Below are 115,343 nucleotides of genomic sequence, written 5' to 3'. Positions count from 1 at the left end.
ATGATTAAACGTGTGCGGCTGTTCGAAAACACCAAGGTCTGCAACACATGACCCCGTTTTCCCTGGACCAGTGGTTAGACCAGACACTTGTCTGTCCAGCAAGTAACCAAATTCATACCCAAACCAACCTGCGACCCAATACCCCTTATCGAGCCACAACTGGACTTCATTCAAAAAGTGATAACCATCCCCGTCAATGCTGCACTTCAGCCGTTTCACAGGAGAAGTAAAAAGATAGCTGGCACTGTTTTCAAGACAAGGCCGGGAAGTGTCAAAAAAAGCAAATTGTTCGGTTTGTGCAAAATAGCCCAACAGCTGTTTAAGCAGGGAGTCAGGGACTGTATACATGAACTTCTCCGGAAACCAGGTTTCCCATATGGTACTACCAACATACCTATTAAACGGAATTACAGCAAAAAAGGGAAGATGTCCTTTCTATGCCGCAATAATTCACAGTTTTTAGACCAATTCCTTTCTTGCATGGACTGAATAAATACCATATAATGGCGTGCTAGTAAGTAGAGCCCGCTGCATTTGGTTTTATGGTCTGCATTTCAAAAATCAGGCTATGCTCCTTTACAGCAGCTTACTGAACCTGAACTCAAAACAGCGTCATCAACCGATCATCAACGATCAGTAAAAAACGCAGGATGCATAAGCCAGAAGATAACATTGTTCCAGTGGATGTTGTCAACGGCTTTTTCATGCGTTGAGCAAACGTATAGGAAACGATCTCAACATGATATTGCTCCACTCTTTCGGTTTCGGTCCACTTCGGCCCTGTAACCGAGAAAAACTCGCAGCCCCCCACCAGCCGCACTTCCAGGTTCAAAGGTTATTTTTATTATTCATACCGGCTCTTTTCGACCGGCTGGCGGGACCCCTATAGTCCGGCCTTAATGACAAGAATGTCAAACGTTTGTTTCTATTGAGATAGAACATACACATAAACCATCAGACATCTTAAAGGAGAACATCACATGTCGCGTAAAATGGTTACTATTGATGGCAACCAGGCCTGTACCCATGTCGCCTATGCCACGAGCGAGATCATCACCATTTACCCCATCACACCTTCTTCACCGATGGCGGCCGAATCCGATGCCAAGGCTGCGGGCAAGCAGGAAAACATCTGGGGAAGCATCCCCGTAGTGACCCAGATGCAATCAGAGGCAGGTGTTGCAGGGGCGGTTCACGGTTCCCTGACCACAGGTGCCCTGTGCACCACTTTCACCGCCTCCCAGGGTCTTCTACTTATGATCCCGAACATGTACAAGATTGCCGGAGAATTAACCCCGACCGTTTTTCACGTTTCCGCACGTGCACTGGCATATCAGGGTCTTTCAATTTTCGGCGATCACAGCGACGTTTACGCCGCCCGTCAGACCGGTTGGGCAATGTTGTGTGCCCAAAATGTTCAGGAATGTATGGACATGGCTCTCATCTCAACCCAGGCGAGCCTGAAGTCCAGAATACCTTTCATGCATTTCTTCGATGGTTTCCGCACCTCCCACGAGGTCCAGAAAATCGAGGAACTCACCATGGATGATATGCGTGCCGTTGTTGATGAAGACCTTATCACAGAGCATCGCAAACGCGCCCTCACCCCGGATTGTCCGTCAATACGAGGAACCGCCCAGAATCCTGATGTTAACTTCACCGGCCGTGAGACCGTCAACAAATATTATAATGCAACTCCTGCCATCGTACAGGAGACCATGGACAAACTGGCAGAGCTCACCGGTCGGCAGTACCACCTCTTTGACTACTATGGAGCGGAAGATGCCGAGGATGTCATCGTCATCATGGGCTCCGGTGCTGAGACTGCTGCAGCAACCATCGATTACATGGTAGCCCAAGGCGAGCGTGTCGGCATGGTTATTGTCCGTCTTTACCGTCCGTTTGACGCGAAGGCTATGGTCAATGCACTGCCGAAAACCGTTGAGAGGATTACCGTTCTCGATCGTACCAAGGAGCCGGGATCCATCGGCGAGCCACTGTACCTTGATGTCCGCGCTGCTGTTTCTGAGGCAATTGAAGCCAACCCGAGCGCTATTCCGCCGGTCATCTACGCCGGTCGTTACGGTCTGGGATCTGCCGAGTTTACCCCGGCAATGGTTAAGGCTGTATTCGAAAACATGACAGCCATGGCTCCCAAGAATAAATTCTGTGTTGGACCGCACGACGATGTGTCTTTTACCAGTCTCGATTACGACTCATCCTTCAACATTGAAAGTGACGACGTTTTCCGTGCCCTGTTCTACGGCCTCGGTTCTGATGGTACCGTTGGTGCCAACAAGAACACCATCAAGATCATCGGTGGTGAAACTGACAACTCTGCCCAGGGTTATTTCGTTTACGACTCCAAAAAGTCGGGTTCCATAACCACCTCCCACGTACGTTTCGGTGACAACAAAATATCCGCACCGTACCTAATCAACAAGGCCAACTTTATCGCCTGTCATAACTTCACTTTCCTCGATAGTTATGACATGCTCTGTAACCTTGAAGAGGGTGGCACATTCTTATTGACCTCCGGGTACAATAAAGATGAGGTTTGGGATCATATGCCCGATCGCGTGCAGCGTGACCTGATCGAAAAGAAAGCAAAATTCTATGTCATCGACGCGATCGCACTCGGCCAGGCTCTTGGCCTCGGGGCCCGCATTAACATGATCATGCAGACCGCTTTCTTTATGATCTCCGGTATCCTCACCGAAGAGGATGCGATACGCTCCATTAAAACCGCCATAAAGAAAACCTACGGCAGCAAAGGCGACAAAGTCGTCCAAATGAACTATGACGCTGTCGATGGAGCTATTAAAAATATCTTCCAGGTCGAGATCAAGTCCGATATTACCGGCCACGAACTTCCCCCGACCGTGCCGGAGCACGCACCTGACTTCGTCAAGAATGTCACAGCCAAAATCATCGAGGGTAAAGGCGACAAGCTGAAAGTCTCCGAGCTCCCGGATGACGGTACCTGGCCGACCGCAACCACTCAGTACGAGAAGCGTAACATCGCTGTTAACGTACCGAGCTGGATTCCTGATAACTGTATCCAGTGTGGCCAGTGTTCTTTTGTATGTCCGCACGCCGCGATCAGGACCAAGATCGTACCTGAAGTAAAAGAAGGTGTTACATCTCTGAATGCTGTCGGTAAAAACTTCAAGGGACAGCAATTCATCCTCCAGGTTTTCACCCAGGATTGTTGCGGTTGTACCCTCTGTGTAAGTGCTTGTCCGGCAAAAACAAAAGCTCTCGAAATGGTCCCGAATACCGAAACATTAAAGACCACCGAGATCCCCAAAGTAGACTACTTCCTCAGTCTTCCTGAAATCGACCCGGCGCTTATCAGCCCTGGCACCGTCAAGGGTAGCCAGCTGCTTCGCCCACTATTTGAGTTCTCCGGCGCTTGTGCCGGTTGTGGTGAGACCCCATACGTCAAATTGGTTTCCCAGCTTTTTGGTGACAGAATGGTTGTGGCTAACGCCACAGGTTGTTCATCCATCTACGGCGGCAACCTGCCGACCACTCCGTACTGTACCCGTACCGATGGTCGTGGACCGGCCTGGGCCAACTCGCTGTTCGAGGACAACGCCGAATTCGGTCTGGGTATGCGTTTTACCGCCAACAAGCTCTGTGCCCAGGCACTCGAGCTGGTTGCCAAGATAGCCGATGCCGGTCTTGTCAGTGAAGATCTGGCCAAGGCAATTGCCGACGCCCCGCAGGGAACCCAGATGGATATCGAGGCCCAGCGCCAGCGTGTGACCGAACTGAAAACTGCCCTTGAAGGAAGCAAGGACATCCTGGCCAAACGCTTGATGCCAATTGCCGACTATCTGGTTAAAAAGTCCGTTTGGATTATTGGTGGTGACGGTTGGGCATACGATATCGGTTACGGTGGTCTCGACCATGTTCTGGCATCCGGTGAGAATGTCAACGTACTGCTTCTCGACACTGAAGTATACTCAAACACCGGTGGTCAAATGTCCAAGTCCACCCCGCGTGCAGCTACCGCACAGTTTGCCTTCGGTGGCAAGAAATCACCGAAGAAAGATATCGGTATGATCTTCTCGACATATGGGAACGTTTACGTCGCCCATATCGCCATGGGTGCCAACCCGGGTCAGGCCGCCAAGGCTATTGCAGAGGCAGAGGCATATGACGGACCATCCCTGATTATTGCTTACTCACACTGCATCAACCATGGTATCAACATGGCAAACGGCCTCGAACAGCAGAAGAAAGCCGTTAGCTGTGGTCATTGGCCACTGTACCGCTTCAACCCGGAACTCGAAGACCAAGGTAAAAACCCACTGACCATCGATTCCAAAGAGCCGACTATGAAATTCTCAGATTACATCCTGAGTGAGAACCGCTACAAGGCACTCAAGCGTATCAATCCTGATGAGGCGGAAGGTTTGATCGCCCAGGCGGAAAAAGATGCAGTGAAGTCCTGGAAGTTCCTCAAAGGTCGCCGTGACGCTCTTGAGCCTGAGAAAGAAGAAGAATAAGCATTTATCCGAGTACAACTCCTGACCCGGTAACGGGTCAGGAGCGAGCAACGCATAAAAAAAGGGCGGTGGATATTTTTCCACCGCCCTTTTTATTTTTTGCAGCCCGAAATTCTCATCAGTTAAGACGATACCGACCTCGAGGTTTTTAGCAGCATATCATAGCAGACTACATACATCACTACAAACACTAGATAAATCGGTACCTTATACGCCAACCTTTGGTGAACATTTTGTACGATTCGGTAATCGTCCCTGAAATGCCTGATGCCTTCTATTGAGCTGTTTCAAAACCAAATAGACACCTTATTCCTTAGAAATTCGGGTTAGCTGAACAGGAAGACTACTTCTTGTTCTCCGGCTTCATAGAGTCGATATCCGCCTTTAAATCTTCATACTGACGAATCGCCTGCAGGACTGAATCATCCTGCTTTGTCTTCATCTCAGAGACCTTGGCCTTGATCTTTTCTTCCTTGATCTGTAGTTCCGGAAACTGTACGCCAAAGAGACTCGAAGCGAGATATTTGAACGAGAAATGCATCAACTCAACATCATCTTCTTTTATTTTCTGTATCGTTTCTTCATCGACGACATAGGTGTCAAGGAAAGAACTCTCAAAGATAAAGCGTTTGAAATGCTGAAGGTCGGTTGAGGCCATAAAAAACATGCGCTTCCCCTGTTCGGAAAGCGTAGCCTGATGGCCATGGGATTTACGACGCATAACCAGGCGCAGCCATTCCCGGTTCATTTCGTCACGTACATCAATGCCCTGATCTTCACGCCACTCCTTTACTGTCCAAGTCTTGTCTTCCTCATGCCCCTTGCAATAGTCTTCCTTGACCACAAAGAAGAATTTATCATCGGCACCATGAACCTCATTACCACTGGCATCTTTTGTTCCACCTTCATGAAAGTCTGCCATACCAACCGGGTAATAACGACAAGCAGAAGGTCGATCACTGTAGACAGTACAACCATCCGGGGTGACAAACGGGCACTTGTTATCCTCCTCACGCATCTTGATCATGACCCCGGGCATATCCGTTTTTTCGAGATAGGTCGGAGTGGTATACTGATGCAGAAACTCATGTGCTTCGATTCCCAGTCTCTTTGACAGCACCAGGATATCATAGGGGGTCAATACAATCTTGATTCCACCGCAACAAGCCGTAAAGCAGCTAACACCTGGATGACAGCGGAACTGGATCATGCTGTCCAGTGTCAACTTTTTAGGCATAATGCTGGATGGATTTTTTTCCTTACCAAAGAGAGTTTTCTCCTTGGCGCTCATCTGATCTTGATTTTCACTCATTGCTCCACCTTATATGTAAAAGATTACTTGATTGCAAAGGTGCCGAAAAACTGACAGCAAACACGTATATTAAACCTCCACTCCTGCACTGTCAAATGCATTTCAGAAAAAGCACGCTACCACATCGTTATAGTGGAAGAAATATCTCTGTGTATGACAAAGTGACGGCTATTGTTTCAACTATGGTTGATTCGCCTTGCAGTTTTACCCGAATATTCGTATATGAGTGATGAAGTTGCTATGGAGCATATCTTTTCGCCTGAACCCCGAGAAACGGGACATATGTCTTGATCGACGTTTTGAATCAACAATCCCGGAACTACTTTCTTTTCGCTCGTTATTTACCTATTTTTACAGGAAAGTGAGAGACCAGGTTTTCAGGAATCCAGCTGTATTTTTACCTTGAGGTAGTTTATTTTCATGAAGATTTTTTTAACACCTGTCGATCTTTCTTCAGCCAGTACCGTTATATACCACCTGCCGGGTGGTCCTGCCCTCACCGTACAGGTCGAGGGTATCGAAGAATACATCGACCTCGAACTTGAACAGGGGCACGTCTGCGATACCTCTGATATCGACGGAGTCGTCCATTTCTTTCCACGGGGAAATGCCTGATACTGACACCGGATCATTCCCCTCACCCCCACAAAACACCTTAAAAACCCCTCCAGTGAGGACCACACAAAGGCATATAAACACCTATTGTGACGGCCATGTTCACACCCGGCTCTGCCATCACGCCACAGGTGAAATGGAGGAGTATGTCCAAAGTGCAATAGCTTGTGGACTTCAGGAACTGATTTTTCTCGAACATATGGAAACAGGTATAAATTACCTGGAGCCGGCCTGGCTGACTGAAGAGGATTTCGACTATTATTTCAAAGAGGGTGAAAGACTAAAGAAAAAATACGCTGGGCGTATCCATCTCGGGCTCGGTGTAGAACTCGGTTATAACAGGGAGTGCAAAGAAGACATTCAGGAAAGGCTGGCAGCAAGGAAGTGGGACAGGGTCGGTATCTCCTGCCACTACCTGCGTTACGACCAGGAGGGCACGCACATTAATCTGTTAAGTCGGAATCCTGCCAATTTCCCTCTGGCAAGGGCTGTGGGTACCAGAAAGATTCTAAACGACTATTTTGATGATCTCACAGAAGCTGTCCAAACCCTGCCGGGCACAACTCTCTGCCACCTGGATGCGGCCCTTCGTCACCTGCCGGAAACTGAATACCTGCCAGTACATGAAACAAAGATTAGAAAATTGCTGGGAGCTGTAAAAGAAAAAGAAATGGCGGTTGAGATCAACACCTCTGGTTTCCCTTTTCGCAACATGCCTTTCCCCGCCCGCGCCATTCTCGCCATCGTCCTGGAAATGAATATTCCCTTGACACTCGGCTCCGACGCCCATTCGCCAGAACAGGTGGGCAGACACTTTGACGAAGTACCGGACTACATCAATTCAGTATTTCAGACATTGCCTTCTTGAGCGAGGCTGCGTTAAACGGCTTGTGCAATATGGAATTGACACCAGCTTCATAGGCTGCATCATTGTCTTTAGCCTCGTTCTGGGTTGTTACCATAATTATCGGCAACTCCTCAAGCGGATAGGAGTCCCGTATCTGCCTGGTCATTTGTACACCAGTTATTTCCGGCATATTCAGGTCGGTCAGCACCATGAGTGGTTTTTCATCCTTGAGCCACTCAAGCGCTGAAGCGGGAAACTCAAAGAGTACAGGATCATATCCCAACTCATGCAGGGTTGCCTTGTATATGTTAAGAATCATGCGTGAGTCATCCACCGCGACAACCTTCAGCCGTTCAGCCTTTTCTTCTCCACCTTCAATACGTGCGGCGAAATCCGCCTTGCCGTTCTCAACCAGCAGGTCATGGTAATGCTCGCGAATATCCTTGTGGGTATGCGGCAGGTAATAGAGGGCCAACTCCTGGAATTTCTCATCACCAGCCAGGCTGAGGAATACCTGGTCCACCTGAGTGTTGACCAGGATCTTCACGATATGTCTGGCGTCTTCATCCGGTCCCTGCAACAGGTTCCTGATACCGACTCCCAGAATGGATGAAAAATTTCGATCTATTGCCCGCGCCGCCGCCACACAGACATGATCCTCGGGATCGTTTAATCCGGCTGTCAAAGTATAGGCACCTTTTTTCAAAGGCAGCAATGCAAGCGCCTCATATGCAGCAAACCTGACATTAGCACTTCTTGGCATGGTATCGAGAAGCTTACGGATGGGGACAATAGCTGACTCATCACCAATATCGCCAAGGACGTTTAAGGTATGGATTAAAAAATCGGGATCGTCGTGGGTCAGGTTAGCAATAAGTATAGGTACGGCCTTCGGACCAATATTGACCAGCTCCCTCTTGGCATAGCTTCTCATATGGGCATAATGGGAACGGAGAGTGTCGTTCAACTTTTCCAGGGACACCTGATCCTGAACTGTGGAAAAGATAGAGAGAATCATGAAATCGATTTCGTTATCAGTCCCCATCCTTTCTGCCAGCCGATGCATGGCTGTCGGTGTGCCGACCTGCCCAAGTGAGTGCACAGCCGCCATAATCATGTCACGATTTGCAGAATAGAGATAATCGGTAAGGAAATTTACAGCCAGCGGATCTCCCAGTATCCCAAACGTTTCGATGATGAGTAAAATCTCCGAATCATCATCGGTTGCTCCGGCGATTTCTAAAAGAGTCGCGGTGGCTTCCGTACACTGAAGTTCACCAACGGCTCGAATCAGCTCAATCCTGTTATCAATCTCTTCGCTGACCAGAAATTCCGGCAATTTCTCAGGAAATGCCATGAGACTTGATAACAGGGTATCCCTGATAATAGGCATTTCATCGGCAATCTCAACCTTCTCCGTCAACAGGTAAATCAACAATGGCACAGAAAAATCGACATCAGCACGGGATAACTCATAGAGTAACCTGTTACGCGTCTTTGGGTCTATATCTTCAATGTGCGACAATACCAGTCTGGCCTTCATACTGTCGCCAGTTTGTACATTTGCTTGAATTTCCTCAATCATATGTTGGCCGTTTAACACAGACATGCATTACCTCTTCAAAATTTAAATACTTCATCCGTCCATTTTACATTCTGCTCTGATAATCATTCTTACTCTATATGTACTGAAAAACCAATAGTCGATAGCAACCCCATAATGACATACTAGCACAAAGAAACAAGTGTTGTCTAACAGGAGGGAAAAATAGGCAAAAATGAAAAAGCCTTCCCGGCATAACACAAAAATGATAGTCGGGAAGGCTTCAAAAAGTGATCACCGGATGACCAGTGAGCCAAGGCATACACTATACGGATAAATCAGGGGTTACTCCAACCAATCAGCACCGACACGACGGATAAAATTTAAACCACCCGGGAGTACGAGATAATTTTCTTTTCCAACTGTTCCCATAAAAAGCTGGATCTCATACGATCTTGATCCGGCGTTACAGACGACGATAACAGTCTTATCTGTTGTCAGTTCACCATGTCGTGCTCGCACCTGATCATAGGGGATGGATAACCATTTCTCTGGATATTTTTCAACCAGCGGTGCTGCCTCCTTGGTGTGACGAACATCCAGAACCAGCCAGTCAGGATACAGTGACTGGTCATCCATCCAACGACAGAACTCCTGTGGGGAGATCTGATTCATTCTTCCATCGCAGATGTTTTCTGCCACATATCCAGCAGCATTAATTGCATCAATAGCTGCAGAGAACGGAGGCGCATAACACATCTCAATATTATAGAATTCATCGATTGTCGCTCCATCAGAAATAGCAACAGCGGCCGCATCAATCCTGGCCGACAGCCCATCATTCATAGGACCCACACCTTCCATTCCCAGAACTCTTCTGGTCCTTTTATCAAAGACCAATTCAAGACACATAACGGCCTGACCAGGATAGAAATGTGCCCGATCCGAAGGAGAGGTATAGGAACTCTCGGCATCGAACCCTTCCGCCTTTGCCTGTTCAAGACTGAGACCGACGGCACCAATACAGATATCAAAGGCCTTCATGATAAAACTGCCCACAGCACCCTTGAATACCGTTGGGATTCCTGCCATATTATTGGCAGCCACACGACCTTCCTTGTTTGCCAGGCTGCCAAATGGGGCGAAAAAACGCTTTCCGGTTACAAGGTGCATGATCTCAACACAGTCTCCCGCAGCATAGATTGCAGGGTCGGAGGTCTGCATCCGTTCGTTGACGACAATTGCACCATTTTTCGAAACCTGCAGACCCGCCTCAACCGCAAGTTGAGAGCGTGGCCTGACACCTGCCGCCAGAATAACAAGATCCGCCTCAAGTGTTCGTTTACCCGTCTTGAGGCCGACAACTTTACCATCCTCACCCAGGACCTCCTGCGCCGCTTCACCCAGAAAGACCTCAATATTATTATCTCGCAGATGTTTTGTGAGCATGGAAGCCATCGACCAGCCGACGGCACTTGGCAGCAATTGGTCCATAAACTCTACAACGCTTGTTTCAACGCCCCAGAGATCGGTAAGTGCTTCTGCCATCTCGAGACCAATGGCACCTCCGCCGACGACAACAGCCTTTCCGACCTTACCCTTGGCAATACGATCCTTGATCTCAATAGCTTTATGCAAATCACTGATGGTATAGACACCTTCGAGGTCGACGCCCGGCAAAGGAAGTCTTACAGGCTCTGAACCGGTGGCAAGCATCAGGATGTCATATTCAAGATCGCTCTTGTCACCGGTTTTTACATACTCGACGGTAACAGTTTTTTTCTCCCTGTCAATCGAGAGGGCCCTTGTGGAGGTAATGGTTTTGACCCCCTTTGCATTTTCAAAAAATGTCGCATCCCGCACCATATGAAAACTGGTGGACCGCAGTTCCTTCTCATCCGGAACATCCCCGGACACGTAATATGGAATTCCGCAACCCCCATAGGATATCATGCTGTCCTGATCGACTAACGTTACGTCACTATCCGGCATTAACCGTTTTGCCCTGACTGCCGTTTTAGGGCCCGCAGCCACACCACCGATTATCACTATACGCTTACTCACTTCGCCCTCCGCTAACTTGTATTTACAAAAGACAACAGTACGAAAAACAGGTACGACAAAATTTTAAACATATGAACATTAATACCGAAAAAAGACAAGAATATTTGGAGTAAAACCGTAGGGATCTCGCGGATGGCCCCACTCACATCTACCAGCTGCCGCCTCAACCGAGAATGCAAAATGAAGAGACTAATGAGATCTACAGATCAACCGGTAATTACGTGAAAGAACCATTTTACCAAGCCGACAACCATCCCGACAATGAACAACACGACATCTTTGACAAAACCGAAGAGGCTGCTTAACAGAGAATGTTCCTCATCGCCCTTCGCTCCGTCTTCAAGAGCCCCGCTCAACATAAGTTCGGCCCTCTCCTCAGGGTCGGGATGACTGGAAAGGAAGGTATGCTGACGTGCCAGATCGGCAAGTTTCCCCAAGGCAGAAACTGCACCACTTTTATCATACCCCTCCTCTTCCAGGAATCTCAATCCATATAGATCGGCCTGCCGCTCCTCATGCTGAGAAAACTGGGCATTCGTCAACTGTTCGACAAAATCACCCAGCACAGAACGAGCTAGCTGACCGATCTCATTTTCCTGTGAGGCAACAGCCTTTCTTAGGGCACTCGATCCATAAGCCACAACCACTTTTCGGCGAGAGTGGGTCTTCACCACATGTCCCATCTCATGACCGATAACAAACAGCAACTCCTGGTCGTTCATCAAGTCCATCAGGCCGCTGTTAACGCGAACCGTGCCATCTGCCATGGCAAAGGCGTTTACCTGCTCTGTCAGGTACACTTTGAAATTGAATGCCCTGCCATCCTGTACCGCATGCCTGGCAACCAGTTTCTGGAGACGGGCATCATAAACACTCCCTCTTTGAGCCACCCGGTGTTTGCTATCTGAAATAGCTGCAGCACGTTGTGCTATTTTATACACATCCTCATCGTCCAGGGTAACGGCGGTTACCGCATCGGAAGCCGCCCCTGCCATAATACCAATATTGGTATCCTCACATGAACAGACCAGCAAAGCTGTGAACAAGAACACTACATAACGAAACATTGTCCCAACCTTTATATTCCTGGTTTAATGCTTGTCACGAAAATGATATACTTTAAATAAGACACTATACATTCATCCAATTGTCCGGCCAACAAAAGGTTTTTAGATGTTTGACAAACCACGTTTCAGGATAATCACCATACTGCTTTTACTCCTCGCAGCCGCCTTTTTTTTTCGAACCACAGGGTTCAAACTTTTATCATATCTTCTGTTTATTGCATCATTAATAAACGTGTGGAGATGGTTCCTGGCGACCGAAAAGCCTGACAATGAAATGAGAAACAAGCTTATCAGTTGCTGCCATTACCTCGGAAGCGAAGATAAAACAGAGTGAATTGTCCACTTTATAGTGGATACGGGAGCGTCACCCGCTCATTGAGATATGAGCTCGAGTCGCAAACGGTGCCGTTTGTCAAAGAGGTGCCTTGCCGTCAAGCCAATCGCGGTAATCACCCCGAATCCTGTTCCGGCTGCAATAAGGAACATAATAAGTATCTGGTACTTGACTGCCTCTACCGGTGGTGTTCCGCCAAGAATCTGGCCGGTCATCATGCCCGGTAGACTTACAAGTCCGGCAGCAGCCATTGAGTTGACGATTGGCATCATACCGTTGCGCATTGCATCCCTGCGAATATCTGAGCTGGCCTCTTGCCACTCCTGCCCCAGCATCAGCCTCTGCTCAACAATGGTATGTTTTTCGTAGAGCTGTGATACGAGCATGTCGATGGAAAGGGACACCCCTGTCATGGTATTGCCAAGCAACATACCCAGGAGCGGGACCGCATATTGCGGTGTATACCAAGGCTTGACCTGGATAATTACGGTAAGGGCCAAGAGAGCAATTGAAAAAGATGAGATGAACATGGCGGAGGTGCCGATCATATATCCGTTCCAGCCCCGCACCTTTCTTTTTTGTCTCGCTTGAACCTCACGGCCCGCAGCTGCCAACATCACCAACGACATGAGTATCACAAGCCAGCCACTGGCATTGCTGAACAGGTAACGAAGTATCAGGCCAACAAGAAGCAATTGAGCCGTCATCCTGCAGCTATACAGCAGGATCTTTTTTTCAACGCCCAGGCTCATCACCATACTGGTAGCTGCCAAGACGACGACAAGCAGAGCAGCTATGCCGAGATCAACTGCTGAAAGTTCTATCACGTTCATTACTCAAGTCCTGCCTTTTTTACTTTCAGGATTCTTTGAGCTACCCTCTCCAGCTGCGCATAATCATGTCCTACCCAGACGACCACTACATTTCTCGTTCTCTGCAGGGAACCAATCAGTGTTTCAACCTGGCCACGGTTATAGTCGTCGAGTCCGGATGTCGGTTCATCCAGAAGCAGAACCTCAGGCTGGAGCAACAGAGCCCTGGCCAACCCCAGACGTTGCCGCTCGCCGGTAGACAAACGACGCACCTCCCATTCCAGCACTTCCGTTGTAAAACCGAGTTGTTCAAGCACTTCAGGAAACAGATTCACCACTCCAGAGGGGGTAATAAAATGATCTCCCACCCGATCATGCCACCAGGCCGGGTCGGCAGGCACCATGCATACCCTTCTGCGCCATACCGGTGCACTCATAGCCTCACTTGAAACCCCGTCGAGCAAAACACGGCCCCAATGCGGTATCAGATCACAAACAGCCTTCAGCAACAGTGTTTTCCCAACTCCGGAGTCACCGCTTAAGCCGATACATTCGCCCCCTGTCGCACTAAACCTGTAAGGACCGTTTTGCAGAAAAGCGACATCGACAACCTCCAGTCGTGGGCGGTTAGACGGCGGGGAGCAGTATGGTAAAGGTTGTTCCACTATCAGGTTCACTGGTAACGTGTATATCGCCATTATGGCTTTCTATTATGTTCTTCGTTATTGCCAGGCCAAGCCCCGTCCCCTTATGTTTATCCGTGAAAAATGGCTGAAAAATCCTGGCTAATTTTTCCTCAGACATACCGCAACCATTATCACCAATGGCAATCACTATCCAGCCGTCATCCGCTCGCCTGGTAGAGACATCAAGTTGCCCCCCCTCCCCCATGGCCTGCATCCCATTGACAAGAATATTTAAGAGAGCCCTGTAAAAAAGATTTACATCGATATTGCCCGACGGCAGGTTCTGGTCCAGGGACAGGTTCAGCTTTATGTCCTGTTCTGATAATTTCGGGGAGATAAAATTGACAGCCTTTTCCAGCACCCCATTTACATTGGTGATTTCCGGTCTGGGCTCCTGCGGACGGGCAAAATCGAGAAATTCAATAACGATATCGTTGAGCCTGCCGGTCTCTTCTACAATGATACGGGCCAGATGTTCATTACCGGGCGCGACCTTTTTTATTCTCTTTTCAAGAATCTCACCCGTACTTCGGACAATACCGAGCGGGCTCTTGATCTCATGCGAAACGGTTGCAACCATGGTCCCAAGATGGGCAAGGCGCTCTGCCTGGTTCAGTTTTTCTTTGAGGCGAAGCCGCTCCTCGTTTCTCCTCTCCATGATATTATCGGCCCTGCTGACGATTGATCGCAGAATCAGAAACAGGATCATCATCACCGTTACCGATATACCGATGATGCTCGACTGTAAACGGATGATATTGGTATATTCCCGCGAAAGATCCTTTGTAATTTCAATCACCCCCATAATGACATCGCTACTCTCTCCCCCCTGGCGCACCTGCCTGAAAGGAATGAAAGTCTGCAGTTCACAACTGGGCGGGGTGGAACCTGGTACAAGATTAAATATTGTTCCCGTACTGGTCAGTAGCGAATTCGATTCCCCCTGCAGGCTACGATGATATTCGGGACCTCCAAGCCCCTCTTTCCCGACCAGTTTGAGATCAGTTGAATAGGAGGTTATATTGACCTGGGAGTCATAGATCGTAACCGTCTTGATTTTCATACCCTGGATAATTGAGCTGACTATTTTATCAAGGGCGTCGAACTGTTCCGGATTACTCAGTGCTATATTGCCATAACGGACGACGGTTGGCAGAACGAAACGGCGAAAGACCTGCTGGTTAAGTGTTTCGGCAAGGACCAGAGAATACTCCTCACTCTGATTAAGCATAACCTTTCTGGCATTGTTTGAAATTATCCAGGAGAGCAGTAAGGCAAAAACCAGCATTACGGCAAGACTGGAAAAGGTGAAATACTTAACGAGCTTGAACGGTTGCAAGCCACCATCATTCTCCTTGGCCTGCTTCTCCTTCTCGGATTCAATCATTGCAGACTCCGCATCTTCTGCAGACTGACGTATCACACGATGGTGTCAACCGCTCTTCAAAAGCACGCTGATATTCTTTCCATAAATAGGAAGAATTAATCCCGTGATCAATAATCTCCCACGGAAAAGGGGTCCCTGCATCACACCCTTTATGAGTAAACTGTTCAGGCCGCAGATCAAATTCTTTCATGGCAGCTTTCCAGTTTTTTCCGCTTGATGCCATATATTCCAGGACCTGTGCGAGTCGACGATCCCCCCTGGCCAACACTGCCTGAAACAATACATTATCGGGTTTATCGAACTGTATGTGTACATTGGCGGTGGCCATGAGTCCTTTCTTGAGTAGTTTCTGTCGACGTTTGAGCTCCGACACCGATTTAAATGCATCCCCGTATTCATCAGGATGGAGGGAATCACTCATACCAAATGGATGATACTGGAACGGTGTCCAGGGTTTTGGTGCAAAACAGTTTACAGAAACCATAATCTCAGTGAGCCGGCCCCGCTTTTTCCCTATGAGATCTATAGTTTGCTTCATCTTTTTAATAAACCGGACACCTTCCAGCAGATCTTCATCTGTTTCAGATGGCAAACCAATCATGAGATACAGCTTGAGTTTGTAGATTTCACCCTCGACAAGCTGTATTGCCCCGTTCAGGAGATCCTTCTCAGATAGCCCCTTATTTATCACAGAACGCAGCCTTTCAGATGAACCGTCAGGGGCGATGGCAACACTTTTCAGATTACTCACTTCGAGGAGGTTGAGAAGAGGCTCACTCAGCCGGTCAGCGCGCAAAGAGGAAAAAGAGAGTGCACAACCGCTCTCCTGCAAATAATCACTGATCATGTTGAGTGATTCCATTTCGGCCATTTCCATACCGAGCAGTCCCACCTTACCTATTCCTTCATGCCGCTGGCGAATGCCCTCAACAATCGCATCTCCATCCCATAAACGTGGAGGTCTATAGATAAAACCTGCGGCACAGAACCGACACCCCCGCGAGCAACCACGTCCAAGTTCCGTCAGGTGCATATCTGAAAATTCGATATCAGGACTGCTGAGTACTGAATGGGAAGCAACAGTCGTTGTCTCTAGATACTCCCGGGTAATCCTCGGGCGAAAACCCGGCTCAACCGTGTAGCCATTAAAATCTCCCTTTTCATCATAAACAGGGCTATAAAAACGTGGAGCGTAACAACTGCAGTACTGCTTGCAAAGCGACCCCAGAAGAGACGTCCTGCCTTCACTCTTAAAACGGTCAGCAATCGTGGTAGCAACCTTTTCGAGTAGTGGTTCGGCCTCACCTATAATGAAGAGATCGACAAAAGGAGCAAGTGGCTCAGGATTCATCGCTGTTGCCACACCACCACAAACAACCAGTGGGTTTTCAGCCGAAATCACATCCCCTCTGTCCTCTGCAAAAACAGGGATGTTAGCAAGCTGCAACAGTTGAACCAGGTGCAGGTAATCGTGTTCAAAACTTATGGAAATGAAAACAATGGGGAAGGAAGAAAGCGGGCTTGAAGATTCAACCGAACGAAATGAGGAGGACGGTTCGGGAAGGAAGAAACGCTCGCAGACAAGCTCATCCTGACGCCCCAGCATTTCGTAAACCAGCTGGAACCCCAGGCTTGACATCCCGACACTATAGGTATTGGGATAGAGCAGCGCCACCGGAACGCGGCCAGTCCATTTTTTCAGGAAACTGCCCTTCTCCCGTTCCGACTGCTTCTCCCTTTTACCAGTGTGGCCGTCGCCTTTCCTGCCTTGTTTCCTGATAGGACACCTTCAGAGGATAATGGATACGATCCGTATCAGTTTGCTTTTTTGCGCAGGTAGGCAGGAGTCTCCAGATGATCTTCATGCCATACCGGCAGATCCCGCCTGCGTTCACTGTCCCCTCCGTTATTGCTGGAAAGATGCTCAATAGTTTCAAAATTTGAGCCGGGAAGACGGGCAACCTTAGACTGGGTATTGACCGGTGCACTGATGGTATTCAGCGGTTCCATGTCCCTTTCACGCGGATCCGGAGTTCTGGCCGGCTGGGTGTTTGCTTTTTTTCTGTGAAGATCGTTAACCTGGGCTATGGTCTCTTTTTTTTCAGCCATATCCCCGACACCGGTAGCAATCACCGTAACATGCATTTCATCCTCAAGAGAGTCGTCATACAAGGCACCAATAACAACCTTGGCATCTTCGTCGACCCGTTCCTGAATCAGGGTGGAAGCCTCCATGAACTCTGACATGGCGAAGGTCTCTTCAGATGCTGAAATATTGATGAGCAACCCACGTGCACCGTCGATACCAAAATCCTCAAGCAACTGGTTGTCAATCGCCCGGCGCGCGGCTTCGAGAGCACGGTTTTCCCCGACTGCCGAACCTGACCCCATAATCGCCGGTCCAACCTCTTTCATTACGGTGCGAAGATCGGCAAAGTCTGCATTGATAAGTCCCGGTACGTTTATCAGGTCGGTAATGCCCTTAACTGCCTGCAGAAGGACATTATCGGCCATGGACAGCATATCGGAAAGCTTGCTGTTTTTCTGCATCAGCGATAACAGCCTGTCGTTTGGAACGGTGATAATCGTATCCGCATATTTATGCAGTTCAGACCACCCATACTCACAGTTTCGTGCTCGAAACTTCCCTTCAAAACTGAAAGGTTTGGTCACAACCGCCACGGTGAGAGCTCCAAGTTCCTTGCTGATCTTGGCTACTACAGGCGCCGCTCCTGTCCCCGTTCCTCCACCTAAACCCGCAGTTACAAAAACCATGTCAGCACCCTTCAGGGTCTCTTTGATCTCCTCCATGGATTCAATTGCGGATTGTTCCCCGGTCTCAGGATCAGCACCGGCCCCCAGGCCCTTGGTAACATTCATGCCAAGCTGGAGACATATATCGGCTTTAGACTGCAATAATGCCTGCTTATCGGTATTGGCTGCAATGAACTCTACACCTTGTAGTTTGTCGGTAATCATGGTGTTTATGGCATTTCCGCCACCGCCACCGACGCCTATTACCTTTACAACCGCAACACCCTCTGATTCCGCCATTCTGAAAGGCATATGCTTCTCCCAAATCTATATTAAGAAGTCACCTGATAAGCCGTGACATGCATAACGTATAAGTAGTGCAAATATATCATCTGCACCCTGTCCCATAAACAAAAAAATCAAACTTCCTACATTATTTTCCTGACCCATCCCTTGAGCTTATCTATTGCAGATGGTTCACGATTTTGGCTTCCACGGACTTTGTCCCTGCCAAACATCACCAAACCGACCGCCGTTGTACAACGGGGACTGTGTATATCTTCAACTTTTCCTCCGACTCCAGCCGGATAACCGATTCGGACAGGCAGATCGAATATCTGTTCCGCAAGGTCAACAAGGTTTGCCAGCAGGGCTGTTCCACCGGTAATAACCACGCCTCCGTTGATCTTATTCTTCTGTCCGCTTGCCACCAGTTCCCTGTCTATCATCTCCAGGATCTCTATCATCCTGGCTTCAAGGATATCCACCAGCACTTTCTGGGTCACTTTGCGTGGCTCCCGATCCCCGACAGTCGGTACATCGACCACCAGGTTCGGTTTGATTATGGACGCAATAGCTCCGCCATAATCCTCCTTTAATCGTTCCGCCTCCTGCAACGGAGTACGGAGTCCAACTGAAAGATCATTGGTCAGGTTGTGCCCGCCTAGTGCAATTTCACGTGTATGCCGAATAGTGCCATCACAAAAAACAGCCATATCGGTAGTACCACCGCCGATATCCACCAAGGCAACACCTAATTCCATCTCATCTGAACTGAGTACGGCATTGGCCGAAGCTATGGATTCAAGTACCAACTCTGCTACCTCAAGCCCCGCCTTGTTGCAGCAGGTGACCAAGTTGTGGACAGCACCGATATCGGCGGTAACAATATGCACGTTTGTCACCAGGCGGACCCCTGTCATACCCACCGGGTTCTGGATGCCGGTATGGTCATCCACCATGTATTCCTGCGGCATAACATGGATTACCCGTTGATTTTCCGAAATCTTCACGGTCCTGGCTGCAGTAATGACATCATCAATATCTGACTGTTTGATTTCCCTGTTATTTACCGCGACAATACCTGGACTGTTAAATCCCTTGATGTGATTCCCGGCAATCCCGACATACACATAGGTTGAACTGAGATCACAGTCAGCATCTTCCTCAGCCAGACGTATGGCTTGCTTAATAGAGTTGACCGTGCTCTCTATATTGACAACCACACCCTTTCGGACCCCCTGGGATGGGACAGTACCGGTACCTATAACATCGACACGGTCGTCAAAAACCTCACCGACGGTACAACAGATCTTCGTAGTACCGATGTCCAGACCGACGACAAGTTCACCATACTCCCGCTCATCGTCACGATCAGCCATAACCGGTTCAATTTCGTTGTTCTCATCCATTACTTAACCCGATCACTCTGTGCCACAAGCACCTTATCGTTAAAATAATCCATCCTTATATACTGTACTCCGGCCAACTGCAGACTGCTCTTTTTCTCTCTGTACAGAGATTCCATTACCCGCAACAGCCTATAAAACTTGATTTCAATATTACCTTTCCCGAAAAAAATAGGGAAAGGGTGATCCACAAGATACAGTACCATCTCTTCCTGTCTGTTTATATGCAATTCAGAAACGGATTGAGCTGGCAGATTGGGGTTGTTCCTGCGTGCCCTGACCAGGAATGTCATGATATCCGAAAATATCTCTTGCCGTTTCTTTTTGTCCGTTACCATATCCAGCCCGGTTATAACCGGGTAATCCACATCCTGTCCCGGATCTATTCTCAGAAAGGTGTTGCCCTTTTTATCAATATAATAGAGCTGCGGATTATCTTCCGTACTCACATTTACCAGGGCAACAGGCTTGTATTCCGTCACATCGACAACTACACCGGACGGCCAATCCCTGCTTACCTCGGCACTTTTCACCCAGGGTTCCTGTTCCAGCCTTTTCGAGATTTTTTGAATATCGAGTTCGAGCAAGCTGGTTTTATACAGGGTGATACCACTTAATTCCTTTATGCGCTTGACGGTTACAGCACTGCCCCCCTCGATAACCAGCCTTCGCACCTTGAATTTTGAAATATCCTTCAACAGATACCCGACCCGAGAAGGACCGTTGCAGGCAAGGAACAGTAGAAGTACTAGACATATTGCAGCATAGGGTCTAATTTTCTTTTTTACTTCCTTGCCCCGGGCCGGTGATGCAAAACTTTCTTTTCTTAACCTTCTCTTCTGCGTTATACGGTTACGTAAGGCTTCAAGGGAAAACCTTGTTCTTTTTCCGACTGGTTGCTGGTCATAACAATAGGCCGACTTCGGCAACTCACTGTTGCTGGACGTATCCTTCCCTTTTCCCCTCAGGCTCATTATCAGCACCTGGAGATTTTTTCGGATATCTGTCGCCAATTTATTCTTCATGACCTGTTTTCTTACGATTCCCCGCAATGCCCGCTCAACCTGACAGCCGGGCTCTATTATTTTTCAAGCAACTTCACAAGTTTTTCACCAACGCTCACGATGTTCCCGGCACCAAGGGTCAGGACCAGATCATTTTCCCGGACCATCCCTATTACTTCTTCAGCCATGGTTTCAACCTCGGGAATATACAGAGTATGTTTTTGCCCATGGCGTTCTATCTCTGCCAATAAACACTCCGTACTGACATCCTCTATGGGCTCTTCACTCGCCGCATAGATATCTGTCATAATCAACACATCCGCCCGATGAAAGGCCGTCAGGAATTCCTTAAACAACGCCTTAGTTCGCGAGTATCTGTGTGGTTGAAAAAGCACCACAAGCCGTTTCCGTGGCCAGGCTTTCTTGATCGCTGCAAGTGTCGCCCTGATTTCGGTGGGATGATGACCGTAATCATCCACCACAGTCACGCCTTGGCATTCACCCTTTTTCTGCATTCGCCGCTGCACACCGTTAAAACTGCCCAACGCCTTCGCCATCACATCAAATTTAATATCGAGTTCAAAACCTACGCAAAGCGCCGCCAGAGCATTATAGACATTATGTTTTCCCGGTGGTGCCAAGTCGACCTGACCAAGGTGGTCAACGCCCCGGTAGACGGAAAAATGAACACGGCCATCCTTGAACTCAACACTTTCAGCATGCAGATCAGCCTGTGCGGTCATGCCGTAGGTTATCATTCGTCTGCTAATCCTGGGGAGTAACTCAGCCACATTTTCATCATCAAGACAAAGAATAGCTGCCCCGTAAAACGGTATCTTATCTATAAATTCAAGAAATGTTTCCTTGATGTGATCCAGATCTCTGTAATAGTCCAGATGCTCCAGATCAATATTGGTCACGACTTCGAGGACCGGTGACAGCTTCAGGAACGAACCGTCACTCTCGTCAGCCTCCGCCACCAGGAACTCACCCTCACCCAGCTTGGCGTTACCACCAAGACAATCCACCTTACCGCCAACAACAATGGTTGGATCAAGTCCCGCCTCAGCCATAATCCAACTAACCATGGATGTTGTCGAAGTTTTGCCATGGCTTCCTGCAATGGCAATTCCGAATTTCTTAAGCCGCATCAGTTCCGCGAGCATCTCCGCTCGCTGGATAACCGGTATATGATTTTTTTTGGCTTCCACCACTTCCGGGTTGGCAGGATCAATCGCCGAGGAGGTTACAACCACATCGGCACCAATTATGTTCTCACCATTATGTCCTTGGCGGACGACACCACCTAACTTTGCCAGCCTCTCGGTTATCATGGATGAGCCCAGGTCAGATCCGGAAACCGTGTAGCCCAGATTCAGAAGCAGTTCGGCAATACCGGACATGCCTATCCCGCCGATTCCCACAAAATGTATATGCTTACTTTTCCTGTACACCGGTTCCCATCCTTCTATTGCTTTTGGTGATCCCCATACAGACATCAACCAGTTTTTCTGCCGCATCCGGTCGCCCGAGCTCTTTCATCCTGCTTGACATTTGGTCTAACCGGCCTCTATCCGCCACCAACTCAGCAATTATCCCGGCAAGTTTTTCTGCCTTGAGCGTATTCTCCCTGAACTGAAGTGCTCCACCACCCTGAACGTAATAGTCCCCGTTTTTTTCCTGATGATTGTCGGCCGCATGGGGGTACGGTATCAAAATGGCCGGTTTACCAAGTACAGCTATCTCTGTAAGCGTTGTCGCGCCTGCCCTGGATACCAGAAGGTCAGCTTTCTCATAAACAGCTCTCATATCCTGAAAAAACGTAGCGACCTCAGCAGTTATACCGTTTTCCCTGTATGCCTTATTAACCCAATCATAATCTGCCGGCCCCGTCTGGTGAATCAGCTGAACCAGATCTTTCAACCTACTCGTTTCACTGACAAAGGCCTCTGCTATCATCTTATTGACAGCATGTGCACCCTGACTTCCCCCGAGTACCAGAAGTGTAGGTTTCGCTTGCATATCCAGGGATTCCAGCTTGGCAAGTTCCAAGATATTCCGGCGAACCGGGTTACCGGTAAAAATTACTTTTTTTGGGGGGAAATAGTCCTCGCTTCCCGGTAATGAAACACATATCCTATCAACTAATTTACCCAACTTACGGTTCGCCATTCCAGGAATCGAATTCTGTTCATGTATGACGGTTGCAACACCGGCAAATCGTGCTGCAACCATTACCGGACCGGTCACATAGCCACCGACGCCCAATACGACATCCGGTTTAAAGTGCCTGATGTGAGACAATGCCTGAAAAAAGGAAACCGGCAATATGGCCAGAGCCTTTATCAGGTCCATGATTTTCTTCCCCTTCAAACCAAAGCTGGAAATTGAACAACTCCTGAAACCGTATTGATCCAGACTGGTGGTATCAATCTTTCTACGGGTACCAACAAACAAAACCTCACTACCAGGCTCCCTTCTTTTTAACTCCTGGGCAGCTGCCACTGCCGGAAACAGATGTCCCCCGGTTCCACCGCCTGTAATCAACATCCGTAAGGAGTCCTTTGAATCAGCCATGATGCACCGGTTCCTCCAATAAGGCGTGTACGATTTCCATAAATACAAGGCCGCGCTCACCGTAACTACTGAACATATCAAAACTGGCACAGGCGGGTGATAACAATACAGTATCACCTGGCTCGCTGAGTGTCCTGGCCTTAGTGACAGCCTCTTGCAATGAGGAAACCATTATGATCGAACAGCTATTTTTTACTGCCGAATGTATCTGTTCAGCCGACTCTCCCAGCAGTACCAAAGCCTTCACCTTTTCCCGCAATACCTCCTGCAGAACCGAATAGTCTTCTCCCTTATGCTTACCACCTGCGATGAGTATGACACCATTGTCAAACTGCTCGAGAGCAGCTATAACAGCACCGGTATTGGTGGCTTTCGAATCGTTTATATACGTAACACCATTCCACTCCCCCACCCATTGCATCCTGTGGGACTCCAGCCGAAAAGAGGATAAGGCCGATCGTATCGCCTCAGGCTCTACCTCCCATCGGTGTGCAGCAAGAATGGCTGCTGCACTGTTTCTCACACCAATTGGGGTAGCAAGTTGAGTACCGGTAAGATCGTAGAGCACCTCTTTCCCGCTACGTTCTGTTCGGACAGTTACCCCTTTCGTTATTGCATCGCACGCTGGACTTGCACCAAAAGTCAGGAGCTCCGCGGTGAGGTTTTCTTTACCGTCCATGCAGACGGAATCATCACCGTACAGGATTGCCACATCTGTTTCCCGCTGATGAGAAAAGAGATTCTTCTTGGCCTGTACATACCCTGTGAAACCTTTATGCCTGTCAATATGATCAGGACTTATATTAAGCAATATGCCAATATCGGCCCGGAAGTCACCCGCCGTTTCAAGTTGGAAGCTGGACAATTCAAGCACCAGGTACTCAGCATCCCCATTCTGTAAATAATTGAGAAGAGGAATTCCAATATTACCTCCGACAAAAACTTTTTTACCCGCCTGCCGCAGAATGTGACCGAGTAAAGAAGTGACGGTAGTTTTTCCATTTGTACCAGTAATTGCAGCCACAGGAACTCGAAGCAACGGAGCCGCCACTGCCAGTTCACCCGCAACAGGGATACCTTTTTGACGTAGCCTTTTTACGAGGGAACTATCCAGGGCGATACCTGGGCTTACAATGACCATGTCCGCCTGCTTCAGGAACTGCCAGCTATGTCCCCCCGCCTCATACTGGATGTTGTTTTGCCAAAAATAATCTCCGTACTGTTGCACGAATCCTTGCTCATTGCCGGAATCCGAAACGATGACCTTGGCACCGGAGGACAGACAATATGATGCAGCAGAACGGCCTGTAACCCCGTACCCCATTACCGCCACACACATTCCCGGCCCAATATGTCCCGTTGTCGCCTTCAACGTAGTTTCAATGTTGCTATCGCAAAGAGACCCAAAATTATTGACACGATCCAGAATCGAACCACCACCTTCGGTTCATGCCAGCCTTTCTTTTCAAAATGATGATGAAACGGAGCCATGAGAAAAATCCGTTTACCGTGGGTCATCTTAAAATATCCAACCTGCATAATCACCGACAGCGCTTCCATAACAAAAATACCACCAACGATGGCCAGTAGAAATTCCTGTTTAATGATTATTGCAATAGCCCCGAGAGCACCACCAAGCGAGAGCGACCCAACATCTCCCATAAAGACCTGGGCAGGGTATGCATTAAACCAGAGAAACCCAAGACACCCTCCAAACAGGGCTCCGCAAAAGATCGCCAGCTCACCGCTTCCCTGAACATAGGGTATCTGCAGATACTCTGCCAGAACCACATGCCCAGCCAGGTATGAAAACACCAGGTACACCGCCGCCGACACAACCGTTGGCCCTGCCGCAAGCCCGTCTAAACCATCTGTCAGGTTTACAGCATTTGAAGCACCGACAATAACAACAACAGCAAAGACAATGTAGAACCAACCAAGATCCGGTTGAATGTCCTTAAAAAAGGGCAAGCTGAGCTGGCCGTCATAACCGGGATGAATGAAAATAAAAAGGCCGACTACCATCGCCCCTGCCACCTGCAGCACAAGCTTTCCTTTGGCACTTAACCCCGCACTCGATTTCCTGCTTACCTTGCGGTAATCATCCAGACCACCAATAATTCCGTAAAACAGCATGGTAAAAAGGATCAACCAGATAAGGGGATTGGTAAGGTTCGCCCAGAGCAGAGTTGCAACGGAAATGGAGAAAAGGATCAATATCCCCCCCATAGTCGGTACACCCCGCTTGGCAAGATGAGTTTCCGGTCCGTCGTCGCGGACAACTTGTCCTATCTGCAACCGTTTCATAGCCCGAATAAACATCGGACCAAAAATAATCATTATGGCAAACGCTGTCACCGCCCCGCAGATACAGCGAAAGGTTATGTATCTAAAGACATTGAAGCCGATAAATGTGCTATGTAATGGGTATAGTAAATGGTACAGCATCCTGTCTTCTTATCCCTTCTCTTTTTTCTTCATCAACGTCAATTCTCATCAACGGCTTTCAATCATTTTTTCGACAATGGTTTCCATTTTTCCACCCCTGGACCCCTTGACCAGCAGCCAGTCATTTTCACCAAGTTCACCTTTGTCTATAAGTGTGTTCAAAACTCTTAGAATGTCCTCTTTATCGGGACAAGCCGCGACTTTTTGCGGATTCATCCCCGCATCAACTGCTCCTCTCACAACATCGTCACGAAAGTTCCCTACAACTCCCAGGAAATCGAGACCGGAAATACCGACCTTACGCCCAAGTTGATAATGCAGATCTGCCGAACTTTCACCAAGTTCAAGCATATCGCTTAATACCGCCCCACGTTTCCCCGGTGACAACTCGACAAGTGCATCGATCGCTGCAGCCATGGAAACCGGATTGGCATTATAGGTATCATTAATGACTGTCAGACCATTTTTGCCCTTCTCGATGACCATTCTTCTGTCTGCAGGTCTGAAATCCGCAAGACCTGCTGCTATTTCCTTTAAACTTGCCCCTCCGGCAGTTGCAATGGCTGCCGCCGCAACCGCGTTGGCGACATTGTGGATCCCGGCAGTAAAAAGATGAATCTCTTCCTGTTCTTCTCCTTTATGCAGCGTGAACGTCAAGACACCCGGTTCCGACCCATTGACGTCAGAGGCAAAAAGATCAGGTTTCTGGTGTACATGTTCTGGAGTTGCGGAAAACAATATCTTTCGTTGAGAATATTTTTCTGCTCGTCTGCATATCTGTTCATCATCAATATTAACAATAAATATCGACTTCTTTGAGGCTTGGGCAAAGAGTTCCTCCTTCGCATCCCCGACACCATCAATAGATCCCAACCCTTCCAGATGCACTCCGTGGATATTGGTAATACAACAGATATCCGGATCGGCTATCTCTGTCATCCTCCGAATTTCACCCGGTATATTCATTCCCATCTCAAGAACCACAGCCTTGTGTCGGCGAGAAATAGGTAAGAGGGAAAGTGGCAGTCCAATGAGGTTATTCAGGTTTCCCTTGGTTAACAGTACACTCTCAGGCGGATAATCCGGCCCGGCCGGCCATCTACGCTGCAAAATGGCTCCAGTCATTTCCTTAACTGTTGTCTTACCGCAACTTCCGGTTATCGCCGCTACTGCAAGGTTCCTGTCTGCTGCGAGTAAGCGACGCCTGTAGCCGGCAAGGTCACCCAGTGCCCGCAGGGTATCTGCCACCTCAATCCTCGAAATTGATGAAGGTATTGTTTTGTCACTGCCTTTTTCCACAACCAGGCAGCCACTCTTCTTTTCGACAACGGATTCCAGAAAGCTATGCCCATCAAAATTCTCTCCCCTGAGAGCGACAAACACATCACGCGGATGAATGTTCCTGCTGTCTATTGAAACACTCCCGAGACATTTTCCTTCACACCCCTCCTTCTGCACCAGGTCTCCTCCGGTTGCTTTAGCCAGGGAGTGACAGTTCCAGGAGCAAAGGGCATCTTCCGCCTCCAGGCAGTCATCAAAGAACTGTTTACCCTGCATGGTCAGCTGGTACGTTTCGTGTCCTTTACCGGCAATAAGAACGATATCGCCACTGCCGGCACTGCAAATGGCGCTGTGTATTGCCTCTTTCCTGTTGCCGATTTCAACGAAACCCCTGATGCCTCCTGTTCTTGTCTTCAGCCATAATTGTTCTTGTTGCTCGAGACCTGCCTTTATCACTCCAGGAACAATCTGACGCCGAATTTCATCCGGGTCTTCCGTCCGAGGATTATCATCTGTAATGATAGCCACATCAGCAAAACATCCGGCGAAGCTTCCCATAACCGGTCGTTTCCCCCTATCCCTGTCACCTCCGCAACCAAAAACACAATAGAGTTCCCTGTGCGGCAGTGCCTCCAGAGTGGCCAACACCTGTTTGAGGGCATCAGGAGTATGCGCATAATCAACAAAAACAACCGGCATATCCTGCTCAGAACCGTCATCGACCAGCACCCGCTGCAATCTGCCCGGTGCCCCGACTGCGTTTTCAAGAGTTGTAACAGCCTTATCCAGGTCTATACCGAGAGCCGAGACAATTCCAAGCGAAGTTAGACAATTGTCGACGTTAAAGTGCCCCACCAGGGGACTCTTCATGGATATTGGACGGCCAGCCGCCATCAGAGAAATCTCGGTTGCGGTCAGAACTGACGAGTAATCAAGAACCCGAAAATCACAACCTTCCCCCTTCCCGCAGGTTATGGTATTTACTCCTATCGTCTTGCAAAATTCGGCGATACGACCTGACCAGTCCTCGTCGTCTCCCTGCCTAAGAGGCGTCGAAATCACCGCCTGGGCCTTTTTTTTCAGGTGATTAACAAAGAGAATCGATTTCGCCTGAAAATACTCCTCCATGGTTCGGTGATAATCCAGATGATCCCTGGACAAATTAGTAAAAGCCGCAACATCGAAACAAATAGTACCGATACGAGACTGGGACAAGGCATGGGATGAGACCTCCATTATAACATAACCAACCCCTTCAGCAGCCATTTCATACAATAATTTTTGCAGCTGCACAGCCTCAGGGGTCGTAAAGGGTGACGGCATTACAACTCTCCCATTCACCCCGTTATAGCGATAGGTCACCGTGCCGATAACCCCTACCCTATACCCCTGCTGTTCCAGGATATCCTCAAGCAGATAGGTAATAGTCGTCTTACCGTTGGTTCCTGTTATTCCAACCAGAATCATTTCCGCCGCCGGATTTCCAAAGTAGTTTTCGGCTGCAGCCCCATATGCCTTCCTGGAATCTTCTACTTCAATAAGCCAACCTTTCCAGTTACCGGGACGCTGATAGTTTGCGCCTCTTTCCACGATAACTGCTGCACAGCCATTTCGAACCGCATCCCCAATATAATTGTGGCCATCGACCACCGTGCCGGCCACAGCGACAAAGATACTGTTTTCAGAAACCTCCCTCGAATCATGATATACCATTGAGATTGTAGGCTCATCGGGGGCACGATCAGGTTTCTGCAATACTACATATTCAATGCCCTGCAGCACCTCGCCAAGAGACCTGGCTACCTGTTGGTTTTGTCGACTGATATGTTTCATGCCGCCCATACGTCTCAATTCACAATTTTCTTTTCATAGGATTCAAGGCTTACATCCTCTTGTCGCAGCTTAAGCACACACTCCGAGGTCTCGTTCAACTCCGTTCCCGGCTTCGGTTCCTGACCTATTATCTGACCTGTCCCATACACCCGAATCCTGCAATTTTTATCCTGCAGCATCCGCAACCCCTTCCTCAGGCTAAAACCTATCAGGTCCGGCATATACTCAACAGTCGTTTCTGCAGAATCTTCCGCTGCCATGGAATCTCTCAACGCATCCCGAATAGGATCAAGAGTAGCAGGAAAATTACCACTCTGCCCGTCGTTTGGTTCGGCAACCGCATGCAACCCTTTTCCTACCTGCTGAAGTACTGCAATTCTCGGCAAAACCGAGGCCAACGCCTTTCCTGGTGAGACCGCTTGAGTATTTTTACTCCTTTGCATCTCCCCTCCGTTATCCTGAATGGTGAGCAGCATTGTAACCTCAGCATTTGGAAGGGGTAAGGCGATAAAATAGACCCCATTTCTGCTGAGTTCCCAGCCCTTGTCAGCTTCTCTCACAAACCGGACTTCGTCATACACCGTCCCACCACCCAAATCATCCTTTGCGGACAAGCTGCCAAAAAGGAGTGAAAACTCCTTTGAGACATCCGTTGCGACAACCTCCTGTCCCGTGCCATTATCGACGTAATCATCAATTGTATGTTCCTTGCCGGTCCTGGTATCAACTACCGACCCCGCGACGTGAGGCTGAATCTTTTGTCCCCCGTTTAATAAAACTGATAAACCGGTCAGAAGATTAAGAGGTGTCATCATCTCCGGCACAGTCCCCAGATTGGCGACACTTCTGTTTAAAATATTCCGGTAACCGCCTTTTGATAATACCTCGGTCACGATAACAAACTCTTCCGGCGGACTACTTTCCAGCCCAAGGCTTTCCCATAACCGCAATTCGGTGCCAAGGGATTGTCCAGATTGTGAAATACTCCAGGGAAGGATGCTGCCACGAGCGTCATACTGACTCTTCAGAACTGCCACATCCCGGAGCATAAGCCGGAATGTTTCCGGTACAACCATGGGTCGCACCAGCAGGCTTTCGAGGATATCCTGTGAGTACAGGCGATATGTATTCGGGTTGTACGACGGAAACTGTGCGGCAGCTACGATTGAACCGGTACCCGCATCCATTGCATATGCCCCGATTGCCGTTTTCGGTCTGCCTTTGCTTATCTCACGAACAAGGTCTTCAAGCAGAGACTGAATCTTCATATCCAGGGTCAGCAACAGCTCCTGACCGTGGTGGCCCAGATACTCATCCCCTTCCGCCAGAACTTCCCTGAGCAACCTGTCGAAATAAAACTCAATACCCGCAAGACCTATACCATCTTCGGCAAAACCTAACAGATGCGCAGCATCGGTCTTTTGCGGATAGAATCGAGAATAGTCCTTATGCAGGTATACTCCGGGCAAGTCCAACTCCCTGATGGTATCTTCCTGGTCCTGGCTGATGTCCACCATCAGCCATATCCGTTGTTTCCCCTCTTGTAATGCCTCCAGTAACTGCTCTTCTTCGGTTTCAAGAACCGGGGCAAGTTTTTCAGCAACATCCAGTATGCCTTCTACTTCCCGTGTTCGTACATATACAGAAACCCTTTCCAGAGAGACCGCCAACTCTTTGTAGTTACGATCATAAATGGAGCCTCGACGCACCTGCTTCGCTTCTAGGCCGGTTTGCTCACCCTCAAGCAATCTCCTGAAATTCCAACCGCTGTCCGGGGACTGAAAATACATCCAGCAACCGAATGCACCGACAACCAATACGCCCAGCCAGAGCCATACCGTTCTGCGTCTTCTCCTGTCCTGCCTCCGCAGACCGGTCCGCTTTGCCATTTTCCCTCGCTATAACCGTTCAAAGCGACCCTTTTGTTGATTATATCTGCTCACCTGCCCGGGTTCCGGCGACTGAAGAGCGAGTGTCGATGCCGCCACCTGTTCGATATTGTCGGGCATCAGCAGGGCAGCCCGCCTGGCCCGAAGGGAAATGTGTTCATCAGCCAATTTCAGTTGTTGAAGCCTGGTCAGTTCAATGGTTTCGATCAATCCTTTACGAAATTGGCCAAGCCCCAACTGACACGTACATACCAACAGGAGAAGCAAGGCAGCGAATTTCGCCCCTCTCTTCCAAAGCTGCAACCCGCCGGGTAACTCCAGATGTTGTCTTCTTGTAAGATGCTGCCTAAGCGGAGCAGCCGTTACTGGCCGCGCATATGTTTGAGCTGAATTGTTCAGTAGCATGTAACGTTCCCTCCTCCCAAATTACCTTTTCTCTCCTGCTGCCGCTTTTCAGATCCGTTCTGCAACCCTCAATTTGGCACTCCTCGATCTCGGATTCTCCGAAACCTCCCCCGCACCTGCTGTCACCGGCCGGGGGGTAAGAACATTCAGATCCGAATGTTCTCTGAACTTCCTTTTCACAATCCGGTCTTCCAGAGAATGAAAAGAAATCACACAGAATCGTGCACCCGGCTTTAACAAGGCAGGAGCCTCATCAATTATCCGGGACAGGTTTTCCAATTCCGTATTGACGGCAATTCGCAACGCCTGAAACACCTTGGTTGCGACATGTATTTTCTTCGGATGATAACGACGGGGAACGGCACGTGACACAAGTTCCGCCAAACGGCCGGAGCTTTTAATCTCTTCTTGTTTCCGACTCTCTGCAATAAATGATGCTATGCGGCGTGCCTGTCGTTCTTCCCCGTAATAATAAAAAATGTCAGCCAGCTGTTCTTCGGTTGATTGTTTAATGATTTTGGCTGCCGTTATCTCTCTGCGGCTGTCCATCCTCATATCCAGAGGTTCATCCCGCTGAAAGCTAAAGCCTCTATCACCCATATCAAGCTGAAGTGAAGAAAGGCCGATATCAATAAGCAAACCATCAAGCTTTTCCACTCCCGCTTCCTGCAGTCCTAAAGCAATCTCTGCAAAGTTACGCCGAACGATCGTCAATCGTTCCCCAAAGTCCTTAAGTCGAGTACGACTCCTGGCTATCGCATTTTCATCCCACTCAAATCCGATCACACGGCCTTCCGGACTACTGGCCTCCAAGATCAGCAAGGAATGCCCGCCAAGTCCCAGGGTACCATCCATGTAAATACCACCGGAAACCGGTTTGAGGTACTGCAGAACCTCATCGGCCAACACAGAGATATGGATACGCTCAATATCCCGTTCCAGGGCCATTAAAAAATCCCCATCTGAGAAAGCTGCTCATTAAAGGAATCAAAGTTTTCGCTGGTTGCTTCATTATCCTGCTGCCAGATCTCCTTGTCCCAGATCTCAACATGCCTTATCATCCCGACCAGCATTATGTTTTTGGCCAAACTGACTTTTGTACGCAACTGCACAGGGAGTTGTACCCGACCCTGCTTGTCCAGGCTGCATTCGGCTACACCACCAACAACATATCGTATGAAATTTGCGAGATCGGGTTTCTCACGGCCTTCGGTCATCAGCCGATCTTCCAGGATTTCCCATTCCGGCAAAGGGAAAGCACGCAGATGATTCTTACCCCATGGCGCAACCATGAGGATCTCCGAATCATACTGGTTCAACACCTCGCGGAAACGACTGGGAAAATTGAGCCTCCCTTTCGAATCCATCGTGTGCTCTGTCGTGCTGCGAAACCTGCTTTTTGCCATTCATCCCCTCTCTGGGACCTCACTCCACTTTGCTTCCCCTTTACTCCACTTCTCTCCACCTTATTTCCATTTATAACAGCAAGGGACTTCATGTCAAGGAAAAATATACGCAACATCGGGAACCTAACAACACAAGAAAAAGCAACCAATGCACCACATAGAACACACATCTATCACCCGAAACACCATATAGTGTACTCAACCCAGGAATTCTCCCTGGAATCGCCCAACAAAATCTTGGTATCAATCTCGCATATTTGGCACGCGGAGAAAAAATGTTGAATGGCCTGAAAAAAGAAGAAAATGGACAAACAAAAAGATGGGTGGTGCAAAGTGGGGCATACAACCAAAAAAGGGTCGCCCGAGATGCTCCCGGACGACCCTTACTATCTTGCAGGCTGAATAGTGTTACTTTTGAAGAGTACTGTAATCGGTATCCACTGAAAATCCCTGTTCGGATGCCGGAAAACTCCCATCACGAACTTCACTCACGTACTGCTTGACCCCTTCCCGGATCATTGGGGCCAGTTGTTGGTATTGTTTCACGAACTTCGGAATGAATTTTTCAAACATGCCCAACATATCGTTTACAACAAGGACCTGCCCATCACAATCAGCACCAGCCCCGATACCGATAGTCGGGATAGTGAGAGATTGCGAGATAATGGCGGCCAGCTCCGATGGAACACACTCAAGCACGAGAGAAAAAGCCCCTGCCTCTTGCAAGGCAAGTGCGTCTTCCAGCATTGTCGACGCGCTTTCAAGATCCTTTCCCTGCACCTTATAGCCGCCCAGCTGAGAGGCTGTCTGGGGAGTCAGGCCAAGATGGCCCATAACCGAGATTCCGGATCGAACCAACTCTGCCACAGTATCAGCGACAGCCTTACCCCCTTCCAGCTTCACAGCATCACAACCCGCCTCTTTCACAAAGCGAATCCCGTTTTTCACACTATCCCGGAGACCGGTCTGGTAGGACCCAAACGGCATATCACCAACAATAAATGAATCGGGAGCACCGCGCCGTACCGCCGACGCATGATGAATCATGTCGTCCATGGTCACAGGAACGGTGGAGTCATAACCGAGTACAACCATACCCAGTGAATCCCCCACCAGGAACATGTCGACCCCACAATCCGCCATGAGCCGGGCCATCCCAGCATCATAGGCTGTCAGCATGGAGATCCTGGAGCCCGCTTCTTTCATCGCAATGATTTCCTGAATTGTTTTCGCCATCACATCACCATGTTAGAATTATCATTTGTGGGTTGAATAATCATACGTCATTATCAAAAAGACCGGGTTGAACAGAGGGAGGCCTCAACAGTTTCCTGTCGAAGTGGTCATAGGCCATCGCTGTGGCAACCCTTCCTCTCGGGGTCCTTTTTATAAAACCGGACTGGATGAGAAACGGCTCATACACATCCTCAAGAGTATTTTTTTCCTCGCAAACAACCGTTGCCAGAGTTTCAAGACCTATCGGCCCCCCCTGGAACTTGTCGATAATCGTCAGCATGATCCGCCTGTCCATTTCATCCAGGCCAAACCGGTCAACGCCAAGCAGGTTCAGGGCATCATCGGCTACTTCAGCGTTCACTACCCTATGCTTGCCTACCTGAGCAAAATCACGGACCCGGCGAAGAAGCCGGTTGGCGATACGGGGTGTTCCCCTCGACCTCCTGCCAAGCTCAAGGGCACCTGAGGAGTCAATATCCATACCAAGTATGCTGGATGATCTCTGAACTATACTAACCAGTTCTTCCGGGCTGTAGAATTCCAGGCGCAAGATAACACCGAACCTGTCCCGTAAAGGAGGGGTAAGCAAACCCGTGCGGGTGGTTGCGCCAATAAGGGTAAAACGGGGTAAATCCATTTTAATGGAACGCGCCCCGGGCCCCTGGCCGATGATCAGGTCCAACTGGAAATCCTCCATGGCAGGGTAGAGCACCTCTTCAATGGCATGATTCAGCCGGTGAATTTCATCAATAAAGAGGACATCCCCCTCCTGGAGACTTGTAAGGATAGCGGCTAGATCACCCTGCTTTTCTATTACCGGTCCAGAGGTGACCTTGATCCCGGCCCCCATCTCACTCGCTATGATATAGGAAAGTGTGGTTTTACCCAAACCGGGAAAACCATGAAAAAGTACATGATCGAGCGGTTCGTTTCTACCAAGTGCCGCCCTGATAAAGATATCAAGACTTTTACGCACCTGGCTCTGACCGATATACTCATCAAGCCTCTTCGGTCTGAGGGCGTAATCATTTCCGCCCTCACGGGATACCGGTTCCGGACTTACCAAACGGTCATCGCCTGCCTGGATATCTTCCTCAAAATTCATGCCAGCGCCTTCAAGCCTTCCCTGATCAGCTCTTCAATGGTGAGTTTTGCAAAATCTTCATCCCCGACTTGCCTTTTTACAGAGCCAAGGGCTTCTCTCGCTACGGGATCGCTGTATCCAAGGTTACCAAGTGCAGAAAGTGCATCCATCACCGCCGATCCGGATACCACAGGATTTGCAGAGAGCGCATCACCACCGCTTGCGCCATCTGCCAGATGACCAACCTTGTCCTTCAACTCAACACAGATCCGCTCGGCCGTCTTTTTTCCGACTCCCTGCAAGGTTGTCAGCAATTTCAGGTCTCCTTCGCCGATCGCCCTGCACAACTCGCCGACCGCCATACCAGACAACATAGCGAGAGCCAGTTTTGGCCCAATACCGGAAACAGTCTTTAAAATAAGGAACAGCTCTTTTTCCTCTTCCGCCAAAAAGCCATAGAGGATAAAGGCATCCTCACGAACATGGGTATGGATGTGGAGAAATGTTTCGCCGCCTTTCTCCGGTAGCCGTGTTACACTCTCCGTGGAGAGGAATACTTCATAGCCGACACCACTGACATCGACAATCACGCGATCACTTTGAACTCCCTGCACCCTGCCGGATAATGTGGCTATCATTTTGCTTAGAATTGGAATTGATTGGAATGGCAGATGGCCACCGCCAGTGCATCTGCTGCATCGGCGCTTGGCCGACCTTTAAGCCCCAGGATAACACCAACCATGTGCTGAACCTGACCTTTCTCGGCCTGCCCATATCCTGCAACAGCCTGTTTCACTTTACGTGGACTGTAATCGTGAACCACTAAACCGTTTTGCATAGCAGCAACCACCGCCGCCCCCCTGGCATGGCCAAGCTTTAAGGCGGAGCGTGGATTCGAGGCAAGAAATACGTCTTCTACAGCGGCCACAACCGGATCATGAAGCTGGATCACCTCGTTGATACCCTCAAAAATCTCATTGAGCCGATAGGCGAAAGGGTACTTCTGGTTGGTCCTGATTGTTCCGCAGGCCACAAACGATAGTCTGCTCCCTTGCACATCCACGACCCCGTAACCGGTAATCCGAGACCCGGGGTCTATTCCCAGTATGCGTTCCATGCTTATTGTGTAATGATGTTCAGCATACCCGCACTGGAACAGTTCGCCCCCACCTTATGAGAGTTGCTCCATCAGGGCATCGTCGATATCGAAATTGGCATGCACATTCTGGACATCGTCATGCTCTTCCAGGTTTTCCAGGAGCTTCAGCAGCGATTTAGCAATATTCTCCTCGGTTACCTCAATAGTATTCTGTGGCACCATGGAAACCGAAGCACTGACAAATTTTACACCGCCCTTTTCAAGACCTTCCCGCACCTCATCAAAATCTTCCGGAGAGGACATGACATGAAACTCTCCCTCCTCCTCGACCACATCCTCGGCTCCGGCCTCAAGCGCAAGATCCATCAGCTCATCTTCCGTCGTGGTCTCCTTATCGACCACGATCAGACCTTTTTTATCAAACATCCAGTTCACACATCCGGATTCACCGAGATTACCGTTGCTTTTTGCGAAATAGTGCCGGATATCGGCTACGGTTCTGTTTCGGTTATCAGTCATACATTCGACAAGCACAGCCACACCACCCGGACCGTACCCTTCATAGAGAATCTCTTCGTATACTTCACCCTCTATCTCACCGGTTCCCTTCTTGATGGCACGAGCGATGTTGTCCTTGGGCATGTTTTCAGATTTCGCCGCAGCAACCGCACTTCGCAGGCGGGGATTGCTGGTCACATCTCCTCCGCCCATCCTGGCAGCGACGGTAATCTCCTTGATCAAACGGGTAAAAATCTTTCCCCTCTTAGCGTCAACAGCACCTTTTCTATGCTTGATATTTGCCCATTTAGAATGTCCAGCCATAATCCTTCCTTGTTATATGTTTCATAATCCCGATAACAGGGATACGTTCTTTGATGGTAGTTTCAATTCAGCAATCTTAAAACTACATTCCGTTTTTGTCATCGATGGCGATTCTCAGTGGTCGACCAGAAAAAAGAGACCTTGCCTGAATCGTTGCATTAACAAGACATTACCTCTTCTTTCCGGGTATCACCTTTTTAAACCCCATCCCGAGCACAAAGACTTCACGACTTTCTATCCGGGAACTCTTCGGTTTAAGTACCTTTACCATATCAAATCGCTCTTTCAGGCTTTCCACCAGATCGGGAAAATCCTCCCCCTGGAAAACCTTTGTGATATAGCTGCCTTTCGGGAGAAGGAGCAGATCAACAATATCTAAGGTGGTGCGGACAAGATTCATCGATTTCTGGGCATCCGCCCATTTGGAACCGGTGGTTCTCGGCGCAATATCAGATATAATCACCCTAAAAGAGGGGCGAATCCTGCGAACCTCTTTTAGAAACTCCGGCTCACGAATATCCTGACAGAGCCAGTGAATAACCGCACCATCAGCACGCCCCTGCTGTTCAGCCTGCTGCAGGTCGACACCGACCACAACCCCCTTGGGGCCTACAACTTCGGAAGCAAACAGCGACCAGCTCCCGGGGTAACAGCCGATATCAAGCACGCTGTCCCCTCGACGCAGGAATTTATACTTCTGCTGCGCTTCTTCAAGCTTATAGACGGAACGTGCCGGATATTTGTCTTTTTTTGCCTTTTGGGCATAATAATCTTTAACTTTACGCACTTTTTAGTCCATTTACTATGCTTTGACAAGACGAAAGAAGACGGGCAGCTCACTGCTCCCGACCATCTTTCGTTTGCTTATTTTCTTTTACATAACAGTTTACCCAACGAAAAGCATCCCCTCTGTTTTTCACTACACCTTCAATCTGGAGCGCCTGCAGTTCCTTTAAAATCACAGAAAACTGCGGGCCGGGTTTCAACCCGAAGGATACTATCAAATCGTTCCCTGTCATCAAAGGCTTACACGCCAGGACAGGTTCGATATCCCTATCGTATATGGTTATAACCTCATCATACAAGGCTATCAGTTCCAGCTCGATGTTTTCCGGTTTGAGCTCCCCTTTACTCGCCATACTATCGGCCATGGCGAGTAAAAAAAGCCCCTGGAGGTGATCCCCGGCCCGGGCGCAAAGTTTCAACGCAGCCCTTTTTGTTAATCCCTGCTTTTTCATGGTTGTGCAGAGGTGAAAGGGATGCATGTGCATGGCAACAAGATGACCGACCTGTAGTCGCTGCTCATTACTCCATTTGAAGCGCATCCCGATATGCTCCACCAGCCTGCTTCCAATCTCATCATGCCCGTAAAAGGTCACTCGCCCAGGTTCCTTTTTTGAGTCATCTGATGCTGTAGGTTTTCCGACATCATGGAGTAAAGCCGCCCATTTCAAATTACCTGCTCGCCCTTGATCTGTAAGGTAGGCAGCAAATCGATTTTCATGACCAGGGTACCCGAAATCAGGTCTTGAAAGAAGATGTTCCATTTCCCGAAGCGCCTGGAAATTATGGTGAAATACATCAAGGTGGTGAAAACCCGGCTGCTCCAGACCATCCCCTTCATAGAGCTCAGGCAGGAGATGGTGTAAAAGACCTGATTTATGCATCTGCCAGAAGCCATCGCCCCCGTTCCTGGCAGAGAGGATCAATTCCAACTCATAGCCGATACGTTCCGCCGCCACCTTATCTATTTTATTTGCATGAAGGGACACCTCCCTGAACGTATCAGGGGAAACTTCAAATCCCAGACTGACCATGAACCTGAAAGTTCTCAGCAGCCGCAATGGGTCATCGACAAAGGCACGCGGACCGTGCCGTATAACCCCGGCCTCCAGGTCGGCCATCCCTGATAAAGGGTCGAGAAGGTCTCCTTCACCATCCTTGAAAACTAATGCGAGGGGAACAGCAAGACTGTTTATAGTGAAATCGCGAAGAGCAAGATCCTCCTCGATAGTACATGCCCCACGCCGAAAAGAAGAAACATCGATATCCAGCCCCTGCCAGGCAACCCGGGAAGCCTCTTCTTTCTCGGTCCCGAGCGGCACAAAGGCACCCCCACCAAGCTGTGCTATTAAGCTCCTGCAGAACCGATGGGCCCCACCATCTATCGTCAGATCGATATCACCGGGTAGCCTGTCCCCCATGAGCCAATCCCGTATTGTCCCACCAACAAGGTACACCTTAACACCGCAATCCATTGCGACAGCACGGAGCGCCTGGAAGACCCCTGGGGGAAAGCAGGCTTGTAATTCCGGCAACTTTTTTATTCGTGGGTGCAACACCAGCCTCTCTGACTTATTTACATCGGGATAATCTTTTTCCAGGCCTTACAATTTACCACACTTGGGTCATTCGCGGTACCTTAACGGAATTTCCCTTTTGAAGGCCCGAAAAGCCCTCCACAAATATAATATTTCACGTCCTGACCCCACATCACCAGCTCAAACAAACACTCTTGAGCCATTATGAATCATTTTCTCTCCGGGCAGGCCAATCAATCTGTCGAGGATGCCTGGCTGAGGGCGTCCAACTTCTTGAGTAAATCGGACAGATGATTCTCAGTGGTCAAAAGAAGAAGTTGTGCGCTGTACTCATCTGGATTCTTTTGATAATTATCGCGGGATTCTATCAGTATCTTTTCGGTTTGTGCTATCTGTTCCCTTAGGGCATCTATCTCATTCACGCGTATGACCACCTTGAAATGTAATGAAGTTTCTCTCCTTTGCAGGCTCAATTATCTACAAAACTCCCCTACAGTATTGCTAAACACCATTTTTTCAAGGTGGTCTTTACTCTTACATGTATTTTTTAACTATTGCATCATAGGTACCATCGGCCTTCATGTCATCAGGTGCCTTCTGCCACTTGGCGATGACATCATCTGCTGTATTTTTACTAAAGGCAATATAGAGCTGGGTGTCTTTCACATCCAAAACCTTCTCAAGCTGGTCACTTACACCTTTTTTCTTTGCTTTGTAGATTCCCTGGAGTTCACCAACAATCCAGAGATCAATTCTACCGGCGATGAGTTTAGGTACATTTTGCTCATCATTGAGAACGGAATCAAGATTGGTGAAACCGCTGTCTTTGAGGAATGACTGAGCAGCAACATCTTTATAGGTACCAATTGTTCCAACTTTTTTTGGTATCTTCCAAAGAAGCGACACTCACACCACTTCCTTTTTTAGCAAACAGGACCCACTTGTTTGATGCCACCGACCCCACCCACTTGAACATATCTTCACGTTGCTCGGTACGGGTCATTGAGTAGAGAATCAGACCGTCTTTTTTCTGGATCAACCCATAGGCCCTGGCCCAGGAAAGAACCTCGATATCACCAGAATGTCCAAGACGATTGGTATGCTCAACCATCACCTCGGAGGACAGGCCGGTCAGCTTCCCGTCCTCAGTATAATTATAAGGAGGATACTCTTCCGTCATAATCTAGAAATCGGCAGCAAACACAAATGAGCTGCCAGCAGCAAAAAGAAAAGAGCAGATAATTCCGGCTATCAGTTGTTTGATTTTCATTTTTCCCTCTCTTTGTTTTGGTTTCGTCGGCTCCAATAACCGTCTTTCATAATTGCTTATGCCTTAAAAAGCCCTACCATTTTTGAGAGCTGAGTTGAAAGTCCGGACAACCTTTCAGCACTCTCACTGACCTGTGCACTATTTTCAGTTATTTTATTCGAAGCGAGAGTAACCTCCTCGATTTCGTTGGAAATCTCACCAACCGACATATTGGACTGGGCCACATTTTCATTAACTTCCGAGAGCCCCTCACTGGCCTGGGAGACATTCTGGGCAATCTCCCTTGTAGCCACAGACTGTTCTTCAATGGCTATGGCAATTGTTCCGACAAGGGAATTGACTTCATTAACCACCGCAGCAATCTGCTCGATATGGGATACTGTCCTTCTATTGTTGCCTGTATACCCTCAATTTTGGTACGAATCTCTCCGGTTGCCTCGGCAGTTTGTTTGGCAAGATCTTTAATCTCGTTCGCCACAACCGCAAACCCTTTACCCGCTTCGCCCGCCCTTGCTGCCTCAATAGTGGCGTTTAAGGCGAGAAGGTTCACCTGCTCGGATATCTCGGAAATAGTCTCAAGGACTTTGCCGATACCGGCAGCAGCCTGGCCGAGTTCACCTACCTGCTGTGAAGCATTCTCAGTCTGCTGAACCGCATCAACGGTAATACTCTTTGCTTTTTCCGTGTTCTCAGATATCTGGCTAATGGTAACATTCATCTCCTCGGCGGCAGAGGCAACCATATTGATATTGGTGGCAGCTTCTTCCATGGCCGCTGCTACCGAATTCATATTCCTGCTCATCTCATCTGAGGAGCTGGAGACATTCGAAGCTTTTTCAGAGGTCTGTTTCGCATCCTGCTTCATGTTGACAGACAAGGTGGCCAGGCTACCGGAAGCATTATCAACCATCCCCTGGTACTGTTTAAGTATATTGTCTACGAGTTCGCTCTCCTGCTTATTGACAAATCCACCCACCACAACCAGCAGAACAAGCACAACGAGACTGGTGAAAAAGGCAGACTTGAAGGAGATCGATAGATCGTTCCAACTTTTCATTCGAGTACCCTTTGGTGAAGATTATTCTTGAACAACGAGGCCATGCTCCCCATAGCCGGTTGAAAAAACATCTAGAATACAATCCCGATTATTGTCTTGCTTAATCGAAGCGCAGGTTGGAAAAAAGAACCGGTTTTGAGTGACGTGATTTTGCTATAGCAAAGAAAATCGAAGATAGTCAAAGATGGCCCCCAGGAAAAACAGCACATTTCTAAACGATGAGCTAACTGCACAGGGAATACGGAAATGACCAGCCAGGATGGATCTTTTCCCGGACGGATACCTCCTGGCGTATTCTACCTGAAGCCTATCCCAAAGGGAGGCCGGGAAACGACAAGAGCAGGCCAACAAGCAGAAATTCTATTCGTTTCCTTTACATTTTACGAAGTTATATTATATAATTTTGATCCGGCAACAACCATCACACTTAATAGTTTTCTTCCTACACCCCAGTTTTTTTTAATGTAGGACGAAACCGAAATAACACTTTACCCGTAACCAATGAAAAATTTACTTATTTCCCTCACTATAGTTTTTCTGTCATTGACTATTTTTTGCGCCCTGGCACCTGCTCAAAAAACCCAAAGCGGCAAGGACAGCGAGGTCGCAGCCACCTACTTCAAGGTAGTAGACCTGATCCTGACAGGCCAGTCCCGGAAACTGGAAAAACTGATGGACGATATTGCCAATTCAAAGGCAATAACCGATGATGGGAAACGACGGCTCGAAGAGATGTACAAGGAGCTCCTGAGGATAGATGAAGCACTCCTCGATAGATGGGTAAGCAGTTCACCCAACTCCGCGCACCCATATATAGTTCGGGGTAAATATTACCTTATGCAGGCAGAACGAACCATCCAAAAGGACTCCCAGAAATCTACCCCCTCTCAGGATGCAGCCCTACAACTCTTACAAAAGGCACAGGCTGACTTTGAAAAGGCAAACAAGCTGAATCCGGCTAACCCTGCGTCAGCAGCAGCGATGGTTGCAGTATCCATGTACAGGGGGTACGATAAACAGGAGATGGAGCAATGGTTTATCAAGGCAACTGGTACCGACCCATTCTGGCTTGATTCGTACCGGAACAAACTCCACTACCTGTCACCATCCAGGCAAGGGTCTGATGCTGCAATACTCGACTTTGCCCTCAAATGCGCTGCCTCTTCACCAGCTGGCAGCAGTGTTTATTCTATCCTGTTCGATTATTTTGAGACCCTCAACCCACGCCAGCAGGACATTGAAACCACCGGTACAATACAACTCAACTTACCCGACAGGGCCACGGAAGCCTTCCTGCAGACAATTAAGAGGTTCAAGGCGGATTTTCCTTACTCCAATATCCCGTACTACTACGAAGCGCGATTCCGATTTCTGCAAAGTGATGAAATACCAGCCGAATTTATTCTCAGCAAGATCCTCAGGGAAGAACCACAAAACATACTTGCACTCGAAGCAAGAATTACCCTCTATATGGCTTGGAAAAAGTGGCCCAAAGCCAAAAAGGACATAGACAGACTGTTGCAAATCTCTCCAAACTCCCTTTTTGCAAAGGCAAACCGTGATGCCCTTAACAGGCAGACCCAAAGCAACTAAGCCTCTGTACGGATAGTCCACAAAAATGAACATACTGGCAGGAACGCACTCATGACCATAGAATGGCTGGCGGATAAACTCGCCCCACTGAATATGCCGCCGTCAATGACAGAGTTACTGGCCGCAGCCCTTATTTTTTCAGGCGTGCTGCTTGGTGTGACTTTTGCTACATTCGCCGTAAGGCGAACACTCATTCGGCTGATAACGGCATGGATACAGCAAAACCGATACCGCTGGGATGACCCACTGGCCAACAACCGGTTGCTCACAAAAATCAGCTGGGTTATTCCCGTTTCGCTCTTCTCCATTGCGCTGGACACCTTCCTGACTCCCTCATCGGCAAGCTACCTTCTTGCCAAAAAAACGGTTATGGCCGGATTTGTGATCGTTGGGGTGGTAAGCCTTAACTCCTTTTTTTCGACCATTAATGATATCCATCGTATTCTCAGGAAACAAAAAGGAAGCACCCTGCGTGGATATACCGACGCTGGTAAAATAGTCACCTTTGCCCTTGGCACCATTTTCCTTATTTCCATATTCACCGGTAAATCACCTTGGGGTATTCTCTCCGTGCTCGGTGGCCTGACGGCAATAACCATGCTGGTGTTTAAGGACACCATCCTTGGCTTTGTCGCCTCCGTACAGCTCACCTCAACCGACATGGTCCGAATCGGGGACTGGATTGAAATGGGCCAGTACGGCGCTGACGGTGACGTGATCGAAATGTCGATCAACTGCATCCGTGTACAAAACTGGGATAAGACTGTCACGACCATCCCCACCTACGCCCTGGTATCTTCATCATTTAAGAATTGGCGTGGTATGAGCGAGTCGGGAGGCCGCCGCATCAAGAGGGCGATAAACCTCGACATCAGTTCTATCGGATTCTGCAGTAACGAGCAGCTGGAACAATATGGCAAATACCACCTCATATCGGAATATATTGCGCGTAAACAAGGGGAAATCGAGGAATACAACAATCAGCACGGTATTGACCCAAGCTTCCCGGTCAACGGTAGAAGGCAAACAAATATTGGAATTTTCAGGGCCTATATCATTGCTTACCTGAAAAACAACCCGATCCTCAATGACAGGATGACCTTTCTCGTCCGCCAGCTCGCTCCTACCGACAGAGGCTTGCCTCTGGAAGTATACGTCTTCTCCAAAGACCAGGCCTGGGCCAATTATGAAGCAATCCAGGCAGACATTTTCGATCACCTGATCGCCGCCGCCCCGGAATTCGGGTTACGCCTGTTCCAACACCCGACCGGCCATGACGTGCAGAGCGCAACCGGTTACCTCATTCCACCATCGGCTTGACAACTATGCAGGATTCAGAGATTTACCTTTACCTTGCCCCACTGAGGGGCATCACAGATGTGCTTTTTCGCACAGTCTTCAGTAACCATTTCGGCGGATTCGACAGTGCCATCGCACCATTTATCAACCCGCAACAAAGCCCGAGCAAGAAAACACACATGCTGGCAGATGTGCAACCGAGAGTCAATACACACCTTGCCATCACCCCCCAGCTGTTGAACAACAACGCCACCGAATTCCTTGAGCTTGCCAAACGATTGGAGGATTTAGGATACACACAGCTCAACTGGAACCTTGGATGCCCTTCACCCATGGTCGCGAACAAGAAACGAGGCTCAGGACTGTTACCTTACCCGGATACAATCATCAAGATCCTGGACACGGTCTTGCCGAAAATGAACGCAACACTGTCCATAAAAATGCGGCTGGGTTTTCGGGAAAAACAAGAAGGATTTACCTTGCTGCCACTTCTTAATGAGTATCCACTTGATGAAATCATCATGCATCCTCGACTGGGCAAACAAATGTACAAGGGAAAGACAGACCCGGATGGATTTGCAGAGTGTCAAACACTCACTCATCACCGGCTTGTCTATAATGGGGATATCACCACAATCGATACATTTTCTGAACTTGCTGCACGCTTCCCTGCCGTTTCACGATGGATGATTGGCCGGGGAGTACTTCAAAACCCTTTCCTGGCTGAAGAGATAAAAGGAATTGATGAGAAGAATCCGACAAAAAGAAAGAAAAAAATCCGGGAATTCCACGACGAGTTATGCGAGGGATATCGGCAAAGGCTATCAGGCCCCGGCCATCTTTTGGGCAAGATGAAACAGCTCTGGCTGTATCTCTATCTTGCATTTCCCGGCAAAGAGAAAGTACTCAAGAACATAAAGAAGGCCAAGACAGAGCAGCAGTTTCTAGACGCTGCGGAGGAAATGTTTCGTTAGTTTTAGGATGAGAACCAGCTAAGCGAGTTGGTAAAAGTCTATTTTACCCATTGCCTCATGGCAACTTTTACAGACCGCCGCATCTCACGGAAAAAGTCTGAACCGGTCTTCTTGAAATAGAAATGCTGACCAATATTCTCGGCGCCTTTCACCCAGCCGGACTTTTTTAGCCGGTTGATACGGTCGTGGAACATCAGCTCGAAGCTATCCGCATCAAGTCTTCTATACTTCCCCTTGAAATGGATTGCGTCCTGTGGAAAGCGCGGAATGCCCGATGGCTTTCGTTCTTTTCGTAAGCTGTGACCGAAACAAACCATGGTTATCGGAAAAACCCAGTTCGGCAGATCAAACATCTCCCGGTGGATCTCGTAGTTCTCCATGATATCCCCGATATAGCAGGAGCCGATCTGCATGGCCTCTGCACCGATCACAGCATTCTGTGCAGCAATAAGGGCATCGCAACAGGCGAGCATCAAATCCGCCTCCTTCGGCGTTTCAAATTCCACATCGAGTTCCCGGCACTTTTCCGGGACACCTGAGAGGGTATAGTAGTCGAACCATCGCTGCATATCAGCGAGAAAAACAAGGACAAGTGGTGCCTTCGCAATAAATGGTTGATTATCGCATGTCGTAACAAGTCTTTCTTTTTGTTCCTGCTCCACCTCCAGGATGGAGTAGAGCATCATGTTACCCGCTGTTGGTGCCCTCATGGCAGAACCGATGATGTGAGCCTTTTCCACTGAATTGATTTCTTTTCCAGCGTACGCCCGCTCGGAGCGCCGAGCCATCAACAAATCAAATGTCTCATTCATCACAACCCCTTACAGCATCCAGTCCATGAATTCAGTATCTTCTATTGTTTCGGCCTGTATCGATTTGTTCTCCCCTCCGAGCCTAAGGGACACATCACCAGGTGGCCGGCCACCATCTACCTGCCGACCGTAACGAACAACGAGACGGGCAGCATATTCAAGATCCGCCTGTCGCAATTCTTCAGACCCGTAGCAACTGGCTGCACGGCGCAACAATGCCGTAGGTCCAGGACGCTCGGGCATCCGCAGCAGAGCATCACCCTGCTCAGCCCATGAAGTAAGCTTATCATTGTCTTTCATATCACGACCAAGAATCAGCCACCCACCACCCGGCAGTTGAAATTGACGACCGACAAGCAACAAAAGGATATCGGTAACCGTCATATCGGCCGCCCTGACTACGAAATTATCGTCATAGAAATTTTTTATCCGACGGCTCAGGTTTGGGTCTGCCAGTATGCACCCACCCGCCGGTGCCGGATAGTCCTTGATACCGAACTCTGCGGCCAATGCGATCTGCTGCGAGCGTCCACGACCGCTGAATCTGAGCAGCTTTTCACGATCCACCAGCCCCTGCTCTTCGGCAAGAGTCGGTGTCATCAACTTGGCGCTAAGCGGCCGGAGCAAGATGGAACGGCTTTCCGAATCCCTGCTAATCACGTTTAAGGTGTCTCTACGCTGGGACATAGGTCGCTGGCCAAGCACCTCACCAGAAATCAAAAAAGATGCTCCGAATTCCTTGAGCATCTCTTTGGCCCGGCTCACCATGAAAATCTTACAATCCACACAAGGATTGAAATTCTTGCCAAAACCATACGTCGGTTTGCGCAGCATCTCCAGATACTCTTCGCTTATATCCCGGACCACCACCTCAATACCGTATTTTTCCCGCGCCTCATCCTGATAACCTGGGATATCGTCCAGTATTTCATAATGAAAAAAGGGCGAGACAAACTTGATGCCCGTAACCTGTATCCCTTGAGCCATTACCAGCCTGGTGGCCAGGATTGAATCGAGCCCACCTGAAAAAAGCGATAGGGCCTTTACCTCACTCATACTGTGCCACTCCCCTTGACCAACAGTTCCCTGGCCCATGCCTGGGTCTGCTCTGTTGCAGAATCTCCTGCCAGCATTCTGGCCAGTTCCTCAACCCTGCTGTTGTTTGATAACCTGGTAACCGACGATTGTGTCCTTCCGTCCTCGACCTCTTTTGAGACTTGAAAATGCAGATCTCCCCGCGCCGCAATCTGCGGTAGATGGGTAATACAAAACACCTGATGATGACCTGCCAGTTCCTGTATCTTACGTGCGACAGCCTCGGCTGCTTCCCCGCCAATTCCGGCATCAACCTCATCAAATATTACGGTATCGACCATATCCTTTTTGGCAAGCAGACATTTCATCGCCAGGAGTAACCGGGACAACTCACCACCGGAAGCAACCTTGGCAAGCGGTCGTGCAGGTTCACCCGGGTTTGCAGAAAAAAAGAATTCGATGCGGTCCCAACCGGTTGATCGCAGGGTTTCCGGCTCCCATGCCATATCCTGCCAGTGCACCTCAAAACCGGATTGCTTAAATGCCAGCGAAGAAAGCTCCTTACTCATGGCCTCCTCCATAGCCGCCCCAACCTGTTTTCGCTTTTTCGAGAAGGCAGTAGCATAGCTGCACACCATATTCTCTATGTCCGCAACCTCTTTTTCCAACTCGTTTATACGGCGGTCCATAGTCTCAATTTTGTCGAGCTCAAGACGGGCGTTTTCGGCAAATTCAAGAACCTGCTCAATGTATTCTCCGTATTTACGTTTTAACCCCTGTAGGATATCGAGTCTTTCGGTAACCTGTTCCAGCCGGAGCGGATTGGATTCAAGCCCATCCCGGTAATGACGCAATTCCGCTACATGATCTTCTGCCTGAAACGTGAAACTGCCAATTTCCTCGGCCAGCTTTTCAGCACCTGGATCAAGCGCTGCCAACTGCTCCATGTTTTTACGCAGCTGAATGAGTTTATCCGTAATATCGCCAGAGAGCTGGTAATAGCTTTCCTGGCTGACTTTCATCAGCACGTCTGCACTTTTAAGCCTTTTTTTCTCTGCCGCCAGGTCCTCATCCTCCCCGACGTACGGCCCGGCCTCTTCGATTTCTGCCAACTGAAATGTGAGGAAGTCTTTACGTTGCTCCTTGTCCTGCTCTTCCCGCTTTAACTCGGAAAGCTTTTTCCTTTTCTGCTGCCACTGGGAGTACAGATCCTCCATCTCCACCCGGTCCTGCCACAATTCACCGTAGGTATCAAGGAAATCAAGGTGCAATCCCGCCTGGAGAAGTTTCTGGTGATCATGCTGGCTGGCAACAGTGAGCATGTCCGCTGTTATTTCAGAGACCAGCCTGGCCGTGGCCAGCGAACCGTTCACGTAAAGCTTGGACCTACCGGAATTATTAATAACCCTTTTAATTATAACAGTGGAATCACCACCAAAACCACCCTCATCCAGTTGTCTCAACAAACCCTCGTTTCTGCCGTTAATCTCAAACTGGGCTTCGATAGTACAGTTCTCCGCACCGCTTCGTATCCAGTCGGCCGAAGCACGACGCCCGGTCAGTAAATGAATAGCCCGGAGCATAATCGATTTACCTGCACCGGTCTCTCCTGTCATGACAACAAGGCCCCCGCTCCCGGACTCTTCAAAATTGAGTTCAAGGGAGCTGATAAGAGCTAGATTTTTTACACGTAGTTCACAGAGCATTTTTTAAGTCCCACAGACCAGACAACAATAAAACAACCACTATGAACACGATCGCTGCAGAACACCTGTGCAACCAGCAAACCGTGTTACTTGACTCCACCGTTAAAGAGCAGTAGATTCACTACTGGTTTTCGTGAGTTTAGAGCAACATCCAAGATACATGCCGGGGCAGCATCGAAGAAGAGCCCATCACATCCATTATCTTAACGGTTGTGATATGTAATTGAAACCCATGGATTTCCCACTGAAAAACATTTGTACCTGCTTTTTGCAGGTTAAACTCCTATAACAGGGGAGCAAAATCATGGCAACCGCTTTATAAGTATTGAACCCGGTTCCCTGAAAATATAATCCTGAAACGGAAAATTATGAGAAACAAACAATCTCTCAGTGCCAGCCTTGAAGACTATATGGAGGCTATCTACCACATCATCGAGGAAAAGCTTGTCGCCAGGAGCAAGGAGATTGCCGCCCGCCTCGATGTGAGCAGGGCGTCCGTCACCGAGGCATTGAGGGCTCTCTCCAAGAGGGGACTGATCAATTATGCACCTTACGAGGCGATCACCATGACGGAAAAAGGGAGAAAAGTGGCGGAAGATGTCATTTTCCGCCATGAAACTCTCAAACGTTTTTTCGTTGAAGTGCTCGCCCTCAATGACGGTATCGCCGAAGAGGGCGCATGCAAGATAGAGCATGCAGCGCCCCCGGAGATCATCACCCGAATGATCAGTTTTATCGATTTTATGCAGCGCTGCCCGAGAGGTGGCGAGGACCTGATCCGCGGTTTCAGGGAGTACTGTGTAAACGGCATTACCGAAGCCAAATGTGAAAACTGTATCTCAGGTTGCCTGGAACAAAACGATTCGGACAGCTGCTAACGGCTGTTTTGGTATTAGCCTCGAATCAAGTCGACAATCTCACCTTCCTCGGGAAACCGGTTCAATGCCTTTTTGGAAAAGACATTTTTGCCGTCCACCACGATTTCATAGACACCGCCTGAGGAGCCGATGAGTTCCACATCAGCACCGAATTCACGGACAAGTTCGGCTTCCAGACCGGAAGCGCGGGGTTTATAGTTTCACTTTTGGCAGTATTCGATTGTAACTTTCATCTCTTCACCTTGGACTATTTTGCAGTTACTTAGTTTCCACCCTAAAACCAGGTATTTCAAAGTCTACACTGATCTGGTCCAGATCGAGGCATGTGAAAAATTTCACCCCAGCCATCTAACTGATATCCCGTGGATAAAATTTTAAGCAAAACGAAGATATTGGCCCAAAGTGCAGTTGTAGAATGGGAACTACTTGTAGTTTATGCACGGTCATCGTGCATTTTTTCTTATAGAGTGTATAGTAGGTGTTTTTTTTTTGTAAGCAATCATCTTTTTCGATCACCAGGTCCGTGCTGATGATCCTGCAGATGTCTTTTCTACGGGAAATAGTTGAGATATCATATAATTGTACAATTCCCAGGAACAGGCAATGAAGTCCACGACTTCGGAAAACGATCTCTTTTCACGACTGCACGAACTGAACCGGAACGAGCGTGACAGGCTTTCCCCACTGGCCGTCACAAGTGAACAGGCTATCAGACGAAAACAAGAAATACGGCCAGGGTATCGGCAACAATTCGCCCTGGATGCAGATCGCATACTCCATTCACGGGCCTACACCCGTTACATCGACAAAACCCAGGTCTTCTGTCTGGTGGAAAACGACCATATTACCCACCGGGTTCTGCACGTCCAACTCGTTTCCCGAATTGCCAGGACCATAGGTAGATTTCTCCATCTGAATGAAGACCTGATCGAGGCCATCGCCCTTGGACACGACATCGGCCACCCTCCGTTCGGTCATGACGGAGAAACCTTTTTATCAGAAATCTGCCTAGAACATGGGCTTCCTTCTTTTCAGCACAACCTGCAGTCGGTCCGCTTTCTCGATAAACTTGAACGAAAGGGGCGAGGCTGGAACCTTACTGTCCAGACCCTCGACGGTATACTCTGCCACGACGGGGAAGTCCACTCCCGCTCCCTGAACCCGGAAAGCGACCTGTCATTTAGTGTTTTCGATGCTAAAATGAGACAGAAACAGACGGACCCGACTGCTAAAATAGTCCCGTCAACTCTTGAGGGATGCGTGGTACGACTTGCGGATACCATTGCCTATATCGGCAGGGACATTGAGGATGCCATCGTCCTGGGATTAATAAAACGTGATGATATTCCAAAAAACTGCAAGAAACTTTTTGGCGACACCAACGGTACCATTGTCTATACTCTGGTCACCGACCTCCTGACCAACAGCCGTGTCACTGATCCAGGGGGCCAATCCACCGCTGCGTGTACAATAGGCTTCAGCCAGGAAGCCTCTGAAACCTTGCGAGATCTCAAGCAGTTCAATTACGAACGAATCTATTTCGCGCCAGAAACTAAAAAGAACTACGATTTAATACGAGCCTGTTACCGGAATATGTTCCGGTATTATATTGAACACTTGTCAGCACAAGGTGACGATTGCTCCTTACAGGTCGACTTAATGCGAGATGTAGGACATGAATACAACGGCGCCCTTTCTGCCGCAGAAATGGTCAGGGACTTTATCGCCGGTATGACAGACGATTTTTTTATCAGCCAGGCGGCACAAATCGGCTGCAGAATTCCGGAGAAACAATGAAACTACCACTACGTAAACTACTCCCCGGGGAGAATACCCGTCTTATTGCTGTTGCCACCTTTATCGGGGTGGTCTCCGGTATCCTCAGCATCATATTCCGTAAAGTGGTGGTGCTGTGCCACGAGTTTTTCCTGGTAGGTGGCAGGGAACTGCTGCAAATTGACTCCGGCGGTTGGCAACTGCTGCTACTACCACTTATCCCCATTACCGGCATGGTGCTGCTTATTCCCCTGTCTTTGCTGTTTCCTGGTGAGGTAAACGGCTACGGTTTCACGAAATTCCTGAAAACTGTCAATCTTGAGAGTGGTTATATAAAGGGGCGAACCATTTTTCTTAAAATTGTCTCCACGGCCCTGACAATAGGAACAGGCAACTCTGCAGGCGTTGAAGGTCCGATCGCCCAGATAGGTGGTGCAATCGGTTCCCTGACCGGTCAATTTTTCAGGGTTTCGGGCAACAGGATGAAACTCTATATTGCTGCTGGCTGTGCAGGCGGCATCGCCGGTATGTTTAATGCGCCTATTGCAGGCATCTTTTTTGCGGCCGAGATAGTATTGCTCGGCACCTACGAGATATCGTCATTCGCTGCTCTGGTAACCGCTTCGGCTATATCTACAGTGGTTACCCGCGCGTATCACGGTGAACTTTCTATATTCTTCATCCCCCAATACAATGTTGTCAATTATTACGTGGAGTTACCTCTCTACAGTTTAATGGCGGTATTTGTCGGGATGATAGCGGTCCTCCATATCAAAATATTCTATTACATACGAGACAAATACCAAACCCTCCCCATTCATCCGCAACTCAAACCGATAACCGGAGCCCTGATGATTGGAATTATTGGCATGGCCTTTCCGCAAATTATGGGAGATGGTTATGAATTTATGGAACACGTGCTGTACGGAGACGGAATAACGAAAATAATGGTGGCACTCATCTTCATGAAGATTCTTGCCACCGCCATTACCCTGGGCTCAGGGGGAGCTGGCGGAGTCTTTGCCCCTGCCCTTTTTATCGGATCCATGATAGGGGGAGCCTTCGGTTCCATTGCCCATCGCCTGCTGCCAACCATGACCGCTGACTCCGGAGCGTATGCCAGCGTAGGCATCGGCGCATTCCTGGCAGCCTCTACCCATGCGCCACTGACAGCTATTTTTCTTCTTTTTGAGATGACCGGAAATTACAAAATCATAGTACCGGTTATGCTTGCCTCTATTATTGGGACTGTCGTCGCAAAGAAATTCAATGAGGACTCGATCGACACGGTTGATTTCAGCCGTGAAGGGATAAATATCCACGAAGGCCGGGAAGTTGCCATCATGAAGTCGCTGAAGGTGGGATCTGCCATCAGTGAGGATGTGGATTTTATAAGTGAACGAGCTAATATCAATCAACTGCTGGAAATATTCAGCCAAACTACCAGCGGATTCTATTTCCCTGTTGTTGACGACAGCGGCAAAATGACCGGAATTATCTCAATGCTCGATGTAAAAAACCTATTGCATCGGGATACCAGCGAACGTACCTCCGAACTTGTCGGCAAGATATGCAATAGAAACGTCATCACCCTCACCCCTGATGATACCCTCTACACGGCCATGCAACTTTTTGACATTAAGGGTATCGAGGAAATACCGGTTGTCGAGACCCTTGAAAACAGGTGGGTAATAGGTATGCTGAAAAGACGTAACGTGATCACCGCGTACAACCGCCAAGCACTCAAAAAAGGCATCAGCGAAAAGATCGGCTCGATCCGAATTGCAGATCCTGAATAACAGGATGTGAACACCTTTCCACAGAGGTACCACATGAAAGTTGACCCATACGCTGACGTGTGGTATACAACCCGCAACAGTAGTTTACTGTGGAAACAACAGCAGTAAAGACTACAACCAAATGCACCCGTAGCTCAGCTGGATAGAGCACCAGGCTTCGAACCTGGGTGTCAGGGGTTCGAATCCCTTCGGGTGTACCAAATATATCAAGCGCTTAGCCACTTTGTGACTAAGCGCTTTTTCTTATGGTTCTATGCCAACTCTATTAAAAGTATAAGTCGATTGTAAGGTTTGAAACCTTTTTCTATAAGGTATGCCTCCCTTTTTTTCTTCACTATACCTGTAGCCAGAATAACTCCTCGAAAATCATATGATTTAAGGAACACAGCATTTACCGAAAGATTAGCTTTTGGGCCCATGTTGTTCTGGAAGGGAAAATTGAATAGACTATCGGCGGGAAACATCAAGCTTTCATAAAAGGCGATAGATACTACATTCCAAAAGGAGTTGAGCACTCAGGAATAATATATGCGGGTTATGCTGATGTCTCATTCTTTGACGAACCTGATAGATATAACGTGAAATGACTACTACTACTGCACTATCAGCCATGCTTAGCACTTACCCAATACGAAAACATGGTCTGTCATATTCCCTCCCCCCTAGGTAATAGACAAGAGAGTAGAATCAAATATATCCGAATCTGCACAAGTGTGGACTCGAATTGGGGCATCATGCTGCAATATATTTCATTCTGCCTAACAACATAGAACCATAAATCGTTGATGTGGCCAGTCGAAGAGAAACAGGAAAAAGGTAAATATTCTAATTTTCTTAAACAGTTAACCTTGCCAGCTCAAGTCTCTTAAGTTGGATTGAAAAGGCTTCTCGTATGCTATCAGGAAGAAGCTCTAGATTTACATTTTCTGACAATCTGGAAGTGTTCGGTTGTAATTTTAACTGCCGGAATAATTGTTCTATCTGGCGCCGCCTCAACATGCATTTTAGAGGGAGGAGAGTTGGTTATAGGAAATAACCGATTTTTTATGCCTGTACAGACAAAGTGACACGTGCGTCCTGAGAAACGTTCATACCATTCGATTGCACTTCCGGCAAAATCCTCTGAAAAGATATTTCCTTATTACTACTCCGGGCTTGTTCAACCACGGATAAGATCTTGGATCGCTGCGCTCTCACAATTTATCCTTATTCGTTGGATTTCACGCACAATCAGACATTCCGATAAGCATGCAGGAATCCAAATTTCACAAACCCACCGAAAGATTAATCCCTATTAGCTTCGAGATTCGGTGGCTTCCCTTCAGGGATGAACTTGCAAATTTTCTCTATATCATTCCAAGCTTGGACCGAAACCTCTCCCACTACCGGGGCGGTAATCTCCATGCATCATCCCGCGGTGCCCCATACCCCTTCCAAAACGTCCCCACCAGCCAATTTCTGATGTATCCTTGGGTAAAGTGCGTGCAAAGCTCAAAAGGTCAAGAATATCTTTTTCGCTCCAATCATTGATTATTGCTGAGGGCATCCTTGTGCCGGGTTGACCATTTCTAACCTTGTGGATGAATTCCCAGGGGTTGTTGTAAGCTATGGTGCCCACAAACTCGGGCTTTTCAGCGTCTCCAAAATTTATTCCTATACCTACCGAACCGTGGCACATTTGAGTACAGTTTCTACTAAAAATATAGCTGCCCGTTCTTGGATTACCTCCTATGGGCACACCTTCATCATCCACAAATTTGGTTGTGTCAATAAGTCCTTTTTTGATAAAAAGTGCAAGATCGGCGATTTCTTCTTTACCAATATATTGCGTGAAATCGTGATTGTTTTGATCGCCTCTCTTGTTTACGTTCTCAAGTTCCTCTATGGACATTTTCTTGGCTGCCTCATACACTCCTTTGAATCCGGTGTAGTGAGACCCCTTGCCATAGGCGCCGTTCTTGCCACGATAGTCCCAACCATGACACTCCTTGCACCGATAAGTATCATATCCATTCCTTTTGTTAGTGTTTTGCTCCTTCCAAAGATGGTAATCTTTTTTGGGTTTCTCCGTATCAATCGTGGTTTTCCACCAATCGTCATAAAGTTGTCCACCACGGCTTATGCGTAACAGTTCATCGAGTTTGTCATTTTTTTCTTCCTGCGAGTATGATTGTGGATATAATTGCTGAGTTGATCTGCCCATCATGCCTCCCCCCATCTGGGACCATGCAGCCGTGCCAAAAACTGTCAAAAACAAGAAGATAATAACAATTTTTTTCATAGTATCCTCCTTAGTAGGGATAGTTGTTTCAAAAACTTTGTACCAATTGTTATTAAAATCAAACGTTAAGCTCACAGACCGCCTGATTTTAGCCCAATGAACTATGTATTTTTATAGTTCTTTCTTTGATTCCACTAAAGCTTTTAAACCCGCGACCTCAGGCGGTCCTTTGTGGAGCGGCCTTGTTAACTATTTAATATTTGGAAATTGAGCGGGGTCGGTGAATACCCAATCTCGATCCTTAACAGGTGTATGGCATGAAATGCAAACCTGTGCGCCTTTATTGAAAGGTTTTTGATCTTGTCCGACCCAACGCGCCCAACCCCAACCATATGTTTTTGAATATTTCTTAGAGTCTTTCAGCATAAATTCAGCATGAACAAATTGTCCTGGAACAATTGCTTCTTCCCAATTATCTAGTTGAATATCCTTCCAAACTACTTTTCCTAAAATAGCTCCATCAGGCCAAGGATTAACTCTACCAACACGTGCAGCTTCTACTGCAACATCATTACCTAATATTATGCGAATTGTATTGTTATCAGTTCGGTGAGAAACTGCTATTGAAGCCCATTTTTGCCATCCATTAGGATAATTGATATCGTGAGATTGTTTAATGTCAGCCCCGGAAGTAATAATGGGCAATCCAAGCAAAATTAATGAGACAAAAAAAGATGTTTTAGATTTCATATTAGTCTCCTCATTAATTGATTAATTAGCTAACGGCTGGCATCACCGGCGGCTAAAAGCCGTCTGGTGTATGCCTTTGTTTGATCATATTTTCAAGTTAGAGCCCCCTCCTCTCAAACCAAAAGAACAAAGAAATCGTTCCCGCCCAAAAGCTTGGAATTATGACCCATAATGATACACTCAGGGCTTCCTGTAATCCGATCTTGCCGAAGTCTTTCCACGCAAGTACTGTCGATTTAAAGAAGGGATACAGTTCTGCATAGAGTGCTGCCCCTGCCACCATACCTATTATGGCAAACACAGCATGCCAGCGGCCTTCTCCTAACGCGCCCAGGGATGTGCCAGGGCAGAAGCCCATTATTGCCCATCCTGAACCGAACAAAGCGCCTCCAATCAACACGCCACCAATATTCATTGACTTGTGGCTCAAGGTAATGATCTCAAAGTTCGAGAGCATGAGTATCCCTGCCATTCCCACCAGAATTGCCGAAAGCATGAATTTTAATATTGTCATGTCCGTCAACAACATTGCTCCAACTTGCTTATCGAAGCGAAGAACACGACCTTTCTGGAGTAAAAATCCAAATAATACGCCTGTGACTAGGCCCAGCCATTGACCATTATTCATGACACCCTCCTTCTATAAACTATTCGAGCAACCAAAACACCTACACCGAAAAACATCGCCAAAGCCACAAAAGAACTTACCGACAATTGCATCATGCCACTAAGACCATGCCCACTTGGACAGCCAGAGGCCAGACGAGCGCCTATCATGGCAATAATCCCACCCACAATTGCCCCGACTGCTCGTTTTCCAATCGATGGGCCAAATCGTTTCTTCCAGGTAGAAGGGACACTCTCCAACCGGAAGCTCTTATCCATTTTGGATGAAATAAAGGCTCCAAGGACAATCCCTAAAACCAGCATGAACTGCCAATCAACATGGACCTTTGTTTTCGTGTAATATTCGTTTGACAGCACATGATCTGTTGCAACTGTTCGCTCCAAAATACCTGCAGCCCGAACGAACGTAGTAGACGCTCCCAGGTAACTGCTTTTCCCGAGTAATTCGGTGGTTGCAAAAACTGAAGCGATTGCCAAAAGACCTAAAAGGCCTCCGGCGAGGTAGGGGTTCCATCCTCCATCATCTGTTTTCCATTTCATTTTTAATCTCCTGTTTTGAGTTACGTTGCTTGAGATCGAGCGTCGCGATAACCTGCCGCATAAATATGTAAGATTAATGCCGGATTATCGTAGAACTTAGTGCGTACCGCATAATTTGGCTATACCGCCGATGTTTTTCGGTCAGCGCTTATGGCTTGTTAGGTCTAGTTTTCCTCATGCTACTGGCTCAAACAGATAGATTTCAGGTGCGTCATTGTCATACACTTGGCCACAAATATTTCTTTCAAAATAATTCGTTACCAATTCAACCTGTTTGCTTCCGAAATTTTTGAACAGGTCTGGTGCAAGAACGAAATTTTCACATTTCTTTAGGATCAGTTTGGAAATTAAGTAATTTTGATAATGCCCGGTAGCGTTGAAAATATGGTCGAACGCTTGAATAGCGCAATTTCGCTCGCTTGCGTAATAAGAAAAACGGCAACCGTGCATTCCCCTAGCGGAAAAACATTCAGTGTGACAAAACTTGGGCTGACCGGTTTCTTCTGATATAACCTCAGTGGAGAACATAGAATTCACAGCCAGACAGGGGGGCGCGTCCAATTCAATGACTCTATGTTTAATATCCTTGTGAGTACAGTTGATAGATGCATGTTCGTATCGCGCGCGGCAGAGTTCAATTAGCCAAGCTGAAATCATCTGTTCCATTGCCTGTTCCCCTGGTGCGCAAGGTACATCTTTTGGGTGTAGCCCTTCCTCGATACCACGCTGATAAGTAAGTTGAGTATCGATCGCGGATTTTCTTGTCGTATGTGCCTCCTTTAACACGGCTCTGTATGAGAGAAGAAACAAATGCTCATCGCTGCCTAGATCGATTCCATTGGTATCAAGCGGACGAAATAGATCTGCATCATGATCAGCGCAGAGTCCGGTGAACGTTGTTGCGTTGTTTCGCCCCACCAGCTGAAACTCGAACCTCGGAGGTTCATGGCGTGTAAGCACTAACTGGGGCATGACTACATGCCCGTCTTTGCAAAGGGATTCTAGCGTACCAGCGTTCTGCACTGAGTGAGCCCTAATTGCATCATTCTCGCAGCCGAGACCATCATAGAGGCAGAGCGAGTATGGCCGTTGCAGCTGTTTCATCATTTTGCCGAAGGTTCTGTTTCGTGCCTTTTCCATCAGCTACTATATTTGGGCCTAACAAGTTATTATCCGGTTTCTGGTAATCACCAGAAGCGGCTATCATTTGATTTCTTAATTTTGCCTATGATAGGCTTTCCTTAACTGCTAATCATGCTAATTTTCATGATAACAGGAAAGCGGATACTATCCACAGCATGATAATTAGATCTCCATCAGCAAAATTAATCATTTTATTTGATAGAGACAATAAGGTTGATAGATTCTCTTCAGGGACAAGCGTTATTGCAATGCTTGAGGCTAGCACTGGCAATGTCAAGTATTTAAGAAAACTATAAATTTTACAGTTCTTCCTGTGCAGGTGGCGGTGCGCCTGTCCGGTAAAAAGAGCTTGCTGGTTGTAAGAGGATTCTGGAGGAATACAGGAACAACGTAAACATGGCCAATTACCTCAAGCCTTCTCATTGGCATTACTAATCTTCAACTTGAAACTGGTTGATACGTAAAGATTACAATAATAGAGACCCGGTTAGCAATCTCGCAAACTGCCCTTAGTTGTTCATAAACCCACCACTTCTAGTGGTGGACCCGGATAGGTTCTACCGGTCCGGCGTAAAATAAAATAGGTTCTCCCTCCAGGAAAGCCCTGCGAGGCTAAGTAAGGAGGAAGAACCTATGCATGAATGGGAAAGTTCATCACACGTAAGGTGGGATTGCAAATACCATATAGTGGTCGTTCCGAAGTCTCACAAAAGAGTGTTGTACGGCCAAGTAAAAAAACTGGCTGGCGAAATTCTACGAGATCTATGTCGACAACGAGGAATGGAGTTGCTTGAAGGGCATTTGATGCAATACCATGTGCACATGTGCTTGCGTGTTCCACCGAAATTCAGCATAGCTTTTGAGATCGGTTTTTTGAAAGGCAAAAGCGCCGTGCGGATTCACCGTAGTATTGGTAACCGAAGAGTAACCGGTTTACATTTTTGGTCACGTGGCTACTGCGTAAGTACAGTTGTTTAGATGAAGCGACCATACGTAAATATATCCTTGAGCATGAGAATCATCAACAATCATTGTTTGAGTCAGAACTAAGAGCCCAGTGGGGCTTTCCTGCTGTAAACGCCCCCTTTTGGTGGGCTTAACTTGAGTCCTCCCGCTTTGCGGGAGGAGACTCACATGTGGTTAGCTATAAGTATTTTGTGATTTCATATATCACAGGGCGACCATAATTTTCCTGTCCGAAATGCAAAAGCAAAAAGGTGAAAAGGTAAACTTCATCGTTTCAAGTCAATCACCTCAAAAAAGAGCTAGGTTAAGACATTTCGCTCGCTCTTCTGCTGAAGTGTAACGTATGCAGTGAAACGAAAGCTGATTGGTGAACAGGTCCTTGAAATCCATAAATGGAAGGCCAGCGTGCAATCTTCTTACACTCAAAAAACACGCTACAACAATAACTTTTTAGTGCGGTATACGTGATTTCATCTAAAGACAAAAGCTGAGACTGCCGATAAAGGAGTTGAAACACCGCTACCGGCAATGAACTCAAGGAGGAGTAGACTGCTATGAAGATAGAAAGTAATCAAAGTCACAGTGCGCATGCCTACGGCCAAATCAAGCGACAACAACAGGCTCAGGCTGAGCAAACAAATACAGCCAAACCCTCAGATAGCATCGAGGATAAAGCCTCCACCCAGGCGACTTCCACTGACCGGCTAAACATCGGTGAGGCAAAAGGTGTTATCCGGCATCTTCAGGAAGGACACTATAAAGGTGTTGCTCAACTGCGTCTATCGATAGTCCACGCTGAACGATTTCAACAGGCTGCTTCCCAGGAAACCTCAGAGATACTGGAAGGAGAAGGTAAACAACTTACCACTGCGGTAAGAGATAAACTTGCCTCATTGTATCCCCCCCTCAACAACCCTGAGGATGTGGAATCCAGCACAGAGACTGAAGCACCTCTGGACGTGGAAGGTGCCATGAAAGCATTTGAAGAGGCCGTGACATCAGGTAAAGAAAGCTCTGAAAGCGGACAGCTAACCATCGAGACCTTCAGGGATATCTACAGCTCAGCATTTCAGGCCCTCCTAGATAAGCTTGAACCTGTCGATTCACAACCAGGAAACGATATCGCAGACCCTGTTCAAACCATGCCCGGCAATGAGGATGAGGGGAATGTAACCACGGATGAACTTGCAGAAGGCGGCACAACACAGCCACCCCAGGCAGCTGCAGATCTGGAGCAGGATCTGACAATTATCACCGCTGATTTGGATGCCCTGAAAGAGTGGTATAGTGGAGTCCTGGATAGCTCAATGGAAACGATACAAAATCAGGTCGCCTCGATATCAGCCCCCCCATTACCAAGCCAACCGGCAGGCAATGGTGCCGCCTATGAAAAATTCCTGGCAGTCTATGAAGAGCTTTACGGTACCAGCGAGCAACAACCGGACACCAATCCCCCGGGAGAAACTGGTACCATAGAGACTGAGGCCTAGCACACCACCATTAATCGTACTCTGGTTTCTTGGTTTCTATAAAAAAATTCAAGATTCTTGCAATAAAAAGGGTTTCAGCGAATGTGCTGAAACCCTTTTCTATTTATACTGGTGGGCGAGGCGCCTACATTGTTAATGTTTGGATCGCTCCTCGCAAAATGAACTGCGGGGTGCTTAAAGAGATAGAACGTTTTTCAATGGAGATTAGGTCATTGGAGAGTAAGGAATTTTCCTGTTCTCCTTCAGAGTCGTTTCACCCTCGGCGAACTCCACTTGGTAGAAATGCGTGCCCTCATCTTGACAGGAATAGTCTTTTGTCCTGTTTAGTGAAAGGGTTGACTACCTTTGTCCTGGCAATGTTAAATCTCGTGATCAATTGCAGAATCTCCTTATCTAAAAACATTATTTTTCCATCGATTTATGCATTGTCTACAAATGCCAAGTCAACTACTTGAAAAAGAGTTTTAGAGGGAGCAAAGCCCTTCTCTCGGGCCGACTAACCTAGATCCGTAGAAGTTGCAACGGTGACTTGAACAAGTTGAGAAGTGAGACCCCTATTTACTGCTAATTTAACAACATTAATCTTTCGGCTACTACTGTCAAAAGATCTCCTATTCCCTTGAACTAAACCCTTCTTCCAATGAAGGTCAGGTTTTGCTTGTACCTGAAAAATTTTAAGACTTATACATTTGGCGATCTTAAATGCTGAATCGGCCCTGGTATTCTATTTAACATTACCAGGAGATTGAATACCAGGGCCGATTTCAACTTAATAAATCCACTGTTCGAACAAGGCCATTTTGTAACCAGTCTGGCTTTTCTAGTGTGTTTGCAATTATAAATAGCTCAGTGTTAAGACAAACTGTGGCAATAAGAAATATTCTCTATTACTAAAGAATAATTTCTTGCCCGCCCCCCATACTTTCAGCTAATTTAAGTGCAAGATCCGCAGTGACTAAGTCCTGCACTGCTATACCAACAGATTTAAAAACAGTGACTTCCTCATCATCTTCTCTAGCGACAATATTGCCGGTTACAACTTCACCCAAATCACCGTGAATAATTTCATCTGAAAAAATACCCTCTTTGATAGGCTGTACAAGGTCGCCGGCTTCAGCAAGACACCCTTGTCTCTGATCAACAACAACTTTTGCCCTCTGTAGTGTCTGGGCTGGTATTTCTGCCATATCAGGACGATACGAACCAACACCGTTTATATGTGTTCCTCGTTTAATGTACACGTCATCAAAAACAGGTTTTGTGGAAGATGTGGAGGTGCAAATTATATCGGCCTCTGTCAGTTGCTCCGAGGATTGTGCAACAACTACTTTTATTCCAAGGTGCTTGGACATCCTGGCTGCAAAATCCTCTGCTCTTGCAATATCTAAATCAAACACATAGGCAGTAGTTATATCCCTGACACAGCATACCCCTTCCAATTGGGTTTCGCCCTGAGCGCCTGTCCCGATTATCGCAGCAATCTTCGCATTGTCTTTGGCCAATAGCTTCGTTGCAAGACCGGAAACGGCTCCTGTTCGCATGGCTGTTATAACTTCTCCATCCATCAAGGCTACAGGTGCTCCTGTAGAGGAGTCAAAGATCTGGACCATGGCATGAATAAACGGCAACCCTCTCGCAGGATTATCTCTATTGATAATTACAGTCTTTACCCCGACCCTGGATATGGATGAAGAGTATACCGGCATAAAAAGAGCGCCGCCGTTGTCTGGTTCCATATCGATGGCAGTTCTGAGCGGGACATCAACTTCTCTGCGGTAAAGTGCGGCAAAGGCATTACCCATGCTGTCAATACAGTCTTCCATCTTCAGTATATTTCTCAGGTCCTTACCCGAAAGAGCCTTTATCCTGTTTTCATTCATAATTTCCCCTAACGAAGTATAAAGCCATTTTTTAACGGGTCATCCGGGTCAATAAAAAACTGGGCCTTGCCATTCATCCAGGCTCTGCCTTCAACCTGCGGGATAACTGCATTGTGGGAACCAAAGGTCGTTTCCTCTACAACACTGCCAGTTAAGACAGAGCCAAGAATCGATTCAATGGTCATTTTCTGACCGACTCTTATGTCACCCTTGGCATGGTGGATAGCCACTCTACCGGCAACACCGGAGCCTGTGGATGATCTGTCCACCTCACCTTCAGCAAAAATACAAACGTTTCTGCTATCGATACCAGGGGTGATAGCCGGACCGGTGAAGATGGTACCGTAGAGAAAGGAGAGATCATTCTCATAGGGGTGGACGACAGGAAAGTTGTCCATCACCGCCTTTTTGACCGCACCGCCCACCTCGATAAGGTTTCTGTAATCGTCCGGAATCATTTTCACACCGCAGGATTCCGCATCAACATAGGCGTAAAATGCTCCACCAAAGCCTAAGTCAAAACTAATCTCTCCTAAGCCGGGAACCTTGACTTTCTGGTCGAGCATAGAGGCAAATGACGGGACGTTGTGAAACCTGACATTGATCACCTTGCCGTCCCTGCACTCTGCGTAAGAGGTAATTATGCCGGAGGGCACCTCAATTTTTAATACGGTTTCCGGGTACTGCATTTCAACAGCGCCGGTCTCAAGCATCACGGTGGTCATCGCTATAATAGCGTGGCCGCACATGGTGCTGTAACCTTCATTATGAATAAACAGTACAGAAAAATCCGTCCCTTCGGTACAGGGAGGCATTATGACGGCTCCGTATTGATCAGCGTGCCCCCTTGGCTCAAACATCAGGGCAGTTCTGAGATGATCGTAATTGTCCTTCATATACTGCCTTCGCTCAAGCACTGTCTTACCCATGATTTCAGGCAAGCCACTCAAGACTATCCTGAGGGGTTCTCCGCCAGTGTGGGCATCAAAGACTGAAATATTCATCCAATCCTCGGGAGGACTCCATTGTTCGATATGCTGGAGCTGTTTCTCAATGTTACTCATCAGAAGTTACCTTAAATACTGTTTGATCATTAGGTTATGATAAAAGCAAATGAACCCTGTTTGTCAGGGATAAATCCGCAGACCTTAATAAATTCCCTAGAAAACAAAATAGGGAGTAGTTGTAAAGTCATTGCTTTACAACATACTCCCTTGCAGAATTGACGAGAGCCTATTTCTTTTCCATCAATGCCTGGATGTTTTTAGCATTTCTTTCAAATTCACCGGCGATGAACTCATTTGTTGCTACGGTATCCAGGTAGGCAGGAGTCATTCCGAGCTTCTCCATGTCACCTACAAAACCTTCTGAGGAGGTTACCTTTGCAAGAGCTTCGGACAGTGTTGCCATAATGTCTTCCGGCAGATCACTTGGAGCTACGAGAGTTACAAACTGGCTGTAGAACACCTCTTTTCCGGATTTTGTTACAGGAGTAATTTCAGGAAACTTTGAAGATGCTTCCGGAGCAAGAATCGCCAACGCCTTAACATCATGCTTAGCCAATACTCCGGCGGTGGTGGTGTAAACTGCAACCCTGTCTGCTGCTATGGCCTGGAGAGCCCCTGCGTCGCCCTTAAAAGGAACGTGTTTTACATCCAGCTCAAAGCTTTTAAAGAGATCCTTACCGGCGAAATACGGAACACTTCCTGCACCGGCGGAGGCCCAGTGGAATTTACCCGGGTTCTCTTTCATATCGGAAACCATCTCGTCCAGAGTATTCCACTTAGCATCTTTGCGTACCAGCACCAGGTAAGGGTCATAGCTTGCCCTTCCGACAAACTTCAGGTCTTCCATCGGATTGTAAGGCAGTTTTCTCATATGCGGGTGCATTACCAGCGGTGCACTGGGGATTACTCCAAGAGTATACCCGTCCGGTTTGGCGGACACTACAGCTTTAACACCATTCATCCCCGAGGCCCCAACTATGTTCTTTGGTGCAACGGTTACGCCCAGCTCTTTTTCCATCTCTTTGGCAAGTACCCTGGCTACGATATCGGTCTCACCACCAGCACCAAAAGGAATTACAAAGGTCAGGGTTCTGCTTGGAAAGTCAGCAGCGAGAGAACTGCTGGCGGCAAATAGCAGTACCAGTGTGGTTAAAATAAGTTTTTTCATTTTTCATCTCCTGTACGGTTGAATTATCAGCTGCTCGATTTTCTGGCAGCAAGTAAAGTTGACTTCAAGATCGGCATGAGCAGGAACAGTGCAGCGACTGTAAAGAGTACGATGGCCAGTGGTGAAGAGCCTAAGTAAGCAGGTAATGACATATCCCCCTTGTAAATTGCCGCCTGGCTCATGTTGAATTCTAGCTGGGGACCAAGAACATAACCTATAAGTAAGGGAGTAATAGGAAACTCATAGAGGCGCATAGCAAAGGCCAGCAGACCGATAGCAAGAGCCACAGGAACATCAAAAAATACGCCGCTTGGAATATAAACACCCACCAGGGAACAGACGACTATCAGGCCGAGCAGTACCGGAGGTGGAAAATTAATGATCTTACCAAAGGCTCTGATCACAATGAGCGAGGCCGGAATTATGAGTAGATTGGCAATAATGAGTAGTATAAAGCAGGAGTAGACCACTTTTGGATTATCTACCATGAGTCTAACACCCGGTACAATGCCGTGTAATGTCATAGAGGCAAGCATCAGGGCCGTAGCGGGTTCTCCGGGTATACCTAGGGCTAGAGTCGGTATAAGTGCACCACCTGTAATGGCGTTGTTGGATGCTTCAGCTGCTATCAGCCCGTCCGGCTCGCCTTTACCGAAATTGTCACCCCGGGGGGAGAGTTTTTTAGCGGTTGTATAGCTGACAAAGGTTGACGCTGTTGCACCTACACCGGGAAGGATGCCAAGACCGATACCGATGGCCGAAGACCTGAACAGATTTGCAGTCCTGGTTTTCCACTCTTTAAGCTTTGGAAAAATAATCTTTTTACAGCTTACAGGAGTCTTGATTTTTTCAGCGCGAAGTTCGTGGATGCGTACGAACACCTCTGCTAAGGGGAATATTCCGACAACAACCGGCATAAGGGCAATTCCTCCGGCAAGATTTTCACTGCCGAAAAGAAATCTCATCTCACCGCTCACCGGATCATTACCGATTGTGGCCAAAAGAAGTCCACCAATTCCCATCAGGATTCCCTTTACCTGGTTCCCCTCAGATAAAGAGCTGATACAGGCAAGCCCCATACAGATCAGGCCGGTGATTTCAAGGGGACCACCGTATTTAAGGGAGAGGGCCGCGAGCTGTGGTGCAGCCAGCATAAGTGCCAGACAGGAGAGCAGTCCGCCCACAATGGAGGCTGATGTCACCCAACCCAGTGCCTGGGCTGCCTGCCCCTTTCTTGCCATGGGGTAACCGTCCATACCGGTAGCGGCGGACTGAGGGGTTCCCGGCGTATTTATCAGCACTGCGGAAATCGAACCGCCATATATTGATGAGCCGTAAACACCCATGAGCAATGCAATGGCTGATATTGGCTCAAGCTGGAGGGTGAAAGGAAGGCACACAACAATGGCTACACAAGTGCCAAGGCCAGGCATTGCCCCGATAATACATCCGAACACAACCCCGACAAAGAGGACAAAGACAACCTCCGGGGTAAAACTCATAGATAGCGATGCAACTATATCACTCAACATACTCTTCCCCTTATCCTAAAAGATCCAGGATGCCTCTCGGCATGGAAATATTCAGCAACTTCTCAAATACAAACCAGAACAGAAACGATATCAGCAGGGCAATTGGAACGATGACCTTGAAATTCCGCATGCCTTCATAGATGAAAAATGCCATGAGAAAAAGAAAGCTGGAAAGTGGTAGGCCGAGCACAGGAAAGAGGAAGAAATAGGTGCCGATCAATAGGGCTACCACAGAGAGTGCTTGTCTTGATTTTGAAATATCAATCAGGGTGAGAGACTCCTTTCCTGTGATAAAGTAGACAAGCGACACAAGCAACCAACCGTAAATCAACCAGGTGGGATACGCCATAGGCGTCATCACAAGTGAGTCATCCTGAAATCCAGGCTCAAAAGTCAGCGCTGAATAAAGAAAAACAAAACCAATCAGCATAAATACGAGTGCAGTGATCCTGTTTCTGTTGAAGAAATTCTGCATAAGGTCTCCTTTTCGAATGAACTCCTGCCTGAATGACAACTTTAGGCTACATGATATATTATGCACTGTCAATACTGTCTTGTCATTTTTTTATTTATTAATATATTCAAGATATTGTGCGCCACATGCCGGTTCGACATGATTTTCACGAGTTAATCAGTTGACATTCAATGTCACGTTAAGTATTGTCAAAACAGACCTATAGAAAAGGAGAACAAGATTGGACACAGCACAGAATATCATCACCGAGGAGCACAGAAAAGACCTGGAGCAGCTCCGCTCTTTCCTTACCAGCAGACCCCGTGATCTTCTTCTTCTTGAATTGTTGCTACAGAAAAACTGCACAACAAAAGCGATTCTGGAAATCCGGGTGAAAGATCTTTTCTCCTGTGAGGAAAATAAAAGTCTTTCTTTAACAGAGAAAGGTGAAGGACCGACTATCACCCCGGCCATAAAGAACAGTTTCAATCAGCTCCTGATGCATGGCGACCTTGATCAGGAAGACTTCCTGTTCAAATCGAGAAAGGGCGACAAGCAGCTTACCACAACAAGCGTATCCCGGCTGATACGCACCTGGCTTCAAAAAACAGACCTTGAAAAATATAAAGGCTTATCTGACCTACGCCAAAAACTCGGCCCCATAGCACTGCCTGGCAACACAAGCGGTGGTAATGCAGATAGCAATCCGGCTTCTTTTGACTCCGTTGAACAGGAATCTATTAACCAGATCGTCTACAAGAAGCTTATTGCCAACATCATTTCCGGCTCGGTGCCACCGGGTCAGAGGCTCTCACCAAATAAAATCGCCGAGCAGATGCAGGTGAGCACTACCCCGGTTCGAGAGGCCTTAAGCCGCCTTGAGGCAAAGGGGTTTGTTACGCACCATGAAAATCGTGGCTGGCTTGCCTCTCAACTCTCCAGATCCAAATTCAAAGAGATTCTCCACATGAGGGTATTGCTCGAATGTGAAGCAATTTCCCTAGCAGCCACAAGACGTACAAAAGAGACCTTGAGAGACCTGGAAGAGGCACAACGTTATTACGAGCAGGTTGACCAGGAAAATGATCCAGTCAAGCTCTTTGATGCAAACAGAGTATTTCACATGCTTGCCTATCAGGATGCCGGCTCTACAATGATGCTGACCATGATAAATCAGCTCTGGGATTTAAGCAGTCCTTACTACCAGATTCTCTTTCGGCAATCCCTTGTTCCCAAACCGACAGCTGGTATTGATCATCATAGAAAAATCGTCCAGGCCTTATCAGACAACAATCCTGACGAGGCAAAATACTGGTTAAAAGAAGACATAACTAAACCGGTGGATTTTGTCCTGCGTCTCTTTGACATGTACGCAAAATCCATCGAGTAACAGACACAGGAGAGAGTAAATTATGGATAGTCAGATCATTACCCTACAGGAAGATAATTACAGGGACCACGTGCAGGCAAACGACTGCCTTGTTGTTTTTCATAAAAGCAAATGTCCTAACTGCAAGGTGCTGCTGAAGGTGATGGACAAGTGCAAGGCAAGCCACCCGGACATTGCAATGGCCTGCATCAACTCCGAGGAGAACGACGTGATAGTAAAAGAGCTGGAGGTGAGCCGGGTGCCGTCGATCCTTGTGTATAAAAAAGGTGATGTTGCTGCACGAAAGGCGGGGATTATGAAACCTATTGAGCTTGCAGAACTTTACTTAAGTGCGTGAGGTCCCGCCATGAAAAGTCAATATGATCTGGTTGTTATCGGCGGCGGAATTGCCGGTATGACCGCGGCAATCTACGGCGCCAGAAGCAATCTGAGCACCCTCGTTATTGAGCAGGAGGTGTGCGGGGGCCTGGCCAACTGGACCCATACGGTGGAAAACTTTCCCTCCCACCAATCCATAGGCGGCATGGATCTGATGGACAGCGTAAAGGATCAGATGCTCGCCCTGGGTGCCAATCTCATAGAAGTTGTTGAGATAGAGGGACTTGAGCTTGAAGGTGAGTTGAAAAAGATTTCCACCGATGAAGGGGATTTTTTTGCTCGTGCGGTGGTGCTTGCCATGGGCAGGAAACCAATCATGCTGCCGGTAGATACAGACTGGGATGAACATATCCACTACTGCTCGCTTTGTGACGGTAACTTTTACAAGGACAAGGACGTTGTGGTAGTGGGCGGCGGCAACAGCGCCTTTGATGAGAGTCTCTATCTTGAGGGTCTCGGAGTAAAGAGTATCACCATCGTAGAGGCGATGGAAAACTGCCCCGCCGCTGAGACCACCCAGCAGAAGGCGCTTGATACCGGCAAGTTCACAATTATGACCGGCACAAAGCTTACGGCTATTGAACCTCAGGGGAGTTCAGCCCTTGTTGATCTTGAAAATGTTGAATCAGGGGAAAAAGAACAGATCAAGACCGATGGCATGTTTGTTTTCATAGGCCAGAAACCGGCAACCGATTCCCTCAGTGAACAGATAAAAACGGATAAGTACGGTTATATCATGGTAACAGAGGATATGAACACCCCTATCCCCGGTGTTTTTGCGGCAGGAGACATAATCAGTAAAAGATACAGGCAGCTTACCACGGCAATGTCTGATGGAACCATCGCCGCCCTTGAGGCTCACAGATACTTATGCAGCTAAACATTGTGATCTGGGATCTCTACCCTGAACGTATTGCCCAGATCGACAAAAACCTGCATGTAGCGCTTAGAAATTTAGGTTTGAAGGGAACAATAACAAGTAACTCAGAACCCCCTTCACTTTTCAGGGCCAATATGTACAACCGGGTCCCGGCACTTGAGATCGAAGGGAACTTCTGGATATGTAAAAGCTCAACACCAAGTGTTGAAGACTGTACCCAACTTTTGAATAAAATTTGTAATACACCAATAAATCAACATAGTAGTCTCTTATCGGAGAAGGAAAAATGAAAGAACAGAAAAATGTTATTGTGGTCATGATGGATACCTTGCAGTTCAACTATCTTGGCGCCTATGGCAATGACTGGATCAAAACCCCGAATATTGACAAATTTGCCGACCAGGGTGTTGTTTTTGAAAACGCCTACACCGAAGGGTTGCCTACCGTACCGTGCCGCCGGGCAATGCTGACGGGAAGGTATACCCTGCCGGTTAAGGGCTGGTCCCAGCTCGATGTTAACGATACTACCATAGCAGACCTTTGTTGGGGACACCCGATTGACAGCGCCTTGGTCCACGACTCAGGTCCTTTCAGGCTGCCTAAATTCGGTTATTCCCGTGGTTTTGACAAGGTTCACTTCATCCACGGCCATGAAACCGATCATCAGTACTATGCACATGACGAACTGACAAGCCTGAAGGCGGAAGACTACTATGAGGATCATGTCCTGGAGTCGGCCGATGAGATTTTGGGTGAAAATGTTATGCAACCGATGCTCAATCAGGTTGAGTGCCACTTAAAAGAGCGTCAGTACTGGAAGTCCGATGAGGACCAGCATGTGGCCCAGGTAATGAAACAGGCAGTCAGCTATCTGGAAGATACAGACCCGAACAAATCCTTTATGCTCTGGATTGACAGCTTTGATCCGCACGAGCCATGGGATGCACCCTCTGTCTATGATCCGGACCTGAAGTGCATGTATGATCCTGACTATGAGGGCAAGGATATGTTTCTGCCAATCCAGGGTGATGTGGATGACCTGTACACCGAGGAAGAATTGCATCACATTCGTATGCTCTATGCGGAAAAGGTGACCATGTGCGACAAATGGTTTGGCTGGCTCCTGGATCAGGTACGAGCAATGGGACTTGATCAGAACACCACTATCATGCTGGTTTCCGATCACGGTTCACCCATGGGTAACGGAGAGCATGGCCACGGTTTGATGCGAAAATGCCGGCCATGGCCTTACGAGGAACTTGCCCACATCCCATTTATCCTGAGAGCCCCGGATGTTCCTGCCGGCAGAAGGGTGAAGAGCTTTGTGCAGTCATGTGATGTGGCACCCACCGTTATGGATGCGCTTGGTATAGGTGCTCACCCCACCATGCAGGGATTCAGCCTGCTGCCATTAGCAAAGGGTGAGGTGGAGAAGGTAAGGGACTTTGCTATTGCCGGCTACTTCAAGTTTTCCTGGTCGATCATCACAGATAAGTGGTCATACATCCACTGGTTGAAAGATGATGAAAAATCTATTGCGGATGCCCGTTTCGGTATCTACGGCTCAGGCCTTGCAGAGTCCACCGCCCACTTGAGAGAAGTTGCCAAGGCAAATGCGGTTGAGGACAGGGATACCGCTTTCTTAAACCGTGCCTATGAAGAGCATAAAAAACAGGCTACACTTGACGGTGAAGACCAGTGGACCTGCACCTCTGCAGCTTCCAGTGAGGTTCCTGAAAGAAATGAGCTTTATGATCGAGAGAAAGACCCGTTTCAGCTCAACAATATAGCAGCTGATAATCAGGACGTGGCTGAAGAACTCCTTGATGAGCTCCGCGTCTTCATGGCAGAACTAAGGGCATCTTAAAGAAATATTTTGTTCCAGCCACCTGCACGCCTTTTATGCATAGCAGGAAAGGTGTGCAGGTGTAATAATCCTATGGTGGTACGTTTGCCTACTCACGGAAAGCTTTACGTAACACACTATAACGACGAGTTTTTGTTTAACTCTAATGTGTTACATGGAAATCTTCAGACTTTCTCAATTGGGTAAGGTTTAGGTTGATAGAATAGAAATAGAATAGGGTTATCAATAGTTGCACTCCAGTGACATTCCAGCCTACATCGAAGTCTATTGCAATTATTGATAATCCTGAAGAACTGAAGTGCGTAGCGGATTACAACCGGAAGGATGGAGCTATGGGGATTGAATGGGGTTCTGGGTTACTGTTAAGTGATCCACAGTCACCGTTGAGAAGTGCGTATTCCATCTATTCCAATAAAAATTGATTTGTTTTCGCACAGATTTCTCTATATACCGTATAATTTCGGTTTTTCACTGGTCATTTGGTTGTCATTTTCACCTGTTCAAGACGCAGTTATCCTGTTTTTCCCACTGCCGGGGTAACTACGACCGCATGATCCTGTAATAAATAAAGCAAGCTTGGTTAGGAGGTATCGTCATAAACTGACCCTTCAATTGGCCTGAAATATACCATCTTCCCTTTATCGCACTGCGGGCAGCAGCAGATGTCAATGCCAGTTAAACGAAGCATCATCTCCTGAACGTTTTCTACCAGCGTTTTCTCGTATACGGTGGTTGCACCGATCAACGTACGAATCAACTTAATGCAGGTCTTCTTGTTGGCATGTGCCAGGAATCCGTAATATCGGATCTTGGTAAAGCCGTTTGGGAGCACATGTAGGAGAAAGCGCCGGATAAATTCTTCAGCGCTGAGTGTGAGCTCTTTTTCTTTATTTTCGTCACTGCGATCCCGATACCTGAATCGTATTCGGCCGTCATCGATTGCAACAATCCGATTGTTGGTGATGGCAACCCGGTGCGTATAGCGGCCCAAATATTCGAGCACCTGCTCCGGCCCTCCGAACGGCTGCTTGGCATAAGTAATCCATTGTTTGTCCCATAACGCTGCAAGTAGTTTCAGAAAATGTTTCTCATTGCTATACATCTCCGTTTTACCATAGAAGGACAGGCTGTTTTTACGATACGCTTTTTCCAGTTTATTCAGATATCTTCTCTGAAACTCTTTGGCCAGGGATTGCACCTTGAACAAATATTTTGTTCTGGCACCAATCCACTTTTTACGGTCATATGAAAGTGCTCCTGCCGGGATAATACATTGCAGGTGGTAGTGATCCATGAGTTTCTGATTCCATGTGTGGAGCACGGAGATGAAGCCAAGTTGGCCCTCAAGACGCCACTGTGGATCACGGGAGAAGGCCTGCAATGTTTCCTTGACCGCTGAAAACAGCATACCCAGCATGATTTTTTTATTGATCATGATAAAAGGATTAAGCTCGTGCGGTAACGTAAAGACATTGTGAAAATAGGAACAGGGCAGCAACTCAGCCTTCCTGTTATTGAGCCATTTTTCTTTGACCAGTGTCTGGCATTTTGGGCAGTGTCTGTCCCGGCAGGAGTTGTATGCGTTTTGCGTATGGCCGCAGTGATCGCAGGCTTCGATATGTCCGCCAAGTGCCGCGGTACAGCATATTTCAATGCGCTTCATTACCTTGAACTGCTGAGCGGTGATTATGTTCTCCTCCCAGAACCGTTTTCCATATCGTGCGAAGATATCGGCGAGTTCAGGCGTTCTGCTATTGTCTTTCATTTTCGCCCTCCTGTTGCTCGTCCATCAGATCGAGTGGACTTTTAAGCTGGACGTAACGGGCTGGAACCAGATGCAGATAGATCGTGGTTGTTTCTATGGTATTGTGGCCAAGCAGTTGGCTGATGGTATAGAGATCGTAACCTTTATAAAGGAGATGGGTAGCAGATAGGGAGCGGAGCGAGACTTCGAAGCTGTGCCGGAGGGTATGGAGGCTGCACTCTTTGGTTAAACCAATTTTTTTTTAGCGTCGTACAAAACCTGAGATACGGAAACATTCGTGATATGAGTTCCGGCCTTCTGCCCGGGGAACAACCAGTGCTTCGGGGAGTATTCAATCCAATAAGCCCTCAGTTCGTGCAGCAGATGTTTGGACAGTACCGTATAACGGTCTTTACGCCCCTTCCCCTGTTCCACACGGATCACCATCCGCGACGGGTCGCTTTCGATATGTTCTGGCTTGAGACGTATTGCTTCCCCGACCCTGAGCCCGGCACTGTATATGGTCTTGAGCAGAACTCTATGCTTGAGGTTGTCGATGCAGTTAAGGAGCCTGTTGACTTCTTCCATGGACAGTACTGCCGGTAGTTTTCTTCCCATTGGTCGCGGTGGTAAACCAAAACGATCATCAACTTCCCGTCCACAGATATGGCGATAGAAATAGGTAATACCGGCGAGATAGGCCTTGCATGACGAATGAGCCAGTTTCTTTTCAAGCAGCAGATGGCGAAAGTATTCCCGGACCTGATCGTTACTCAGATGCTCCGGGGACGTATCGTAGTGTTTGGCCAGACATCTGACTCCGCTAATGTACCCCTTCTGGGTCTGCTTGCTGAGCTGGTAAATTTCCATGTGGTCGATGAGTTTCTTCTTGATTGGATTAGGCATGATCTACCTCCCTGCTGTTGAGATGAATAGACGTGGTACTGCTTATTTCTATTTATCAGAAAGGCGGGTATAGCAAAAATGATTAACTGAGAAGTGCCGGCCAAGTTGGGTTGTTGAGGTTACTGCAAGTGCTGGTTGTTGGTTTTTCTGCGGAGCATAGCGGAGCTGTTCAGTTCTTCCTGTGCACCTCCCGCATGGATATACAGGAATCAGCCACATAATGAGCCATTATCTGCAAAGCTATTCTTTCATGACATTTTTGTTATCTGTAGACCTGATTTTGACAATTATGTGTAAGCTCCTGTGGCAAAAGTGCCTCCAACTCTTGCGAAACTTTTCGGATCGATAGCTGGTAAATTCAGGTGCATTCTGAAAGAATAAGAAAAATTAACCGGCAATGCCGGTTTTCATTTCGGCATGGTATAGATTTTGATACTTTGCCGCCAGCGTGTAAACTTCACCCGACGAGATGCATGTCTGATCCGCGGGTCCGTTCGTACGATTTTACATGAAGAAAAACCTGGGTGGTAGTACCAGTCGACATGCTGTGCCACTGTCAACCCTGGCAATCTTCACAACTCAAAAGGAGAAAATGAGAATGGGAAAGTATTTGAAACTGATAAGCTTTATCCTGGTGGCACTTCCGCTCTGGCTGCCCGGCAACGCCCTGGCAGCCAAAATCAAAGTGGCCGGGATCTACACACAGCCGATCCAGCAGAAATGGGATGCCACTCTGCATAAGGCACTACTGTCGCTTTCAGAGAAAGGCGAAGTTGAGTATGTTTTTTCCGAGAAGGTTTCCAATACCGACTACATCCGTGTACTCCGTGAGTATGCCGAGGCTGGTGTTGCTTTAATCGTCGGTGAGGCCTTCGGCATCTCCCGCGATGTGCGCAAAGTGGCCGATGACTATCCGGAGGTAGCTTTCCTTATGGGTGACTCTTTCGGTCCCCACGGCACAAACATGTCCGTGTTCGATAACTACATCCACGAGCCGTGCTACCTGATGGGTATGATTGCCGGCACCATGACCAAGAGCAACAAGATAGGCATGGTTGGCGGCTACCCGATTGGCGAGGTGAACAGACTGTTCCACGCCTTTATGGCTGGCGCCAAATCGGTCAATCCGGATGTCCAGTTCAAGGTGTCATTCATCGGCTCCTGGTACGATCCCCCAAAGGCCAAGGAGTTCGCCTACGCCCAGGTTGAATCCGGTGTGGATGTCCTGTATGCAGAGCGTGCAGGAGTGGTTGATGCGGCCCGTGAGAAAGGTATTGTTGCGTTTGGAAATGTCAACGACATGAACAAGGAAGAGAATGGTAGCGACGTGGTTGTAGCTTCCGCACTCTGGCATATGGAATCTGCCATCGGCCACGCTGTTGAAAGAGTCAAGGCCGGAACCTTCAAGGCAGAGGATTACCGCGAGTGGACCATGATGGCCAAAGGCGGAGCAAGCCTATCCCCCTACTACGAGTTTGAGGACAAGCTCCCCGCTGAGATCAAGGCCAAGATTGTCGAAACTGCCGAGGCGATCAATGCCGGTTCCTTCACCGTTGAGATTATAGACGAAGAACCCAAATCAACATTCTAATTCTAGCCGATCCGCCGGCTCCCGCAAAGTGGAGACCGGCGGTGATGGGACTCCTGCATGGACCACCACACTCCGCTTCTCAGCCTGCAGAATATTACCAAGTCTTTTGGCTCACTGGTCGCCAATGACGACATTAACCTGGAACTGAACAGTGGCGAAATACTTGCCTTGCTCGGGGAAAACGGAGCGGGTAAAACCACCCTGATGAACATCCTCTTTGGTCATTACGTGGCGGATACAGGGAGCGTTGAATTTGGCGGCAAACCACTGGCTGCCGGCTCCCCTCGGGATGCCTTACGGGCAGGACTTGGGATGGTCCATCAGCATTTTACCCTGGCTGACAACATGTCGGTTCTCGACAACATCACCCTTGGAACCGAGCCGATTTTCTCCTTTCACAGGAAAAAGAACGAGGCGAGGCAAAAAATCAAGCGTCTCGCCGATCAGTACGAGATCGATGTCAACTCAAACTCTATGGTAGGAAACCTCTCTGTGGGGCAGCGCCAGAGGGTGGAGATCCTGAAAGCGCTGTACAGGGATACCAGGGTGCTGATTCTTGACGAACCGACCTCGGTGCTGACGCCCCAGGAGAGCGATCATCTCTTCGCCACCCTCAAGCTTCTGGTAGCTGAAGGTCTCGCGGTCATCTTCATCACCCACAAATTGCGGGAGGTCATGGCGGTCAGCGACCGCTGCGTTGTACTGCGTCACGGCAAAGTCACCTTCCGGTGTGCCACCACAGAAACTACGGCTGAAGAACTTGCCCGGGAAATGGTCGGCGGACAGCTGCCGACGGTCAAGCGCAAGGAGTTAAGTCCGGGGAAGCCCCTCCTGCAGTTCACAAGAATCAGCACGGTCAACCGCAATGGCCAGCAGTTGCTGAGCGACCTCTCACTCACGCTTCGCAGCGGTGAGATCATCGGTATTGCCGGAGTCTCAGGAAACGGCCAGACCCATCTGGCCGATCTGGTCTCCGGGCTGCTTGTCCCATCATCAGGGGAAGTACAGCTGCACGGAGAGACGCTTACCAGGCTCAAACCGCTGTACATGTTGAAAAACGGGGTGGGTCGGATTCCAGAAGACCGCACTTCGACAGGGCTGATTGGTGATATGAGTGTAGTGGAAAATGTTGCCCTTGAAAAATACTGGAAAAAGGAGTTCAGCCGGTTTGGTGTAATCAACCACAACGGTCTTGCCGACCATACCTCCGAGTTGATCGAGGATTACGACATCCGCTGCGGTGGACTCGCTGCTAATGCCCGCACCATGTCCGGGGGGAATATGCAAAAGCTCATACTTGGAAGAGTGATGTCTGAAAACCCACGGGTCATCCTTGCCAACCAGCCCACCTGGGGGCTTGATGTGGGGGCCACAACCTTCGTTCACCAGCAGCTTATCGAGGCCAGCGGAAAAGGAGCCGGTGTTATTGTCATCTCCGAAGATCTCGATGAGCTGTTCACCATTGCCGATGCCATCCAGGTCATGTACCAGGGCAGCCTCTCACCGCCCATCGATCCGGCGCAGACCACGGCTGCCGAGCTGGGCCTGGCCATGAGCGGTCATCGCGACGTGGTCCACTCGCTGCTGCTCAAGGAGGTACAACCATGAGACTGGAACCCCGTGAACAGAGCAGCGTGAAACTCAAGGCGCTGGTGCCGCTCAGTGCGGCTGCGATCGCCCTGCTCTGCTGCTCAGCACTGATCCTCTGGGCCGGGGCCTCACCCGTGGAGGCGTTTCTACTGCTGTTCAAAGGAGCTGTGGGCTCAAAATTCGCCATTTCCGAAACCCTCACCCGGACAATCCCCCTGATCTTCACCGGCCTCGCCGTCGCAGTCGCTTTCAGAGCGAAACTGTGGAACATAGGTGCGGAAGGCCAGCTCTATGCCGGGGCCTGTATCGCCACCTGGCTGGGCACGGGCATGGTGGATTTCCCCACCTGGCTTATGATTCCTTTTCTGTTCCTGGCCGGAGCCCTGGCCGGCGGGCTGCTGCTGCTTGGCCCGGCCCTCTTGAAAACCAGACTTGCGGTGGATGAGGTTGTCACCACTTTGCTCATGAATTTCATCGTCCTGCTCTTCGTCAACTGGTTGGTTTTCGGGCCCTGGAAAGATCCCATGGCCATGGGTTGGCCCCAGGCCGCACCCGTAGTCGATTCTGCTGTTATCGGCAACCTGCTGCCCAAGACCAGGCTGCACTGGGGACTGGTCATAGCGCTGGCAGCGTCTGTTGCCGTCTGGCTGTTGATGAAGTACACCACCTGGGGCTATGAGATCAGGGCCGTAGGTTACAACCAGAAGGCCAGCAACTTCGCCGGTATTCCGGTCAACTCCGTGGTCTTCCGCACCGCCATCATCTCCGGGGGATTGGCGGGCATCACCGGTGTAACGGAACTGTGCGGCCTCAAGGGCTACCTGACCACCGATCTCTCACCAGGATTCGGCTACTCCGGCATCGTGGTGGCCATGCTGGCAGCCTTGCATCCCTTGGGAGTGGTGCTCTCAGCCTTTTTTATTGCTGTGCTGTCGATTGGCGCCGACTCTATGAGCAGGTCGCTGAATATCTCCAATTATATTGCAGATGTAGCCACGGCGGTTTCGCTTCTCGCCGTGCTGTTCAGCATGTTGTTTACCAAATACCGAATCAGGTGGAAATAAAGGTCATGGATATTGTTCAACTCATATTCGAGGCGGGATTCTGGGCCGCAACAATTCGAATGGCGACACCGCTTATCTTCGGCACCCTCGGTGAATTGATCTGTGAACGCGCCGGTGTCCTCAACCTCGGCATCGAAGGGATCATGGCCGCCGGCTGCATGACCGGCTGGATCTGGGTCTATTTCGGAGGAGACCTCTGGACGGGGGTACTGTTCGCCGCCTTCGTGGGAGCGATGTTCGGATTGCTGCATGCCCTGTTCACGGTCCATCTCGGCCTTTCCCAGCATGTGACGGGGCTGGGTATCACCATGCTGGCCACTGCCCTTTCGTCCTTTGCCTTCAGGATGCTTTTGCCGGACATCACCACCCCACCCAAGATCACCCCATTTGAACCGATACAGATCCCTGTCCTCAGCGAAATACCGTTTCTTGGCGAGGTGCTGTTCAGCCAGTCGCCTCTCACCGTCCTGGCCATTGGGGCTGTGGTGGGAGTGGCCTATTTCCTGAGGCGTACCCCGGCGGGACTCGCCCTCTGTATGACCGGCGAGAACCCACTGGCAGTAGAATCTCAGGGGCTGTCGGTCTTTGCCATCAGGACGTTCGCGGTAATGGCCGGCAGCAGCCTCATGGCCGTGGGTGGGGCGTTTTTGACCATGTCGGCTTTCGACGCATTTTACATCGGCATGGTGAACGGTCGGGGCTGGATTTGCATCGCCCTGGTGGTGTTTTCTTCGTGGCATCCAGGTAAAGCACTCCTTGGCACACTCATATTCGCCGCCTTCGACGCCCTGCAGATGCGGGTGCAGCAACAGGCCGGCATAGCTATTCCCTATCAGTTCTACCTGATGATGCCATATGTTGTCTCCATCATCGCCCTCATAGTCATGTCCCGCAGGTCCGCCTATCCCAAGGCCCTGCTGATACCATTCAGGAAAGGTGAACGATAAGGAGGCACTCTATGCTCAATTGCTTAGTCAGAAACGTCTCGTTTCCCGGGAAAGATAAAACCTACGATATCGCCATCCACCAGGGGGTTATCAGGGAAATAGACAGCTCCATCACAGCGGAAGCTGCGAAGGAACTGGATGCTGGTGGCAATCTTGTTGTGCCCCCCTTCGTCGACAGTCACTTTCACCTGGATGCAGCACTTTCACTGGGCCTGCCCAGATTCAACCAAAGCGGCACCCTGCTGGAGGGCATAGAGATCTGGAATGAACTGAAACCAGACCTCAAGGCCGAACAGGTGAAGCAGCGGGCCATGGAGATGCTGCGCTGGTCCATCGCCCGGGGTACGCTGGCCGTACGCACCCATGTCGATGTCACCGACCCCTCACTTCTGGCCCTGGATGTCCTGCTGGAAGTCAAAGATGAGATGAAAAACTGGGTAGACCTCCAACTGGTCGCTTTCCCCCAGGACGGTCTACTGCGGACAAAAGAGGGCAAAGAACTCATGGTGCGGGCCCTCGAAAAAGGTGTGGAGGTGGTTGGTGGCATTCCTCATTTTGAGAGGACAGCGGAAGAAGGTAGAAAATCCATCAGCTGGCTCTGCTCTCTGGCGGAGTCCCACGGTCTGCTGGTGGACATACACTGTGATGAAACAGACGACCCCAATTCAAGGCATATAGAGCATTTGACTTATGAGACCTTACGGATGGGGCTGGGAGAGCGGGTTGCGGCCTCCCACCTCACCTCCATGCACTCCATGGACAATTACTATGTCTCGAAACTGCTGCCGCTCATGGCCGAGAGCAGCATCCAGGCAATCTGCAACCCATTGATAAATATACACCTCCAGGGACGCCACGACACCTATCCCAAGAGAAGGGGACTCACCAGGGTACCCGAGCTACTTAATGCCGGAGTCAATGTGGCTTTCGGCCATGACTGCGTAATGGACCCCTGGTACCCTATGGGCAGCCACGATATGCTGGAAGTGGCACACATGGGCGGCCACTGTTTGCAGATGATGGGGACGGAGCAGATGAACCTGCTGCTTGAGATGGTCACCACCAGGGGAGCGGAAGTGCTCAACCTTGAACGGTATGGCATAGCGGTTGGAAATCCTGCAGATTTTGTGGTACTCCAGGCGAAAAGCGTTATGGACGCATTGCGGCTGCAGCCTGTCCGCCTCTTCGTTTTCCGCAGGGGAGAAGTCGTAGCTTCAACGCCCCCGTCAACCAGCACGCTTAACCTGGGCGGCGAGACGAGCAGCGTCGATTTTCACCTGAAAAGATAAGAGTAAGGGACCCGGCTGGAGCAAAGACTGACACACGCAGGTTATTACGGTCTTATAAGTGACTGCAGGCTGCTCAGCTGCCCTTCTGCCACATCCTGAAGAGAAACGTTGCCAAACCTCTTTACATCCAGCTCGGGGAACCGCTCTTCCATCACCTCAGCAAAGGACATGGATGCGGCCAGCTCTTTCACCTTCATCCAGTAGTCGATCACATCCTCAAGGTACTCCCTCACCTGGAAAGCACGGGAGCCGGCATCATAGATAGTGCAGCGCTCCAAAGGATAGGAGGGTGCCTCGAAATTGGATTCAATGAACTCAGGAGCGAGCAGCGAGTGACAGCGCAGCAGGTCGGTGCCGGTGATCTTGATGGTCACCGGGGTCTCGGCCGTCGGTACAAAAAACCGCCCTTCTATATAGCAGACGTGGGTTCCCTCGTAGTCGGGAAAATGCTTGCGGCACGCCGCATCGGCCTCGATCAGTCTTTCTTCACTCTTGGGGCCGCCGATGGTGAAAAAGAGAATGGAGCCCAGCTCCGTCCCCTGTTTCACTGCCTCTTGGATCATGATCTCCAACCCATGCCGCAGGCTGGTGCCCGTGGCAACCACATCACCGATGATGACCTGGGCCTTCGGCGGAAAGGTTATTTTCTGGTACTCATCTTCTGTAATGTGCCACTGCTCCGAGCCTTCGGTAACCCTGGCCCGCTGGGCCGTCACGAAGGAAGAACTGTGATTGTTCCAGCCGTACGCCTTTGCCAGGGCGCCGCGGAGGCTGAAGTTCAGACCACCCCGGAGGATGTTGAACACCACTGAGCGATGCTCCTCAAGCCCCAACGTTGTCGCCTCCCTGGCCTGGCGCAGAAAGGTCGCACAGGCTCCTTCCAGTTTCTCGGTGTACTCATAACCCATCACTAGAGGGTCGTTGCATATGGCACGTGATTCGGGAGTGGAAAGGACATAGCGGTTCACCGCTGTTTCCACATTGTCTTCTATACGGTAGAGCACCCCGTCAGCATTTCTAGTTAGTTCATTCAGCATAGCAAAAATATTGGCAATAACAGCAAATTTTTATGTTTGTCAGCGTAAATACTCGCTGACATGATCAGGTCGTGGCTGGGACCACCGTACAGCACGGCCAAGACTATACCCGCTCTTTATCGATGTTGCACCCTCTTCCACCTGTTAAAATATACCTGACAGGTTTTGGCGGAGTTTCAAACCACCGCCACAATATACGTTCGCCTCAAAGGGCAGATCGGTATGTCGGTAAGGAAGAAGATGCGGGAGAGGCGATGGGTCCAATACCCAAGTACCTAGAATGGTTTTTTCAATTGGATGAGGATCCTGCATTGTTCATAGCACGCACGTAGCGGTGTACCGTATCTTTTGAGCTCCCTGAATCGACTAATTTCTCTGCCTTAATCTTGGCCGCAGGGTAGTCGTACTCATCCCCACCTCGGATGTCGGGAGAGAAATTCAGGCAGTCTTTAGACCCTAACAACAAACGAGCAGGCTGAGATCGACATTATCCATGAGAGGTTACTGGAACGCACAATATCACATTGGCAGAGACTCGCATTGGCAAGATCAACCATTTAAGAAATCCTGCAAATTAGGACTCTTCCTGTGCAGATCATATACTCAACTCTTCTGCTCCTGCCTCATCGGCTATGATAATAGTACGTCACTGATGGTTTGAGTTTTCACTTTTCTTTGTTAGGCTACGAACAGAAAAAGAGATGAGATGACTCTAAATAGATACTCCATTGTCAAGAAGTGCTGTGACAGATACTACTTTCTTCTATGTTATATCTAATCTTGAATTAACGCGGTAGATTCTTGTCCCACGTTATTTGGGATAATTATAGAAAGTTGGCACTTATCGCAGCTACCCGGTCATTGGGCCATGTTCGATTTCGGGACGCCTTGGAGGCTGAGCAAACTCTATTCAACTATATCGAAGTTTATTTTAACCGCCGCAGGAAGCATTCAACGAACGGATATAAGGCACCAGCTCTTTTTGAGGAAGAGTGGTGGTCTGAGAGGAAAACGGCTTAACTGGGGCTCCACTTTATTGTTGCAAGATCAATAAAGTAGAACTTGCCAACAGGTTTACCCGTGCCGTGGCCGTCGGCAACCCTCATGAATGTACCCAGGCTGAGAAGGAGGAACAGGAAATAGCTGAGTCCTGCAATCGTTTGATTAAGAACTGTATAATTTGCTGGAACTATTTATATCTTTCTCAAAAGCTGGCAAGAACTCAAGACGAAAAGAGCCGGGAAATTCTAATGCAGTTCATTGAAACCCATTCTCCGGTTGCATGGTCGCATATTTACCTGCTTGGTGAATATGATTTCTCTGACGAAAAACTTCGAGATTCTATAGGAGTTCTTCCCCTGAAATCAGCGGTAAATTAGCAACAGAAAAGCAACTCCCTGAAAACTAATAAAATTTCCACAACTCAAGGACTAAACCAAAATCCTGTGGTGGGTTATGTACCTTTGTTTAATGGAATCCGTTGATAGAATGTGAAGACCTTCTATAGGGCAAGATTAGAAGTCTGCATAAAAGAGCGGGATTGCCAGTCCGAGTTGATGCGATATTCCACCGTGAACCAGTCACAAAATTAACATGTCAGCCTTCCAGGACTTCCCGCAATTTCCTTCCCAGGTCTTTCATTGAAAAAGGTTTTTGAATGAAGTGTACGCCTTCGTCCAGCACGCCGTGGTGAGCAATGACGTTTGCGGTGTAGCCGGACATAAACAGACGCTTGAGATGCGGGTAGTGGGAGAGAAGGTTTATGACTAACTCCTGGCCATTCATTTCTGGCATCACAACGTCGGTCATCAACAGGTCGATCCGCCCCTGATATTCATGAGTCAGGCGGATAGCCTCGCCAGGGGTGGCGGCGGCTACCACTCTATATCCCAGACTTTCAAGCATCATGGTGGTCATATCCAAAATTGCCGACTCATCCTCCACAAGGAGAATGCTCTCGTTTCCTCGTTCGGTGGGTGGGCCATCCGCTTTTTCCCCGGTTTCGGCTGATTTTCCACCATACACTGGTAAATAGATCTTAAATGTTGTTCCCTGGTCCGGCTCGCTGTAAACGTTAATGAAACCGTTATTCTGCTTAACTATACCATAAATAGATGCGAGCCCCAGGCCGATACCTTGGCCCTTTTCCTTGGTGGTAAAAAAAGGTTCAAAGATTTGACTCAGAGTTCTTTTGTCCATTCCACAACCGTCGTCGCTAACTCCTAGCATTACGTAGTCTCCAGGTTGAGACTCCAAGTGGTCATGGCAGTAGTCGTTATCAATGCTTTTCGCACCTGTTTCTATGGTGATCTTGCCCACCCCTTCAATGGCGTCTCGAGCGTTGACGCAGAGATTAGCGAGGAGCTGGTCGATCTGTGAGGGGTCGATCTTGATCGTCTGGAGGCTTCTGCCGGGGTGCCAGAGCAGATCGATATCTTCACCAATCAGGCGACGGAGCATATTGAGCATCCCCTCCACTGTGTCGTTTATATTTATGACTTTGGGAGCAATGGTCTGTTTGCGGGCAAAGGCCAGCAGCTGCCGTGTCAGGTCGGCTGAACGTTCACCGGCTTCGTGAATCCTATGCAGGTTGGCATAAATTGGCGAGGCAGGATCTATCTTTTTGAGGGCCAGCTCGGCATAGCCTAGAATTACCCCCAGCATATTATTGAAGTCATGGGCTATGCCACCGGCCAAACGACCTACGGCTTCCATTTTCTGGGCCTGTTGAAGTTGGGCATCGAGGTGTTCACGTTCTTCCTCGGCCTGTCTCAACTGTGTGATGTCCGTAATCATCGACAGCATCACCTGCTGGCCCGAAAGATTGACACTTTCTGCCGACCAGAGAGCGATGATAGCTTTTCCAGACTTGGTCTTGAATCGGATGGGCTCATCTCTGACGCGGCCATCGGAACGAAGCTTGGCAATAATACGGTCGCGTTCTCCAGGATCGTCCCAAATGCCGACCTCCTTGGAAGTTTTCCCGATTTGCTCCTCACGAGTGAATTCGAGCATCTCGATCCATCGATCGTTGACATCGATAAATAAACCGGTATCGATTTCCGACAGAACCAAAGGTGCTGGGCTATACTGAAATGCGGTAGCGAAACGCTTTTCACTCTCCCTCACCACCTCCTCGGACACCTTACGTTCGGTGATATCGTAATTGGTACCAAGCATGCGGAGCGGATTGCCACCCTCATCACGGATCACAACGCCGTTACCCTTCATCCAGCGAACCATTCCGTCCGGGCATTGCACACGGAACTCGATGTCGAACTCTTTCTCGCCGCGCACTGCTGCCATGCAGGCCTCGGCGGATTTCTCTCGGTCGTCGGGATGCAGACAGTTCTGCCAATAATCCAGCCCGTAATGCTGGGGGATTTCAGTGATTCCATACAGGCGAAATATGTGCTCATCCCACATCATTTCATCGGTGACAATATCCCAGGCCCAGGTTCCGATGCCCGCCGACGCCGTTGCCAACGTAAGCCTTTGCTCACTCTCGCGCAATTGTTCCTCGACCAGTTTGCGTTCTGTTATGTCCTGGAAAGATCCAAAGATCTGGTAAACCTTTCCATTCTCATCGTATTGTGGTTGTCCCCTTGAAACGCAATGCCTTATTTCACCGTCAGATCGAATTGCTCGCAGCTCAATTTCATACGGAGTCCCTCTCTTAACGCAGAGCTCAACAGCATCTCTTAAACGCTGCATGTCTCCGTTCGCATAGAAACTCGATTGCTCAGCAAAGGAGGGGGAACCGTCCACGGGATCTCGTCCAAATAAACGAAACAACTCTTCTGACCAGTACGTCCGGTCACTCTGAACATTCCATTCCCAACTGCCAATATTGGCCATTGCTTCAGTTCGTTTGAGCATTTCATGGCTTTTGCACAAGGCCTCGTTAGCGTGTTTACGCTCAGTAATATCAACGAAAATAACCATGCCCCCCACAATCCTGCCATTTTCAAACACAGGGCAGGCGATGGCATTGCAAATATGGTCGTTGCCGTCCTGATCTTTAACTATAAAATCCTCTCTGATGATTGTACCTTTCTTTATCGCCCTAACAAGCGGGAGATCTTCTACCTCATACGGCTCCCCGGTAAGCGTATAGATCTGCCAGTTTTTAAATGCCTCTTTGGGGATTTCAACCAAATCACCCGGTTTACCCCCGCGCATGCCCAATCCTTCAGGGTTCCAATAATATATACTGATGCCTGCATCAGCCAAAACGATACCGACAGGAGCCTGGTCAATCGCGGTTTTCAGAACCAGGGTTTCTCTTTCGGCCATCTTCCGATCGGTTATATCAATGTGAGAGCCAAGCATCCGTACAGGATTGCCTTTATGGTCCTGAATTATTGAGCCCTGGGAAAGAATCCAGCGATAGGAACCATCTTTATGACGGAATCGAAATTCCACCTCATGATTTTTTCTTGATCTGGCTATACTTTCGGTAACCACTGTGATCGTCTGGGCAAGGTCCTCCGGGTGAACACGGGATTTCCATTCTGCAAAATCGTTGCTGATTTCATGGTCCTCATAGCCGATTTGCTGTTTCCACTCCTCGGAATAGTTGACTGTGTTCGCTTTCAGATCCCAATCCCACAACCCGATATTTGCGGCTTTGATCGCCTTCTGCTGCCTTAATTTGGCTTCAAGCAGATTTTCTTTAACCTGTTCTAATTCTTGCACCCTCTTTTCCAGTTCTTCGTAGGTGGGCTTCTTAGGCATGATCGTGACCTTCGACTATTTGCAATGAAAATTTTTAAACATTAGCATTTAATGAGCAGTGTAATCTACATGTATAACAAAGCGATACATTAGTTATCAAAAAGCAGAGCATACTGCCAATGCTTATCTGACAGGGCGAAGTTGTGAGACTATTCGAAGCGGTGTACTTTTCACCTTGTTAGTGTCCCCGTCGGGGATGGTTGAAACCCCTCGCCTTTAGGCGAAGAGAAGATTAAAATTGTCGCTATGCGACGTTACAGACTTGGATCTCATACAAAAACAGACCTGAAGGTGCACATAATTTGGATCCCCAAGTATCGTAAAAAGGTACTGAAGGGTGAAGTTGCTGTGCGTACTCGTGATATCCTCAGGCAAATTGCATATGAACATGAACTCTAAGTGATCTCTGGTAAAGTAGCGAGCGATCATGTTCATATGTTTATAGGGTATCGACCGACCCAGAATATAAGTAAAATCGTTCAATGGTTAAAAGGAATCAGCTCGCGGGTTCTATTGTCTGAATTTACCCACCTAAAAAATCGAGGCTACAACCCATAAGACATGGTCCACGCATGGTTAGGCACCCTGCAAGACACTCATTCAGAACTATTCACTGGACAACAATTTACTGTTGGTCAATTGCACTGTTCAATCAATCAAAGTCGCTGTAGAATTTTCTCAATCGTCCTCGACTCCGACCCCTCAAAATGATTGTTCACGTAGATGTACGGTTCAACATTTCGTGATTGAAGGACCGCCACAATCTCTACCAGACTGCCAATATCCAGGATCCTTAAGCGCAACTACCCTACGCCAATCCTTTCCTTTCTACTCCTCAATATCCCTCTATCAGTAATCGGCCGTCATTAATAGATGCTTTTCCTAAAAACTACTGTTTTTTCTTTATCTCCGCATTCATAAATAGATACAATGGAGAACAATAATTTTCATTTTTTTGATCTAACAATAAACAAACATGAAAGGAGAAACTGAAAATGGGGAAAGGATTATTGAGTCGAACATTGATAGGTACGACACTGATTATTTTTGCTCAACCCGTGTCTGCTGATAACGTTATCAATGATGACCTAATAGTGCAATTTAGCACATGTGTTGGACAGGACTGTGTCGATGGGAAAACTTTGGGACTGCAACTCTTCGTTTAAAAGAGAACAATCTCCGTATAGAATTTAATGACACATCAATTTCCGGGACCAATGTGGATTGGGGAATCAGGGCAAACGATTCTGCTAACGGTGGTGGCAACTATTTTGGTATCACAGAGCTTGTAAGCGGTAATGTTAATTCAGATCCTTTGACTTTTCGTATAGATGCTGGTGCACCAGAGTTGAGCCTGCATATTGATGATCAGGGCAATCTCAACCTTGCGACATCTACGGCCAGAATCATAAATTTGGCAGATCCCGTTAATGATACGGATGCCACGAACCTGCGGACCGTTAATAGTGTCGTGAACTCAAAACTTACTCCAGACTGGTTGTCATCAACAAGTCAGACACAAGCGACATCATCTGGAGTTGGCTCTACAGCAATAGGAGCTGGCGCATCTGCAAAATCGTATGATACCGCAATAGGCTATAAAGCAACAATTACAGCAGATAATAGCACCGCAGTAGGAGCAAACTCACAAATACATTCTGCTAATTCTGTTGCCATAGGAGCGAACTCATATGTGGCGTCTGGAGCAGAGGGCGGAGTAGCCGTTGGAGAGAATGCCAAAGTTTTGAGCGGCGCCACAAACAGTGTTGCCCTCGGAAAAGATTCTATAGCATCAGAACCCAATACTGTGTCTGTTGGATCACCAGGCAACGAGCGAAGAATAACAAATGTTGCTGATGGAGTTAATAGTACTGATGCTGTCAATAAGGGGCAACTAGACGCAGTTTCGTCCCGTGTTAGTGCCAACCGAAAGAATATCAAAATTAACCGTCAGAGAATCGAGGATAATAGTGAAGCGATAAGTGAAAATAGTTCGGAAATCAACCGACTGCAAGGTGAACTTGAAACTGCAAATGCGGGAGTCGCCGCAGCTGCTTCTTTAGTAGTGATGACTCCTTCGGCGCCAGGAAAAACAACTCTCAATCTCGAAAGTGCATCGTACGAAGGAAAATACGGAATTGGTTTTTCCATTGCTCACAGACTAAGCAGTCCTGCTATAGGTGATGATTTCTATCTAAATGCCGGTATTTCGACTTCAAGTGGTAAGACACTGACACGAGTTGGTGGAAGTTGGGAATTTTAAGTTTTAAAGATACTGGCATAAAAGGAAATCATAATGAAAAAAATCATGATACCAACCTTATTACTTGCTTTGCCGTTAGGGACACAGTGTTTTGCAGACCAGGTCATTCCTGACGATTTAATTGTAACCCAATCCGCATGTATTGGGACCAACTGCATTGATGGTGAAGATTTTGGCGAAGCAACATTACTGCTAAAAGGTAATATTCTACAGTTGGAATTTACTGACACAAGCGCTGCTGGCGGCTTTCCGACCAACGACTGGAAAATAATTATTAATGATCCTGATGGTACTGGTACAGACAACTATATTGCAATCGAAGACGCAAATGCTGGGAAACAAGTATTCCGAATTGATTCTGGAGCGCCTGCTGAGAGTCTAGTAATTGGTAGCCAAGGTAACTTATACCTGACTCCATCCGGAACAGGACGCATTACTAATGTTGCCAGTCCAGTAAATCTTACTGATGCTGTTCCCTATAGTTATGTCAAGGGACTTGCAATTGCACCAGCCACAATATCGTGGATTTCAACATCAGGGACAAACCAAGCAAGTGCAAATGGCACTGGATCTACAGCTCTCGGTGAAGGCGCAATTGCACATTCATTTGATACAGCAGTCGGCTATAAATCTACTGTTACAGCAGATAACAGTACCGCTATAGGTGCATATTCAAGGATAGACTCACCTGACAGTGTAGCTGTAGGTGCAAATTCGGCAGTTGCTGCAAATGCTAATGGTGGAACAGCTATAGGCCAGAACTCTACGGTGAAAGCAGGTGCATCCAACAGTGTTGCCCTTGGAAAGGACTCTGTCGCCTCAGAGCCAAATACTGTTTCAGTGGGGTCTCCCGGCAGTGAAAGAAAGATAACCAACGTGGCTGATGGAATAAATGCTACTGATGCGGTTAATCATCATCAACTCGGCCAAGTATCTAGCAGAGTGTCTAGAAATAAGAAGGACATTAAACAAAACCGAACATTTATTGCTGACAATACTGCTGCGATTCAACAGAATAGCGCAAGTATAAATCAACTATACAACGAGATAGAAGATACATTTGCAGGGATTGCTGCTGTCGCAAGTTTAATACCTATGACCCCTTCAGCTCCAGGGAGAACAACAATCAATGTTGGATTGGCAAATTTCGAAGGAGAGTCTGCCATTGGGCTGTCTATAGCACATCGACTGCAAAGTATGCTTTTTAATGATTCGATGTTCCTCAGCTCAGGTTTTTCTTATGCTGGAGATGAGATACTGGCCAGTGTCGGTGTCGGTTGGTCGTTTTAAAGGAATGGACATGCACAGTATAAAAAACATCAACTTGATGGGTAGAATAAAATGCTGAGCAAGGTTAAAGCTGGAAATATTTCTACCAAGAAAAGAAGACAGTATTTTTGACAGTATATTTCCAATATAGGCTTTTTGTATCCCGCTGGAAAAGCGTCTAAGCCTATTACCATACTTGACCCGACAACTCGACCTGGAATCGTCCGATTCCACAAATATAATTCTCTGCATTTCTTGTTCATCTGCAACATTTCATTCACTATAATAAATTATATATTTACAGTTACTTAACCTCCACATATAGGTATGTCGCCTACCCTCCCAGGTAGTTTTCCCCTTTCAAGAATCTGATTCACCTGTCACGGTATTTTTATTCTTTGCAAGCTGTAACTTATAGCACCTGAAATCGTCTATGTACATATATACGATTATTCAGCTATTTCACGATCAGTAACCGGTATCCACCACAGTTAAAGCTTTATCATTTTAGAGGTATGGATATGAAACGGATAGCCCTGGCAATTATCTGTTGCTTGCTTGTTGGACCTCTCAATTCAGTTACTGCACACGCAAAAAAGACCTTCACGTTGGAAAATGATCGTGATTCGGATCAGGGCCACCAATGGAGAAATGGCAACGATTCTGACGATGTTATTGAGGAACATCTCGGGATAACTGTCTACGAAGGCCCATTGACCTGCATCAGGTGCCACAGGGATGAAGCGCAACATGCACTCCACTCTGTGCACATGCAGTGGAACGGGCCTACTCCAGATCTGATAAACACAGATGGGGAAGATCTCGGTAAAGCCAACAGGGGAATCAACACCTTCTGTACCTATGCCATGTCCTCTCGAAATACCTGTTTCTCCTGCCATGTTCGTCTGGATGGCAATGCTCCGGATGATCCAACAGTAGAAGACGTTGACTGCCTGATGTGCCACAGCGATATTTACAGACGCAAACTCCTCCTTGACCCGAATAATACAATTACCGTAACAAACTTTAAAAACGAGGAGGTAACCTATCTCTTTGGTCTTAAAGATGAGGAGGGTAATTATATATCTGAGCCCGATTTCGAGAATATGCCCGCAGGCATTACCATGGCGGAAGTTGCCCAAAATGTCCATATGCCGACTCGATACACCTGTCTCCGTTGCCATGCAGCTGCTGGAGGAGGAGACTGGACCAAACGTGGCGATATGGGTTGGAGTTCTGTAAATCCAAGTGCAGACGAAGACATCCATCTCTCAATTGACGGAGCAGACCTTCACTGTGTGAGTTGCCACGAAGGCAATCACCATAAAATTGGCGGACGCGGTATCGACCTCCGACAAACAGAGGCCGAAAAACCAACCTGTCAAAAATGTCATGAGAATGCTCCCCATAATAACGATGACTATAATCGTCATGCAGCCGGGCAAGTGAGCTGCCAGGTCTGCCACATCCGCCAATTCGGCAAGGGCGGAGAAACAGAAATGTCACGGAATTGGCTGCAGCCAACATGGAACGGTGCCTTCTGTTACGGTCAGGGGGGCTGGGTAGGATTTGAAATCAAGGAGTTAAATGTCTCACCTGAATACGTCTGGTTTGACGGAACATCCTATGTTTACAATGTTGGCGATATAATAGAACCCGGCGATTTCGGTATATACCATATGGCTTACGCAAATGGCCAACCATTTGACGGCCAGTCATCCATCGTCCCTATCAAGAGGCACTACACGAACATCGCCCTGCATGATGACAGCGAACAGATCATCGCTCCTTCAATAATGTGGATGTTCATGACAGGCATATTCGATGAGGCAGTGACCAAGGGTATGCTCGACAAGGGACTCGAAGGCAGTTACAGCATCATCAATGCAGATGCCGAAATGTTGATAACTCACGGAGTCGACCCCCGCGAACATGCTCCACGCTGTCACGAGTGTCATGATAATTCAGGCCATACTCCCGACGGAAGCGGAATGTTGCCGTTTACCGAGCTCGGCTATCATGAACTCCCGGCCAGTGTGTTGGCATGTACACTTTGTCACGAACCTGAGAATATGTCATGGAGGGCAATGCATAAAGAACATAGAGAGGATCTTACCTGTTCAAGCTGCCATACAGGAGAACCTACCGGCTTAAAAACAGATCTGTATACCCTTTGTACCAAGTGCCACGACAATCAGGAATGGGAAGACGATTCCCACCTGGAACACCTTGAAGAAGACATAGCCTGCACAGACTGCCATACGTTCTGACAAAAGATGGTACATAAAGCATCTACAGGAAGCAAAAAGGCCGGGTATTTTCTAGCCAGCCTCTTTGCTTCCTTACTCCCTTTCAGAACGGCAAATCCATACAGGTTTTTGTTAGCTGTTCGGTCCGGCCAGTATCAGTAACGCCTTGCCCCAGGCCGCGAGAGAACTCGCTGATACTTATCAACAAGCTTTATTTCAGCCCTTATTCGAAATTTTCCTGCTCACAAAACTCATTTGTTTTTGTCCGACCTCTCCCCGAACTGGCCAGCGAGTTTTCTGGAAATCATTACCCCCCAAATATCAAAAACCTTGAAAGATTGTCGCATACTATAAGGACCTCGGTCCCTCCACTTCCTACACAGTATTCCGAGTTGTGCGGGCCCGATGGTGTCGTCTTCCTCGGTTGCAACATTGACACGGCCCTCAACGACTGTGTCGACGGGCTGGTACTTGTCGATATAACGATGATTACAGAAAAAAACAGACGTCGATACATAGATGAAATTGTCCTCACGCAAAGGTGACTGGAATCGGATACAGGTCATGGTAATATTTACCAACACAAGGGTAAAAGAAATCGAGGAAGAATATACATGAACATGGTATCTTGCTGGTCACCAAAACCCAGTTCCCTTTTTTGAATACACGCTATGTCTTCCAAACAACTCTCTTTTCACGATTCGATGAATAAACCCCTGGATATCCCTCTTGCCGAACGGGCCCGTCCGGCACAGATAGACGGGATTGTAGGACAGGATAAACTACTGGAACCGGGATCCATACTGGAGTCGATGATCAGCAGCGACGAGTACAGCTCCTTCATACTCTGGGGCCCGCCTGGTACAGGCAAAACGACCATTGCACGCCTCATTGAACAGACCACCGAGCATGCGTTTGCAGCATTGAGTGCAGTTCTCAGTAAAATCGGTGATGTCAAAACCCTGATGGAACAAGCCAGAAAGCGGCTTTACAGCGATAACCGCAAAACCCTGGTGTTTGTCGATGAGATCCACCGCTTCAACAAATCTCAGCAGGATGCCTTTCTCCCTTATGTAGAGTCAGGTGCCATTGTACTTATTGGCGCCACCACAGAAAATCCATCCTTTGAGGTTATCAGCGCCTTACTCTCCCGCTGTCATGTTTTTGTGTTGGAGCAATTAAGCGAAGAGGCAATAAAAAAGATACTGAAGCGTGGACTGGAGGACATCCCGAAAGAGCTGGCAATAGATAACGACAGCCTGCAACTGCTGGCCGAAAAATCCGGAGGCGACGGTCGAAAAGCCCTTAACACACTTGAGATGGTGGCCCGCCAGATGGGTCGAGGGGCAACGATATGCACAGAAAATGTTGAACAGGCGTTGTCTCAGCGTTCCCTCTTTTACGACAAGGGAGGAGAAGAGCATTACAACCTCATCTCCGCTTTCCAGAAATCGATCAGGGGCAGCGATGCCCAGGCCGCACTCTACTGGCTGGCACGAATGCTCGAGTCGGGCGAAGATCCGATGTATATAACACGACGGTTAGTACGTATCGCCACCGAGGACGTCGGACTTGCAGACCCACAGGCAATTACCCAGGCCATAGCGGTAAAGGATGCCGTCCACTTCCTGGGTATGCCGGAAGCCTCCACCGCCCTGACCCAGCTTACCGTCTACCTCGCTACTGCTCCCAAGAGCAACAGTACAGAGATAGCCTACTTCGCCGCCAGGGATGATGCCATGGCAACCGGCCATCACAAGGTACCACTGCACATCCGCAATGCCCCTACCAAGTTGATGAAAGATATGGGGTACGGCAAGGAATATAAATATTCCCATAGTTTTGAAAACAATTACAGCTACCAGAAATATTTCCCGGACACCATGAAGGAGAAAACATACTATACTCCCTCTGCCTTTGGGTTTGAGCGGGAGATCCAGAAGCGCCTCGACTGGTGGAACAAACTCAAACAACAGCAGCAGGATTCCTCAGAAGAGGGTTAATCTCCGTCCCATAAATTATCCTGGGTATACGGACTGCCATCACCAGTCCAGAAGGCGCCAGACACATATCGTCTGTTTCGATTCAACCCGTTGATCTCTTCAACCTCTTCCGGAGTGAGCGTTATCTCAGTCGACTTCAGGTTTGCAGAGATACGTTCGGGTGTCACTGATTTCGGGATAACAGCGGTGCCACGGTGCATCGCCCAACTAATCAAGACCTGCGCCTCTGCAGCACGGTGTTTCCCGGCAATTCTTTTTATAACGGGATCCTGCATCAATATTGGTTCGTCAGGCTGCTTGAGTTGCTGCGGGCGATCGGGTGAGCCAAGTGGGGAATAGGCTGTAAGGTGAATCCCATTGGCCCGACAAAATTCAACCATGCCTGGCTGCTGGAGATACGGGTGCAGTTCAACCTGGTTCATTTCAGGTTGTATATGAGCCTGTTGCGTAAGATCCGAAAGCTTTTTCCTGCTGAAATTACTCACCCCGATATGTTTGCATAATCCCTTCTTGACCAGCTCCTCCATGGCTCGCCATGTTTCGGCGATCGGCAAATCCCCGTAAGCGATAAACTCAGACGGCGCTGAAGCAAACGTGACTCCTTTCTGTAAATGAACCGGCCAGTGAATCAGGAACAGATCGAGATAGTCAAGATGCAAATCATCTAAAGTCTTTTGTAAAGCCGGCTCAACAGACTCAGGATGATGACTATTATTCCACAGTTTTGACGTAACCCACACCTCTTCCCTGTTGGTAACTCCCCGATCAAATGATTCCTGCAGGGCCTTGCCGACCTCGGGTTCATTGCCGTAAATCGGTGCACAATCTATATGCTGATAGCCGCATTGTAACGCTTCCAGAACCGCTTTATAGACCTGACCACCTGGTGATTTCCAGGTACCCAAACCCAAAGCCGGCATCATGTCACCATTGCTGAACTTCAGTCTTTTCATAATGTAGGTCTCCGAAAGAGGAATATAGCAAACCATAGAGATGCAATGCTCTCAATATGGTACCTAAATAATTAAGAAAACTTGTTCAAATTTGAGACACGCTCAAAAATGTACCGCAGCTATTTACAAGATATGCTGCGAATACAACTTGCGTGCAACGATGAAACTGGCCCAATGAGTACCTTTTTCAAGATAGCCTAAAAATTATCTGCTGCACTGCTCCACAAGATACATAATCGATCGATAATGAATACCGGAATGCAGCGACAACCCAATCTCACAGGTCCTGCTATTTGAGTACCCCGAGGTCGCACCCTTTTGCATAACCTCCGGCCGCAACTCCTGCAAAGCCGATTCATTCAGTTCCGGGAAACTGAAACCACGATCACCGGCAAAGCCGCAACATCCAATTTTCTCCGGAACCACAACCTCATCGACACAGGCCTTTGCCAGATCAATTATCTTGGTCTCAAGCCCCATCTTCTTGAGTGAGCAGGTCGGGTGTATCGCCACCGTCTCCGCTCGCTTATGTATGGCGAGATACTGCAAAATGAAATCATGGGCAAATTCCACCGGCTCATACATGGAGAGGCGGGAGTCCATCACTTCTCTCATACGGGCAAGACATGGACTGGTGTCGCAGAGTACCGGGTATTTACCGTTTTGACTGGCTTGAAGCAATACCAGTTCCAGCTCAGCAGCTTTTTCATCCGCCTGGCTGAAGGCCCCCTTGGACTGGAACGGTACGCCACAACAGAGTTGCTCCATTTTTTCCGGATAGATAATGCCATAACCTGCTCTTTGTAGAACGATCTGGGTAATGTCTGTAAGCAATCGCTGTTCAGGATCACCTTGCGCAGGCCCCATTGTTCTCGAGATACAACTAGGGAAATAGACCACGGTCCTGTCCTCCGGCCCGGGCACATTTTCATATTTTCTCTTTGGAGCCCCTTTCGGCATCTCCGGCGTCCATAGCGGCAGTCTGTCACCACTCACATCCCGCGCCTCTTCTGCAAGTCTTTTTAACACCTTGGTTCCAACACCCCGGTGTACCAGATTAACTCCCTGCAGACCGAGACGAACGGCTGATGTGACCTTGCCATAATGATTGGCAACAGTATCGGCAACTTTTTCCCTATAGGTATTCTCCACACGCAGACGGCGCAGTTCCTTGGTTAAATCCGCTGTATTAATCTCCACAGGGCAGGCGGTCTTACACATACCATCCGCGGCACAGGTCTGGTCTCCATGATATTTATACCCTTTCACAAGCTTGTCATGAAGGGGGGCATCTTCAACACCATCATGTAGCCTGGAAATTTCACGCTGTACCGTTATTCGCTGTCGTGGTGAAAGTGTCAGGTTTCTTGACGGACACTCCGGCTCACAAAATCCACATTCTATGCATTTATCTACAAGTGGATGGGTCGAGGCAAGAGGTTTAAGATTTTCAAGATGTGCTTTCGGATTGGCGTTGAGGATAACACCGGGGTTGAGCAAATTCGCCGGATCAAAAATTTCCTTGATCCGCTCCATGAGTTTATAAGCATCCTTACCCCATTCATACTCCACAAAGGGGGCCATATTCCGCCCCGTCCCGTGCTCGGCCTTGAGCGATCCGTCATATTTTTCGACGACCATGTTGCAGACATCCTGCATGAAATTGCCGTAACGGCTCACTTCTTCCTGTGAGCCGAAATCCTGGGTAAAGACAAAGTGCAGATTCCCCTCCAGGGCATGACCAAAAATAATACCGTTGTGATAGTTATATTTGTTCATCATCTGCTGGAGTTCCACCGTAGCCTCAGCCAGATGTTCAATCGGGAAGGCTACATCCTCTATGATCACCGTCGTGCCCGACTCTCTCACCGCGCCAACTGCAGGAAACAGCCCTTTCCTGATGTTCCACAGTTTGGTGTATTCCTCTACCTTGTCGGTAAACTCAAGTGGCCTCTCGAGGGTCAGCCCTGCCAGTGCAGTACTGACAGTCTGAATATTCTCTGCCAGAACCGTACTATTCTCAGCTCTGGTCTCCACCAGAATGGCTGCAGCTTTCGAAGGTAAATCTTTTAACCAGTCCGGCATACCAGATTTATTCTCCACAGAACGAAGTGCTGCCCGGTCCATCAGTTCAACAGCTGCCACCGGTTGGGAACGCAGTATCTCTGTGGCAATGCAGGCGTCTTTAATTGCCGGAAACACAATCAGGCTGCTCGCCTTGTCGGCATACTCTTCAACAGTGTGATAGGTGATCTCCGAAATAAAACCAAGCGTGCCTTCTGAACCGATCATCAGATGCATCAGAATATCGATAGGGTCCTCATAATCGATCAGGCTGTTTAAACTATACCCAGTGGTGTTCTTGATTTTAAATTTATCCCTGATGCGTTCAGACAGTTCCCCGTTCGCCTTCACCTCTTTTGATAGTTGATCAATCGCCTCGTAAATATCCGATCGACTTTCCCGAAACCGAGACCGACTGCTCTCATCCGAGGTGTCGAGAACAGTACCGTCCTGAAAGACAATACGCATCGAAGCAACCGTCTTATAGCTGTTCTGTGATGTGCCACAACACATACCGCTGGCGTTATTGGCAGCAATTCCACCAATCATCGCCGCGTTTATAGAGGCAGGGTCGGGACCGATTTTTTTCCCATATGGAGCAAGGCAGCTATTGGCATGTTTGCCTATAACACCAGGTTGCAGCCTTATCTTGTTACCATCATCAAGGATGTTTCTTTCCTGCCATTGGGCACCAGCCACAATCAATACTGAATCTGAAATAGCCTGCCCCGAAAGGCTGGTCCCAGCTGCTCTGAATGTAACGGGAACCCTGCACTCATCGGCCACTTGCAATAACAGGGCAACTTCCTCTTCATTTTCCGCTTTTACAACTACCTGAGGAACCAGACGGTAAAAGGAGGCATCGGTCCCATAAGCAAGTGTCCTGAGCGGGTCGGTGATTATCCGGCTCTTATCGACACTTAACTCAATTTTGCGGATAAAGTATTGATAAACCCCTGAGAGATGACTGCGATCAGAATCTGTTTTCATGGTGAAGCTTCTCCTGTGATGGTGAATACACTATGACTTCAAGATGTTGGAGTGCAGAGAACACAATAACCACTTTGTCGTAGGTTGCTTATAAATGAGATAACAAGAGTACTTGAAGAATCAGCCGTCATTATAGCACAGATATTTTGCACCTGAAAAATTGTAAAAAAGGTGGCATAATTTTCTTGAGAATCTTTCACAAAAAACCACACAACATTCCTAACAATTTCATACACCTCTACCAGGTAGATCCTTTGATGCCATTTCCCCCTCCCATTTTCCCCTTGTATCTCTTGAAAATATCGGTAACCTGATAAGTAATGCTACTCAAAAAAGCAGATAGGCAAGAACGTGGTAACAGGTAATTAAACTGCAACAAAGAGGTATTATGGAAAAAAGAAGGCATCCACGGATCGACTCTCTGGGACTGGCAATTGATGTATCGGACGGCCTCGGTTTTTTTTCCGGTTCAATCAATAATCTCTCCCGTTTTGGTTTATGCATGAACGACCTGCCAGCCAAACTCGACCAGAAGGCCAAACGACTTTCGATAGTCGTTTCCGGCCATGGTAAAAATTTTAAAATGGTAGGTAGACCCCGCTGGACTGAAGCAGGTAAATACAAGAAAAACGTCGGAGTGGAAATAGTCAATGCCCCATGGGGGTGGACAGAGTTTGTGATGTCCATGGAACCGAAAGAAACTGACCCCTGGGCCGCCGAAATTCACATGTAGCACGTTCCCTCACCAGAAGATCAGGTGACAAGATTAACGAGTGGTCTGATTTGCGAGGGAAATTATCCGAACACCTATACATTTACCCCGACAATCGGGGACAATTATTCATATCTTCTCAATCCTCCTCCAGGCTCCCCGGATAGTTTATCGGGGAGCCGCTTTTTTTTGGGCTAGGGAACTCTTCTCTGCATTCTGTTTGCCAATAGAATCTCTTCATGCTAACGTGCCGTAAAAACAAACCTCCCAACATCATTTATACATTTACGCATGAACACTATTTACGAGAAAATCACCTATATTTTCGACCCCCTTCACCATCAGTGGGAACACGAAAAAATGCACCGGAAGATCTCTGTTGGTCTGGTAATCTTCTTTATTTTAAGCCTGGTAGCCATCGAGGCAAAACGCCAGGGAATGCTAAACTCTGCTGCATTTGGTTTTGTACCTACAAATCACTTTTATGCCATCTCTTCGGCATTTACGGTTGTCCTGATTCTTGAAGTCATCAGTCTTGTTTTTACCTTGCCCTGTTCCTTTTCCCGCTCAGTGGGAAAACAGTTTGAGATCCTTTCCCTGATCCTGATGCGTAATGCTTTCAAGGAACTCTCAAAAATGCCTGAGCCCATAACCTTTGAGGGAAGCAAGGAGACCGTGCTGTACATCCTGTCAGACGGATTCGGGGCCCTGATGATCTTTGCCCTCCTTGGATATTATTACATAATTCAGACCAAGGCCTCCGACGACTCCTACAGGCCCACAGATCTCTACGCCTTTGTAGCTGCGAAAAAAGGAATTGCCCTGCTCCTGCTGGGTCTGTTTGGTTATATGGGGATAAGCAGCGCAGTATTGACAGTTGTCGGACATGAGCATACTGATTTCCTGCATCAGTTTTACACGGTACTCATCCTGACTGACATTCTGGTGGTGCTCATCTCCCAATGCTTTCAGCCCTCCTTCTATTCAGTGTTCAGGAACTCCGGCTTTGCCCTCTCAACTCTGATAATCCGTATTGCCCTTGCAGCTCCCCCGTACTACAATGTCCTGCTTGGGTTGACAGCTGCACTCTTTGCCATACTCCTCACCAAAGTGAGTAGTTCTCTGTTCCACAGAAAAGTAAAATAGACTCTTTCTTGTTTTGGATATCTGGGAGAATACACTAAAAAGAAATTATACCCATCGGCCGGCAATATCGGCTAAACATTGACCACATCTGCCATTTTGCAGATTGTTGGCCAGGATGGAAAAACCATGCCGTTCAATAAGGGTAGTGCCGCATACATAGCAGATGGTATCCTCCCTGCCGCTCCCGGGTATATTCCCCGCATATACATACCTGAGACCGGCTTCCAGACCGATATCTCTGGCGAGATCCAGCGTGGAAAGCGGGGTAGACGGTACTGTGGTCAATTTATAGCTTGGATGAAAGGCAGTCACATGCCAGGGGATATCCGGGCTGATTGAAACAAGGAACCTGCTCAGGTCACGCAACTCAGCCTTACTGTCGTTAAGACCTGGAATAAGCAGGGTTGTCACTTCAACCCAGACTCCCAACTGCATATACAATTCGATAGAATCCAGTACGGGCTGCAGTCGGGCACCACAAATCTTCTTGTAGAAATCATCGCTGAACGCTTTGCAGTCTATATTGATACCAAAAGTCAGCGGGGCGAGACGACGAACGGCAGCTTCACTCATATACCCATTTGAAACAAAAATGTTCCGCACCCCTTCGGCCAGGGCAAGTTCAGCACAGTCCACTGCAAATTCATAAAATACAGTAGGTTCAACATAGGTGTAGCTAATTGTCTTGCAACCGGATTGCACGGCACCATCAACTATATCCTGCGGGCTATACATCTTGCAGAGATGGGTGGGATCAGCGTCTTTTTCTACTTGGGAAATTGACGCATTCTGACAATGCAGACACCTGAAGTTACAGCCTCTCGTTGACAAAGAAAAAGTACGTGTGCCGGGAAGGAGGTGAAACAACGGCTTTTTCTCTACAGGGTCGACATTTTCAGCCACGATCTGCCCGTAAACCATGGAATATAACTCGCCTCCACGGTTTATTCGCACCCGGCACCTTCCCCTCTGCCCATCACGTAACACACAGGAATGGTTACACAAATTGCAATAAACTCGTCCGTCATGATAACTGTACAGTTCAGCTTTATGCATTATGTATAAGAAAAAAGTATGAAGTGGTATTGATTATTCCCTCATGACACAGGACTGTTCGAAGAGCAAATGAAAGAAACTATTTGAGAATATTGGCAACTCTATGCGCGGCATTCCTCATATACCTGGAGAGTAATGGATCTTTCCTGATATTGCCAGAACCGGGCATAACAGGTGCCCATCGGATCTTCCAAGACTTCTCGGGAAGTTCAAGTTTACCTGTAGAACGCCCACCCGAAATAACGATTTCTTCCATATGCCACTTTTTCATAATCCCCTCTCCACGTCTAATGGGTCCAGCGCGAAAAAGTTACACGGACAATCACCCTTTCCAATAAAATGATATCACAAAAAGGAAAGTACAGTCAAACCGGATTAACAAAAAGTATCTCTTCTGTCTGTTTCCATGAAGAATATTTACATCTGTATTTTCAAACCATTACACCATAAACGACTTATTCAATAGTCCTCCATTGATTATCCAGGAATAACTGGTGTGGATGAAAATTCTTTTTATAACTCATCGCCCCCACACCCTCAATGAAGTAGCCCAGATACAGGAAATCCATACCCATCTCAAGACAGGTATTAACCAGTGTTATGATGTTAAACGTGCCCAGGCTACGTTTTTTTTCATCAGGGTCAAAATAAAAATAGACGGCATTCAACCAATTCTGTCCGAGGTCGACAATTGAACTGCCCACAAGCCGGTCGTCCAGGCGATAATCAATGCACATAGAGTTAACAATGGTATTACAGAAGAATCCACCATAATAACTATCACCGCTATTTTGTTCCTGAGGATAACGAACGGTGAGAAAGCGATCACATAATTCTAGATGTTCATCATCGACCCGGACGGGTTCATAGGAGATTGACAAATCCTGATTTCGCTTCAAAGTTCTTTTCTGGTTCCGATTAGGCCTAAAATTATGAGGATTCATCCGAATCGGAACGCATGCATTGCACTGGCGGCAATGCATAGTATACAGACAATTGCCGTTCCGCCGATAACCCGCTGCCAAAAAGAGTTCCATAGCCCTATCTGTCAACGGACCGAACAATGCCTGGTAGAAGCAGGCACGATACTCCTTCCCATACGGACAGGAAGTATTAAGTTCTACAAAATAGCGGTCTACACGTGTCCTGAGCATGGAAAACTCAGAAGCGCACTGCCTGTCATAATTGGTGCAATCCATCGAATAGCCAAACCGGTTCATAGCTCTATACAAGTCCTTGATCAAGCATGCCGTTGACGACCTTGGTGAATCCTGCGATATTCGCCCCCGCCAGATAGTTCTGACCGATACTATAATCAGCGGCAGCATCAAGGCAGGTTGAATGAATCGATTTCATGATTTGTTTGAGACGATTATCAACCTCTTCCCTGGGCCAGGAAAGTCGCATCGAGTTTTGTGCCATCTCCAGCCCGGATACAGCAACACCACCCGCATTCGCCGCTTTTCCCGGTGCATAGAGTACTTCGGCCTCAAGAAACAGATCGATAGCATCCGGAGTACACGGCATGTTTGCCCCTTCACTCACCAGCCGGACCCCGCCGCTGACAAGATTTTCCCCGTCTTTTTGATTTATTTCATTCTGGGTGGCACATGGCAGGGCACAATCAGCCTTATGCGTCCAGAGCGGATTATAATCAAGGGTCGGATCGACCGACGTATACACCGCTGACCGGTATTTCTCTACATATTCTGAGATCCGTCCGCGTCTGATATTTTTCAATTGCATTACAAATGCCAGTTTCTCCTGATCAATCCCCGCTTCGTCGTAGATATATCCTCCAGAGTCAGAGAGGGTAACCACCTTGCCACCCAGATCCAAAATCTTTTCGGTGGTAAACTGAGCCACATTACCTGCCCCGGAGACCAGACATATTTTCCCCTCCATGGTATCCTGCCGGGTTGCCAGCATCTCAGAAGCGAAATAGACATTGCCATATCCCGTCGCTTCAGGTCGTATCAGACTGCCGCCCCAATTCAGGCTCTTACCGGTGAGAACACCGGTAAACTCATTTTTTAGCTTTTTGTACATGCCGAACAGATATCCAATCTCCCTTGCGCCAACACCGATATCCCCGGCGGGGATATCGGTGTTGGGACCAATATGCCTGTACAGTTCAGCCATAAATGACTGGCAAAACCGCATTACTTCGCCGTCCGACTTACCTTTCGGGTCGAAGTCAGAACCACCTTTACCACCACCCATGGCCAGGGTGGTCAACGAATTTTTGAAAACCTGTTCAAAAGCCAAAAACTTGATAATGCCGAGGTTGACTGAAGGATGAAAACGAAGTCCCCCCTTATACGGGCCAAGGGCCGAATTCATTTCTACCCTGAATCCTCTGTTCACCTGAACCTGCCCGTCATCGTCCTGCCAGGGAACACGAAACATGATAACCCGTTCCGGTTCGGTAATCCTTTTCAGAACCGCTTGCTGGCGATACTCCATATTCCTGTCGAGCACGGGTTTTACAGTTTCCACCACCTCCTGTACCGCTTGGTGAAACTCCCTCTGCTCGGGATCCCTCTGCTTTACAAGACTCATTAACTGATCCATAGGATTACCTTTTTTGATTACTGTTTATATTGTTTTGTCCATATACCACAACAATCATTACCACTCCGGTCAACTGTATCGCCCGTTATATACCCGCAGTCCCTCAACAGTGCAGGAACTCTCCTCACTGCCACCCGGCAGCAGACAGCTTTCAGATCTTTTCCCGTCACACTTGATTACGATCGGCTTATCCAGGCGGGTATGCCGTACATATTTCAGTTCCTTCTTCGCAGGGTGGTCTGTCAGCCACTGCCAATCGAAAAAGTCGTCCTCCCTGTTCTTCTCCGTGGGGTTCCGTGATTCCGTTACCGTCAGGTATGGAATCCCAAGAGAGGTAATGTTCTGGAAAAAATGAGACCCCTGAGAAGGGTCGACCCGAAGGGCTTCATTTCTCAGCTCAATAATCGCCCCGACTCCTGAAATATCACTCCACTGGACCGGAATCCCGAGCCATGGGTCCGCCGAGCCCCACCTACCCGGCCCGATCAAAAGGAACTGTCGCCCCTCATGAACCAATTTCTTGTTTAGTGCGCCTATCTCATTGGCAATATCGCGAGTCGCAGACGGGTCGAAAGAGCATAAATCCACATACACAATATCCTCAATTGTATCAAAGGTGCCGTGTCCCAGAGCCTGCCTGGAAAAACAGAACGAATCGTTTATCTCCTGATCACAAATTTGCACATCCGCTTTCTCACCGCCGGTGACCATCGGTCGTATCTGCAGGAAATAGAACGTTGATTTCTGGATATCAGGATGAAGTGCTGCAGCGAACTCAATCTCGATCTCGCACCCCATACCATCACGACCCAGCTTGAGCAGTTCGGTCATAATGTCGGCCAGCGGATAGGTCTTGTATTTGAGGATCTGGGCAAAGGTCAGGATCTTCACTCCCGGAAGAATCGAATCACGGATGCGGTGTTCTTCGGGCACATAGGTTGAGGCAAGCATCTGCACCGGCATCTCGTGTTCAGCGTCCTGAACCTCTCTTTTCACCAGATTTGATCCATATCGTTGCAGACAGCCGTTGGAATACATATCGATAGCATAGAACTGTCGCTGACAATTCTCCAGAATATCCTCAACAGATGAAAACTGCAGCAGCCGCTTCGGATGTGCCGGTGAAAGGCGCAACGATTTCTCCCCTTCCACCACGGTCTTGCCGATTCCCAACGCGATGTGAGCTATCCCCTCATCCGCCTTCATACCCATGACTGGATAATAATTATGGGACTGCGCCACCCCGGAAACCGCCGGATACCAGAAACCGTCGTTTTCACTGCCGACCACCTGCTGGATAATAACGGCCATGGAATCCTCACGTCCCTGATGGCTGGAGCGGGCAAAAGCACGGGGGCTTGCAAACCAGGTGGAGGCGTATACCAACTTCACAGCACCTTCAAGCTGGTTGAGCCGCTCATGGAAATCCTCATTATTATTGGCCAGGAAATACGTCGAATAAAGTCCGGCATACGGTTTGAACTGGGCGTCTTCGAGCAGGCTTGATGAGCGGACCGATAATGGTGCATCGGTTTTCTTCAAGAATCCAGAGAGCTCCTTCCTGAGCCAGGACGGCAACTTGGCATCAAGGAAGAGGTCCGCTACCATCTCATCCTGCATAGAGGAGTTATAATACAAATTATTTTCAGCCACAAAGGCATCAAAACCGTCGGCCGTAATCACGCATGTTTTGGGGATAGTTACAGAATATTCGGATAATGCCGACCCCTCCTTACTGGCCCCCTGGAGGCAGGCCCACATGAAAGCCAGCCCACGTGCCTTGCCTCCCATGGAGCCTCCACCGATTTTAACAAAATCCATGATATCAGGATCATAGTCATTGGTAGAGAATTTGACGACAACTCCCTGCTGACGCAGTTTCCTGAGCGAATGAACCTTGAAAACCAGGTCATCACGCATTTCGTCGAGATTGTCTATCCGGGATATATAATCGTTATGTAGCCGTCGAGCGAGAGCTACCTCGGCCCTGGCCATGACCCAGTTGGAGAAATGATTCCTTTGGGCATGGTATTTAAGGGACTCGTCAGGGATTACCCGCAGCTTCTCCTCAAACTCCTGGAGGTTTGAGGCATGCCCTATTGGGGTTTCATCAGGAAGCCTGAAAACAAAATCACCAAAACCAAGGTAATTCAGAAAGAAGTCGTGTATCTCGTCCCGGATAACCGGTGAATTCTTGTTGATAAATACTGCCGGTAATTGCTCGGCAACCTCCCTGTTCTCCTGTTCTGAAGAGACCATCAGCATGGGCAGATCATGGATTTCCGAACGAACATGCCGAAGGAACAGACTTCCGGCATCCCCTCTCAACTCCCCATCTTTCCTAAACCTCGCATCAGAAATAATACCGAACACGTACGGTTTATAGCGTTCATACAGCTGTAGTGCCTCTTCATAGTTGGTAGCCATGAGGATACGAGGACGGGCACGCATACGCAGCAACCGGTGCCGCTCATTCAGGCTCTCATCAAGCACCGACTGGGTCTGACGGACAACCTCGTTATAAATCATGGGCAGAAAGATTGACCGATAGATCGGCGAATCTTCCACATAGATAATGACACGCACCATGGCCCGTTCAATATCGGCATCGACATTGCGGTGATCTTCCACATTCTTGATAATGGCGAGCAAGAGATCCGCCTCGCAACACCAGAGAAACGTTGAGTCAACCCCATGGCTATCCACCTTGTCGGGAAAGGTGGCGCGGATATTGTGAGCTACCAGGATAATCGGGATCTCAGGTTTCGTCTTTTTGATCTCCTCTCCCAGCTCAAACGCGTTCATGCTCCCCAGATAGGGCATGGTGATAACCATATCAAAAGGCTTTACCGAAACAATATCGATAGCCTCCTGTGGCGTGGAAACCCTTGTTATCCGAGGTGCTTTTGAGAGATTGAGACCGCGGTATTCATGGATCAATCGGGTGGCGAGGCTGCCGTCCTCCTCCATGATAAAGGCATCGTAAAGGCTTGAGACGAGCAGGATTTCCTGAACCTTGAACGGCATCAGTTCATGAAAAATCTTGAAGTGTGGATCGAAATCGGAAACGACCCTGCCGGAATCAATCAGCATGACAGCTCCCTGGAATGCTCATAAATCGGGTAAGGAAAAAAAAGAATCTGTATAATTATACCAGTCCGAAACCAGCCCGTATTTCTCATGAGCATCGTGTCAATTCGGGATTCCAATAGATCTGGCAGCTTGTTAAAGCAATATCCGTATATGACTTACTTTACGAAATGCTCACCAAGGCCAGTTCGGGCGGCATCATCTTCTTCAGTATTTTAGCAATGAACATAACCAACTATGGCTCACTGCTAAAAACTTCGAACGTTACGCCGGTTGAACTGATGAGAAATTCGGCTAGAAATATTATTTCACAGACTCTCGTGATATGCAAGCAGACAGGGACCCTACATCGCGGAAATACGTAAAGCTAACAGAAGGATAGAAAAGATGAGAAAAAATCAGGCAAAGGAGTCCGGCAGGGGAAAAGCACTATCCAGGATGGCTACCAATTCATCAATGGCACCCAGTTTATCGAGAACAGCCAACGGCCGAATATCCTCAGCTCTTTTCAGCAGATTCTGATCACGGTAATAACCGGTAAAAAAGACAATCGGGACCTCGGATGTCAGACGTATCTCGCGGCCCGCATCAATTCCGTCCATCGACCCTCCAAGACTCACATCCATGAGGATAACACCAGGATCATGACTGTGGTATGCTGCCACAGCTTCCTCGCCGGTACCGACAACGTCACAGACACAAAAGCCATGAGATTCAACCATGCGGGCAAGCATCATGCCGACCAGGGCCTCATCTTCAACGATCAATATTTTTTTTGAATTATTCCTCATATCCTTGTCAGTTTAGCTAGTTCCTTAAACTTGATAATATACATCGTGCCGTTCGTTCTGTCCACTTCCAGACTCCCCTGCAACTGTTTCTCGATTAGGTTCAATGTTATCTGTAAGCCCAGGGAGGGGGACGTGGCAACATCTATCCCGGAGGGTAAGCCGATACCATCGTCACCCACCTGCATTACCACCATACCATCGTCTTCCTGATGCACTTTTACATAAATCCGCCCACTTCCAAAATCAGGGAATGCGTGTTTAATTGAATTTGTCACAATTTCGTTTACAGCGAGTCCAAGTGGCACGATAGCATCGAGTGAAACGCTGATTCCCACCGAACAATCGACACCAACCACCACCCTGTTGCCATACACCATCGTCTCAACCAGGGTCTGCACCATATCTTGTAAGTACACTGATAGATCTACCTCAGACAGTTTCTGGGACTGATACAGTTTTTCATGGGCAATCGACATTGCCCGGATGCGGTTCTCCGTCTCCTTGAACAACTCGCGGACATGTGCATCCTCAATATCCATTGCCTGCAGATTGAGCATGGAGATAATCACCAGCATATTGTTCTTGGTACGATGGTATATCTCCCGCATCAACACTTCCTTTTCTTTCAAGGATGCCTGCAGCATATTCCTGCTTTCAAGAAGCTGTTCCTCGGCTTTTTTCTGCTCGGAAATATCCATAAAAGTTGCAACAACAGCAGACGTTCCCTGCCAGACCGTCAGGTCACCACCGACCAATGCCTCAAAACGGGAACCATCCTTTCGCACGCCCTGGATCGAAAGAGGCCTGCCACTATTTTCAGAAATTATTTCAAGCCACTGCTTACGAATACGCTCCCTGGCATCAGGTGCAATAGTCTTGAGCGGATCAAAATCTCCGACCACTTCTTCAGGTTCATAGCCAAAGATACGGGTGAACTGTGGGTTGATATATTGAAACCTCATATTCTGGACAATACAGAGTCCGGCAAGGGAGGCATCCATAGCCGTTCGAATCTGTTCTTCACTCTGCCGAAGCGCCTCCACCGCCCTCTTCCGTCGCTCACTCTCGACGTGGAGTTCGGCTATCACATCGTGCAGTTCATAATTTTTTCTGCGGAGGTCCCGGGTCTGCTCCTCAACTTCAATTTCGAGTTGCTTTGCATATCTCTTCTGCAATTTCTCAGCAGTCTCAAGTCTCTCCACCATGCCATTGAACGACTCCGCCAGACTACCCAGTTCATCATTTCGTCCCAGCCTGCAACGTGTTGCCAAATCTCCGGCACCAACCCGCAGAGCGGCCTCCGAGAGTTTTTTCAGGGGAGCCACAAAATGATTAACAGCCAGGAACACGGCAATGATGACAAACAACAGAATGAGAAGGGCACTGATAACAAATTTATTGATAAGGGTATGTATCGTGCCCCCAAGCGCCTCCTCTGTCCGGGAAATAGAAGATATAAGCTGGCTCTCATTGTTGACAAGTACCAGGTGCCATTCCAGACCCGGAATATACTGCTGGGTAAATATATAGACATCCTCACCGAGTGACACTTCAAACGTGCCACTTTCGTCTTTCATAAGCTGGGGCAGCAAGCGTGCGACATTCCCAATAGTTGAATCGGAGAGCTTATAGTCAAAGATATCATCTGAGTTCTGAAACAGTGACCAGTCGACATCAAGGCCGAATAAAGCAAGATAATCGAGGGGAAAGGCGATCAGCCGGCCGTCACTATCCATGATAAAGAAAAACAGGGCGTTTCCCTTGGTACCCAGTTCTTTCCAGCCAGCCATTTCCGACAAAATCATGTTGAGCGGAACATCCACCCCTGTTATAGCCCGGAGATTCCCGTTATTATCAAAGACAGGGGAGGAGGCAGTGATCATAAGACCATCAACAACATCATCCTTGTAAACCCGGGTCCAACGAGTCCGTTCCTGAGGCTCTTTTTCACCGGTGAACATTACCACCGGCTCACCGTCCCGCAAATCAAATATTTCGACAGGCGGCAGGTTGTAGACGGCCTCTTTCGCTTCTTCATTTTCTGTGAGGTACCGCCCGATCCCGGAAAGGGTAATCATATGGGTTGCATGACTCTCGGGCACCTCAAGTCTGCCGCGGCGAAGGACAGGATCAAGCCGGGACAGTGCCAGTAATTCCCGACTGACAGCAGGGCTGATTTCATGCCCTCCCCAGTATGCGGTTACGATATCCCCCTCGAGAGGCGTATAAAAGATTTTATTCTCATCGTTTTTTGCCAGTATCACTCTCTCACCGGGAAGCCCGGCATAATAATCAATATTTTCATACACATCTCGGGCCTGGCTTGCCATTAGTGAAGAAACAACCAGGGCCCGCGAGAAAAACGACTCACAGATACGAGCCTGTTCCCGCGCGATGGTGCGGAGGTAGGAGTAGGACTGTTCCTTGATCTGGGTGCGGTTGATATTGACCGTATAGTTTCCGAAATAGGTGACGGTGGTGAAAACAGTATAGACAAGAGGAGCCAGGGCGAGCAGAAAGAGGGTTGTCAGCAGAAAAAAGAGTTTAACGCCGATTTTCTTACGAAGTTTTCCCATCCCGAACATGGCTCATTCCCCTTTTTAGTTCCTCTAGCTCGGAAGGAGTATTCACATTCCTCCAGCTCTGTTCAAGAGGAGCCGGCACCTCTGCCAGATCGACCTTGTTGTTTGAGAATATCCTGTGCAGTGAAAAGTTCCCGCTCCGTGCCATAGTTTCAAAAAGCGGCCCGCACTGGGGTTCATATCGGGCCAGGAGCGGTTCGCCTCGCTGTTGCCCGCGCAATGTAGGTATTTTAGCCCAACAGCCAGGCCGCCTGTCACCTATAAGCCAGTCAATCGCTTCGGCGCTTACCATCGGCAAATCACAGGCAAAAACCAGCCAGCTCACATTGGGCATCCAGCGGGTTGCCGAAATCAGGCCTGTAAGCGGACCCTGCACGCCGGGAACATCCTGTAGTCGCAGGTGGTGCTGCAAACAGGGTGGCAAATCCCCTTTCCCAGAGATGGCAACCCCTGCTACCTTGTCTTGTATCAGAGCGATATTTCTTTCCAGCCAACTCCTTCCGTCATGGTGGGGAAGCAGATGTTTTGGCTGCCCCATCCGAGAGCTCTTGCCACCGATAAGGATACAGGCCCAGATCTCTCGTTGCTGTATCCCTGAGCTGGCGATATCAACCAGGTATTTGATTGCGCCTTGTTCGTTATCCAGGAAATCTGCTACAGGAAAAGGGAAGGAGTGAAAAGTGCTGTCCACCGCCGATTCTTCATCAAGGCAAAAGATAATATCCACATGACGAAACAGATCAGGGAGCAGGGTAAACGGATCCTGGCCTCTCATACCTATATACAGTGTCGAAGAAACACCCATTAACCAAGAAGAAACGGGAAGACGACCGCAACATTCACCCTCTTTTCCAGTCACAACAGCGGAGTGTATATTTTGTTTTTCCAGGCCAGGCAGAACTGCCTCATAAAAAAAACGCAGCTCCTCGGTATTACCAACCTTTACCTGAAAAAGAGGAAGGTAACCTAAGTCCGTCATATAATTTTCAGTCCGTAATTTGTCTCCGGCAAAACACCCGCCTGTCGTCCCCGCTCCAGAAATTCCTCAATGGCACCAAAGCCATTCCTGCCAAGATCGATCGAATAATCATTTACGTAGAGTCCGATATGCTGTCGAATAACCTCGCCTTCCATCTCCTGGCTATGGGCCTGAATATAGGTCATACACTCGTCAGGATAAGCAAAGGAATACCTCACACTCCTCTGTAAGGCTCGATCAATTTCTCCTATCTTCTCAGCTCCCAGACTGCGTCTGGCCACTATTGCACCTAGCGGAATGGGCATAGTGGTTTGATCTTCCCACCATTGCCCCAGATCCTGCAGGCAGACCAGGTTATAATCCTGATAGGTGAACCGGGATTCGTGAATAATGACACCCGCATCGACCTCACCTTGCAGGACCGCCTCCATGATCGAATCAAAACGCATCTCCACCAGCCCGGTACATCCCGGCAGCAACATCTGCAATAACAGGGCAGCGGTTGTATACCGGCCCGGTATCGCGACCTTTTTGTCTTTAAGAGAGTAGATATCCGTCTTTTTTGAAGCCACCAGCAGGGGCCCGCAGCCTCTTCCCAGGGCTGCACCGGCAGATAATACACAATAGTCATCAAGCACGTGACCGAGGGCATGACAGGACAGCTTGGTAATATCGAGACGCTTTTCAAGCGCCCACAGATTCAGGGTCTCTACATCCTCAAGGACCGGATTACCAAAAAGTACTCCCTCGCAATCGACCTTTTCATGAACCAATCCATAAAATATAAATGTGTCGTTCGGACACGGTGAATATCCAAGAGACAAAAGGGGGATCATATCAACTCCTTTACAATCAACGCTCCAACCTTCCCGGCTCGCTCGCAGGATTCCCGTAAGAGCCATTTTGAGGGATCCCGGTCTTCTACCAGATTTGAGATCACCCTCATTTCAACAAGAGGTATCCTGACCTCCCGACAGACTCTGGCAACAGCAGCTCCCTCCATGTTTTCACATATGCCGTTCCATCTTTGCCGCAGAAAATCCCCCCGGGCTAAACGTCCACTAGCACTATTGACCGTCACAAACGTTCCAAGATAACTTTCGACCTGGTAGGTTTCCAAAATACGAAAGACCCTGTCCAACAGGCAACGATCAAGAGAAAAAACGTTTTCAACCGAAAGGGTTTCCGAAAAATATTCAACTTTCTCCCCATGGCAGATACCGAGATCACCAAAGATTTCACGTTCTGCCAAACATACCGACAGTAATGGAATCGTTGGTTGAGGTTGAGGAGGGATATAGGCTCCACCGACACCAAAATTAAAAACAGAATCGATCCGCCTGTTTTCACCTGCCAGATAACTCCCCAGCCGGACAGCAGTTTCAATCGGCCCAACCCCGCTGATAAGGGTTTCCCACCCTTTTCCGGATGGTCCCATCTCTTTAATAAAGGGGCGTAACTCCATTTCAGTTGCAGCAACGACCAGTATCATGGTAACTACAACAGCTCCATTTTTTATAGTAACATACAGGTGAAATCATCATACTACCATAACAGTCTGACAGGAAAAGACTAATCAGAATTTCTCATGAATCACGATTTTTCACTCAAGAGTTACAGCTACCTGTTGCCAGAAGAAAACATAGCACAGGCTCCGGCTGATAAAAGGGAAAACTCCCGCCTCATGGTGCTCGACACCTCTGCCAACAGCCTGAAACACCATCGGTTCGGCAACATCATTGACTATTTCCGTGAAGGTGATGTGATGGTGGTCAACGATACCCGTGTTTTTCCCGCCCGGTTATACGGAACAAAACAGACAGGGGGCAAGGTAGAGGTCTTCCTACTGAATTATCCCACAGTGAGCAACAATGCAAAGGGGGAAGCGGAGGCAACAGCTCTTTTAAAAAGCTCTAAAAAACCGGCACTTGACACAAATGTGACCATTAATCAGGATTTATCCATCACTGTGCTGGAATACCTGAAAGACGGAAAGGTTCGAATTCGGCTGAATTACTCCTATTTACTGGATCTCAACACGATACTCCAGGAGTGCGGACAGGTTCCCTTACCACCCTATATTTCGAGGGTAAACGGGACAACCCCAGAAGACAGTAAACGGTATCAGACAGTATATGCTGATCGACCCGGGGCCGTTGCCGCGCCGACAGCGGGTCTTCATTTTACCGATACCCTCCTGGACCGACTCAAGGAAAAAGGAGTACAAATCACCTCTGTCACCCTCCATGTCGGATACGGTACATTTGCCCCGGTACGCCATGAGACGATAACGGATCACAACATCCACAAGGAATATATCTCCGTTCCGGATAGCACTGTACAGACCATAAATGAGGCGAAAGAACGAGGCGGCAGGATCTGGGCCATCGGTACCACATCGGTGCGCGCCCTGGAATATAGCGGACGCAACGGAACCCTTCAGAGTGTTGACGGCTGGTGCGATCTCTACATCTATCCCGGTTTTGAATTCAGGATCATCGACAACCTGATCACCAACTTCCACCTGCCCGAATCGTCACTGCTGTTTCTGGTATCCGCCCTCTGCGGGAGGGAAAAACTACTTGAGTGTTACAACCTGGCAATACGGGAAGGGTACCGGTTTTACTCGTATGGAGACGCCATGGCCGTTATTACCAGGCCATGACGATATTATAGCGTTTCTACAGAATATCAGGAAGCTGTGGCAGGGCAACCGGCACAGCCACCACCTGAGGCACAGGCGGGTGCTTTGTCACTGCTCGGTTTACTGTCTGACAATTTCCCATTGGTCGAAGCATAACCGTCTGCATACCAACCACCGCCCTTCAGCTGAAATGAAGTTGAAGAAATAAGCTTTTTGACTTCTCCTTTACACTCGGGGCATTCGCTTAACGGCGCATCCGCCATTTTCTGCTGAACCTCGAACACCTTCTGACATTCGTTGCACTCGTATTCGTAAACAGGCATTTCTACTCCACGTCCTCACGTAAGCGAGGGTCCTTCTTTCTGTTTTTCTATGATTAATTCCACCTCTGGTCGTCATGGCCAGAGAGAGACCACGGCTAAAATAATTCTCCTGCCCGCTTCTGTCAACAGCACACTGTGGTTAGCTCCATTTTCCTGCTCTTTGACATCGCCTTGTTGTTCCCTCCCGTTTCTGGTATAGATTGTTTTTCCGGATAATCAGCCTGCATTTCCAGGTTACAACGTCAGAAATCCTTTATTACCACCCTGAAATTTAATCACAGCCTATGATAGGAATTTTCGATTCAGGAGTCGGCGGCATGACTGTCGCCCGGGCCATTGAAAAAATGCTGCCCGCTGTTTCCACCCTCTACCTCGGGGATCTGGCCAGAGCTCCGTACGGTCCCAAAAGTAATAGTGCCATTATCAACTATTCCCTTGAGAACAGTAAATTCCTGGTAGATATGGGGGCAAGAGTCATCGTCATAGCATGCAACTCAGCCTCAAGCGTAGCCACCGATATTGTCAGGAGAGAGTTTAACATACCCGTCCTTGAGGTTATCACGCCTGCAGTTGAACAGGCCGTTTCCATCTCCAGAAATGGCAGGATCGGTATTATCGGCACACGTGCCACCATACGAAGCGGTATCTACGAACAGAAAATCAAAGCATTGCGCCCAGACTTCAAGGTATATTCCCAGCCATGTCCCCTGCTTGTCCCCCTGGTAGAAGAGGGCTGGAATAATAAGCGTGAAACCAAAATGATACTCAGGCGTTACCTGCACCCGTTAAAAGAAAAGCAGATTGACAGCCTGATTCTGGGTTGTACCCATTATCCGTTACTTAAACACCTCATTCAACCACGAATCGGTAAAAAGGTGCATCTTATAGATTCGTCTAATAATCTGGCCGACAGTCTGAGCAAATTTCTTACCGAGCATCCTCAACTCGTAGAGCGGGAAGAACCGGTGCAACGACTTCATTTCACAACCGATATAACTGAAACAGCACAAAAATGTGCCAATGCCATATTTCAACGATCCATTACCCTCAGGCAGCCATGAAAAAAATGTCCAGCCTTTTACAGGCACTGTCACTCATCTCCGTATCACTTGTTGTGTTCATCCCCACTTTCATACAGGCAGATCAAACGGAATACCCCGAGCAAATAAGCGAACGGTTGCAGCAGAAGTACGACTCCCTTGATAGTTTGTCATTTAACTTCAAGCA

At 48.3% G+C, this 115,343-nt stretch carries 93 protein-coding genes, 1 tRNA gene and 5 pseudogenes (2 of these 99 running past the window's edge); 35 read left to right on the top strand and 64 right to left on the bottom strand.

What is annotated here, in order from left to right; all coding sequences use genetic code 11:
* A protein-coding gene (gene pabB / locus GA520_RS04165) for an aminodeoxychorismate synthase component I (RefSeq protein WP_163337944.1) crosses the window boundary here: on the bottom strand, positions 1-348 show its beginning. It extends 1,569 nt beyond the left edge of the window; only the first 348 of its 1,917 coding nucleotides appear in the window; its start codon is at positions 346-348; its stop codon lies beyond the left edge, outside the window.
* Positions 349-980: 632 nt separating this feature from the next.
* Here pabB and nifJ point away from each other — a divergent pair.
* Positions 981-4,517, top strand: coding sequence for a pyruvate:ferredoxin (flavodoxin) oxidoreductase (gene nifJ / locus GA520_RS04160; protein WP_163337945.1), 3,537 nt, complete (start codon positions 981-983; stop codon positions 4,515-4,517).
* Between the two features lie 343 nt (positions 4,518-4,860).
* Here nifJ and GA520_RS04155 read toward each other — a convergent pair whose 3' ends face one another.
* Positions 4,861-5,829, bottom strand: a complete 969-nt coding sequence (locus GA520_RS04155; RefSeq protein ID WP_163337946.1) for a YkgJ family cysteine cluster protein — start codon at positions 5,827-5,829, stop codon at positions 4,861-4,863.
* A 420-nt stretch (positions 5,830-6,249) separates the two neighbouring features.
* Between GA520_RS04155 and GA520_RS04150 the strand changes: the two genes are divergently transcribed.
* Together GA520_RS04150 and GA520_RS04145 are read left to right on the top strand one after the other, a co-directional pair.
* Positions 6,250-6,444, top strand: a complete 195-nt coding sequence (locus GA520_RS04150; protein ID WP_163337947.1) for a hypothetical protein — start codon at positions 6,250-6,252, stop codon at positions 6,442-6,444.
* Complete coding sequence (locus GA520_RS04145; protein WP_163337948.1) at positions 6,437-7,312, top strand: histidinol-phosphatase; 876 nt, start codon at positions 6,437-6,439, stop codon at positions 7,310-7,312. The genes GA520_RS04150 and GA520_RS04145 overlap by 8 nt, the downstream gene beginning before the upstream one ends.
* Here GA520_RS04145 and GA520_RS04140 read toward each other — a convergent pair.
* From GA520_RS04140 to GA520_RS03990, 31 genes are all read right to left on the bottom strand, one after another.
* On the bottom strand, positions 7,281-8,900 hold the full coding sequence (locus GA520_RS04140) for a response regulator (protein WP_163337949.1): 1,620 nt from the start codon (positions 8,898-8,900) through the stop codon (positions 7,281-7,283). The genes GA520_RS04145 and GA520_RS04140 overlap by 32 nt on opposite strands.
* Before the next feature lie 279 nt (positions 8,901-9,179).
* Positions 9,180-10,898 carry an FAD-dependent oxidoreductase gene (locus GA520_RS04135; RefSeq protein ID WP_163337950.1) on the bottom strand — a complete coding sequence of 573 codons (1,719 nt, stop codon included), beginning with the start codon at positions 10,896-10,898 and terminating at the stop codon, positions 9,180-9,182.
* 206 nt (positions 10,899-11,104) lie between these two features.
* The gene (locus tag GA520_RS04130) at positions 11,105-11,965 is read right to left on the bottom strand and encodes a M48 family metalloprotease (protein WP_163337951.1); all 861 of its coding nucleotides are present in this window, start codon (positions 11,963-11,965) and stop codon (positions 11,105-11,107) included.
* A 372-nt stretch (positions 11,966-12,337) separates the two neighbouring features.
* On the bottom strand, positions 12,338-13,132 hold the full coding sequence (gene fetB, locus GA520_RS04125) for an iron export ABC transporter permease subunit FetB (protein WP_163337952.1): 795 nt from the start codon (positions 13,130-13,132) through the stop codon (positions 12,338-12,340).
* On the bottom strand, positions 13,132-13,809 hold the full coding sequence (locus tag GA520_RS04120) for an ATP-binding cassette domain-containing protein (protein ID WP_163337953.1): 678 nt from the start codon (positions 13,807-13,809) through the stop codon (positions 13,132-13,134). Before GA520_RS04120 ends, fetB begins: the two co-directional genes overlap by 1 nt.
* Entirely contained in the window at positions 13,739-15,184 is a 1,446-nt protein-coding gene (locus GA520_RS04115; RefSeq protein ID WP_163337954.1) for a nitrogen regulation protein NR(II), read from the bottom strand. Before GA520_RS04115 ends, GA520_RS04120 begins: the two co-directional genes overlap by 71 nt.
* Complete coding sequence (locus GA520_RS04110; protein WP_240910129.1) at positions 15,177-16,859, bottom strand: radical SAM protein; 1,683 nt, start codon at positions 16,857-16,859, stop codon at positions 15,177-15,179. The genes GA520_RS04115 and GA520_RS04110 overlap by 8 nt, the downstream gene beginning before the upstream one ends.
* A 140-nt stretch (positions 16,860-16,999) precedes the next feature.
* Positions 17,000-18,250 carry a cell division protein FtsZ gene (ftsZ, locus tag GA520_RS04105; RefSeq protein ID WP_163337955.1) on the bottom strand — a complete coding sequence of 417 codons (1,251 nt, stop codon included), beginning with the start codon at positions 18,248-18,250 and terminating at the stop codon, positions 17,000-17,002.
* 116 nt (positions 18,251-18,366) lie between these two features.
* Positions 18,367-19,629, bottom strand: coding sequence for a cell division protein FtsA (ftsA, locus tag GA520_RS04100; protein ID WP_163337956.1), 1,263 nt, complete (start codon positions 19,627-19,629; stop codon positions 18,367-18,369).
* On the bottom strand, positions 19,629-20,651 hold the full coding sequence (locus tag GA520_RS04095; protein WP_163337957.1) for a cell division protein FtsQ/DivIB: 1,023 nt from the start codon (positions 20,649-20,651) through the stop codon (positions 19,629-19,631). Before GA520_RS04095 ends, ftsA begins: the two co-directional genes overlap by 1 nt.
* A 56-nt stretch (positions 20,652-20,707) precedes the next feature.
* Positions 20,708-22,084, bottom strand: coding sequence for a UDP-N-acetylmuramate--L-alanine ligase (murC, locus tag GA520_RS04090; protein ID WP_163337958.1), 1,377 nt, complete (start codon positions 22,082-22,084; stop codon positions 20,708-20,710).
* Positions 22,068-23,207 (bottom strand): undecaprenyldiphospho-muramoylpentapeptide beta-N-acetylglucosaminyltransferase, encoded by a 1,140-nt coding sequence (gene murG / locus GA520_RS04085; RefSeq protein WP_163337959.1) that lies wholly within the window; start codon positions 23,205-23,207, stop codon positions 22,068-22,070. Before murG ends, murC begins: the two co-directional genes overlap by 17 nt.
* On the bottom strand, positions 23,200-24,579 hold the full coding sequence (gene murD / locus GA520_RS04080; protein ID WP_163337960.1) for a UDP-N-acetylmuramoyl-L-alanine--D-glutamate ligase: 1,380 nt from the start codon (positions 24,577-24,579) through the stop codon (positions 23,200-23,202). The genes murG and murD overlap by 8 nt, the downstream gene beginning before the upstream one ends.
* Positions 24,576-25,655, bottom strand: coding sequence for a phospho-N-acetylmuramoyl-pentapeptide-transferase (gene mraY, locus GA520_RS04075; RefSeq protein ID WP_163337961.1), 1,080 nt, complete (start codon positions 25,653-25,655; stop codon positions 24,576-24,578). Before mraY ends, murD begins: the two co-directional genes overlap by 4 nt.
* Before the next feature lie 48 nt (positions 25,656-25,703).
* Positions 25,704-28,778: a UDP-N-acetylmuramoyl-L-alanyl-D-glutamate--2,6-diaminopimelate ligase gene (locus GA520_RS04070; protein WP_163337962.1), complete on the bottom strand. Its 3,075-nt coding sequence runs from the start codon at positions 28,776-28,778 to the stop codon at positions 25,704-25,706.
* A 5-nt stretch (positions 28,779-28,783) separates the two neighbouring features.
* Entirely contained in the window at positions 28,784-30,658 is a 1,875-nt protein-coding gene (locus tag GA520_RS04065; protein WP_163337963.1) for a PASTA domain-containing protein, read from the bottom strand.
* 9 nt (positions 30,659-30,667) lie between these two features.
* On the bottom strand, positions 30,668-31,063 hold the full coding sequence (locus GA520_RS04060) for a hypothetical protein (protein WP_163337964.1): 396 nt from the start codon (positions 31,061-31,063) through the stop codon (positions 30,668-30,670).
* Positions 31,064-31,111: 48 nt separating this feature from the next.
* The gene (rsmH, locus tag GA520_RS04055; RefSeq protein ID WP_163337965.1) at positions 31,112-32,011 is read right to left on the bottom strand and encodes a 16S rRNA (cytosine(1402)-N(4))-methyltransferase RsmH; all 900 of its coding nucleotides are present in this window, start codon (positions 32,009-32,011) and stop codon (positions 31,112-31,114) included.
* Positions 32,011-32,469 carry a division/cell wall cluster transcriptional repressor MraZ gene (mraZ, locus tag GA520_RS04050; RefSeq protein ID WP_163337966.1) on the bottom strand — a complete coding sequence of 153 codons (459 nt, stop codon included), beginning with the start codon at positions 32,467-32,469 and terminating at the stop codon, positions 32,011-32,013. Before mraZ ends, rsmH begins: the two co-directional genes overlap by 1 nt.
* Positions 32,470-32,877: 408 nt before the next feature.
* Entirely contained in the window at positions 32,878-33,705 is an 828-nt protein-coding gene (gene panB, locus GA520_RS04045; RefSeq protein ID WP_163337967.1) for a 3-methyl-2-oxobutanoate hydroxymethyltransferase, read from the bottom strand.
* A 40-nt stretch (positions 33,706-33,745) separates the two neighbouring features.
* Complete coding sequence (gene ruvB / locus GA520_RS04040; RefSeq protein ID WP_163337968.1) at positions 33,746-34,810, bottom strand: Holliday junction branch migration DNA helicase RuvB; 1,065 nt, start codon at positions 34,808-34,810, stop codon at positions 33,746-33,748.
* On the bottom strand, positions 34,807-35,427 hold the full coding sequence (ruvA, locus tag GA520_RS04035; protein ID WP_163337969.1) for a Holliday junction branch migration protein RuvA: 621 nt from the start codon (positions 35,425-35,427) through the stop codon (positions 34,807-34,809). Before ruvA ends, ruvB begins: the two co-directional genes overlap by 4 nt.
* 5 nt (positions 35,428-35,432) lie before the next feature.
* Positions 35,433-35,906 (bottom strand): crossover junction endodeoxyribonuclease RuvC, encoded by a 474-nt coding sequence (ruvC, locus tag GA520_RS04030; protein WP_163337970.1) that lies wholly within the window; start codon positions 35,904-35,906, stop codon positions 35,433-35,435.
* A gap of 54 nt (positions 35,907-35,960) precedes the next feature.
* Positions 35,961-36,710: a YebC/PmpR family DNA-binding transcriptional regulator gene (locus tag GA520_RS04025; protein WP_163337971.1), complete on the bottom strand. Its 750-nt coding sequence runs from the start codon at positions 36,708-36,710 to the stop codon at positions 35,961-35,963.
* Between the two features lie 169 nt (positions 36,711-36,879).
* A complete protein-coding gene (locus GA520_RS04020) occupies positions 36,880-37,497 on the bottom strand; it encodes an RlmE family RNA methyltransferase (protein WP_163337972.1) in 618 nt (205 codons plus the stop codon).
* A 49-nt stretch (positions 37,498-37,546) separates the two neighbouring features.
* Positions 37,547-39,052 (bottom strand): CCA tRNA nucleotidyltransferase, encoded by a 1,506-nt coding sequence (locus tag GA520_RS04015; protein WP_163337973.1) that lies wholly within the window; start codon positions 39,050-39,052, stop codon positions 37,547-37,549.
* Positions 39,053-39,264: 212 nt separating this feature from the next.
* Positions 39,265-39,453, bottom strand: coding sequence for a hypothetical protein (locus GA520_RS04010; protein ID WP_163337974.1), 189 nt, complete (start codon positions 39,451-39,453; stop codon positions 39,265-39,267).
* Between the two features lie 112 nt (positions 39,454-39,565).
* Entirely contained in the window at positions 39,566-39,937 is a 372-nt protein-coding gene (locus GA520_RS04005) for an ABC transporter substrate-binding protein (RefSeq protein ID WP_163337975.1), read from the bottom strand.
* Entirely contained in the window at positions 39,885-40,211 is a 327-nt protein-coding gene (locus GA520_RS04000) for an ABC transporter substrate-binding protein (RefSeq protein WP_163337976.1), read from the bottom strand. Before GA520_RS04000 ends, GA520_RS04005 begins: the two co-directional genes overlap by 53 nt.
* A gap of 146 nt (positions 40,212-40,357) precedes the next feature.
* Complete coding sequence (locus GA520_RS03995) at positions 40,358-40,654, bottom strand: hypothetical protein (RefSeq protein WP_163337977.1); 297 nt, start codon at positions 40,652-40,654, stop codon at positions 40,358-40,360.
* A complete protein-coding gene (locus tag GA520_RS03990) occupies positions 40,612-41,358 on the bottom strand; it encodes a methyl-accepting chemotaxis protein (RefSeq protein ID WP_163337978.1) in 747 nt (248 codons plus the stop codon). The genes GA520_RS03995 and GA520_RS03990 overlap by 43 nt, the downstream gene beginning before the upstream one ends.
* Before the next feature lie 501 nt (positions 41,359-41,859).
* Here GA520_RS03990 and GA520_RS03985 point away from each other — a divergent pair.
* Genes GA520_RS03985 through GA520_RS03975 form a run of 3 tightly spaced genes read left to right on the top strand, consistent with a single transcriptional unit; the run spans position 41,860 to position 45,224 of the window.
* Positions 41,860-42,951 carry a hypothetical protein gene (locus GA520_RS03985; RefSeq protein WP_163337979.1) on the top strand — a complete coding sequence of 364 codons (1,092 nt, stop codon included), beginning with the start codon at positions 41,860-41,862 and terminating at the stop codon, positions 42,949-42,951.
* A 51-nt stretch (positions 42,952-43,002) separates the two neighbouring features.
* Positions 43,003-44,271 carry a mechanosensitive ion channel family protein gene (locus GA520_RS03980; RefSeq protein WP_163337980.1) on the top strand — a complete coding sequence of 423 codons (1,269 nt, stop codon included), beginning with the start codon at positions 43,003-43,005 and terminating at the stop codon, positions 44,269-44,271.
* Between the two features lie 59 nt (positions 44,272-44,330).
* The gene (locus GA520_RS03975) at positions 44,331-45,224 is read left to right on the top strand and encodes a tRNA-dihydrouridine synthase family protein (RefSeq protein WP_240910130.1); all 894 of its coding nucleotides are present in this window, start codon (positions 44,331-44,333) and stop codon (positions 45,222-45,224) included.
* A 38-nt stretch (positions 45,225-45,262) separates the two neighbouring features.
* Here GA520_RS03975 and GA520_RS03970 read toward each other — a convergent pair whose 3' ends face one another.
* The 3 genes from GA520_RS03970 to recN are packed head-to-tail and all read right to left on the bottom strand — an operon-like array spanning position 45,263 to position 48,777.
* Positions 45,263-46,036 (bottom strand): nitroreductase family protein, encoded by a 774-nt coding sequence (locus GA520_RS03970; RefSeq protein WP_163337982.1) that lies wholly within the window; start codon positions 46,034-46,036, stop codon positions 45,263-45,265.
* 9 nt (positions 46,037-46,045) lie between these two features.
* A complete protein-coding gene (locus tag GA520_RS03965) occupies positions 46,046-47,092 on the bottom strand; it encodes a thiamine biosynthesis protein (RefSeq protein ID WP_163337983.1) in 1,047 nt (348 codons plus the stop codon).
* On the bottom strand, positions 47,089-48,777 hold the full coding sequence (gene recN / locus GA520_RS03960; protein ID WP_163337984.1) for a DNA repair protein RecN: 1,689 nt from the start codon (positions 48,775-48,777) through the stop codon (positions 47,089-47,091). The genes GA520_RS03965 and recN overlap by 4 nt, the downstream gene beginning before the upstream one ends.
* Positions 48,778-49,145: 368 nt before the next feature.
* On the opposite strand from recN, the gene GA520_RS03955 reads away from it, so the two are divergent.
* On the top strand, positions 49,146-49,655 hold the full coding sequence (locus tag GA520_RS03955) for a metal-dependent transcriptional regulator (RefSeq protein ID WP_163337985.1): 510 nt from the start codon (positions 49,146-49,148) through the stop codon (positions 49,653-49,655).
* Positions 49,656-49,669: 14 nt separating this feature from the next.
* On the opposite strand, the gene GA520_RS03950 is transcribed toward GA520_RS03955, so the two are convergent.
* On the bottom strand, positions 49,670-49,888 hold the full coding sequence (locus tag GA520_RS03950) for a SelT/SelW/SelH family (seleno)protein (RefSeq protein ID WP_304511291.1): 219 nt from the start codon (positions 49,886-49,888) through the stop codon (positions 49,670-49,672).
* A gap of 370 nt (positions 49,889-50,258) precedes the next feature.
* Between GA520_RS03950 and GA520_RS03945 the strand changes: the two genes are divergently transcribed.
* The 3 genes from GA520_RS03945 to GA520_RS03935 all read left to right on the top strand — a co-directional run bounded on the left by GA520_RS03945 (position 50,259) and on the right by GA520_RS03935 (position 53,430).
* Complete coding sequence (locus GA520_RS03945; RefSeq protein WP_163337986.1) at positions 50,259-51,452, top strand: deoxyguanosinetriphosphate triphosphohydrolase family protein; 1,194 nt, start codon at positions 50,259-50,261, stop codon at positions 51,450-51,452.
* Complete coding sequence (locus tag GA520_RS03940; RefSeq protein WP_163337987.1) at positions 51,449-53,230, top strand: chloride channel protein; 1,782 nt, start codon at positions 51,449-51,451, stop codon at positions 53,228-53,230. The genes GA520_RS03945 and GA520_RS03940 overlap by 4 nt, the downstream gene beginning before the upstream one ends.
* A gap of 123 nt (positions 53,231-53,353) precedes the next feature.
* Positions 53,354-53,430, top strand: a tRNA-Arg gene (locus tag GA520_RS03935).
* Between the two features lie 1,151 nt (positions 53,431-54,581).
* Here GA520_RS03935 and GA520_RS03930 read toward each other — a convergent pair.
* From GA520_RS03930 to GA520_RS03910, 5 genes are all read right to left on the bottom strand, one after another.
* Positions 54,582-55,511 (bottom strand): cytochrome c, encoded by a 930-nt coding sequence (locus tag GA520_RS03930; RefSeq protein ID WP_163337988.1) that lies wholly within the window; start codon positions 55,509-55,511, stop codon positions 54,582-54,584.
* A gap of 189 nt (positions 55,512-55,700) precedes the next feature.
* On the bottom strand, positions 55,701-56,201 hold the full coding sequence (locus tag GA520_RS03925) for a cytochrome P460 family protein (protein ID WP_163337989.1): 501 nt from the start codon (positions 56,199-56,201) through the stop codon (positions 55,701-55,703).
* 97 nt (positions 56,202-56,298) lie between these two features.
* Complete coding sequence (locus GA520_RS03920) at positions 56,299-56,829, bottom strand: YeeE/YedE thiosulfate transporter family protein (protein ID WP_163337990.1); 531 nt, start codon at positions 56,827-56,829, stop codon at positions 56,299-56,301.
* The gene (locus GA520_RS03915; RefSeq protein ID WP_163337991.1) at positions 56,826-57,368 is read right to left on the bottom strand and encodes a YeeE/YedE thiosulfate transporter family protein; all 543 of its coding nucleotides are present in this window, start codon (positions 57,366-57,368) and stop codon (positions 56,826-56,828) included. The genes GA520_RS03920 and GA520_RS03915 overlap by 4 nt, the downstream gene beginning before the upstream one ends.
* 174 nt (positions 57,369-57,542) lie before the next feature.
* On the bottom strand, positions 57,543-58,508 hold the full coding sequence (locus GA520_RS03910) for a hypothetical protein (RefSeq protein ID WP_163337992.1): 966 nt from the start codon (positions 58,506-58,508) through the stop codon (positions 57,543-57,545).
* A gap of 636 nt (positions 58,509-59,144) precedes the next feature.
* Here GA520_RS03910 and tnpA (GA520_RS03905) point away from each other — a divergent pair.
* Together tnpA (GA520_RS03905) and GA520_RS03900 are read left to right on the top strand one after the other, a co-directional pair.
* The gene (gene tnpA, locus GA520_RS03905) at positions 59,145-59,489 is read left to right on the top strand and encodes an IS200/IS605 family transposase (protein WP_370362743.1); all 345 of its coding nucleotides are present in this window, start codon (positions 59,145-59,147) and stop codon (positions 59,487-59,489) included.
* A gap of 542 nt (positions 59,490-60,031) precedes the next feature.
* Positions 60,032-60,967 (top strand): hypothetical protein, encoded by a 936-nt coding sequence (locus GA520_RS03900; protein WP_163337993.1) that lies wholly within the window; start codon positions 60,032-60,034, stop codon positions 60,965-60,967.
* Positions 60,968-61,857: 890 nt separating this feature from the next.
* Here the strand turns inward: GA520_RS03900 and GA520_RS03895 are convergent.
* From GA520_RS03895 to GA520_RS03875, 5 genes are all read right to left on the bottom strand, one after another.
* Entirely contained in the window at positions 61,858-62,847 is a 990-nt protein-coding gene (locus GA520_RS03895; RefSeq protein ID WP_163337994.1) for an ornithine cyclodeaminase family protein, read from the bottom strand.
* A gap of 8 nt (positions 62,848-62,855) precedes the next feature.
* The gene (locus tag GA520_RS03890) at positions 62,856-63,911 is read right to left on the bottom strand and encodes a proline racemase family protein (protein ID WP_163337995.1); all 1,056 of its coding nucleotides are present in this window, start codon (positions 63,909-63,911) and stop codon (positions 62,856-62,858) included.
* A gap of 169 nt (positions 63,912-64,080) precedes the next feature.
* Positions 64,081-65,022 (bottom strand): tripartite tricarboxylate transporter substrate binding protein, encoded by a 942-nt coding sequence (locus tag GA520_RS03885; RefSeq protein ID WP_163337996.1) that lies wholly within the window; start codon positions 65,020-65,022, stop codon positions 64,081-64,083.
* A gap of 26 nt (positions 65,023-65,048) precedes the next feature.
* The gene (locus GA520_RS03880) at positions 65,049-66,554 is read right to left on the bottom strand and encodes a tripartite tricarboxylate transporter permease (protein ID WP_163337997.1); all 1,506 of its coding nucleotides are present in this window, start codon (positions 66,552-66,554) and stop codon (positions 65,049-65,051) included.
* Between the two features lie 10 nt (positions 66,555-66,564).
* Positions 66,565-67,029, bottom strand: coding sequence for a tripartite tricarboxylate transporter TctB family protein (locus tag GA520_RS03875; protein WP_163337998.1), 465 nt, complete (start codon positions 67,027-67,029; stop codon positions 66,565-66,567).
* A gap of 220 nt (positions 67,030-67,249) precedes the next feature.
* On the opposite strand from GA520_RS03875, the gene GA520_RS03870 reads away from it, so the two are divergent.
* The 4 genes from GA520_RS03870 (at position 67,250) to GA520_RS03855 (ending at position 71,523) form a co-directional block, all read left to right on the top strand.
* Positions 67,250-68,398 (top strand): GntR family transcriptional regulator, encoded by a 1,149-nt coding sequence (locus GA520_RS03870; protein WP_163337999.1) that lies wholly within the window; start codon positions 67,250-67,252, stop codon positions 68,396-68,398.
* Positions 68,399-68,420: 22 nt separating this feature from the next.
* Positions 68,421-68,735, top strand: a complete 315-nt coding sequence (locus GA520_RS03865; RefSeq protein WP_163338000.1) for a thioredoxin family protein — start codon at positions 68,421-68,423, stop codon at positions 68,733-68,735.
* A 9-nt stretch (positions 68,736-68,744) separates the two neighbouring features.
* The gene (locus tag GA520_RS03860; RefSeq protein WP_163338001.1) at positions 68,745-69,656 is read left to right on the top strand and encodes an NAD(P)/FAD-dependent oxidoreductase; all 912 of its coding nucleotides are present in this window, start codon (positions 68,745-68,747) and stop codon (positions 69,654-69,656) included.
* 286 nt (positions 69,657-69,942) lie between these two features.
* Positions 69,943-71,523: a sulfatase gene (locus GA520_RS03855; RefSeq protein WP_163338002.1), complete on the top strand. Its 1,581-nt coding sequence runs from the start codon at positions 69,943-69,945 to the stop codon at positions 71,521-71,523.
* Positions 71,524-72,103: 580 nt separating this feature from the next.
* Here the strand turns inward: GA520_RS03855 and GA520_RS03850 are convergent.
* Positions 72,104-73,288, bottom strand: coding sequence for an IS91 family transposase (locus GA520_RS03850; protein WP_163338003.1), 1,185 nt, complete (start codon positions 73,286-73,288; stop codon positions 72,104-72,106).
* Positions 73,275-74,137 (bottom strand): annotated as a pseudogene (locus GA520_RS03840) (tyrosine-type recombinase/integrase). The gene GA520_RS03850 and the pseudogene GA520_RS03840 overlap by 14 nt, the downstream one beginning before the upstream one ends.
* A gap of 628 nt (positions 74,138-74,765) precedes the next feature.
* Between GA520_RS03840 and GA520_RS03835 the strand changes: the two are divergent.
* The 5 genes from GA520_RS03835 to GA520_RS03815 are packed head-to-tail and all read left to right on the top strand — an operon-like array spanning position 74,766 to position 80,654.
* Positions 74,766-75,764, top strand: coding sequence for a BMP family protein (locus tag GA520_RS03835; RefSeq protein ID WP_163338203.1), 999 nt, complete (start codon positions 74,766-74,768; stop codon positions 75,762-75,764).
* A 57-nt stretch (positions 75,765-75,821) separates the two neighbouring features.
* Positions 75,822-77,372: an ABC transporter ATP-binding protein gene (locus GA520_RS03830; protein WP_163338005.1), complete on the top strand. Its 1,551-nt coding sequence runs from the start codon at positions 75,822-75,824 to the stop codon at positions 77,370-77,372.
* A complete protein-coding gene (locus GA520_RS03825; RefSeq protein WP_163338006.1) occupies positions 77,369-78,418 on the top strand; it encodes an ABC transporter permease in 1,050 nt (349 codons plus the stop codon). Before GA520_RS03830 ends, GA520_RS03825 begins: the two co-directional genes overlap by 4 nt.
* A 5-nt stretch (positions 78,419-78,423) precedes the next feature.
* Positions 78,424-79,365 carry an ABC transporter permease gene (locus tag GA520_RS03820; protein WP_163338204.1) on the top strand — a complete coding sequence of 314 codons (942 nt, stop codon included), beginning with the start codon at positions 78,424-78,426 and terminating at the stop codon, positions 79,363-79,365.
* An 11-nt stretch (positions 79,366-79,376) separates the two neighbouring features.
* The gene (locus tag GA520_RS03815) at positions 79,377-80,654 is read left to right on the top strand and encodes a cytosine deaminase (protein ID WP_163338007.1); all 1,278 of its coding nucleotides are present in this window, start codon (positions 79,377-79,379) and stop codon (positions 80,652-80,654) included.
* Positions 80,655-80,698: 44 nt separating this feature from the next.
* On the opposite strand, the gene GA520_RS03810 is transcribed toward GA520_RS03815, so the two are convergent.
* Positions 80,699-81,691 (bottom strand): hypothetical protein, encoded by a 993-nt coding sequence (locus tag GA520_RS03810; protein WP_163338008.1) that lies wholly within the window; start codon positions 81,689-81,691, stop codon positions 80,699-80,701.
* Between the two features lie 801 nt (positions 81,692-82,492).
* Between GA520_RS03810 and GA520_RS27060 the strand changes: the two genes are divergently transcribed.
* A complete protein-coding gene (locus tag GA520_RS27060; RefSeq protein WP_370362742.1) occupies positions 82,493-82,711 on the top strand; it encodes an IS3 family transposase in 219 nt (72 codons plus the stop codon).
* 65 nt (positions 82,712-82,776) lie between these two features.
* Positions 82,777-83,070, top strand: coding sequence for a Tn3 family transposase (locus tag GA520_RS27055; RefSeq protein ID WP_163338009.1), 294 nt, complete (start codon positions 82,777-82,779; stop codon positions 83,068-83,070).
* Positions 83,071-83,287: 217 nt separating this feature from the next.
* On the opposite strand, the gene GA520_RS03800 is transcribed toward GA520_RS27055, so the two are convergent.
* On the bottom strand, positions 83,288-86,428 hold the full coding sequence (locus GA520_RS03800) for a PAS domain-containing protein (RefSeq protein ID WP_163338010.1): 3,141 nt from the start codon (positions 86,426-86,428) through the stop codon (positions 83,288-83,290).
* Positions 86,429-86,674: 246 nt separating this feature from the next.
* Here GA520_RS03800 and tnpA (GA520_RS27050) point away from each other — a divergent pair.
* The 7 genes and pseudogenes from tnpA (GA520_RS27050) (at position 86,675) to GA520_RS03780 (ending at position 94,212) form a co-directional block, all read left to right on the top strand.
* Positions 86,675-86,986: pseudogene (tnpA, locus tag GA520_RS27050) on the top strand (IS200/IS605 family transposase).
* Between the two features lie 550 nt (positions 86,987-87,536).
* Positions 87,537-88,049 (top strand): annotated as a pseudogene (locus GA520_RS27045) (hypothetical protein); the annotation flags it as partial.
* A gap of 132 nt (positions 88,050-88,181) precedes the next feature.
* A pseudogene (locus GA520_RS27040) lies at positions 88,182-88,310 on the top strand (hypothetical protein); the annotation flags it as partial.
* A gap of 3 nt (positions 88,311-88,313) precedes the next feature.
* Positions 88,314-88,691: pseudogene (locus tag GA520_RS27035) on the top strand (YadA C-terminal domain-containing protein); the annotation flags it as partial.
* 33 nt (positions 88,692-88,724) lie between these two features.
* Positions 88,725-89,981 carry a YadA C-terminal domain-containing protein gene (locus GA520_RS03790; protein ID WP_163338014.1) on the top strand — a complete coding sequence of 419 codons (1,257 nt, stop codon included), beginning with the start codon at positions 88,725-88,727 and terminating at the stop codon, positions 89,979-89,981.
* A gap of 500 nt (positions 89,982-90,481) precedes the next feature.
* Positions 90,482-92,230: a cytochrome c3 family protein gene (locus GA520_RS03785; protein ID WP_163338015.1), complete on the top strand. Its 1,749-nt coding sequence runs from the start codon at positions 90,482-90,484 to the stop codon at positions 92,228-92,230.
* A gap of 650 nt (positions 92,231-92,880) precedes the next feature.
* Entirely contained in the window at positions 92,881-94,212 is a 1,332-nt protein-coding gene (locus tag GA520_RS03780) for a replication-associated recombination protein A (RefSeq protein WP_163338016.1), read from the top strand.
* Here GA520_RS03780 and GA520_RS03775 read toward each other — a convergent pair.
* The gene (locus tag GA520_RS03775; RefSeq protein WP_163338017.1) at positions 94,209-95,165 is read right to left on the bottom strand and encodes an aldo/keto reductase; all 957 of its coding nucleotides are present in this window, start codon (positions 95,163-95,165) and stop codon (positions 94,209-94,211) included. The genes GA520_RS03780 and GA520_RS03775 overlap by 4 nt on opposite strands.
* Positions 95,166-95,369: 204 nt before the next feature.
* Positions 95,370-98,219, bottom strand: a complete 2,850-nt coding sequence (locus GA520_RS03770) for an FAD-binding and (Fe-S)-binding domain-containing protein (RefSeq protein WP_163338018.1) — start codon at positions 98,217-98,219, stop codon at positions 95,370-95,372.
* Positions 98,220-98,607: 388 nt separating this feature from the next.
* Between GA520_RS03770 and GA520_RS03765 the strand changes: the two genes are divergently transcribed.
* Both GA520_RS03765 and GA520_RS03760 read left to right on the top strand, forming a co-directional pair.
* The gene (locus GA520_RS03765) at positions 98,608-98,952 is read left to right on the top strand and encodes a PilZ domain-containing protein (RefSeq protein ID WP_163338019.1); all 345 of its coding nucleotides are present in this window, start codon (positions 98,608-98,610) and stop codon (positions 98,950-98,952) included.
* Positions 98,953-99,222: 270 nt separating this feature from the next.
* The gene (locus tag GA520_RS03760; protein WP_163338020.1) at positions 99,223-100,077 is read left to right on the top strand and encodes a hypothetical protein; all 855 of its coding nucleotides are present in this window, start codon (positions 99,223-99,225) and stop codon (positions 100,075-100,077) included.
* A 45-nt stretch (positions 100,078-100,122) separates the two neighbouring features.
* On the opposite strand, the gene amrS is transcribed toward GA520_RS03760, so the two are convergent.
* The 10 genes from amrS to mqnB form a co-directional block, all read right to left on the bottom strand.
* A complete protein-coding gene (amrS, locus tag GA520_RS03755) occupies positions 100,123-101,133 on the bottom strand; it encodes an AmmeMemoRadiSam system radical SAM enzyme (RefSeq protein WP_163338021.1) in 1,011 nt (336 codons plus the stop codon).
* 79 nt (positions 101,134-101,212) lie between these two features.
* A complete protein-coding gene (locus tag GA520_RS03750; protein WP_163338022.1) occupies positions 101,213-101,404 on the bottom strand; it encodes a hypothetical protein in 192 nt (63 codons plus the stop codon).
* Between the two features lie 184 nt (positions 101,405-101,588).
* Positions 101,589-102,287, bottom strand: a complete 699-nt coding sequence (locus tag GA520_RS03745; protein WP_240910133.1) for an arginyltransferase — start codon at positions 102,285-102,287, stop codon at positions 101,589-101,591.
* A 70-nt stretch (positions 102,288-102,357) separates the two neighbouring features.
* Positions 102,358-103,695, bottom strand: a complete 1,338-nt coding sequence (gene gdhA, locus GA520_RS03740; RefSeq protein ID WP_370362741.1) for an NADP-specific glutamate dehydrogenase — start codon at positions 103,693-103,695, stop codon at positions 102,358-102,360.
* Positions 103,696-103,776: 81 nt separating this feature from the next.
* On the bottom strand, positions 103,777-106,800 hold the full coding sequence (locus GA520_RS03735) for a PEP/pyruvate-binding domain-containing protein (protein ID WP_163338025.1): 3,024 nt from the start codon (positions 106,798-106,800) through the stop codon (positions 103,777-103,779).
* A 395-nt stretch (positions 106,801-107,195) separates the two neighbouring features.
* Positions 107,196-107,588 (bottom strand): response regulator, encoded by a 393-nt coding sequence (locus GA520_RS03730; RefSeq protein WP_163338026.1) that lies wholly within the window; start codon positions 107,586-107,588, stop codon positions 107,196-107,198.
* On the bottom strand, positions 107,585-110,173 hold the full coding sequence (locus tag GA520_RS03725; RefSeq protein WP_163338027.1) for a histidine kinase dimerization/phosphoacceptor domain -containing protein: 2,589 nt from the start codon (positions 110,171-110,173) through the stop codon (positions 107,585-107,587). The genes GA520_RS03730 and GA520_RS03725 overlap by 4 nt, the downstream gene beginning before the upstream one ends.
* The gene (locus GA520_RS03720; RefSeq protein ID WP_163338028.1) at positions 110,148-111,149 is read right to left on the bottom strand and encodes a molybdenum cofactor guanylyltransferase; all 1,002 of its coding nucleotides are present in this window, start codon (positions 111,147-111,149) and stop codon (positions 110,148-110,150) included. The genes GA520_RS03725 and GA520_RS03720 overlap by 26 nt, the downstream gene beginning before the upstream one ends.
* A complete protein-coding gene (locus tag GA520_RS03715; protein ID WP_205749264.1) occupies positions 111,146-111,985 on the bottom strand; it encodes a 1,4-dihydroxy-6-naphthoate synthase in 840 nt (279 codons plus the stop codon). The genes GA520_RS03720 and GA520_RS03715 overlap by 4 nt, the downstream gene beginning before the upstream one ends.
* Positions 111,982-112,641 (bottom strand): futalosine hydrolase, encoded by a 660-nt coding sequence (mqnB, locus tag GA520_RS03710; RefSeq protein WP_163338029.1) that lies wholly within the window; start codon positions 112,639-112,641, stop codon positions 111,982-111,984. The genes GA520_RS03715 and mqnB overlap by 4 nt, the downstream gene beginning before the upstream one ends.
* A 96-nt stretch (positions 112,642-112,737) precedes the next feature.
* Between mqnB and queA the strand changes: the two genes are divergently transcribed.
* The gene (gene queA, locus GA520_RS03705; protein WP_163338030.1) at positions 112,738-113,814 is read left to right on the top strand and encodes a tRNA preQ1(34) S-adenosylmethionine ribosyltransferase-isomerase QueA; all 1,077 of its coding nucleotides are present in this window, start codon (positions 112,738-112,740) and stop codon (positions 113,812-113,814) included.
* Between the two features lie 26 nt (positions 113,815-113,840).
* Here the strand turns inward: queA and GA520_RS03700 are convergent, their stop codons facing one another.
* Entirely contained in the window at positions 113,841-114,116 is a 276-nt protein-coding gene (locus GA520_RS03700) for an FmdB family zinc ribbon protein (RefSeq protein ID WP_163338031.1), read from the bottom strand.
* Positions 114,117-114,400: 284 nt separating this feature from the next.
* On the opposite strand from GA520_RS03700, the gene murI reads away from it, so the two are divergent.
* Together murI and GA520_RS03690 are read left to right on the top strand one after the other, a co-directional pair.
* Positions 114,401-115,177 carry a glutamate racemase gene (gene murI / locus GA520_RS03695; protein WP_163338032.1) on the top strand — a complete coding sequence of 259 codons (777 nt, stop codon included), beginning with the start codon at positions 114,401-114,403 and terminating at the stop codon, positions 115,175-115,177.
* Positions 115,174-115,343, top strand: partial view of an outer membrane lipoprotein carrier protein LolA gene (locus GA520_RS03690; RefSeq protein WP_163338033.1) — the 5' portion only. Its footprint extends 544 nt past the window's final position; only the first 170 of its 714 coding nucleotides appear in the window; its start codon is at positions 115,174-115,176; its stop codon lies off the right edge, out of view. Before murI ends, GA520_RS03690 begins: the two co-directional genes overlap by 4 nt.

The sequence above is a fragment of the Desulfopila sp. IMCC35008 genome (assembly GCF_010646885.2).
GTDB lineage: Bacteria > Desulfobacterota > Desulfobulbia > Desulfobulbales > Desulfocapsaceae > Desulfopila.
The sequence above is the reverse complement of the archived record's forward strand: the minus strand, read 5'-3'. Positions and strand labels throughout refer to the sequence as shown.

Bases quoted from the DNA above. Each gene is read 5' to 3' on its own strand.
- GA520_RS03835 (WP_163338203.1), top strand. From the start codon at position 74,766: ATGAGAATGGGAAAGTATTTGAAACTGATAAGCTTTATCCTGGTGGCA.
- GA520_RS04145 (WP_163337948.1), top strand. From the start codon at position 6,437: ATGCCTGATACTGACACCGGATCATTCCCCTCACCCCCACAAAACACC.
- GA520_RS03875 (WP_163337998.1), bottom strand. From the start codon at position 67,029: ATGCAGAATTTCTTCAACAGAAACAGGATCACTGCACTCGTATTTATG.
- fetB (WP_163337952.1), bottom strand. From the start codon at position 13,132: ATGAACGTGATAGAACTTTCAGCAGTTGATCTCGGCATAGCTGCTCTG.
- rsmH (WP_163337965.1), bottom strand. From the start codon at position 32,011: ATGGCCCTGGAACGGGATATTGAGCGTATCCATATCTCTGTGTTGGCC.
- GA520_RS03815 (WP_163338007.1), top strand. From the start codon at position 79,377: ATGCTCAATTGCTTAGTCAGAAACGTCTCGTTTCCCGGGAAAGATAAA.
- GA520_RS03925 (WP_163337989.1), bottom strand. From the start codon at position 56,201: ATGAAATCTAAAACATCTTTTTTTGTCTCATTAATTTTGCTTGGATTG.
- GA520_RS03890 (WP_163337995.1), bottom strand. From the start codon at position 63,911: ATGAGTAACATTGAGAAACAGCTCCAGCATATCGAACAATGGAGTCCT.
- tnpA (WP_370362743.1), top strand. From the start codon at position 59,145: ATGCATGAATGGGAAAGTTCATCACACGTAAGGTGGGATTGCAAATAC.
- GA520_RS03900 (WP_163337993.1), top strand. From the start codon at position 60,032: ATGAAGATAGAAAGTAATCAAAGTCACAGTGCGCATGCCTACGGCCAA.
- GA520_RS04120 (WP_163337953.1), bottom strand. From the start codon at position 13,809: ATGGCGATATACACGTTACCAGTGAACCTGATAGTGGAACAACCTTTA.
- gdhA (WP_370362741.1), bottom strand. From the start codon at position 103,695: ATGAGTCTTGTAAAGCAGAGGGATCCCGAGCAGAGGGAGTTTCACCAA.
- GA520_RS03730 (WP_163338026.1), bottom strand. From the start codon at position 107,588: ATGAGGAATAATTCAAAAAAAATATTGATCGTTGAAGATGAGGCCCTG.
- GA520_RS03715 (WP_205749264.1), bottom strand. From the start codon at position 111,985: ATGATCCCCCTTTTGTCTCTTGGATATTCACCGTGTCCGAACGACACA.
- GA520_RS03930 (WP_163337988.1), bottom strand. From the start codon at position 55,511: ATGAAAAAAATTGTTATTATCTTCTTGTTTTTGACAGTTTTTGGCACG.
- GA520_RS03980 (WP_163337980.1), top strand. From the start codon at position 43,003: ATGACCATAGAATGGCTGGCGGATAAACTCGCCCCACTGAATATGCCG.
- GA520_RS03820 (WP_163338204.1), top strand. From the start codon at position 78,424: ATGGATATTGTTCAACTCATATTCGAGGCGGGATTCTGGGCCGCAACA.
- GA520_RS03880 (WP_163337997.1), bottom strand. From the start codon at position 66,554: ATGTTGAGTGATATAGTTGCATCGCTATCTATGAGTTTTACCCCGGAG.
- GA520_RS03945 (WP_163337986.1), top strand. From the start codon at position 50,259: ATGAAGTCCACGACTTCGGAAAACGATCTCTTTTCACGACTGCACGAA.
- murI (WP_163338032.1), top strand. From the start codon at position 114,401: ATGATAGGAATTTTCGATTCAGGAGTCGGCGGCATGACTGTCGCCCGG.
- GA520_RS03700 (WP_163338031.1), bottom strand. From the start codon at position 114,116: ATGCCTGTTTACGAATACGAGTGCAACGAATGTCAGAAGGTGTTCGAG.
- GA520_RS03745 (WP_240910133.1), bottom strand. From the start codon at position 102,287: ATGCTCAGGACACGTGTAGACCGCTATTTTGTAGAACTTAATACTTCC.
- nifJ (WP_163337945.1), top strand. From the start codon at position 981: ATGTCGCGTAAAATGGTTACTATTGATGGCAACCAGGCCTGTACCCAT.
- GA520_RS03790 (WP_163338014.1), top strand. From the start codon at position 88,725: ATGAAAAAAATCATGATACCAACCTTATTACTTGCTTTGCCGTTAGGG.
- GA520_RS03910 (WP_163337992.1), bottom strand. From the start codon at position 58,508: ATGGAAAAGGCACGAAACAGAACCTTCGGCAAAATGATGAAACAGCTG.
- GA520_RS03855 (WP_163338002.1), top strand. From the start codon at position 69,943: ATGAAAGAACAGAAAAATGTTATTGTGGTCATGATGGATACCTTGCAG.
- GA520_RS03800 (WP_163338010.1), bottom strand. From the start codon at position 86,428: ATGCCTAAGAAGCCCACCTACGAAGAACTGGAAAAGAGGGTGCAAGAA.
- GA520_RS03765 (WP_163338019.1), top strand. From the start codon at position 98,608: ATGGAAAAAAGAAGGCATCCACGGATCGACTCTCTGGGACTGGCAATT.
- GA520_RS04095 (WP_163337957.1), bottom strand. From the start codon at position 20,651: ATGAAGAATAAATTGGCGACAGATATCCGAAAAAATCTCCAGGTGCTG.
- ruvA (WP_163337969.1), bottom strand. From the start codon at position 35,427: ATGATAGCCACATTATCCGGCAGGGTGCAGGGAGTTCAAAGTGATCGC.
- GA520_RS03885 (WP_163337996.1), bottom strand. From the start codon at position 65,022: ATGAAAAAACTTATTTTAACCACACTGGTACTGCTATTTGCCGCCAGC.
- GA520_RS03955 (WP_163337985.1), top strand. From the start codon at position 49,146: ATGAGAAACAAACAATCTCTCAGTGCCAGCCTTGAAGACTATATGGAG.
- ruvB (WP_163337968.1), bottom strand. From the start codon at position 34,810: ATGAATTTTGAGGAAGATATCCAGGCAGGCGATGACCGTTTGGTAAGT.
- mraZ (WP_163337966.1), bottom strand. From the start codon at position 32,469: ATGGCAAAAAGCAGGTTTCGCAGCACGACAGAGCACACGATGGATTCG.
- GA520_RS03965 (WP_163337983.1), bottom strand. From the start codon at position 47,092: ATGAGTGAGGTAAAGGCCCTATCGCTTTTTTCAGGTGGGCTCGATTCA.
- panB (WP_163337967.1), bottom strand. From the start codon at position 33,705: ATGGCGAAAACAATTCAGGAAATCATTGCGATGAAAGAAGCGGGCTCC.
- GA520_RS03825 (WP_163338006.1), top strand. From the start codon at position 77,369: ATGAGACTGGAACCCCGTGAACAGAGCAGCGTGAAACTCAAGGCGCTG.
- GA520_RS03850 (WP_163338003.1), bottom strand. From the start codon at position 73,288: ATGAAAGACAATAGCAGAACGCCTGAACTCGCCGATATCTTCGCACGA.
- GA520_RS03865 (WP_163338000.1), top strand. From the start codon at position 68,421: ATGGATAGTCAGATCATTACCCTACAGGAAGATAATTACAGGGACCAC.
- ftsA (WP_163337956.1), bottom strand. From the start codon at position 19,629: ATGGATGAGAACAACGAAATTGAACCGGTTATGGCTGATCGTGACGAT.
- GA520_RS04140 (WP_163337949.1), bottom strand. From the start codon at position 8,900: ATGTCTGTGTTAAACGGCCAACATATGATTGAGGAAATTCAAGCAAAT.
- ruvC (WP_163337970.1), bottom strand. From the start codon at position 35,906: ATGGAACGCATACTGGGAATAGACCCCGGGTCTCGGATTACCGGTTAC.
- ftsZ (WP_163337955.1), bottom strand. From the start codon at position 18,250: ATGCCTTTCAGAATGGCGGAATCAGAGGGTGTTGCGGTTGTAAAGGTA.
- GA520_RS03920 (WP_163337990.1), bottom strand. From the start codon at position 56,829: ATGAATAATGGTCAATGGCTGGGCCTAGTCACAGGCGTATTATTTGGA.
- GA520_RS03830 (WP_163338005.1), top strand. From the start codon at position 75,822: ATGGACCACCACACTCCGCTTCTCAGCCTGCAGAATATTACCAAGTCT.
- mqnB (WP_163338029.1), bottom strand. From the start codon at position 112,641: ATGATACTGGTCGTTGCTGCAACTGAAATGGAGTTACGCCCCTTTATT.
- GA520_RS04065 (WP_163337963.1), bottom strand. From the start codon at position 30,658: ATGGCAAAGCGGACCGGTCTGCGGAGGCAGGACAGGAGAAGACGCAGA.
- GA520_RS04130 (WP_163337951.1), bottom strand. From the start codon at position 11,965: ATGTTTCGTTATGTAGTGTTCTTGTTCACAGCTTTGCTGGTCTGTTCA.
- GA520_RS03725 (WP_163338027.1), bottom strand. From the start codon at position 110,173: ATGTTCGGGATGGGAAAACTTCGTAAGAAAATCGGCGTTAAACTCTTT.
- GA520_RS04060 (WP_163337964.1), bottom strand. From the start codon at position 31,063: ATGCTACTGAACAATTCAGCTCAAACATATGCGCGGCCAGTAACGGCT.
- GA520_RS04070 (WP_163337962.1), bottom strand. From the start codon at position 28,778: ATGGGCGGCATGAAACATATCAGTCGACAAAACCAACAGGTAGCCAGG.
- GA520_RS03750 (WP_163338022.1), bottom strand. From the start codon at position 101,404: ATGAAAAAGTGGCATATGGAAGAAATCGTTATTTCGGGTGGGCGTTCT.
- murG (WP_163337959.1), bottom strand. From the start codon at position 23,207: ATGGCTGATTCAAAGGACTCCTTACGGATGTTGATTACAGGCGGTGGA.
- GA520_RS03780 (WP_163338016.1), top strand. From the start codon at position 92,881: ATGTCTTCCAAACAACTCTCTTTTCACGATTCGATGAATAAACCCCTG.
- GA520_RS04155 (WP_163337946.1), bottom strand. From the start codon at position 5,829: ATGAGTGAAAATCAAGATCAGATGAGCGCCAAGGAGAAAACTCTCTTT.
- GA520_RS03990 (WP_163337978.1), bottom strand. From the start codon at position 41,358: ATGAAAAGTTGGAACGATCTATCGATCTCCTTCAAGTCTGCCTTTTTC.
- GA520_RS03720 (WP_163338028.1), bottom strand. From the start codon at position 111,149: ATGACGGACTTAGGTTACCTTCCTCTTTTTCAGGTAAAGGTTGGTAAT.
- GA520_RS03970 (WP_163337982.1), bottom strand. From the start codon at position 46,036: ATGAATGAGACATTTGATTTGTTGATGGCTCGGCGCTCCGAGCGGGCG.
- queA (WP_163338030.1), top strand. From the start codon at position 112,738: ATGAATCACGATTTTTCACTCAAGAGTTACAGCTACCTGTTGCCAGAA.
- GA520_RS04025 (WP_163337971.1), bottom strand. From the start codon at position 36,710: ATGGCTGGACATTCTAAATGGGCAAATATCAAGCATAGAAAAGGTGCT.
- GA520_RS03810 (WP_163338008.1), bottom strand. From the start codon at position 81,691: ATGCTGAATGAACTAACTAGAAATGCTGACGGGGTGCTCTACCGTATA.
- GA520_RS03760 (WP_163338020.1), top strand. From the start codon at position 99,223: ATGAACACTATTTACGAGAAAATCACCTATATTTTCGACCCCCTTCAC.
- GA520_RS03915 (WP_163337991.1), bottom strand. From the start codon at position 57,368: ATGAAATGGAAAACAGATGATGGAGGATGGAACCCCTACCTCGCCGGA.
- GA520_RS03775 (WP_163338017.1), bottom strand. From the start codon at position 95,165: ATGAAAAGACTGAAGTTCAGCAATGGTGACATGATGCCGGCTTTGGGT.
- GA520_RS03785 (WP_163338015.1), top strand. From the start codon at position 90,482: ATGAAACGGATAGCCCTGGCAATTATCTGTTGCTTGCTTGTTGGACCT.
- GA520_RS04000 (WP_163337976.1), bottom strand. From the start codon at position 40,211: ATGACGGAAGAGTATCCTCCTTATAATTATACTGAGGACGGGAAGCTG.
- GA520_RS04115 (WP_163337954.1), bottom strand. From the start codon at position 15,184: ATGATTGAATCCGAGAAGGAGAAGCAGGCCAAGGAGAATGATGGTGGC.
- GA520_RS03860 (WP_163338001.1), top strand. From the start codon at position 68,745: ATGAAAAGTCAATATGATCTGGTTGTTATCGGCGGCGGAATTGCCGGT.
- GA520_RS03940 (WP_163337987.1), top strand. From the start codon at position 51,449: ATGAAACTACCACTACGTAAACTACTCCCCGGGGAGAATACCCGTCTT.
- GA520_RS03735 (WP_163338025.1), bottom strand. From the start codon at position 106,800: ATGCTGATTGATTCCGGCAGGGTCGTTTCCGATTTCGATCCACACTTC.
- GA520_RS04150 (WP_163337947.1), top strand. From the start codon at position 6,250: ATGAAGATTTTTTTAACACCTGTCGATCTTTCTTCAGCCAGTACCGTT.
- mraY (WP_163337961.1), bottom strand. From the start codon at position 25,655: ATGCTGTACCATTTACTATACCCATTACATAGCACATTTATCGGCTTC.
- recN (WP_163337984.1), bottom strand. From the start codon at position 48,777: ATGCTCTGTGAACTACGTGTAAAAAATCTAGCTCTTATCAGCTCCCTT.
- GA520_RS03895 (WP_163337994.1), bottom strand. From the start codon at position 62,847: ATGAATGAAAACAGGATAAAGGCTCTTTCGGGTAAGGACCTGAGAAAT.
- amrS (WP_163338021.1), bottom strand. From the start codon at position 101,133: ATGCATAAAGCTGAACTGTACAGTTATCATGACGGACGAGTTTATTGC.
- GA520_RS03985 (WP_163337979.1), top strand. From the start codon at position 41,860: ATGAAAAATTTACTTATTTCCCTCACTATAGTTTTTCTGTCATTGACT.
- GA520_RS03770 (WP_163338018.1), bottom strand. From the start codon at position 98,219: ATGAAAACAGATTCTGATCGCAGTCATCTCTCAGGGGTTTATCAATAC.